This is a genomic window from Bifidobacterium apicola (assembly GCF_042846865.1).
GTDB classification, from domain to species: domain Bacteria; phylum Actinomycetota; class Actinomycetes; order Actinomycetales; family Bifidobacteriaceae; genus Bombiscardovia; species Bombiscardovia apicola.
The window spans coordinates 1,787,819-1,903,161 of sequence record NZ_BAAFQQ010000001.1 but is presented as its reverse complement, the minus strand read 5'-3'; the positions used below and the strand labels follow the sequence as shown (position 1 = coordinate 1,903,161).

The following is a 115,343-nucleotide window of genomic DNA, read 5'->3' as shown; positions in this document are numbered from 1 at the left end:
TCTGGAGCTGGCGGCAGGACAGACCCTGGCCATTATCGGGCGCAACGGATCTGGCAAGTCCACCTTGACCAGACTCATCTGTGCGCTGGCCGCTCCCGACAGCGGATCCATCCAGGTGGCCGGCCTTCCCCTGGCCGGACCCGACCGGCCCAAGGCCAAGCATCTGCGACGCCAGAATCTGAAGCTTCTGCGCCAAAAAGTCGGCTATGTCATGCAATATCCCGAACATCAGCTTTTCGCGGATACTGTTGCCCAAGATATCGCCTATGGTCCGCACAACCTGGGCTATGGGCCCGAACAGGTGCAGCAGCGCGTGGATGAGGCTATGAAGCTTCTGGGCATTGGAGATCTGGCCGACCGCTCCCCCTTCGACCTCTCGGGTGGTCAGCGGCGCCTGGTGGCCATTGCCGGAGTCGTAGCCTGCAGCCCGCAACTGCTGGTTTTGGACGAGGTCACCGCCAGTCTCGACCCCCAGGCCTGCGCACGCATCATGAGACTGCTTCAAGTGCTCCACCAGCGTGGAATCACTATCGTTATGAGCACCCACGCCGATCGGGAAGCCCTGGATCTGGCCGACCAGACCCTGCTTCTGGAGCATGGAGAAACACTGGCCTATGGACCTACTACTGAAGTAGTGGAGCGCTACCACCAACTGCTTGCAACAGATGCAGGGCAGAAGGAAGTCGCTGGCAAAGAAACTACTGGCAAGAAAGCGGATTGCACTCAAGCCGACCAGAAACCCCTCTCCTTGCTGGCAAGGCTGGACCCGCGAGCCAAGCTGGTGACTTTCCTTCTAGCCATGTTCACTGCTTTCGCCATCTCCACACCAGCGCAACTTGTTCTGGCGCTGGTGGTCACTGTCGGTCTCTTTGCCGCCGCCCGGGCCCCACTGCGTTCCATTTTGAACTCGGTCAAGGGTTTTCTGGTCCTCATGCTTCTGCTGGCCCTGTTCAATCTTTTGGTCACACAAACAGGCCGCAGACTGGCTGCCTGGGGCCCATTCGTACTGACTGCTGGCGGCATCTGGGTGGCTGTACTCTATGCCTGCCGCTTCATGCTGATCATCTTTCTGGGGGCCCTCCTAGTGGAGACCACCACCCCGACACAGATGACCGATGCCTGTGAATCCCTGCTGAGCCCACTGTCCAAGCTGGGCATCCACACCAATGAGATCGCCCTGGTTCTTTCGCTCGCTCTGCGTTTCATCCCCACCCTGGGACGTGAGGTTCAGGCCATCGTGGAAGCCCAGGCCGCCCGTGGCGGATCCATCGAGTCCGGCTCGCTCTCGCAACGCCTGCATGCGGCCATAGCCATTACGGTCCCCGTCTTCGCCGGAGCCCTGCGCCACGCTGATAACCTGAGCAAGGCCCTCGATGCCCGTTGCTATGAGGGCAGCCGTCAACAGCGCACCCACTACCGCCTGCTGCGACTGGAAAGAATAGACATCCTGTTCATCGCACTCATGGCCATCTATCTGCTAGCCCTGCTTCTGCATCCCCTGCTCTGAGATGCCCGGTTAGGTCAAGCAATTAGGCCAGTTATTCTTTCAACGTCCTCAAAGGCTCTTCCGTGCCGCGCCCAAGTGTTTCTCTACACAAATGCCTGATTCATCGGCTGTTTGACTAAACAAGTGTTATGAATGCTGGGTTGGGAACGCTAGAGCCAGTCACCGTCAATGTCAAAACTGCTATATGCCGGCATAAGAAAATGGGCGAGTTTCTCGACGGACCCGTAAGGCAAAAACAAATGTCAAGCTCATGATGCCAATGGACGTCACTAACTCTCAGTGATCTCTCAGGAACAACACCGCAGAGATCAGCACAAATTCTCGGTAGCACAAAGTAAGAGGGGCTGGAACACAGTCCATGTGCTCCAGCCCCTCTTCAGTCAACCGTGTCAGACATTGCCGACAGGATACCGTATCTCAGTCATTGTCAGTCGGACTCTGACCGGACTGTTCAGATCCTTGACCATCTTGGCTCCGGCTGTCGCTCTCGCCTGTTGATGGACGGTCAGCCTCGGAAGAACCCACCGAAGCGCCGACCAGTTCGGATTTCTGGTCCTGTTCATCGACAGAGCTGGCCGCATGTTTAGGCCCCTCAAAGGGCCTGCCCGTGAAAGTGAATTCGCCCAGGATACCTTCGCCTTCGGCATCGACCTGGACAGATTCATTATCCGTAAGGTCGCCCATGAGGATCTTCTCGGAGACGGCATCCTCAATATCCCGCTGAATGACGCGGCGCAGAGGACGGGCACCCAGGAGAGGATCGAAGCCCTTTTCAGCCAGCAGATCCTTGGCCTTGTCGGTCAGATCCAAGGACATATGGCGCTCGAAGAGACGATCGTTAAGCTGAGCGATGTCCAGATCGACGATCTGACGGACCTGAGGCTCGGTCAGCTGCTGGAAGACGATGATGTCATCCAGGCGGTTCAGGAACTCAGGCCTGAACTGCTGCTTGAGCTCGCTGGTCACCTGGTCTTTCATCCTCTGGTAGGAGGTCTCGGTATTGCCGCTCACGTTGAAGCCGGTATTGGCCGCCTTGGCGATGTCGCGGGTTCCCAGATTGGTGGTCAGGATGATGATGGTGTTCTTGAAGTCCACCAAGCGACCCTGCCCATCGGTCAGATGACCGTCGTCCAACACCTGCAGAAGGGTGTTGAAGATGTCCGGATGGGCCTTCTCAATCTCGTCGAAGAGCACCACGGAAAATGGCTTGCGCCTGACCTTCTCAGTCAGCTCGCCGCCCTCTTCGTATCCTACGTACCCTGGAGGGGCTCCGAAGAGGCGAGAGGTGGAGTACTTCTCGGAGAACTCGGACATATCCACACGGATCAGGGCATCCTCATCATCAAAGAGGAACTGGGCCAGAGCCTTGGCCAGCTCAGTCTTGCCCACGCCAGTGGGACCAGCAAAGATAAAGGAACCTGCGGGACGCTTGGGGTCCTTGAGGCCCACACGGGTACGGCGGATGGAACGGGACAGAGCGGATACGGCTTCATCCTGTCCGATGATCCGCTTGTGCAGCTCCTTCTCCATGCCCAGGAGCTTCTTGGACTCGGCCTGAGTCAGCTTGAAGACCGGGATGCCGGTTGTCGAAGAGACCACCTCAGCAATCACGTCCTCGTCGACAACCATCTTGACGTCGGACTCGCCCTCGTGCCAGGCTTTCTCCTTCTCCTTGCGCTCGGCCTCCAGCTTCTCCTGGCTGTCACGCAGTTGAGCGGCCTTCTCGAAGTCCTGGTCCTTGATGGCCTGGTCCTTCTGGGTGGAGATGCGATCCACCTTGGCGTCCAGCTCCTTGAGCTCCGGCGGAGCGGTCAGCCGCTTGATGCGCAGACGTGCGCCGGCCTCATCGATCAGGTCGATAGCCTTGTCAGGCAGGTTTCTGTCCTGAATGTAGCGCGCAGAAAGCTCAGCGGCCGACTGCAGGGCCTTGTCGGTGATAGTGACGTGGTGATGATGCTCATAGCGGCCGCGCAGCCCCTTGAGAATCTCGATGGTCTGGGCAATGGTGGGCTCAGAGACCTGGATGGGCTGGAAGCGCCGCTCCAGAGCCGCATCCTTCTCAATGTACTTGCGATACTCGTCGGTAGTGGTCGCTCCGATGGTCTGCAACTCGCCGCGGGCCAGCAGCGGCTTGAGCATGTCAGAGGCGCCCAAAGCACCGTCGGCCGAACCCGCCCCAACGATGGTGTGAATCTCATCGATGAAGAGAATGATGTCTCCCCGGGTCTTGATCTCCTTGAGCACCTTCTTCAGACGCTCCTCGAAATCGCCCCGATAGCGGGAACCGGCCACCATGGAGCCCAGATCCAGCGAGTAGACCTGCTTGCCCTTGAGCGTCTCAGGCACATCGCCTTCATGGATCTTCTGCGCCAGACCCTCGACTACGGCGGTCTTGCCTACGCCAGGCTCGCCGATCAGCACCGGGTTGTTCTTGGTCCTCCTGGACAGGACGACCATGACCCGCTCGATCTCGTTAGCGCGGCCGATGACGGGGTCCAGTTTGCCTTCAGCGGCTTCCTGGGTCAGGTTCCTGCCGAACTGGTCCAGGATGGCCGAACCGGTCTGTCCGCTCTTGTTGGAAACGCCGCCGGCATTGGCCAGATCGCCCTTGCCAGCGTCGCCGCCTTCATGGTTGCCGCGAATCATGTCAATAGTGGCAGTCCGCAGATCGCCCAGATCCACGCCCATCTTGATCAGCACCTGGGTTCCGACACCCTCACCCTCGCGGATGAGGCCGAGGAGGATGTGTTCGGTGCCAATATATGAGTGACCCAACTGGAGAGCCTCGCGCAGCGACAACTCCAGGACCTGACGGGCATGCGGCGTAAATGGGATATGTCCATTGGGAACCGCGTTGCCCTTACCGATCATCTCTTCAACCTGTTTGCGAGTGGCATCAAGCTCTACACCCTTGGAGGCCAGGGCCTTGGCGGCAACACCGTCACCCTCCCTGATCAGGCCCAGGAGGAGGTGCTCGGTGCCGATGTAATTGTGCTGCAGGGTGCGGGCCTCTTCCTGCGCCAGCACAATCACCCGCCGCGCACGGTCGGTAAACCGTTCGAACATACTTGTCCTTCCCTTTGATCCGTAATTCACTCTACAGATTTGCGGTGACGTTTATTCTCGGCCCGCCGGTGATTGCGCTATGAACGCAACAAGGCCTTGGAATCATTCCTCTGAGCCGTCTTCTGACTGCATCTGCTCCATGAGTTCCACCTCAGGGCGCTCATCGCGAGGTTGCTGTCTGACCACATCAATATGAAGATCGTCATAGGCCGGCTGGGACTGGACCCAGAGATGGGATTCCTCCTGAGGCTCGATCTCGGAATGCTCGCCGCAGCCGTGATCCAGGGAGACCACGCGCCCATCATCCGGGCTCCAACGATTGGCACACACGCCGAACATGGTCCCCAGATCGCCTGCCAAAGGAATCATGAAGCCGCAGGTTTCGCAGGCCTTGCCCTTGGCTGTCCGGGTCGACAGGGACTTGGGACCGTGCTGACCTTCGTACCAGCGCTTGGCGGTGGCAGTCCTGGCCTCGACGGTCATCAAGTGCCGACGGCTCAGGGCGAAACGGTCGACGGCCTCATCCAGGTCAGCGGTCGCAGTCTGCGTATCGGCAGAAGCATGGTCCTTCGATTCCTGTTCGTGAACCTCTCCCCCCTGACCTGACGGGTTTACCAAATGGAAGACCGCGCCATCGGTCTCCTGCTCAGTCCCGTCACCAACGACCGAACCTGATTCGTTCAGGCCTTGCTCATTGTCTTCGGGATGCCGAGGCCCAGCTTGCACAGGCTTGTATCCTGCTGTCAGCCTAGGGTCGTCGGGATCGGTTCCCATGGCATCGGTCACGCTCAGATCCGAGGGCAGCAGGCGATCCTTCCAAGGAACCCATGCCGGGGGCTGCAGGGCCGCATCGGTAGGCACCAGCGACGATTCATCCACAGTCCAGGTATCGGCATCCTCATCATGGTAGAGAGTGACCGACCACTGCCAGCCCTCATAGCCCTTGATGGCCGAGGCGAACCGGTAGTCCCAGACTCCACCCCCGATCATGGTGCTGCCGACCAATTCACCGACCTCATCGCTGTCGGCAGCCACGCTCAGAGCCACTTGCCTGGCCAGTTCCTCAGGATCCAGGTCCTCTTGAACCATCTATCACACCTTCATCATCAGTGGGACCGGATCAGACCGATCCACGTCGGATTCTTCTCGCCGTCCGCTCATTCCGGCACGTCGAAGTCATCAGCCACAGCCCTCAGCAGGGTGGCCAGCTTGGCAGACTCAGCCCGACCCGGATAGTGGTGCCGACGCAGTCCATTGCCGGCAGAATCCAGCAGCTTGATCAGATCCTCCACGATGGCGGCCATATCGTCCGGATCGGGTCGCTTGGCACGCAGAATGGAGGGGGTCGGTCCCACCAGCTTCAGATCCAGGGCCTGGGGGCCCTTGCGACCCTCGGCCACCGAGAATTCCACCCGGGATCCCTTGCGTATGGTGGATACACCGGCAGGCAGGGCTGATGAGGGCAGGAAGACATCCCCACCTTGTTCGTCCGTGATGAACCCGAACCCCCGCTTGGCGTCGTACCACCGTACTCTCCCGCTGGGCATGCTCTGCCACTTCCTTACGTTGCTTCTTGAACAGGTATATCCGAGATCAGTTTACCTGACCGGGACGGGCAGGACGACTCTTCTTGTCATAGGCGTACGGGACGATTTGCGGCAGGGTTAGTCTGAATCTCAACGCGCCCCTGATCCACGCTGATGCCCTGGGGTATGACGATGGTGAAGGTCAAACCGCCCCCCGGAGTCTGCGAGGCACAGATGAATCCTTGATGGGCCTTGACAATGGACTGGACAATGGCCAGACCTAGCCCGGTGCCGCCCTTCTCCCTAGCCCTGGACGGGTCGGCGGTATAGAAACGCTCGAAGAGCCTGGATCTGGATTCCTCCGGGACGCCGGGCCCGTGATCAATCACACGGATGATGGCGTAGTCAGTGCCGACATGGCTGTTCTGTGCTACCTGGATCGCCTCAGTCAGGCGTCCCAGGGAGGAGTCGGTGGCCTCCAACCGCATCAGATCCGCTGGAGCGATAGTTGCCTTGACGAGTCCCAATCCTACCTGGACCGGCGAATCAGACGGAGTGTAGCGATGGATATTGCCCACGATGTTGGTAATCACCTGACGCAAGCGGTTGGGATCGCCGGTCACCTGTACCGAGGGCAGGGGGCCCTGCTGAATATCCAGGCTGACCGCTGGACCCAGATGCCCGCCCACCGTGATTTTCTCCTTGCCGCGCCCCCTGAGGCCTGACAGTCCTTTGTTGGCCGTGACTGGCATCACCTGGGAGGCAGGCTGATCCTCGGTATGCAGACAAACCTTTCCTGTAGCCACCTGCCTGCCCAGGTCCAGCGCATGCAAGTCATCCACCCCGTCTCGCACCAGTCCGGTCAGGTCGACCGGCAGAGTCGGGTCGATCCCCCGGCCCTCATCCAGACGCGCAAGCGAAAGCAGATCCGTGACCAGGACCGTCATCCTGGTGGAAGAGTCCTCGATGTGCTGAATGGACTTGTCTGCCCGCTCCAGAGCCCCTGGATAGTCGCGCTGCATCCTGTAGAGCTCTGCATAGCCGTGGATGGCGGCCAGAGGAGTACGCAGCTCGTGGCTGGCATCCGAAACGAACTGTTTCATCTTCTCGGTGGTCTGGCGCTGCTCTTCGAAGGAATGCTCGATCCGCGCCAGCATGGCGTTCAGAGATGCTGCCAGGGAACCCACCTCGGTATTCTCCGGGAAGCTGGGAATACGTTGGGAAAGATCACCGGCCGCTATCTTTGCAGCCGTCTTCTCGATGCGTTTAAGCGGAACCAGGGTGGACTGGATCAGCAGAACCGAGATGATGCCGCCCAGAAGGACCACCACGGCAGAGATGACCATACAGAAAGCGGTCAGATCGTGCACAGCCTCATCCTGGTCGCTCATGGACAGGCCGATGAAGAGCACGCCGCTGATTTCGGAACCGTCAAGTTCATTGCGCAGCTTCCACTGCATGGCCACCACTCGCCAAGAGGCCTTGGCTCGCTTCAGATTGTCGCGGTCGGGAGAGGCTTGTTTAGAAATCCGCACATAGGCTGGCACCGTGGTCGGCTGTCCCAGAGGTATCGAACCCAGGCTGCCGTCGGCTGGCAGACGGGGGCGGGAGACGACCCCGTTGACCTGCATGGGGTTCAGATCGTCCGAGATGATGTGCAGGTCGCCGTCGCGGATCTGCAGGAAGTAGTCTGTGGGCCCCAGGCCGTTCTTGCTTAGATCCTCCTGACGCAAAAGGGTGGCATTGCGGATGCCCAGGTTTGCCTGGCGGATCAGCTGAGAGTCCGTGCGCTTCATCAGATAGTCGTCAGCCATCTGGCAGATTGCCACCGAAACGCCCACCGTGCCCACGATGAGCAGGATGAGCATGCTGGCCACAAGTTTGGTGCTCAGGGGAATGGCAGCCAGCGGCGACCTGGGCATGGGCCGGCCGCTCGGCTTACTGGAGCCGGCTGCCTTGCCGGAGTCCGGACCCATGAAAGATCCGGACCTGTCAGCCGACCTCAGGTCAGGAGCGGCAGACGGTTCTGCCATGGGAGTCGGCCCCTTGGGGCTAGTCGCCATCGCCGCCGTCCAATGCGTTCTGCCTGGGTGCACGGATCATGTAACCTATGCCCCGTTTGGTCTCGATCAGCGGGGTAACCTTGCGCTCCCCGCCCTGGCCGTCGCTGATGGTGATGCCATCCACCTTCTTGCGCAAGTAGGATATGTAGGATTCCACGATGGCCGCATCGCCGCCCCAGTCGTACTGCCAGACATGGTCCAGAATCTGGGCCTTGCTGAGCACGCGTCCCTCATTGTCCATCAGATAACGCAGCAGCTTGTATTCGGTCGGACTCAGGTCGATGGGTCTGCCGGCCCTGGTGACGTCGTGCGAATCCTCGTTGATCTCCAAATCGCCCACGCGGATGATCGGGTCGTCTTCCTGGTGCTCGCGTGTCCTGCGCAGTATGGCCTTGATCCTGGCCACAACCTCCTCCAGGCTGAAGGGTTTGGTCACGTAATCATCGCCGCCCACAGTGAGTCCCATGACCTTGTCCTGGGTGTCGTCCCTGGCAGTCAAGAAGAGCACCGGCGCATCGATTCCCTCCTGACGGATACGTGAGGTGACCGTAAACCCATCGATGTCGGGCAACATGACATCCAAGACGATCAGGTCCGGCTGGATGCGCTCGATGACCTGAATGGCCTCGGAGCCGGATGCTGCGGTCTCGACCGCAAAGCCCGCGAAGTGCAGGGAGGCCACCAGCAGATCCCTGATGGACGGTTCGTCGTCGACCACGACCAGTTGTGCTTGCGTCGGTTTGCTCATAGCTTCAGCTTGCCGTGTCTTTCTGGGTATTGTCTGATAGTTTGCTGACCGTCTCTGTCGGGCGTGGAACCTTCTTAGCAGAGCTGGACTTGCGATGGTGAGCCCCGCTTCGGCTGCTGCGACGCCACCAGATCGCCACGGCTACGCCCAGAATGACTATGGCCACAGCCGTCACCGAAAGAGCGATGATCATGACCCTGTGATGCCGATGGTTTTGATCCAGGGCCTTCACCTGGGTCATCATGGCCTTGGCCGAGCCTACCCAGTCGGGATTGCGGCCCTTGGTGACCGGCTCCAAAGCAGCCTGCGAGAGCTGATCCACGCTGGATTGGTCCTTGAGCCAATCCTGCGAGTTGCTGGAGACCGCCACGACCAATTTGCCGTCCTGAGAGGCCACGGCCAGCATGACCGTGTCGTTTGCAGGCTTCATCGATTCGAGTACCCGAGATGCCCAAGTCTCTGGTTTAACGCCTTCATAGAAATGCGGCAGGTAAAGCAGTCGGACCGATACACCAGTTTGTTCTGCGGTCTCCTTGATCGCATCCTTTACGGATCCCACGTCCGAACCCAGCAGATTCTGCGGATCGGCGATCGTGTCTGTCATGGTTCCGGCTCCGGTTTCAGGCTCATCGGCAAAAGCCATGACCGGCCCAAGAATGCAGACCGTCAAGACCATCAAGAGCAAGAAAGCCAGAACCCGCCTCATGGACGAAAGGAAGGCAGCACTCGTCTTGTGGTGGAGGGGAACTGGTTCGACCACATCTGCGCACGGACGAGGCAACTGCGAAAACACTGTCATAGTGTCCACAGTAGCGGTTGATGGCTTTGAACTCCCCCACCATCACCGCCATTCACGGAAAGGACAACCATGACACGGTTCCAAGTTGATTCGGATCAGATACAGATGGCCTCCGGCGCGGTCAGCGGCTCGATAGGTGCCATCAGAGATGCCGTGGCTGGAATGTACGCCAATCTGGACAACCTGCAAAGCGTCTGGCAGGGTTCGGCCGCCAGCCAATTCGCGACAGTGGCCCAGCAGTGGCGCGCATCTCAGGCCCAGATGGAACAAGCGCTTGAAGGCATCCAGGCGGCCCTGACCCAGGCATCGGCTCTCTATGCGGACACAGAAGCCCAGGCTACCCGCCTCTTCGCCGGAGCCTAAGCATCAGGCCGATGCATGCATTCAGATTCCGGCTGGTTCACCATTGGCAGACATATGCCAGATCCAGAAAACCCAGACAGGGAAAACCAATGACGCAATAGCAGAAAACAAAACAGGGGGCCTGCGCACCATTGTCCGGTGCACAGGCCCCCTGTCCTTGGTGATCCGCCAAGATCAGCCGGAAAGCCCGACCGATTCAGGGATCAGTAGCCCATGTCGCCCTGAGGCTGGCCGGCAGCAGGTGCCGGAGGCTCAGGCTTGTTGGCCACGACAGCCTCGGTGGTCAGGAAGAGCCCGGCGATGGAGGCCGCGTTCTGCAGCGCGGAGCGGGTCACCTTGACGGGGTCGGCCACACCGGCCTCCAGCAGGTCCTGGTACTCATTGTTGGCAGCGTTGAAGCCCTGGCCAGCAGGCAGCGAACGAACCTTGTTGATGACCACGTCACCGGAGACGCCGCTGTTCTCGGCAATCTGCTTGATGGGGGCCTCGATGGCGCGGAAGACGATGGATGCGCCGGTGGACTCATCGCCATCCAGCTTGACATCCTTCTCGGCCTTGGCAGCAGCCTGAACCAGAGCCACGCCGCCTCCGGGCAGCAGGCCCTCTTCGATGGCGGCCTTGGCGTTACGGACAGCATCCTCGATGCGGTGCTTACGCTCCTTGGCCTCGACCTCGGTGGCTGCGCCGACCTTGATGACGGCCACGCCGCCGGCCAGCTTGGCCAGCCGCTCCTGCAGCTTCTCACGGTCGTAGTCGGAATCGGTATTCTCGATCTCGGTGCGGATCTGGCCCACACGAGCGGATACCTCATCCTTGGAACCGCCGCCCGAGACGATGGTGGTCTCATCCTTGGAGACGATGACCTTCTTGGCGGTGCCCAGCACACTCATGTCGATGGAGTCCAGCTTGAGACCGAGCTCGTCGGAGACCACCTGTGCACCGGTCAGAATGGCCATATCCTGCAGCATGGCCTTGCGGCGATCACCGAAACCAGGAGCCTTGACGGCGCAGGAGTTGAAGGTGCCCCGGATCTTGTTGAGAATCAGGGTGGGCAGCGCCTCGCCGTCCACGTCCTCTGCCACGATCAGCAACGGCTTGCCGGTCTTCATGACCAGCTCTGCGATGTGGACCACGTCCTGCTGGCTGGAGACCTTGCCCGAGGTCAGCAGAATGTAAGGATCATCCAAAACGGCGGTCTGGTCGTCGTTGTTGGTGACGAAGTAAGGAGCGATGTAGCCCTTGTCGAAGCGCATGCCCTCCGTGAACTCCAGGTCCAGTCCGAAGCGGTTGTTGTCCTCGACGGTGACCACGCCGTCCTGACCGACCTTGTCCAGAGCCTCGGCGATCTCATTGCCGATCTCGGGGTCACCTGCAGAGATGGTGGCGGTGGCAGCAATCTGGTCCTTGGTCTCGACTTCCTTGGACTGGGCCACGAGCTCCTTGACGATGGCGTCAGCAGCCTTCTCGATCCCGCGGCGCAGAGCGATGGGGTTGGACCCGGCGGCCACGTTCTTCAGACCCTCATGGACCAGGGCCTGAGCCAACACAGTAGCGGTGGTGGTGCCGTCTCCTGCCACGTCGTCAGTCTTCTTGGCGACTTCCTTGACCAGCTCGGCGCCGATGCGCTCGTAAGGATCCTCCAGGTCGATCTCCTTGGCGATGGAGACGCCGTCGTTGGTGATGGTCGGTGCGCCGTAAGACTTGTCCAGCACCACATTGCGGCCCTTGGGGCCCAGAGTGACCTTGACCGTGTCGGCCAGCTTGTCCAGGCCGGCAAGCATGCCCTGACGAGCTTCCTCGTCATACTCGATGATTTTTGCCATTATTGCTTCCTCCGTCATGGCTTGAGGTTTCATGACCCACCGTCGGCGTGGAACGGAACTCGACCGTCAGCTGTCGTGTTATCACTCCCGCACCTCGAGTGCTAATTCAGCAGATTAGCACTCGACGGGGCCGAGTGCCAACCCCAAGGGAAAATACGCTGCAGGCTGTATGCCGTATCAGCAGCGATGGCAGGCAATCCACACTGTGCATATTCCTGGCGCAGCACCCGGAGATGGGCAAAGCGCGCAAAAAAGGACCCCGGAATGACCGGGGTCCCCATGACGAATACAGAAGACGACAATCAGAGCTTGGTGACCTTGGTTGCCTGCAGGCCCTTGGGGCCCTGCTCCACCTGATATTCGACCTTATCTCCCTCATCAAGGGTCTTGAATCCATCGGACTGAATGGCTGAGTAGTGCACGAACACGTCCTCGCCGCCATCGTCGGGATTGATGAACCCGTAACCCTTGCCAGCGCTGAAGAATTTCACAGTGCCTTGTGCCATAACTAACTTCCTTAACATAGGTGCCGCGTCACAACAGATACGAGACTGACCGCATCTGCCTGGTCGGCAAGGTCAGTTTAGGCCCATCGTTGGAGCAATTGCAAAACGCCGGGCCAAAATTCGGGATGTTCTACCGTCGTATTTTCTTCATAGTCCGGCTGCTCGAACCTCACCGCATGAGGATGGCTTCAACCGGAGTGGAGGCCACCGAGGACTGCTCCACTTGAGTGATGCCCAACAGGCTGGCCACCTCTTGGGCGGTGCCCTTGTCGGCCTCATCGCGGTAGCGCACTGTGCTTACGCCAGGCAGGGCACTTTGCGGGTTGGATGCTGTGACCGCAGTGTAACCGGCATTGATCAGAACCTGGCGCTTCGTGCCGGCATACCCGGTGATCCTGGTTCCATTGATGACTGCGACCTGAGTGCCATGGTTGACCACAGGAGCCGGACTGCTACTGGAGGCGCTTGCTGAAGGCGACTGGGAGGACGGCTGAGTCGTCTGCTCCTGGGAGGCCTGGTCAGTAGGGGCCGCGCTGCTTGAAGCAGAGGAGGACGGTGACCGCTTCGGCAGATGGCTGCTGATGACTCGGGAAGCCTCAGTGTGCGTCTGCTGCCAGGGAAGGGAGCCGCTGACCGCAGCCCATACGCCCAGACCGCACAGCACAGCCAAGACAACCACCAGCAGGTAGGGCAGAACTCTGACCGACAGGGAACGAGGCCCGCGATGCACACCGACCGGCCCCTTGGGAGGGTTGTCAAACGCATCATGAACCTGGGGGCGCGCCTGCGTCCCATTGTCGCGCGTGCTAGCCATGAACTCTCCTCCGCTCCACCGGATCCTGGACCATTATAAGTAATGCGCCGCCGGGTCAACATTCAACTGACCATTCGACATCCTCCGCCGACACTGGAATGGCCGAGGCGGCGCTGACCTGCCCATATGACCAAGCGATATAGTGACCTTATGAACAGCAGCCAGCCTATTGCCGCAACCTCCCCCGCGCCGGCGAACGGAACCGTTACCAACCCTCAGACCATAGCAGGAGGCCAGGGCCGGACCCACCGCAAACCTCTGAGCGCCCTGGTGGACCCGGGCTGGGCCCGTGCACTGGCACCCGTCGAACCCAACATTCACCGGATGGGAGACTTCCTTAGAGCAGAGCTGGCCCAGGGGCACCGCTATCTGCCTGCCAGCAAGAACATTCTGCGCGCCTTTACCATCCCCTTTGACTCCATCAAGGTCCTGATCGTGGGCCAGGATCCCTATCCGACGCCCGGCCATCCGGTAGGCCTGAGCTTCTGCGTGGACCCTGCAGTCAACCCCATTCCCGGCTCCCTGCGCAATATCTATACCGAGCTGAGCGCCGATCTGGGCCTGCCCACGCCTTCCAACGGCGATCTGACGCCTTGGACCAGGCGAGGGGTCATGCTGCTCAACCGCTGCCTGACTGTACGGGTGGGCAAGCCTGCCAGCCATCGGAACAAAGGCTGGGAGGAGATTACCGACGCTGCCATCCGAGCTCTGAACGACAGACGAGACCAGGAAGGCAAGATCCGGCCCCTTGTGGCTATTCTTTGGGGACGGCAGGCCCAGAGCCTGGAGCCTTTGCTGACCAACGCGGCCATCATCAAATCCCCGCATCCCAGCCCCCTATCGGCCCGGTACGGCTTCTTCGGATCCCGCCCATTCTCCAAGGCCAACCAAGCACTGGAGGCCATGGGCGCCCAGCCGGTGGACTGGTCTCTGACCTGAGTCCTGCTGGCTGAGTCGTCAGGAAATGCCGTTACCATGTCTGCTATGGCATTATTCCCACCTCGACCCAGTCAGTCCCCATCTATTCAGCCCGGTAAGGACCGGCAGGCTCCGCCGATCAGCCAGGATGACCTGCAACGTTGCCGTCAGTTGGCCGACCGGATCCGGACGCGCTTTTCAAGGACTCTGGTAGGTCAGGAGAACCTGCGCGAGGCCCTGATCCTGACGCTGGCGGCCTCTGGACACATCCTGATCGAATCCGTGCCCGGCCTGGCCAAGACCACTGCCGCCCAGACCCTGGCCACCTCGGTCTCTGGCAGCTTCAAGCGGATCCAATGCACACCCGACCTGATGCCCTCGGATCTGGTTGGCACCCAGGTCTACGACTTCTCAACGCAGCGCTTCTCTACACAGCTGGGCCCAATTCACGCCAACTTCGTCCTCCTGGACGAGATCAACCGCTCCAACGCAAAGACCCAGTCGGCCATGCTTGAGGCCATGGCCGAGGGCGCGACCACCATCGGCGGCCAACGCATAGCCCTGCCTCAGCCCTTCATGGTGATCGCCACCCAGAACCCCATCGAAGAAGAGGGCACATACAACTTGCCCGAGGCACAGATGGACAGGTTCATGCTCAAGGCAGTCATGACCTATCCCGATGCCGACCAAGAGACCCGAATGCTGCAGATGCTGACAACTCGTGGCACCGACATGCCCGGAAAGGACGATAGGGACGCCCTGACCATCGCCGATGTGGATTTCCTGAGGCAGAAGGCCCGGCAGGTCCACGTAGCACAGCCCATCATGCGATATGCAGTTGATCTGGCAGCCACCAGCAGGGGGGCTGGATCGCGGCCCATCCAAGGACTGGCCGAGCAGGTGAGGCTGGGAGCCAGTCCGCGCGCTTCCATCGCACTGGTGCGCATCGGCCAGGCCAGAGCCCTGCTGACAGGCAGGGATTACGTCATTCCCGAGGACCTGAAAGACTGGGCCCATTCGGTGCTTCGCCACCGGATCCTCTTGACTTTCGAAGCCCAGGCCGACGGCATCAGCAGCGACGATATCATCGACCAGATCGTCGACACGGTGCCAGTGCCATGAGTTTTCAACGCCCATATCGCGACCCGGTCCGCAGACGGATCGAGTCCTTGGACACCAGTCTGCGGCTTCCCACAGTACGCAGGGCCTTGGGTCTGTTGGAGGGCGAGCACTCCTCTGGCCGTCGCGGCGGCGGAGATGAGCGTGCCGACATACGCGCCTATGAGTTCGGAGACGAAACCCGCATGATCGACTGGCACGCCAGCGCACGGGTGGGCCGGCCCATGGTGGTGGAGCGCGAGCGCCTGGTCACCAGCAAGGTCTGGCTGCTCCTGGATGTCGGCCGCGAAATGTCAGGAACATGCTTGGATGGGGAACAGGCCATCCAGGTAGCCGCCAACGCCCTGTGCATGTTCGCATCCCTCTGCCTGCGCCGCAGCGATGAGGTGGACCTGGTCCTGGTCGATTCATCCGCTATTCGCCGCATACCCTGCCAGGGCGGCTTTGCCCGATTCGAGCAGACCCTTGATCGGGCCCTGGAGTCGCCGCTGGATCAGCCGCGCAACCTTGAAGCCCTGTTGGGCTATGCAACCGGTATCCAGGACCGTCAGGCGATGCTGGTCATCGCCACTGACCAGTCAGCATTGAACGTTGACCTGATGCCTACCATCCGCCGTTTGGCCACCACCCACCCCTTGAATCTCATCGGAGTGGAGACCATGAATCCTTTGCGCCAGCATCCTACTATTGGATCAGTAACGGATGCGCCCAGCGGACGAAAGATCCCAGCCTTCCTGCGCACCGCGAACGGGACGCGGTCTGTAGACCTGCACAGGCGCTATCAGATCGAGGCGTTTGAAAGGGAGCTGTCCAGAGCCGAAGCCTCGCTGATTCGGGCCGACTCCAGCACAGCCATGTTCAACAGATTCATCCGCCTGCTTTCAGCCGGCCGACCGGGCATTCCCAAACGACGGACGGTGATGGCGGCATGAGCGATGTCGTCATGATTCGTCTTGCGTCTGGCCATGGCCGAATCAAGGTCATGCCCACCATGACCCAGCCCGTCTGGCTGCTGGCTCTGACGGCGACAGCCATCGTACTGACCCTGGCCCTGGCTGCAACGGCCATTCTCCTGCCCAAGTTCCGTCATCAGCAGGGGGAGCATACGGTCCAAGCCAACTCCGACTCCCGCGATGCATGGCGCCAGCGGATCGATCAAGTGGCGGCCCAGTACGACAATGGCCATCTGGACCGCGACCAGGCCATGACGGCGCTCGCCGCCATCGCCCGTGGATTCGCCTCCCGCTCCTGGAACAGTGACATGAAGGCCAAGACTCTGGCTGAAATCAAGGACCAGCCCCGCACGCCTAGCACCCGTCAGGGTCTTGACCTGCTTCGGCAGACCATAGATGCCCTTTACCCGCCTGAATTCGCCCTCCCCCGGGTCAGCAGAGGGACCGACGCCACGGTGAATCAAGCAGCCGACTGGGTGCGGGATCTCATTGAACGGTGGCCGCGATGAGCATAGGCAATCTCTTCTGGCGATGGCCTTGGCTACCGGTTCTGGCTTTGGCCCTGGCCCTGGTGCTCAGCCTGCTGGTTCGTATGGCCCATCGTCGCAAGCCGAATCAGCAAACGGGAGCCCGCATCTGGACCTTGAAAAGCGACCTGGACACCGAGGAGGGCCATGAAGCCCTGCGACGCTGGCGAGGGTTGAACCGTCTGGCTGCAATCCTGCTCTGTCTAGCCCTCCTGATGGCTCTGAGCCTTGCTGCAAGGCCCGCCCGGGTCGATCGGACATTGGAGAGCGCCCATAACCGCGACATCGTCCTATGCCTGGATGTGTCCGGCTCCACTCTGCCCTACGACAGGCAGGTGATCGCCTCCTACCTTGATCTGGTCCGCAACTTCCGAGGCGAACGAATGGCACTGAGCATCTTCAACTCCACCTCGCGCACCGTCTTCCCCCTGACCGACGACTATGACATGATCACCGCCGAATTGAGCAAGGCGCGGCGGATCCTGGACGGAGTGCAGTCCCAGGACCGCATAGACGCCATGAGCGGACGACAGTACCAGGACATCAGCGATTGGCTGGAAGGCACGCAGAACCGCCGGGACACTACTTCCCTGATCGGTGACGGGCTGGTAGGCTGCGCTGCGCTCCTGCCGCAATTCGCTACCAAGAACCAGAACGGATCGGCAAAGATCAACCAACGATCAAGCTCACTGGTCCTGGCCACCGATAACGTGGTCTCCGGCAAACCCACATACACCCTTGAGGAGGCTCTCAGACTGACCTCGGCTGCTGGAATTGCGGTGGATGGGCTTTATTCGGGTCCTGACCAGGGCACCGAGGATGAGAGCACCAAACAGATGCAGCGGCTGATCGAGGCCCGCGGCGGCGTCTTCCTGCGACGCCAGGACGGGAACTCCATCAACGCACTGGTCCGCCAGATTGAGCATCGACACGGAGCCGACTCTCGCCAGCAGGAGCAGTCCAGCCTGGTGGATGCGCCCGGCTGGTGGACCTTGGCCCTGGCTCTGGCACTGTCGGGTTATCTGCTCCTGGCCTGGAGGCTGAAGCGATGAACATACTCAAGTCCCTGACCTTTGAGCCTGCCCTGGGCTGGGTGGTCGGCGGCCTTCTTACGGGTCTGCTTTTGCTCCTGGCCATCGCGCTGGTCATCCATGGACTGCGCAAGGGGCAGGATACGGATGCTGATCGTTGGGCTCTGGCCCGGCGCACCGCCATGGTCCTGATCCTGGCCCTTATGGTCCTGACCCCCAGCACAGTCAGCAAGACCACCAACAAAGCCGTAAACGCTACGGATGTCTTCATTGCGGTTGACGTGACCGGATCCATGGCGGTCAAGGATGCCGGATATGGCGATCAGGGAGGAATGAGCCGGCTGGAAGCGGCCCGGGCAGCCGTCCACGACCTGACACGCATCTACCCCGATGCCTCCTTCTCGGCCCTGAGCTTCGGCGCCTCGGCTAGTGTCGACCTGCCCCTGACCCCCGATGTGCGGGCTGTAGACAATTGGGCCAGAGGGCTCACCACAGAGCCAACATCCCGATCTTCCGGATCCAGCCTGGATGCTCCGCTGAATCGCCTGAGCCTGGTCTTGAAACAGACCAAGGACCGGCACCCCGACGATCGAATCCTTCTCTACCTGATCAGCGATGGCGAACAAACAGGACCTGATGAGCGACGATCCTTCAGCGTCCTCAGGGAGGGGCTGGATGAAGCCTTCGTTCTGGGAACCGGCTCGGCCAAGGGCGGGATGATTCCCCTGAGCGCTGATGCCGGCGTAAATGATGTGGACGGCTGGGTGACGGACCCTAAGACCGGCCAGCCGGGCATCTCAGCCATGGATCCGAAAACCCTCAAGGCCATCGCCGACGAGGTGAGCGGCCACTACCAAGCACTGGCCAAGGGAGCCACCGTGCGCGAAGGTGCTACGGCTGCGGCTTCCAAGCGCTACCGGGTGACCAAGGTCGACCAGGTCCGCCTTCATGTCACCCCGCTGGTCTGGCCGCTGGCACTGGTGGAGCTGGTCCTGATCCTGATTGAGGCAGGACTCTGGATCCGCACTTCGAGGAGACTGTTATGAGTAGAAAGCCCAAGCAAGGCGCAAGAAGCGGACACGGCCCGCGTAGGCGCCTGATTCTGGCTGGATTGGCTTTGATCGCAGCCCTAGCCGGAGCCTGGGGCTTGATCAATATCAAAGCCATCGCCACCTATAACGAGGCCACGCGCACGCTGAGCACCAACGTTCAGCAGGCCCAAAACCCACAGGCCGATCCGGCGTCCATCAAAGCCTTGCAGGAGCAGGCTGAAAGACTTTTCGCCCAGGTCGAACGGCCAGGAGCTCTGATTCTGCCACAGACCCGGCAAGCTGCGCAGGCCAACCGGGCAGCCAACGCTGCGCTGACCAGCCGCACAGAGCGTCTGCTCAAGAAGCACAAGTCCGGACAAGGCCAGAATGGACAGAACGGGTCCGACAAGGGTTCCTCCTCAGGGCTGACCAAGCAACAGGAGGCCGAGGTAGAGGATCTGCTTAAGCGCAACCAGCAACAGAGTGAACCATCTGCCGCCCCCACGCCGACAGGCAAGGAGAGCGACAACAAGGCTCAGGAGAAAAAGGTCAAACCTTGGTGACCGGTCGCACATTAGCCTTTCGCATGAGTTTTCACCGCTTCCTTTTCCCGCAGAGTCGTTCTAGGCAGACGAATGACTTCCGGCTATCGGACTGACAAGCATAGAATGACAGGCTTTTAATGGTGAATCCGTCCCCATCCAGACGAAGCGGGCCTCATTCGTCCACATAGTTCTATGGGAATCATCGCAAGATGACCGTCATGATGAAGTTGATACATGTACAGGTCATCCTCGTCACTACCCACCGTGGGCCCCTTCCTCGCTCAGCCCTCCTACCTGGCTGATCCAGAGGCAGCACAAGCCTGCCCTTGTCATGCGCGGGCGGCCCGATGTCGGGCCATGCTGTCCGACATGGCACAACAGTCGCGAACCACACTGGTCCACCTGAGCGAATTAGCCGACCAGGCTTTGAGGGTCGACTGGCAGGGGCGGGCCGCAGAGGCCTATAGATTGCAGGTGAGGGCCATGGATGCCCTTTGTCTGGATCAACGTGTCCAGGCAGAACGCACACTGAATCTGATCGATCACGAGTGCCAGTCATGAAGCGGACGATTACCGCCGCCCCCGATGCCAACGGCTATACCGGCGCCGAGCTGGAGCACCTGACCGGCATGGCGGATCGGCTCAACCAGGCAGGTATTGCCCTGACGACTATGCAGTCCCAATGGACTCTTACCAATCAAGCCATCCGCAGAACCATGCCGGGGCTGCCTGCCCTCCCCTGCGCTCAGGCTGCTGTGCCGCCGCCGGGTCACGCACATCTGCCCGTGGATCTGATGATGACCTTCTGCAGGGACCAGTCACAGGCCTGTGAGGACCTGCGCACCCGACTCCAGTCTGTGGCCGACCGGTTGACCAAGGCCTACGGGCTATACTCACAGGCTGAATCATTCATGGAAAGGCTGATGGACTCCCTGATGTCCAAAGTCTTTGCCGTCTTTCGGCCTAGCGCCCCGCTCATGCTGGGAGCCGCTGGTTTAGGCCTAGGAGCGGCCAAACTGACCGGCCACCTGGATGCCTCGCAATTCCAAGAATTTCTGGAGACTACGGCTGGCATCCATCAACCCTTGCTGACAGCTGTGGCTTCGGGCCTGTCATCGGATCATCATGATCCTATAGGCGGATTGGTCACCGGCCCCGGCATGCTGGTATCCTTGCTGCTTGCTCATTTTCAGGGTGACCATATCGCGATGGATTCTGTTCAGCCACGAGGCAAAGGCTTGGGCGAAGCTCATGACATCGCTGGCGCTCTAAGCAATCTGGAGGCCCTGGGTTCCTGCCGGGACGGCATCCCCTACGCAACCATCGCCGTACAGCGCTATCGGGAAGCAGACGGCAAAGATCGCTGGCTGGTATACATACCTGGCACCAGCTCCCACCTGGACTCCCCAATCGGCTGGGCCCAGAACATCCAGCTCATGAGCGACAAGGCTTCAGTGCGCGACAGGGCGGCCTCTCTGCGTCTAGTGGACCAGGCCATGCGGGATGCAGGAGTGCGGCCCGACGACCCGGTCAGCCTGGTGGGCCATTCCCAGGGCGGCATTGTGGCCGCCACCATGGCCTCCGATCTTCCGAACCGCTACCGTTTCGATCACATCGTGACTGTCGGTTCGCCCATCGCCCACCGCCAGATAGGTTCAGACACCTGGATCACCAGCGTAGAGATGCGCGAGGAGCTGGTCTCCAGCCTTGACGGAGCCGACAACCCCTCCCGACCTAATCAACTGACCATCAGAGGAAGAGCAGGCGGGCCTCCCCCTCCAAGAGGCAGCCAGACTGGACCGACAGTTACCACTACCGGCCCCGGCAAGGAGTCGACCCACGGCATGGCCTACCAGCGTGCAGCTTGGAACGATGCCCGAGATCAGAACTCACCAGCGGTACATCGTCAGGACGATCACTTCGCCCATGCTATCGAGGGCGATCTGCAGGAGACCCGCTACTACTGCGGCCGGCTGCGACGATGAGCTGGACACATGCGCCACCATGAGCGGCCATGCCGGTTCCTGATGGTTGGCCCAGTCGTCTAGGCTGGAGGCATGAACCTGAGCCGAATTACCCCAGTCATCCCCCTCAATCCCCTGGACGGACGTTATCGCAAACAGACCGCCGAGCTGGTGGACTATCTGAGCGAGCCCGCCTTGAACCGCGAGCGCATGCGGGTCGAGGTCGAATGGATGATCATGCTGGCCAACGGCTACCAAGGCAATGGACGGCATCCGGTTCTGCCGGGCGTAGATCCTCTGACTGAGGCAGAACAGGCCTATCTGCGAGCCATCCCCCAGGATTTCGATGCCGACGGCATCACCGAACTTGCAGATATCGAAGCCCAGACCCACCACGACGTCAAAGCTGTGGAATACTACGTCGACCGCCGTCTGGAGGCTGCGGCCACGGCTCTTGGCACCAAATCCCAACTCCCTAGGCTGGCACCCTTGGTCCACTTCGCCTGCACCAGCGAGGACATCAACAACCTGGCCTATGCCCGCTGCATCCGAGGCGGGGTCGAGCAGGTCTGGCTTCCCAGGGCCAACCGAATTGAGGACCATCTGGCAACTATGGCGGAACAATACCGGGATTTGCCCATGCTCGCCTTGACCCACGGCCAGCCGGCCACGCCCACTACCTTGGGTAAGGAGATGGCGGTCTATGTCCACCGGCTGCACCGACAATTGGACAGGATCCGCAACCAGGACTACATGGGCAAGATGAATGGTGCCACTGGAACGCTTGGCGCCCATATGGCCGCCCTGCCGCAGGTGGATTGGATCGATCTGACCCGGAACTTCGTCGTAGAGCGGATGGGCCTGATCTGGAACCCACTGACCACCCAGATCGAGTCCCACGACTGGCAGGCCGAGCTCTTCGGCAACATCGCCCACCTGGGCCGGATCCTGCACAACCTGGCTGTGGATGTCTGGATGTACATCTCCCGTGGCGTTTTTGCCCAGGAACCCGTCAAAGGCGCGACAGGGTCCAGCACCATGCCCCACAAGGTCAACCCCATACGCTTCGAGAACGCCGAAGCCAATCTGGAGATCTCAGGAGCTCTGCTGGACACACTGGCCACCACTCTGACCGAAACCCGCTGGCAGCGGGACCTGACCGACTCCACCACCCAACGCAACATCGGTTCGGCCCTGGGCTACAGCCTGCTGGCTCTGGACAACCTGGACGGCGGTCTGCAGACCATCCACCCAGACAAGGCTCTGATGGCCCGCGAGCTGGACGACAACTGGGAGGTCCTGGGCGAGCCCATACAGACGGCCATGCGAGCCGCTGGACTGGCCGGACGCTCAGGCATGGATCACCCCTATGAGCAGGTCAAGGAGCTGATGCGGGGCAAGAGGATCGGTCGGGAGGATGTCGAGCACTTCATCGATGGCCTGGATCTGGATCAGGACACGGCCAGTCGGCTCAAGGCCCTGACACCGGCGACCTATACCGGCACAGCCGCAACCTTGGTGGACTTCGATCGCGACTGACCATGACCCCGTCCCAGTCGACCATCACTCCCGAAGGCACCGATCCCGCCAACTCAACGCAGGCAGACCAGGTCCTTATTCGGGATATCCCACCCCAGCGGGTCCATGATGCCGAGGATCTGCTCCGAGCCTTGGCAGCTCTGATCCTGGGGATTCTAGTCACCCTGGCAGCGGTCTATCTGAAGGGCATAGCCGCCGGTGTCGAGTCGGACATGCGTCAGGCTGGCAATGCCATGGACTGGCTCATGGACGTACCCACCGCCTTCCTCCAGCAGGCAGTGACCGTGACCGTGGTCCTGGCCGTACTCGTCCACCTGCTGGTCAACAGGGAGTGGATCCAGGCCATCACTGCCCCCCTGGCCATGTTCCTAGGGTTCGGGCTGGTCATGCTGACCTCCAACCTGATCATGAAGGCGGGCAACCCGACCCTAATCGCATCATTCAGTTCCCAGAACGCCATAGGCTCGCCCGTCCTGCTTCCTGACTTCTATGCCGGTCTGGCAGCCTTCCTGAGCGCGGCAGGACCCCGTCGCCTGCGTAGTTCGGTCAAATGGGGATGGAACGCTCTATACGTAGTTGCCGTCATCATGGTCGCCATATCCTCCAATTCGGCCAGCGCGGTTCTGGTCTCACTGATCCTGGGACGGATCATGGGCATGATCGTCCGATACCTGGCGGGCACACAGAACAAGGGTGCCTGGGGACAGGGAGTGGTACAGGCCATAGCATCCATCGGCATCCATGCTGCCAGCCTGGAACGTCAGGATCCGAGTCTGGATGCCGATGGCCAGCCCTTGCCAGCCCTCGACGACGACCTCATCGAGGCCTCCCGTATCTACAGAGTCCGTGACGGGGAAGGACGAACCTACACGGTGTCGGTCATGGACGGCCAGTTGCACACCATGGGCTATCTGATGCAGCTCTGGCAGTGGATCAAGCTGTCCGGAGTCTCCATGCGCCGGGACCGGTCGGTCAGAAACTCCATGCAACACCACATGGCCATGCTCGCTGAATTGCGAGACTTGGGGCTGAGCGCCCTGCATCCCTATGGTCTGGCGGAGAGTGCAGAATCCTCGATTCTGGTACTGGAGGATGATGTCCATCTTCGGCCCCTGGAACCCGGGACCCTGGACACCGACAGGGCCAAGCAGCTGATGGACTACCTTCGCCGGGCCAACGAGCGCGGCTTTACGCACCGACGCATCCGTCCAGAGACTCTAGCCGTGGATCAGTCAGGCTCCGTGGTCATCGCCGGCTGGGAAAACGGCGATAGCGCCAGCTCCCAGGCCAACATCGCCTTGGACCGGATCCAGCTTCTGGCCCTGATTGCTGCGATGATCGGCGTGGATCAAGCCGTTGAAGCCGGCTGTGCTTCTTGGGGAGTCAAGACACTGGTGGGGCTGTCGCCCTTCTGCCAGATGGTGGCCATTCCCTCACAGACCCAGGCCCTTCCCGGCTGGGATCGACAGATACTGACTGACCTGCGCAAACATCTGCAGACCCTGGCTCCACCTGAGTCGGTGGCCGAGACCGGCCAGGTAACCCTCTCACGCTTCAGTCTGCGTAGCTTCGTGGCCCTGGCCCTGTTGGTAGTGGCTGTAGCAGTCATCGTTACCCAGTTCAACCTGCCTCAAGTCATCAGTGCCGTCCGCAATGCCAACCCATGGATGGCCGGACTATCCTTCCTGCTGGGATCACTGTCCTGGGTGGGTTGCGCCATCACCCTGGGGATCTTCATCGACCCCGCCAAGCGCGATTTCAAGGGCATCTTCCTGTCCCAGATCGCCTCCTCCTTCACCTCGGTCTCCATGCCCGCCGGAGTGGGGCCGGCCTTCGTCAACCTGCAGTACCTGCGGCGGGACGGTTATGACAACACCATGGCCACGGCCATCATGAGCGCAGTCGTGGCCGTCCAGTTCGCGACCACCTTCTGCCTGCTGATCGTCATCGGGCTGTTCACTGGGCGCAACACCCTATCCGGGATGATCCCCACCAACACCCTGGTCATCGTCATCGGGACAGTGGCCATCATCGCGGCCCTGATCATGGCGGTGCCTTACACGAGACGTTTGGTCATGGAGCGGCTGATGCCCATCGTGACCTCCTATGCGCGCCACCTTGTGGAGATTCTGACCCAGCCTAGGCAGCTAGTGGTAGCCGTGCTTGGGGCGGTACTGCAATCAGCCGCTCTGGGCATGAGTTTCTGGGCCGCTTTGATGGCCTTTGGCTGTCGGACCAACGTTTTCGAGACCACATTCGTCTTCCTCCTGGCCAACACGCTTGGCTCGGCTGTCCCCACCCCCGGCGGCCTTGGGGCCATAGAAGCGGTGCTCTTCTCTGCCTTCCGCCTGGCTGGCGTTCCATCGGGCGTGGCCATCTCAGCTACTCTGGTCTTCCGAGTAGCCACATACTGGCTGCGCATCCCTCTGGGAGCCCTGGCTATGCGCTGGCTGAGCAACCACAATCGCATTTGAGGGGCCCCTCGGGCAGTCTTAATCCCAAAGACCTCAAAATCGCTTGGTGAAATGTCGGAAACCCCCGGAAAATGCGGTGTTTGGGCCTAACCTGCGCTAATATCAGTCATTGACCGTTGGGCTTTCCCCAATCAAACAGTGGGAGGCCCCCGAAAGAAGGATATTCTATGGCATACAACAAGTCTGATCTCGTGTCGAAGATCGCGCAGAAGTCCAACCTGACCAAGGCGCAGGCGGAAGCTGCCGTCAACGCTTTCCAGGATGTCTTCGTCGAGGCCATGAAGTCCGGCGAGGGTCTGAAGCTGACCGGCCTGTTCTCGGCCGAGCGTGTCAAGCGCGCCGCCCGCACCGGCCGCAACCCCCGCACCGGTGAGACCATCAAGATTCCGGCCAGCTATGGCGTGCGCATCTCTGCAGGCTCGCTGCTGAAGAAGGCCGTCACCAACAAGAAGTGAAGCCAGCCTTTTCGCGAAGGCCTCGACATCCGTCAGAGATGCCGAGGCCTTTCATTTTGCAGCAAATCTGACGAATTCCCCCCCCCCCCTGCAAACCGACACTATTTTCGCGGCTCTGTGACGCTCTTCAGAAAGTCCATCAGGGAGTGGTACCGGGGTGGGCCCACATGGTCGAAGGGGTCAGGCAGGTCCACTTCGACCCGGCGGGAACCGCCCAGGACCAGGTGGCTCCAGTCGCATGACCATGTGCGTGTTCCCTGGTCTGCGGCACGGACAAAGTCGCCACGCAGACGAGCTCGTGTATCCTCTGGAGGTCGGTCCATGGCGAGCCGTACCCGGGAGTCGTCAACCGGCGATTGCATGAGCCCATGCCTGACCAATCCAGGGAAGGATCTTCCTGCGCTCAGATCGTGATAGTCCAGGTTCAGCGCCTCGGCCAGATCCCGTCCGGCGCCTCGTCGGCTCAGGCCCTGAAGCAGCCGCAGCTTGGCTGCCCAGTCCACCCAGTCAGCCAAATCCTGCCAACGCCCTGCATCCAGCGCATCCAAGGCGGCCCTCCAAAGTTGTAGAACACGCAGGGCCTGAGACCGATCGATGCCCGTATCCTCCTGCTGGCCCACCAAGGCCTTGCAGGCCGACCAATAGGCCTCCTGCAGACCCAGAGCGCTGATGCCGTCGGTCGTCGTGGAAGCCTGCAGTTCCAGAGTGACCCGGCCGGTCCGATCCCGACTGACGGCTCGTACGGCCGCACGGGGATCAGCCAGGGCCCAGTCCGCCAGGTCAGGTCGTCGACCCTGGCGGCAGGCTTGCTCAATCAGGTTCAGGACCAGGTGGGTGCTGGCCATCTTGAACCAGGTAGCCAGCGGCGACCGGTTGGTATCTCCTACGATCACGTGCAGACGCCGCCATCGCTCGGGATCAGCCAGAGGCTCATCACGGGTGTTGACCATAGGACGGGCACGGGTTGTGGCCGAGGAGACCGCTTCGTCCAGAAAGCCGGCCCTCTGGCTGAGCTGGAACCCATCAGGGCTCAGACGACCCGCCCCGGTGATCAGCTGTCGAGTGACCAGAAAGGGGACCAGGCAGGCCCCAATCATATCCAGGGGGACCCGCCGGTCCAGCAGGTAATTCTCATGGCAGCCGAAGGCATGGCCTTGGGCATCCACATTATTGCCAAAGACGTGAACCTTCACGGGTCTGCCCAAGTCCTCCGTCAGACGTTTCCCGGCGCGCTCTGCAAGGTCAATCATGATCCGTTCCCCGGCCAGTACCTGTTTCAGTGCTGTCAGCGGATCGCGGGCCTCCGCCGTGGCATACTCCGGGTGGGAGCCCACGTCCAAGTAGAGTCGGGCGCCATTGGGCAGATAGATGTTGGTTGACCCGTGCTGCTCAATCAGTGGGCGGAACATGGCCATAGCCACCCTGCCTGCGTCATAGGGGCCATTGCCGCCGGTCAGGCTCAGTCCATATTCGGTCTCGATGCCGAATATCCTGCGAAAGTCCGAGTCAGTCCCCTGCCCGTCCGCCATGAATCACTGGCCGCCCTTCTGGACGAAGCCCTGCACATACTCCTTGGCGTTGGTCTCCAGGGTGGTCTCGATGTCATCCAGGACATCATCCAGGTCGGACTCAGCCGCCCGGCTCTGTTTATGTGCCTCGGTCTGCGGCAGATTCTCTTCCTGCTCCTGCTGCTGGCCAGCTGCCATATGCCGTCCCTGCTGGGATACCTCGGCCATGGTCGCCCTCCTTTCCGGCGCGGATCAGCGCCCGCTCAGATATGTGTTCAAATCCTCGGCAATAAGCCCATTGGTGGCCACCACGTCATTGCTGCCCTCCCAGCGCACATGCCCGCCGTCCCAGCGCCAGAGGGTCCCTTTGGCCTCCCGGACCACGACAGCCGCCGCAGAAACAGCAGGGATGTCCCAGGAGTGCAAGGCCGGTTCGAAGTAGGCGTCGTAGCTGCCATCCGCCACCCGGCACAGGTCCAGCGAGACCGGACCGACGCGCTTGATGTCTGCAGGCTTGCCAGCCATGCGCGAGACGATCTGCAGGACCTTTTCAGACTCGTTGGGGAAGTAGGACATGCCAAAGCTGACCACTGATCCACGCAGGGAGGTCATAGTGGAGGGGATGATCTTCTCACGCTTGTCACCCACGATGGTTCGTCGAATCCTGATGGCGCCCTGCCCCTTGGCGGCCAGATAGGTCAGGCCCAGGACCGGCGCATGCACGATGCCCAGGACCGGCGAAGCATGGCCCTTCTCGTCCACGGCAAAGAGGGAGATGGTCAGCGTCCATTCGGCCATGTTGCGCACATAGTTGACCGGACCGTCAATGTGACCCAGGCACCAGTAGCGGCCGCCTGGACGGCGGTTGCCGGCCTCCTCCTCCCAGAAGCCGTCCATAGGGTCCAGGGCGGCGATCTTGGTCCGGCAGTAGCGAATCAGGCGTGTGTCGATGCCCGGCGTGAACTGGGTGCCCTGGCCGATGGTCGAGGTGGAACGCGGATCGTGAGGATTGATCTGGTCCTGGAGGGCATGACGGCCGGCCTCCACAGCGATAGTGGCGGCCTGCATGGCCAAATCGCGCAATTCCATACTTCTCTTCTCTTTCAAACGGGCGGTCAAGGCATTGAGAACCGTGGCCCATCGATGGTCGTTCGGTCGAATATCGGACTATTTTCTGCGCTATCAGCAGTATATGTCGCGGCCATCCCGGCAGGAAGACCGTGTATGACCCAGCGGATCGGACAGGTCCACAACCCTAGTCTTAGACTCCTTATCCGGTCCCGGCTCCTCAAGAATGACACGACTCCAGGAGACGGCCCTAATCGCTTCAGGGCAACGGTGAAGCAGCTGGGAACGGCACCAGGCCCGGGTCTGCTCCGGCCCTTGGTCCATGGCCCTGGTGATCTGGTCGGAATCGACCAGTCGCAGAACAGATCCTCTGAGTCGCCAGGGCAGGTCACGGCCGGGGTCCACCCGTGCCCAAGCCAGATCCAGGGCCGCCAGACGGGGATCCGACCAGTCCGGTATGGACCGGCGGCGACGCAGACGCTCCAGGAGCTGCCATTTGAGCAACCATTCCAATCTGCCTGCCTGGTCGTGCATGGCCAGACGGGCCTCGTTGTCGCCCGAACGCACTGCAGCCAGATCTTCGAGCACCTGGTCCCAGAGGTTCAGAACCCGGTCCTCGGCACAGCCTGGCCTGTCGGCATCGCGCCTGGCTTGGCGGGCCGCATCCAGCAATGCCCTTTGGATGGTCAGCGCATCGACGAACCCTCCGTTTGCCAGGGCCAGGGGTTTGGCCAGGGTGACATCACGAGAAACCATGTGCAAGGCCGACACCGGATCATCCAGCGTCCAACGATCCAGCAGTTCATCAATCTGGCTGGTCGAATCGCCCTCGGACTCCAAGAGCCCCAGCAGCAGATCGGTCGTTCCCAGCTTGAGGACCAGGGGCGCATCCAACCGGTTGGCATCACCCACGATCACGTGGAGGCGCCGGCTACCCGGCCCGGCATGTGACTCGTCCCGGGTATTGATGATCGGTCGTCCGAAGGTGGTCTGCAGCCCAATGCGGCTGGTCAGATAGTCGGCACGCTGGCTGAGCTGAAAGCCGACCTCCTCGCTCCTGGGTCCCAGACCCACTCTGCCCGAACCGGTGTAGATCTGCCGGGTGACAAAATGAATGGTCATCAGAGCCGCCACCCTGGCGAAGGGCACCGCCCTGTCCATCAGATAGTTCTCATGGGACCCCCAGGCGGCGCCCTTGCCATCCACGTTGTTCTTGTAGAGCGCCAGGCCTCCGGCCCTTTCTGCGGCCTGGGCCATCATTCGGTCACCCGCGCGGTCCTGGACCAGCGCATCGAAGGCATTCACTGTTTCGGCCGAGGCATACTCAGGATGGGCATGATCCACGTAAATGCGGGCACCATTAGGAGCTGCTACATCGATCAGCCGGACGCCGGGCGCATCAGTGAGCATGCTCGGAGCGGCGGCGGAACGCGGCAGCCTGCCTCCCCTGGCGTCATTGACTGGGTCCTCTTGCCCATAGTCCCAGCGGATGTGCGCCAGGTCCGGCTGGGCGGCAGCCCTTACCAGACGCAGGGCCAGAGCACGTGGATCAGCGTCTGGATTCTGGGGGTCGACAATGGCATACTCCGTCTCAGTGCCCATGACCCGGCCGGCATTCATGACCGCTCCTCCGGCCCGTCGACCGGGCGAACCTCCTGAACCTGCCCTGGGCGCAGTCCGGCCAAATCGGCCCAGCGGTCCAAGTCCTGGCCGCAGAGCTCCTCCAGAGTGTCCTCATATTGCCCACGGATCGCCATCGTGCAGAGACCACGGTCAAGCCCCACCTGTCGACCTTGTTCGATGGAGGCCTTGACCGCCATGGTCTTGACCCGATCAACCAGGTTATGCAGCATGGCTCCGGAGACCACAGACTCCAGGTAGAGAGGCTGCCAGCGGCCTGAGGCATCCATGATCCTGCCCAGCAGGTGGTCACCATCCCGGGTGAAGAGCCCGTCGACCAGCACCTGGATCAGATCCTCCGACCCGGCACCATCCTCCATGGGCATATCTGAGCCCAGATACTTGCCCAGGATGGCGGCAGACCTGGTCCTGTCTGGCCTGTCGATGCGGATCTTGACATCCAGCCGTCCTGGACGCAGAACCGCCGGGTCAATCATGTCAATACGGTTGGAGGCGCCGATGACCATGACCTGGTCCAGGGACTCGACACCGTCCAGTTCAGTCAGGAACTGGGGGACGATGGTGGTCTCCACATCCGACGAAATGCCCGATCCCCGAGTGCGGAGCAAGGCATCCATCTCGTCGATAAAGACCACCACCGGTCCACCCTGGACTGCCAGGCTGCGGGCCCGGGCGAAGAGACGGCGGACCAGACGTTCGGACTCGCCCACGAACTTGTTGAGCACTTCGGGGCCCTTGACCGACAGAAAGACCCCATGGCCATCGCTCTCCTGGGCCAAGGCGCGGGCCAAGGCCTTGGCGATCATGGTCTTGCCATTGCCGGGCGGACCGTAGAGCAGGACACCCTTGGGAGCCTGGAGTCCATAACGGCGCATCAGATCAGCATGCTGGAAGGGCAGCTGGACTGCATCCCGGATCCGCTCGATCTGCCTGTCAAGTCCGCCAATATCGGAGAAGTCCACGTCAGGAGCCTCCTCCAGCAGCATGTCGGACTGGTCCGACTCAGGCAGAACAGCCAGGGCCAGCGAGCAGCTTTCGTCCATGAGCAAGGCGCTGCCCGCCTCGATGGGCTGATCCTGCAGAGAGCCTGCACGTGCAGCGACGCGGGTCTGCCCGGAGGGGTCTTCCACCAGCAGGGCACCGGATTCCAAGGTCTCCCGCAACGTGCGGACCTGCCCAGTCACCGGCTGATCGCCCACACGCACCACCACCATATCGGCGTTGAGCAGAACCTCCTGGCCGGCCCGGATCCGCTCGGCGCGGATATTGGGCGCCAGGGGCACCACCATCCGACGCGAACCGTTCAGGATCAGCAACCGAGCCTGTTGCACCCCCTGGCTGTCGTAGGCAACAGAATCCACGCCCAAGGCCAGGGCGATCGTCAGGGGCGGCTGAGCCAACTGAGCCAACTGGCTCTTGGCCTTGGACAGCTCTTTCGCAGCCCTGGTCAGCGCCGCGGCCAAGGCCCGGTTGCGTCGATCCCCGGCCAGATCCTGGTCTTTTTCATCGTCGGCCTGGTCAACATCATCGGACTGCATGGCTTTCCTCCTTCGTCCGTCCCTGGAATCCCCGCTCGGCCTGGACACCCGGCTGGGTGGAGGGGCTCAGCTGCAGCGTGCCCCGTCTTCCAAGCGAGCGCCACGAGCCCAGTCCATGGCCTTCATGGCGCGCTTGCCGGCAGCCTTGACCATCTGCAGCTCCAGGGGCAGGGTCTTGGTGCCCACCCAGAGGTGATGACGGCCCATGGCCAACCGGCCCGGTCCCAGATGCGAGGGAAGACCGGGCTCATCCCCTCGGGCTGGTGCAGCATTGAGCACGGTCAATCCCGTCTGCGCGTCCTGCGGGTCATCACCCCGCTGATACAGACACCAGGCTCCCGGTTCCGGGCTGCAGGCGCGAACCTGCCGATCCAGAGCAAAGACGGGCACATCGAAACGCATGTGAGCATCCTGGTGCGTGATTTTGGCGGCCACCTGGTAGGCGCCCTGCGTCTGCTCCTTGGGTTGAATCCGACCCTCCGCAAGAGCCTCCAGGCTGGCAGCCAGCAGGTGGGATCCATCCTTGGCCAGCCGATCCAGCAGCTCGCCTGAGGTCTCGTGCGGCCCTATCTCCACCGTGGACTGGGCCAGGATGGGACCTTCATCCATGCCGGCCGTCAACCGGAATACCGTGGCGCCGGTGATAGTATCCCCAGCCCAGATGGCCCGCTGGACCGGAGCTGCCCCCCGCCACTGCGGCAGCAGGGAAAAGTGCAGATTGTACCATCCGCCTTCAAAGGCGTCCAGGACCGGCTGACGCAGGATCCTTCCGTAGGCCACGACAGCCGCGCAGTTGGCACCCGTATCCTGCAGCCGCGCTGGAAAATCCGGATCGGATGGGTTGCCTTCAAGAACGGGAATCCCCAGCTTGATGGCCTCGGCCTTGACCGGACTGGGCTGCAGATGCCTTCCACGCCCCTGGGGGGCATCGGGTCTGGTGAGCACGGCAGCAACCCGAAAGTGCTCTTGGTCAGCCGCCAGCAGTCTCAGAGACGGCAAGGCGGCCTGGGGTGTGCCTGCAAACAGCAATGTCATGACCATATCGGCAATCTCCTTTTCATCTGACGGCTTTGGATCTCTGCACTTTCACTGCACCTGAGGAATGTTCACTCCTGCCTCGATCAGTGCCGTGCGCAGCCCATAGGGGTCACTGAATCGCAGACTGCGGATGCCGGCCTTGTTGGCACCAACTACATTCATACCCTTGTCATCCACAAAGAGAGTCCTGTCAGCCTGGATTCCGAACTGATCCAGGGCATACCGGTAGATGGCCGGGTCGGGCTTGAGCATGTGGATGGGTCCAGAGACCACCACCCCGTCCAGCCTATGCAGGAAGGAGTCGCCATCCCAGGCGTGATGGAAGAGCTCGGCACTCCAGTTGGTCAACCCCCAGACACCGAGCCCTGCCGCCTTCAGGTCCTCCATCAGCATGCGAGCACCGGGTACAGGGCCGGTCAGTGAATCGACGAAGTGGTCACAATAGTAGGCGAACATGCCATCCCAGGGGGATCCGCAGTTGTCGGCCACCCAGTCACGGGCTTGGGCGCAGGTGGCTCCGCCGTCCATCATGTTATTGGCCCGGTAGAAGCCGGAACGGCTGTCGTCCAGCATGGCCTCAATGCTCCTGCGTCCGTATCGAGCCACCATGGCCATCTCGGGCTTCCAGCCGATCAGGACGTTGCCGAAATCGAAGATGACCTGCTCGATGGGCTGACCCTGAGCCTGTGCCGCCGCCTGCTCGGCCTGGATCACATCTGCCTCAACCCGGATCTCGCCCGGCCATCCCTTCATGACTCTCCGCCTTTCCTGAATTCGTTCATCTGCGCCTTTGCCTGCGCCCCCTCATGAAACCACGCCGCATAGACCCCATACATAGCCACTGGAACAGCAGTCAGGTCAGATCCTTGGGATCCATTCGGAAGTGCAGCTCTCCTCGCCCGCGACCGGCCACGTACCTGGCCTGGGCCTGCTTGAGGTCGTCAGCCAGCTTGTCCCGGCGGCTGGTTGACACCCGAACCAGGGCTCGGACTCTATCCTGGGTTCCCTCTAGATAGCCAGCCTTCAGCGTGGAGGGCGCGGGTATGGGCACAGGACCGAGCAAGGCAGGAACAGACTCAGGACCAGCATCTGTCGCAGCCTCCTGACCCGGCGTAATCCCGACGGCGGCCAGCATCCAGACGACGGCCTCCCTTTCGCCCCAGATCGCAGCCATGCCGACCGCAGGGGGCATGGCAGTCATCCGACGGTCCTCCAAATCGGCGGCAGCCAGCACCGGCCCCTGCCAGGTCATCAGCGCCTGAGCCAGCTGGGGATCACACTCCCCTAGCAGGAGCACCTGACCTCCCTGGGCTCTGGAGCGGCAGAAAGAGGCCACACGCATCCAAGCTCCCAGGGTGTCCATACGCGCATCGACGCCAGGGGCATACAGGCTGGTCCAAGCGTCCAGAATGGCCACCGCCCTGTATCCTCGCGATAGCCGGGGCAGATCCGAATCGTTGGTGGCCTTATTGTCGCCATCCACACTCGAGGCGACCACTCTGGGCTCGGCACCTGGGGTGGCGATGATAAGACTGGGACGATCCTGTACACGCTCGACCACCCCGCGGGGTTGACTGGGCGAAGAGATGACGATGGGCACATTTCTGAAGAGCATCCGCAGTTCCTGGGCCGTCCCAGCGGCACCTACCCTGACCGTCCGAAGCCGTGAACCCCCGCAATCCGGGCAGGACCAGTCCGTAGCCGCAGCCCCGCACCAGGCGCATCGGGGCGCGCCGGGCCGTCTCGCCCGCAGGGGTCCGGTGCAGCGCGGGCAACGAGCCTGGTGATGACAGCGAGCGCAACTCAGGCTTTCGAAGATGCCGTCCTGAGGGATGGACAGCAGAACCGGACCACGCTCCAAGGCCTTGTTTATAACGGCGACTGCGGTATGAGGAACCCTTGCGCCGATGGTCGGGTCGGCCAGATGGCTCAGTTCCTCTCGGTTCAACCAGCGGATCCAAGGCAGCAGGGTCGTCACCACGGACCGATCAAGCGTCAGAGCAGTGCCTGGACCGGTCACGCCAGAGTCCGCTTCGGTGGCCTCGGGCTGACTCTCCCAGTGGGAACGCACGCTTCTGGCACGGGCCATGGCCAGGAAGACGCCGCCGTGGGCGCGGGCCCTCAGTCTCAACACCCCGCGGGCATTGGCGTAGGGCATCATCCCATCGGCGTACTGGTAGCTGGCATCGTCCAGCAACGCGAAGAGAGCAGGACCCTCCACCGGGGCGTACATGGCAGCCCGCAACCCGATGGCGCAGCGGACCTGACCGGAGGCCAGCGCGAGGTAGGCCCTGTAACGCTCGGCAGGAGCCATGCCGCTGTCCAGAATGGCGAAATCACCGGACCATCCACGGGCCTCCTGTTGGCCAGGACCGGCGGCAACAGAGGGACCAAAGGGACGCAACCCCAGCTGCTGGAGGACAGCAGACAGATGAACCACCTGACGGGTGCCCGGCAGTACCATAACTGCCGACCGGCCAGCCAGCAGGGCCCCTATCAGCACCCTGGCAGCCAGCAGGGCGGCCTGGTCCATACCGGGCAGAATGTCAGCCAGATAGGCTGTGAAAGTATCCTCTTCCAGCGACTGATCCAGTTTCTCCAGCCCCTGATAGCCCGAATCAAGCCTCTGTTTCAGATCTTTCTGCCGCTGGGCCAGCCCGGCCACCCAGGCGGGGTCAGAGGCCAATCGAGGCTGACCGGGAACCAGCTGCTGCTCCTTGTCGATGCGGGCCACACGAGGGGGCAGGGCCAGCCGCAAAATGTTGGCCTCAGTGCCCCCATAGGCCCTGGCGATGGCAGTGATGTCCGCGCGTAGGGAAGGTGAGATCAGGCTGCGATCCAGCACCACCCGCTCCAGATAGCGCAAGGAGGCGCGGGGAACCTGGCTTTCTGCCACGCGTTCCCAGATGATGCCGTTGACCCTGCGCGCCCCGAACCGGACGCGGACAAGGCATCCTGGCTGGGCATGATCGCCCTGGTCGGCATCCACCAGGTAATCGAAGGTCCCTCCCAGGTGAGTGGCCTGCACGTCCAGCACCACCCGTGCCACAGGAAGTTCATCGGCCGGTCGGCGCGGAGGTCTCTTTCGACTGCTGCTCGAACGACGGCGCGAAGCAAGACCGTCCAGGGCGGGCTGACTGACGTCCTGCGAATCCATGGCTCCTCCCCTCGCTTTCACAATTAAGAGAGCCACGGCGGATTCCCCAGTCAATGACTTGGGAACCCGCCGTGGCTCTTGATGAACAGCTACTACCTGGTCATGCCGATGGCGGCCTTAAGCTCGCCCACCTTGTCCACCTGCTCCCAGGTGAAGTCGGGATCCTCACGGCCGAAGTGCCCATAGGCTGCAGTCTTGGCGTAAATGGGCCTCAACAGGTCCAGCTCATCGATGATGGCTGCGGGCCGCAGGTCGAAGACCTCGCGCACGGCCTCCTGGATCTGCTCCCGGGTGACTCCCTGCTCGGTGCCGTAGGTCTCCACGTTGACGCTGACTGGTTCAGCCACGCCAATGGCATAAGCCACCTGGACCTCGACCTTGTGCGCCAGTCCAGCGGCCACGATGTTCTTGGCCACCCAACGTGCAGCATAGGCAGCGGACCGGTCTACCTTGCTGGGGTCCTTGCCTGAGAAGGCACCGCCCCCATGATGGGCTGCACCGCCATAGGTGTCCACGATGATCTTGCGTCCGGTCAGTCCTGCGTCAGCCGCAGGACCGCCCAGAACAAAGGAACCAGTCGGGTTGACCAGCACCCGGTAGCCCTGGTGCTCGACGGCCTGGCCACAGACTCGATCCAGCACGGGCGTGATGACATGCTCCGTCAACTGCTCCTGCAGCCAGTCATGCCCGACCTCGGGATCGTGTTGCGTGGAGATAAGGACCGTATCCACTCGGCGGGGCCTGTCTTCCTGATCGTATTCGATCGTCACCTGGGTCTTGCCATCGGGCCTCAGATGGGGAATGATCCCCTCCTTGCGTACCTGGGCAAGACGGAAGGCCAGTTGATGGGCCAGATAGATGGGCAAGGGCATGAGCGTGTCGGTCTCATCGCAGGCGTACCCGAACATGACCCCCTGGTCACCGGCCCCTTGGGACTGGTAACGCTCCTCACGGGTGGCAGCGCTCTCCTGGCTGGCCGACAGGCGTTCCACGCCCTGGTTGATTTCCTTGCTTTGCTCGCTCAGTGCCACAGTAACGCCGCAGGAATCCGCATCCAGGCCGATATCCGATGAAGTGTAGCCGATCCTGCGCAATACCGACCGGACCTGGGACTGAATGTCCGTGTAGCCCTGGGATGAGACCTCTCCGAAGACGAAGAATAGGCCGGTGGCCGCTGATGTCTCTACGGCCACATGCGAGTGCGGATCCTGGGCGATCAGATCGTCCAAAATGGCATCGGAAATCTGGTCACAGACCTTGTCTGGATGGCCCTCGGTCACTGATTCAGCCGAAATCAGCCGTCGCTCTGTCATTTCATTCACCTTTGTCTTGAAACCATCACTGTCCGAGGATCCTGCGCCGGCCGCAAACAAAGCCGGCATCGGAAGTCGAAAGACTCAGTTGCCTTCGCTCAGATCATCCTCGCCCAAGGTCTCCTCCAGCAGGCCCTCATTAATCTCACGGAAAGCAATGGACAGGGGCTTTTCCTGGTTCTGGTATTCGACCAAAGGGCCCACGTTCTGCAGCAGACCTTCATTGAGCTGAGTGAAATAGGAATTGATCTGACGGGCCCGTTTGGCCGCGAAGATGGACAGCGCATACTTCGAATCGGCGTGCTTCATGAGATCGTCGATGGGAGGATTCGCAAATCCCTGCGGATGGGGCTCGGTACCGAATGTCATAAGATGTTTCTCCAATTCAACTGGATGAACCATTCATTCAATCTGTATGATTTTACCGCCCGGGCTCGATTTTAGCCTCAAATGCTTCTCTGCCGGGAAAAGCATTGCAGAAACGCCGAAAATTCCAACATGTGGTCATGTTCGGGCCGCCGCTGTCCCCGTTCACTTGAATAAAACTATGCAGATGCGATCAGCCAAGTTGATGAAGGAACGAGAGTTCGCGGGCGCCCGTGCTCTCTATCGTGCCGCTGGCGTCAAGGGCGAGGACTTCGGCAAGCCCATCGTGGCCATCGCCAACTCCTTCTCCGAATTCGTGCCCGGCCACGTCCACCTGAACAAGGTGGGGCGCCTGGTCTCCAAGGCCGTCAAGGAAGCGGGCGGCATCCCCCGCGAATTCAATACCATCGCCGTGGACGACGGCATCGCCATGGGCCATACAGGCATGCTTTATTCTCTGCCCAGCCGTGATCTGATCGCGGACGCTGTGGAGTACTCGGTCAACGCCCACTGCGCCGATGCCCTGATCTGCATTTCCAACTGCGACAAGATCACCCCCGGAATGCTCATGGCTGCTCTGCGTCTGAACATTCCCACGGTTTTCGTCTCCGGCGGCCCCATGGAGGCCGGGCGTACGGTCATGCCCGACGGAACAGTCCAGGAGAGCACCGACCTGATCGACGTCATGTACGCCTCGGCTGACGACAGCATCGACGATGCGGGTCTGCTGGCACTGGAGAAGACGGTCTGCCCCACCTGCGGGTCTTGCGCCGGCATGTTCACCGCCAACTCCATGAACTGCCTGACCGAAGCCATGGGTCTGGCCCTGCCTGGCAACGGCACCACTCTAGCCTCGCACACAGCACGGAAGATGCTTTTCGAGCGGGCCGGCAAGCTGGTGGTCGAGATTGCCAACCGGTATTACCAGGATGACGACGACTCGGTCCTGCCACGGTCCATCGCCACCAAGAAAGCCTTCGAGAACGCCATGACCATGGATGTGGCCATGGGCGGGTCAACCAACACCGTCCTGCATATTCTGGCCGCTGCACAGTCGGCGGATGTGGACTTCACCTTGGACGACATCGAGCGCATCTCTCACACGGTCCCTTGCATCTGCAAGGCCTCTCCCTCCGGGGACTGGGAGATATCCGACGTCCACAGAGCTGGCGGCATCTGCGGCATCCTGGGCGAGCTGGACCGTGGCGGAGTGCTGCACAAGGACACGCATTCCATCGACTATCCGGACCTTGAGTCCAAGCTGAACGACTGGGACATCATGCGCCCAACCTGCCTGGACCAGGCCAAGGAGCTCTACCACGCAGCTCCCGGACATATCACCTCCCCCGAGCCCTTCAACCAGTCCAAGGAGTGGGAGGACCTGGACACCGACCGCGTCAACGGCGCCATCCATGACCTGGATCATCCTGCCGTCTCCGAAGGTGGTCTGGCCATACTGCGTGGCAATCTGGCCCCCGATGGCTGCGTGGTCAAGACCGCAGGCGTGCCCAAGGAGATCTGGAACTTCCGCGGACCGGCTCTGGTGGTTGAATCACAGGAGCAGGCCGTGGAGGTCATACTCAACGGCACCTTGCACAAGGGTCAGGCCCTGGTCATCCGTTACGAGGGACCCAAGGGCGGCCCGGGCATGCAGGAGATGCTGTATCCCACCTCATTCGTCAAGGGCAAGGGAATCGGCAAGGACGTGGCCCTGCTGACCGACGGCCGCTATTCCGGCGGCTCATCAGGCCTGGCCATCGGCCATATCGCTCCTGAAGCAGCCAACAAGGGCCCCATCGCCCTGATCCGAAACGGTGACATGATCCGCATCGACATCCCCAACCGGCGTGTAGATGTCGAACTGAGTGATGAAGAACTCGCCCAGCGCCGCGCAGAACTAGAAGCCGGCGAAGGCTATGTGGCCCACAGGGATCGCAAGGTCTCCTTGGCGCTGAAGGCCTACGCCGCTTTCGCCCGCTCAGCAGACAAGGGCGCCACCCGCGACCCCGACCTGATCAACCGCTTGTCGGGTCTGGACTGACAGAGGCTGAGCCCAACAGCAAGACTGACCATAATGCCCGGCCATCGAATCACTAATCGATGGCCGGGCATTGATTATAAAAATGGGTGCATTTTAGACAAGTACGGGCGTCTTATCGGACACGCTTTCCGCGACTTCGGAGGAAGACGGCTCCGCCTCCGCATTTTCTTCTAAATTGTCGACGCGGAATTTAAGCACCATGGTCAGCAGGAAGGCTACGAGCAGGCCTGCCAGGCAGGCGCCCAGGTAGATGACGAACCCATGACCGAAGAATATGGGCAAGGCTGCCAGACTGGGGAAAGCGAAAGCCGTAGCCTGTACGCCGGAAAGCCCGGCAATGACACCGCCTATGCCCCCGCCGGCGCAGACAGCCAACAGCGGCCTCTTTCTAGGCAGATTGACTCCGAACATAGACGGTTCCGTGATACCGAACAGGGCCGAAACCGCAGCTGACAGACAGGTGGATTTGAATGCCTTGTCATGGCTCTTGATCATCACGGCCAGCGCAGCTCCTGCCTGTGCAAAGACCGCCGGGCCCATCATGGCCAAAACGGTATCATGACCGCTGACGGCAATGTTGTTCATGGCTATAAGAATCAGACTCCAGTGGAATCCGAAAATGACCATGGGCTGGACGGTAGCCCCCAGCAGGAGTCCAGCAATGACCGGTGAGAGCGCGTACACCCATTCATAGCCAGCTGCCAGTCCGTCGCCGATGACCTTGCCTATGGGACCAAAGGCGAAGAGGGTGAGGAACCCTATGACCAGGATGCAGACCAAAGGCGTCAGGAACCCTCTGATCACTTCGGGCAGCACCCTATCCAGCCATCGTTCCAAATAGACCAAGGCGCCAACGGCAAGGATGATAGGGATCACGCTGGAGGCATACTTGACACCCAGAAGGGGGATGCCGAGAAACCTGATGGTCTTGCCTGCCTCCTGCACCGCAACCAGATTGGGATAGAGCAGCATGCCGGCGATGACCACAGCGATAAACGGATCAGCGCCGAATTTCTTGGCTGACGTGTATGCCAGGAGGATGGGTAGGAAGGTAAATAGGCTGGAAGCCATGGCATCCAGCACCAGATAGGTCTGGTCACTAGTGCTCAGCACATGGGTCGTCGTCAGAATGACAAGCATGCCTTTCATGATGCCGGCGGCCGACAGCAGATTGACTATCGGTAGAAAGATTCCCGATATTCCATCAATGACGATGTCAAGAAGCTCTTTAGCGGACCGTCTTTTCATCAGACACCGCCGAAATCGTTGACCAGAGCGGGCTCTGTGCTCTCCATCACTTCTCCGCTGGCACTCATCCAGGGGTTCTTCCCAAAGTACTCAACTTCGTCGGCATCCTCCAGATAGCATTGGAGCGCACCTACCAGATTCGCATCGTTCTGGAATTTGCAGGCCGTCACCTCGGCACGGGAGACATGATAGGGACAGGCGGCATAGAGGCGATCCAGATTGCTTCGGATGGCCTCGATCAGAGCCGGTTGAGCCGAGATGCCACCGCCGATGGCAAAGCGTTGAGGATCACAGATGTTCTGGATATTGTATATCTGTACCGCCACATCATGCGCATAGGAATCGAGGCACTCCAAAGCCATCTGTTCTTGCTCCTCGACCGCCTTGAAGAAAGCTACACCATCCACGTCCGCAGGATCCAGGTTCTTGCGCTCGGCATAGGTCTTGCACAGACCAGTGGCGCTGCATTGGTTTCCCCACACGCCATCGTGGGTCGGCGACTCCCGGGAAGAGGTCATGATGTAGCTGACCTCCCCAGCGGAAAAATGATGTCCGCGGTAGAGCTGGTGATTGACGATGAAGGCGCCGCCGATCATGGTGCCGAGGATGATTACGAAACCATCCTGCACGTCCTGCAGACTGCCGACTCGGGATTCAGCCATGACTGCACATTTGGCATCGTTCTCAATGACGATGCGCACGGGGCAATTGCGAAAGAGGGCGTGCCTTATATAGAAGTCGTCGTTGTATCTCAAGGCACCGCCCATGGCACAGTATCCTTTTTTGCTGTCGATGATTCCAGGCATGGATATGGCAATCCCCTGCACACCCGGCTCTTGTTCGAACAACTGGGTCAGAGCCGCAATCAGCTCGTCACGCCCACGCTGAGGCGTAGGCATGGAGTTACGAGAAACGATCGAGGTGTCTTCCAGCATGTAGGCATATTTGATGGCGGTACCACCAATATCAACGGTCAGAATTTTCATGATGCATCCTTGCTCAACGAACTTCGCATATCAGACAGGTGCTTCGTATCATCCTCGCTACGGTTGCTCAACCATTCAGAAGGAGGATACGCAGACGGGGGCATGAGCATGTATACTGCCAATGCCATGCCCCCGGAGGAGAATGACCGCTTCACTCGGTCATTGCTAGCAGTCGGCCATGGTTCTTCCGGCACCGACTAGACCTTGGAAGTCAGCATTGAAGACTTCTACTGCTGCTGAGATCGCTTGGTTCTTCACCAGGCCATCGATTATGGACGAGCCAAGCGTAGCCGCTCCGATGCCATACTGGGCCAACTCCAGAACCTGCTGCGAATTCTTGAAGCTGGCGGCCAGGACCTCGCAGTCAAGATCATTGGCACGGAAGATGTCATGAATGGTCTTGGCGACCTGAACGCCGTTGTAGCCCATATTGTCAATCCTGTTGATATACGGTGCGGCATAGGATGCTCCGGCCTTGGCAGCCAGAAAACCTTGCAGGGGCGTGTAAATGGCCGTGGCAGTCACCTTCACTCCTTCGGCGACAAGGGTCTTCATAGCTTTGAATCCCTGAGGGACGCTGGGAACCTTGGGGAAAGTATGGGGTCCCAGTTCATCGACGATCCTGTGCGCATCAGCCACCATGCCGACACTGTCGGTCGCGACCACCTGTGCATGCAGTTCCAAATCCGAACCAATGATGGAGCGTATCTCTTTCAGCACGTCAAAGGGAGGCCTGCCCGCTTTGGCCAGAATGCTGGGATTGGTGGTAACTCCGTCAATAGGGTAGATGTCGATCAGCCTTCTGATGGCTTGCGTGTCGGCATCATCGATGATCAATTTCATGCTAGCGTCCTTCACTTATCTAGATGGACTTGTTTTATGTAGGGCCCGGCCGGGAATGACTTCCCGGCCGGCTAAATGGTGCTCAGAGCGTCTGCTCAGTCCGCTCGATGATGTCGTCCTGCGTAGCCTTGGACAGCACCGTGAAGAAAGCGCTGTATCCGGCTACCCTGACGATCAGGTCCCTGTGCTTGTCAGGGTGGACCTGGGCATCCAGCAGGGTGTCGCGGGAGACCACGTTGTACTGAACGTGGTAGCCATGCAACTGGTCGAAGAAGGCTCGAGTGACCTGTGAAAGCTTTACCCGGTTCTCCGGCTTGGCCAGCACCTGCGGTGTCATCTTCTGGTTGAGCAGGACCCCGCCGGTGATGTCCTCAGTCGGCAGCTTGGACACTGACTTGAAGACCGCTGTAGGACCATGCTTGTCTGCCAAGTGAGAAGGGCTGCAGCCTTCGGCCAAGGGTTCGCCGTTCTTGCGGCCATCAGGAGTGGCCAAGGTTCCTGCACCTTGGGGGACGTTGGCCGAGATGGAGCTTGTGCCGGCGTTATAGGTGCCCCCGATGGGACCACGGCCGTAGCGGGTGTTGTGGTACTTCTTCATCTCGTCGATGTACACGTCGTAGGCCTTGCGGATCAGGCTGTCGACGTAGTCGTCGTCGTTGCCATACTTGGGGGCCTCCTGCATAAATCGGCGAATACGCTCGTTCTCCTCGCCTTCCCAGTTCTCCTGCATTGCCTGCCAAAGCCTGGCTGGTGTGACCTTGTGCTCCTCGAAGACCACCTTCTTCATAGCCGCCAGGGAATCAGCCAAGTTGGCTATGCCTACTTGCAGGTCGGAGATGAAATCATAGTGGGCTCCGCCTTCCTTCATGTTCAGGCCACGCTCGATGCAGTCATCGGTCAGTGCAGAGCAGAGAATATCAGCGGTGTCATGTTCGAGAACCATGTCGCAGGTGGCATCGATGATGACGCACTGCCTGCACATCTCGCGGATGACCTTGTCCCAGCAGGCTTCGACCTGATCGAAACTGGTGAAGTTCTTGAAGTGACCGACACCTTCGACCAGCTTGGTGCCGCTGGCCGGATCCACGCCGTCGTTCATGGCGATCAACAGGGCCTTGGGGAAGTTGAGGAAGCTCATACCGGTGCACCGGTAGCCCCACTTGCCGGGGACAGCGGTTTCCACGCAACCGATGGCCGAATACTCGTAGGCGTCCTCGCGGGCCACCCCCTTGTCGATGAAGCTGGGAATGATGATCTCGTCATCGTTGAAAGCTGGCATGCCGAAGCCGCAACGAACCACCTCAATGCACTCTGACATGAAGTCATCAGGCAGGTTCTTGTGATAACGAACCGTGAGGTTGGGCTGGGTCAGATGGCTCTGAGCAACGGACTTGAGAATGAGCCAGCTCATGGGATTGGTGGCATCCTGGGGCTGACCGTTCACCAGCTTCTGGCCGCCCACTGTCACATTCTGATACAGAGGTGAGCCGGCAGAGAATTGCGTGTGGCTCCATGGACGAATCTTGTTGATGGTGTAGGTCTTCAGCCAAAGGTTGGTCATCAGTTCGACAGCCTGGGGCTCATCAATCAGCCCGGCCTTCAAATCCTTCTCATAGAAGGGATCCAAGTACTGATCCATGCGTCCATAGGAGAGCGAGTGACCGTTGGACTCAATCTGCAGGGCCAGATGCACCAGCCAGACCGACTGAACGGCTTCACGCAGATTCCTGGCGGGCTCATAGGGCACGTGCTCCAAGGCTTCCGCCATGCCGCGCAGCTCTTCAGCACGCTTGTCATTGCCCTCGTCGGCTGCCTGCTTGGCTTGCTTCAGCGCCAGCTCAGCGTAGCGGTGAGCAAAAGTCTTCATGGCGTCAATCACAATGATGATGGCCTTGTAGAAGTAACTCTTGTGAATGTTCCGATAATCGGTCAGATCGAGTGCATCCAGCTTCTCTTGGGCCCGACGGCTGAAGTCCTTGAGGCCACGGCTGAGAACAACAGCGTAGTTGACAGCGCAGTGTGCATCGCCAGAGGTGATGTTGCCCTCGGACTTGATGATTCCCAGATCGTAGAAGAGCTTGGAGTGAGGAGGGAAGGCTGCCAGTCCACGATCCTGAAGCGTGTTGTGCTCCCAGAACGGGGCGATGGAGCGCAGCTTCTCCTTGTTCTCTTCTGTGATGGTGAAGACGTCGCCATCACGCTTTTCAAATTGGTCCAGCTCATCAATGACCCAGCCCATGGCATATTCGGGATAAATAGGCGCAGCCCTGTTGGCCGAGGCCTGATTGCCGGCAATGAGGGTTTCCGGCTCGATGTAAATAGACATCGATTCCAAAACCCGCTTGAGCATGATGGCTCTCTTGATGGCCAGCGGCTGATCCTGACAATTCTTATATACCTCAGTGGTGATCATCGCCCGTTCGACATCGACCTGAGGGGTCACCGAGAGGAGCTGATCGCGGAAGGACTCCATCCGGGGTGTCAGCTTGCCGAAATGTTGCTCATTCATCTTTGCTTTCCTTTCAGATCACAGCGATTCGGGTCTTCCTATAAACCGCTAGATCCGCACCGCGGTGTGCTCTAAATCACATTTCACTACAAAAACTATCATACGTTAGCAGTAATTGCAATTTTGAAACGTATATTTCTTTCATTCGTAAGATATTAAAAATGCTTGTTCTCTGCACTTCCGTTTTGTGCATTCACAAGAAGATATCGACGAGTTTCATCCGGTCTCCGCTGCCTGACTCACAGTGAAGATCGTCAGTCAGCTACTCATCCAGTAAAAGAGGAGACGGTGAGCGGTCCAGTAGATGTGCGACGAGAGGCAATTGATCCATGGTTTATGCGATCGCAACAGACTCCTAATTCAGACCGTCTCCAGTTCAATGCCATGTTCCATAAGCTGTTTCGAAGCCTCGTCGGGGATGTTGTCATCGGTGATGACCATGGTGCTCTTTTGGGGAAGATTCAGCGAGACCGTGCTGCTATGACCGAACTTCTCGCTCTCAGTAAGGATTACAATGCGCATGGCATGCATAGCCATGTCTCGGACGGCCTGAGCCCGCATCTGATCGCGGTTGGCGAACCCGGTATCAGGGTCAAATCCATCGGCACCAATGAACATCACATCCACCTGTATGCCAGTAAGGCACAGGGGGACCATGGGACCCACCAGAACCTGGGCGCTGTGCTGATAGATACCGCCAATCAGAATGATCTGGCAGTTGCCAGCCTCACCGACATAGCGAGCCACGAAGGCGCTGTTGGTGATGATGGTCAGATCCTTTTTGGTGCGCGCCAGCTCAACCGCCAGCAGAGCGCAACAGCTTCCGTTCTCCACGATCACCGTGGCACCATCAGGCACGCAGGCGACGGCTCTGCGCGCGATTCTAAGCTTTTGCTCATAGTGGCGAGCCAGGCGACCTTCGACATTGTCCGTGCTTTTGATAGCAGCATAGCCATGCTCTCTGGTGATAAGACCACGGCTCTCCAGCTCGTTCAGATACTTGTGTACAGTCACCTGAGAGACGCCCATTTCCTTGGCGAGCTCGCTGACCTCCATCCGCTCTCTGTCGATGAGCATCTCAAGGATGCCGTTGGCACGATCGTCCACCTGAACCCGTCCTTCGTCGAAGGGGTCGCACGCCCCGTCATGAACATTCTAGAATGCAGGGAGCCGTTGCGGAAATCGGGTGGGCGTCAGAAGAAAGCATGCACACCTTCCTGCTCATAAACCTGTCGGTAGCCTTCCAGATCCTCCTGGTGCGTGTTGGGCACATTCCTGTACCTGTAGCCGTCACGCTGCAGAAGATCGTATTTCGACTCGCCGAAATTGTGGAAGGGCAGAAGCTGGACCCTGTCCGCACCAAGCCTCAGCAGGCGCCGCGCCATCTTCCTGGCATCATCGAGCTTATCGTTATAGTCAGGAATCACCGGGGTCCGGATCAGGACGTCCTTGCCGCTATGCAGAGCATAACTAGTGTTACGTTCGATCAGATTCAGACCAACCCCAGTCCCCTGCTTATGGGCCTGTTCGTCCCAATGTTTCATATCGATGAAGACGTGATCCAAGTGATCCAGGGCACTTCTGAAAATCGATTCCGGCACATGTCCGGTCGTTTCGACGTTGGTGTCGATGCCCCGATCCTGCAGAGCTGACAGAAGCGCAACACAGAAATGCCCCCACACCAGGGGTTCGCCGCCTGATAGCGTCACCCCTCCGCCGCTTTGACGATAGAACGGCAGATCCTTCATGCATTGATCGACGACCTCATCCAGATCACGCGTCCGCCCCACCAGGTTCAATCCCTTGCATTCGCGTGCTGCCTCCAAAGCTGCAGGATCGTCATAACGCAGAGCATGCACGTCCACAGCTCTGCTCCTGTCGGTCTTGACAAACCCAGGGGCCGCAGGCAAAGCACTGCATGCAGAACACCCCGAACACGACTTGGGATCCCATTCGAACTGAGGCGTACGGACCTGGCTCTCGGGGTTGGAACACCAGCCACACCTCATAGGGCAGCCCTTGAGGAAGACCACCGTACGGATGCCGGGCCCGTCATTCAGACTGAACTGCTGAATATTGAATACCGTGGCGGATATCATGGTCGCCTCCATTGCGCAAGACCTGAATCGGCTTTTCTTTCGTCTGAAGTAATAATACATTACATACGAAAGCAATACAAGCCTTATTAACGCGCAAGCAAGGCTTAATGCTTAAAGTCCATACTCTCTAGCGATTACCTTCCAGAGAGCCTGCGCAGCCTTATCCACGTTGTCGTTGACTATTACCTGGTCGAACTGACCCTCGGAGGCCATCTCCACCTTGGCTGTCTCCAGCCGTCGTGCCCGCTGCTGCTCATTTTCGGTTCCCCGCATGTTCAGCCGAGTAACAAGGTCCTGGAATGACGGCGGCGCCAGGAATACGTAGAACACTTCCAGATCCAGTTCCTTCGCCCTCTGCCGAACACGGTGCGCCCCCTGCAGGTCAATCTCCAGAATTGTAGGAACCCCTGCTTCCAGATGGTCCAGGACCGGCTGCAGCGGGGTGCCATAGTGGGACATGCCGTGCACAAGGGCGGTCTCCAGAAACTCGCCGGCAGCCTCTCTGCGGGCAAACTCCTGCTCATTCATGAACCAGTAAGTAATGCCGTCCTCTTCGCCCGGACGCGGCGCGCGGGTGGTGGCTGAAACGGAGACCCAGACCTCCGGGTGGGCATGACGCAGTGCTGCTTCCACAGTGCCCTTGCCGACAGCCGTGGGTCCCGTCAACACGATCAGCCGGCCGCCCGTCTTCCCCGGCCCCCCGGTCTGTTCTCCCGAAGAGCGCTGATTCGACATGTAGACACCGTTGATCGCTGACACGGCCACTTCCTTTCCCAAAAGTCATACCTCCGGCTTATACAGACCGGAACATGGGTCAATCATATAGCCAGCACCTACCGGGCCTTCTCCAGCTCCAACAGCCGGGCCGCGTGCTCCTGAATGCTCATGACCTGGTAGTCGTCCTTCTTGGCCACGTCAATGGCCATCAGGGCGGCCGAAAATTCGGTGACGGTGGTGAACTGCGGCAGGTCGGCGGCTATGGCGGCCACCCGGATAAGATAGCCGTCGGAGCGCGAACCTCTGGAACTCGGAGTATTGAGGATCATGTCGATAGCTCCATCCTCGATAAGCTGGACCGGATTGCGACCCATGTGCCTAACTCCTTCAGCATCAGTGAAAGCCTGCCCCTGATCCTCGCCACCGCTGATCTTATCGACAACGGACACGTCGAAGCCGTACCGACGCAGAACGGAGGCAGTACCACGGGTGGCGCAAACGCTGAAGCCCTGCTCCAGCAGACGGGCTGCCAGCATGGGCAGCTGGCGCTTGTCTGCGTCATTGACCGATAGGAAGACGACCCCGCTGGTGGGCAGACCGCCTTGATAGGCGGCCAGCTGGCTCTTGGCGAAAGCGTGGGGAAAGTCCCGATCGAAGCCCATGACCTCTCCAGTGGAACGCATCTCCGGACCCAGCAAAATATCCACAGTCCGACCCACCGGAGTTCGGAAGCGTTTGAATGGCAGGACGGACTCCTTGACCGCCACAGGCTGGCCGACACGGACCATGCCGCCGTCGCCGACAGGCAAGAGCAGCCCGTTGACTCGTTGCTGGGCGATAGACTCCCCCACCATGATACGGGCCGCAGCCTTGGCCAGCGCCGCACCCGTGGCTTTGGAGGCAAATGGGACGGTCCGGGATGCGCGGGGATTGGCCTCGATCACATAGAGAGTGTTGGCCATGAAGGCATACTGAACATTGATCAGCCCCTGGACCCCACAACCTTGGGCTATTGCCAGGGTAGCCTGCCGCAACCTGTTGATCTGGTCGTCGGAGAGCGTGGAGGGCGGCAGGGTGCAGGCGGCATCGCCGGAGTGGACTCCGGCCTCTTCAACATGCTCCATGATTCCGCCGATATAGAGCTCCTGCCCGTCATAGAGGGCGTCCACATCGATCTCAATGGCGTCCTGAAGGAACTTGTCAATCAACAGGGGCGAGGGCAGACGGCCGGAGACCACCGTATCGGCCTTAGCCTCCTCCAGGGCGCGATCCACGTAAGTGTTCAGCTGTTGGTCATCATAGACGATCTCCATGCCTCGCCCGCCCAGCACATAGGAGGGCCTGACCAGAACCGGGTAGCCGATGGCATGTGCTGCATCTCTGGCCTCATCCAGGGAAAGGGCGGTGCCGTAACGGGGGGCGTTCAGATGTTCCTTGCTGAGCACCTGACCGAAGAGCTCACGGTTCTCGGCAAGGTCGATGGATTCAGGACTGGTCCCCAGAATGGGTACCCCGGCTGCCTTGAGCCTGGCCGCCAGGGACAGGGGCGTCTGACCGCCCAGCTGGACGATGACCCCTTTGACAGGTCCCATGGCCTTCTCAGCCCGGTAGATCTCCAGAACATCCTCGAAGGTCAGCGGCTCGAAGTAGAGCCTGTCCGACATGTCATAGTCGGTTGAGACCGTCTCGGGATTGCAATTGACCATGATGGTGTCATAGTCCTTGCCCAGCTCCTGGACGGCGTGCACGCAGGTGTAGTCGAACTCGACTCCCTGGCCGATCCGGTTGGGTCCCGAACCCAGGATGATGACCGCTTCGCGCTGACGGGGTCGCAGCTCGGACTTGTCGGCGTAGCAGGAGTAGTAGTAGGGCGTGACCGCATCGAACTCGGCTGCGCAGGTGTCCACGGTCTTGTAGACAGGATGAAGGCCGAAGGCCCAGCGAAGCTCCCTGACGACCGCCTCGCCTTGGTCGCCCATACCGCGCAGGTGAGCGATCTGCAGGTCGCTCAGTCCCGATTGCTTGGCCCGGCGCAGCAGATCCTCATCCAGGACCTCGGACTGGCGCACTTGGAGGGCCAGGTCATTGATCATGCTGATCTGCTCCAGGAACCAGGGATCGATCCTAGTGGCCTGGTGGACCTGCTCAACAGTGGCTCCGCCCCAGAAGGCCCGCTGAATCTGCAGGTAGCGGTGCTCTGTGGGAGTGTGCATGGCCTCTAGCAACTGGTTGGTCTCGGCCTGGTCGGGCTTGGGGCCATCCCAGGAGAAGGTCATGTGCCGCTTGTCGATGGAGCGCATGGCCTTGCCCAGGGATTCGCGGAAGTTGCCGGCCAGAGCCATGGCCTCGCCCACGGACTTCATCGAGGTGGTCAGGGTCGTGTCCGCACCGGGGAACTTCTCGAAAGTGAAACGCGGAATCTTAGTGACCACATAGTCGATGGTCGGCTCGAAGGAGGCAGGCGTTGAACGGGTGATGTCGTTCTCGATCTCATCCAGGGTGTATCCCAGGGCCAGCTTGACTGCGATCTTGGCGATGGGAAAGCCGGTGGCCTTGGAAGCCAGAGCCGAAGACCGTGAAACACGAGGGTTCATTTCGATGACGATGATCCGGCCATTCTTGGGATTGACGGCGAACTGGATGTTGCAACCGCCAGTGTCCACCCCCACGCCGCGGATGATGGCGATGCCGATGTCACGCATGCGCTGATATTCCCGGTCGGTCAGGGTGAAGACCGGAGCCACGGTGATGGAGTCGCCGGTGTGCACGCCGACCGGATCTACATTCTCGATCGGGCAGACCACAACCACATTGTCCAGGCGGTCGCGCATGAGCTCCAGCTCATACTCCTTCCACCCTTCGATGCCCTCCTCCAGGAGGATCTCATCGGTGGGCGAATAATGGATGCCGGCGCCGGCGATCCGCCGCAGCTCCTCGCGATCGTGGGCGATGCCCGAGCCCAGGCCGCCCATGGTGAAGGAGGGACGAACCACCAGGGGGTAGCCCAGTTCAGCGGCAACTGCCTCGGCCTCATCCAGACTGTGGGCGATGCGGGACTTGGCTGACTCGGCGCCGGCCTGGTCCACCACCTGCTTGAAGAGCTCACGATCCTCTCCCCTGTCGATGGCCTCCAGCGAAGCACCGATCAGCTCAACCCCGTAGCGCTCCAGCACGCCAGCCTTGCCCAGCTCGACGGCAGCATTCAGCGCGGTCTGGCCGCCCAGGGTGGGCAGCAGCGCATCCGGCCGCTCCTTGGCGATGATCCGCTCCAAGAAGGGCAGGGCGATGGGCTCGATGTAGGTAGCATCGGCCATTTCGGGGTCCGTCATGATGGTGGCGGGATTGGAGTTGACCAGGATGACGCGAATCCCCTCTTCGCGCAGCACCCGGCAGGCCTGGGTCCCCGAATAGTCAAACTCGGCCGCCTGTCCGATGACGATGGGCCCCGAGCCGATGACCATGACCGAATGGATGTCCTGCCGCTTAGGCATGTGCCTTCCCTTCCTTGGCGTCCTGCATCAACGTGATGAACCTGTCAAACAGGTAGGAGGCATCGTGCGGGCCAGCCGCCGCCTCCGGATGATATTGAACGGAGAATGCCGGAATATCCAGACACTCCAGACCCTCGACCACGCCGTCGTTGAGATCGACATGAGAGACCCGAACACGACCATATCGGCCCTCACCATAGGGCGAGGGCACCGGGTCACCCTTGGGCGCCCTGACTGCGAACCCGTGATTGTGGGCGGTGATCTCCACCTTGCCGGTGCTCAGATCCATGACCGGCTGATTGATGCCGCGATGACCGAATTTCAGCTTGTAGGTCTCGAAGCCCAGGGCACGGCCCAGCAGCTGGTTGCCCAAGCAGATGCCGAAGAAGGGCAGCCTTGCATCAAGCACCTGGCGCAGGAGGGCCACCTCATGGTCGGCCGTAGAGGGATCGCCCGGACCGTTGGAGAAGAAGACGCCATCTGGATTGAGCGAGCGGATGGTCTCCATGCTGGTGCCCACGGGCAGCAGGTGGACCCGGCATCCGCGCTCGGCCAGCCGATGAGGGGTCATGGCCTTGATGCCCAGGTCGACAGCAGCCACCGTGCAGAGCGGCTCCTGATCCTGGTACTGACCACAAGGCTCCACCGTGTAAATGTGTTCTGTGCTGACTTCGCCGGTCAGGTGGGAACCGCCCATGGTCGGCGCCTGTCTGACCTGATCCAAGAGACTCTGGATGCTGGCATCGTCCAGGGCCGAGCCGGAAAAAATACCGGCCCGCATGACGCCCGCTGAACGCAGGTGCCGCACGAGCCGGCGAGTGTCTATGCCGCTGATGCCGACGATGCCTTGGTCGATCATCTCCCCTTGGAGACCGCCTGTAGCCCGCCAGTTGCTGAAGGTGGGACTGGGTTCCCGGACCACATATCCGGCCACCCATATCCGAGACGACTCACCGTCCTCCCCGTTGACACCGGTATTGCCGATGTGCGGAAACGTCTGGACTACAATCTGTCTGTCATAGCTGGGATCGGTCAGAGTTTCCTGGTACCCGGTCATCCCCGTGGCGAATACGACCTCACCGATAGTGCTGCCCAGTGCCCCGAAAGCCTTTCCCTCATACACCTGGCCGTCCTCCAGCAGAAGGATGGCGGAATCGGAGAAACGACGATCGGAGGCGATGGCGTTGGTGTCCTTCAGGTTCACCGAACCCCCTTGTTTGCCGTGGATATTCGCACCCATACTAATGACCCCCATGGATTACGCCGACTAGGTCGCCCAGAAGATGATTGGGCAAATCATGCAGCAAGGCCTGCTGGTCAACAAATCTCAATATGGAAAAAGACCGACCTGATGCCCTAACAGCCAGCGGACATCGGTCGGCCTTTATCCGAATCATTGCTCAGTCGCCTGAAGGAAGATCCGCATCCGGGATCAGTTCCTTCGGCAGCGTCAGTTTCAACTGATCCAGACTGGGAGCCGACTGGTCGGCATCCTCATCCTTGTGCGTACCCCCTGCCGATGCCGACTTGCTGTCAGCAGGGTCGTCCTCAGAGGAAACCGGCTCGGAGGCTGCACCCCCTGCTTTTGCGTTCTCGGATCCATCATCCGAAACGTCCGCATCGGCCTCGGCATCAGCCAGGGCGGCAATCTGATCGGCTTGCTCACGACGAGCCTGATGCTCATCCTTCTCCTGCTCCAGAGCGCTCAGAACGCCATGGATAAAGGAGGGGGCATCGGCATCCGAGAGGGTCTTGGCTAGGGACAGGGCCTCATCGATGGCCACCTTGTCGGGGACGTCAGGGTTGTAGAGCATCTCCCAGGCGGCGATACGCAGAATGTTGCGGTCGATGACGTGCATGCGGCTCAGTGGCCACCGGGTGGAATGGGTCTGCAGGGCTCCATCGATATCTTGATGATGCTCTGCCACACCCTCAACGAGGGTCACGGCATAGGCAGGCAGAGGTGTCTGCGCCCCTGGCCTGGCCTTGCGCTCCTCCAGCAGGGAGAGGAAATCCTGACTCTTCTCGTCGGCCTCATACAGGGTGTTCAAGGCCCGCTTGCGGGCTGTGGAACGTGCCATGGATGTGTGGTTTCCGACTTGCTCAGTTCTCGCGGCCCAGGTAGGAGCCGTCGCGGGTGTCCACCTTGACCTTCTCGCCCTCGCCTACGAAGAGGGGCACCTGGATCTCGGCCCCGGTCTCCACGGTGGCGGGCTTGGTGCCGGCGTTGGAGCGGTTGCCCTGGACGCCGGGCTCGGTTTCGGTCACCGTCAGCACCACGGATGCGGGCAGCTCCACAGACAGGGGGTTGCCGTCATGGAAGCTGATGATGCAGTCGGTGCCCTCAAGCAGGAAGCGCTCCTGATCGCCGACCAGGGCCTCGGGGATGTTGACCTGCTCGTAGGTGTTCATGTCCATGAAGACGAAGGAGTCGCCGTCCCGGTAGGAGTACTGCATGGTCCGGTTGTCGACGGTCTCGAAGTCCATCTTCATGCCTGCATTGAAGGTGCGGTCCACGATCTTGCCCGAGAGGACGTCCTTGATGGTCGTGCGCACGAAGGCCGGCCCCTTGCCCGGCTTCACGTGCTGGAACTTGATGACGGTCCACAGCTTGCCGTCCAGGTTGATGACCGATCCGTTCTTGATGTCGTTAGAAGTCTGTGCCACCTTGATACCACCTCATTCTGATGAACGTTCCTTCGGAGGGCTCCTGGCCATCTGCCGAAAGCACCGGGCCACACAGGATCCGGCCCGCTCGCGATAAATCCTCGCCTATTATGCCACGGCGCATGAACACCGCAATCGGCTCAGTGGCGAATCTGGCCGGATATGGGCGAGGCCCGGAATCACAGGAAGGATTCCGGGCCCCGTCATTGAATTGTGTCGATAAGCGACAGGCAATCCTACTCGATGACCTTGGTGACTCGACCTGAGCCGACCGTGTGGCCGCCTTCACGAACAGCGAAAGTCAGGCCCTCCTCCATGGCGACGGGCTGAATCAGCTCGACCGAGAAGGTGGCGTGATCGCCGGGCTGAACCATCTCCACGCCCTCGGGCAGGGTGATGACGCCGGTGACGTCGGTGGTCCGGAAGTAGAACTGCGGACGGTAGTTGGAGAAGAACGGCGAGTGGCGTCCACCCTCGTCCTTGGTCAGCACATAGACCTCGCCCTCGAACTTGTGGTGAGGGGTCACGGTGCCGGGAGCAGCCACGACCTGGCCGCGCTCAACGTCCTCACGGCCGATGCCGCGCAGCAGTAGACCGGTGTTGTCGCCAGCCTCGGCCTCGTCCATCTGCTTGTGGAAGGTCTCGATGGAGGTGACGGTGGTGGACTGGGTGTCACGCAGGCCGACGATCTCCACGTTGGTGTTCACGGGCAGCTTGCCGCGCTCGACACGACCGGTCACCACGGTGCCACGGCCGGAGATGGTGAAGACATCCTCGATGGGCATCAGGAAGGGCTTGTCCAGGTCGTGGACAGGAGTGGGGATGTAGTCGTCGACGGCATCCATGAGGTCCTTGATGGTCTGGACCCACTTGTCGTGGTCAGGTGCATCGTCATGCAGGGCGCCGTAGGCGGAGGTGCGGATGACGGGGCAGTCGCGGTCGAAGCCGTTCTCGTCCAGCAGATCGCGGACTTCCTCCTCGACCAGCTCGATCAGCTCTTCGTCGTCGACCATATCGCACTTGTTCAGAGCGACCAGGATCTTCGGCACGCCGACCTGGCGGGCCAGCAGCACGTGCTCGCGAGTCTGGGCCATGGGGCCGTCAGTGGCGGCGACCACCAGGATGGCGCCATCCATCTGAGCAGCGCCGGTGATCATGTTCTTAACGAAGTCGGCGTGTCCGGGGCAGTCCACGTGGGCGTAATGGCGCTTGGCGGTCTGGTACTCGATGTGCGCGATGTTGATGGTGATGCCGCGCTCCTTCTCCTCAGGAGCAGCGTCGATCTGAGCGAAATCGTACTCGGGGTTGACGTCCGGGTACTCCTCATGCAGCACCTTGGAGATGGCCGCGGTCAGGGTGGTCTTGCCGTGATCGACGTGGCCGATGGTGCCAATGTTAACGTGCGGCTTGTTCCGCTCGTACTTTTCCTTTGCCATTGTGTTTTGTCCTCCTGGACGTCTCGTAGGTTGCCTGCACGAACCACGCACAGAGCACTCGCTACATATTACTGGGTTATCGGGTTCTTTGCCACTTTTGCCCTCCGCCCAGTCAGCGCTACAAGAGTGTAACGCCGACTTGTGACAGAAGAGCCTTTTTGCGGCGGCCCGCCGTGGCGGCAGACCGGCACGGCATTACTCGCCCCGCTGGGCCTTGATGATCTCGTCGCTGACAGCCTTGGGGACCTGAGCGTAGGAGTCCATCTGCATGGTGAACATGGCGCGCCCCTGGGTCTTGGACCTGAGGTCGCCGATGTAGCCGAACATCTCCGACAGGGGCACCTTGGCGTCGATGACCTTGACGCCGGTGGCGTCGGTCATGGACTGGATGGAACCACGACGGGAGTTGATGTCGCCCATGACGTCGCCCATGTACTCCTCGGGAGTACGGACCTCGACAGCCATGATGGGCTCGAGGATGACGGGCTTGGCCTTGGGAGCGGCCTCCTTGAAGCACATGGAGCCAGCGATCTTGAAGGCCATCTCCGAGGAGTCGACCTCATGGATCTGGCCATCGGTCAGGGTCGCCTTGACGCCTACGACCGGGAAGCCTGCCAGCACGCCGGACTCCATGGCCTCCTGAACGCCCGCATCGACCGAGGGGATGAACTCCTTGGTGATGTGGCCGCCGGTGACCTTGTTCTCGAAGACGTAGGTCTCGCCCTCGGTGGTATCCAGGGGCTCGAAGTTCATGAGCACCTTGGCGAACTGTCCGGAGCCGCCGGTCTGCTTCTTGTGGGTGTACTCCTGGTTCATGACAGGCTTGCGGATGGTCTCGCGGTATGCCACCTGGGGCTTGCCCACGTTGCACTCCACGTGGAACTCACGGCGCATGCGGTCCACCAGGATGTCCAGCTGGAGCTCGCCCATGCCGGAGATCAGTGTCTGGCCGGACTCCTCGTCCGTCTTGACCTGGAAGGTGGGATCCTCCTCGGAGAGCTTCTGCAGGGCGATGCCCATCTTCTCCTGATCGGCCTTGGTCTTGGGCTCCACGGCCACCTCGATCACAGGATCGGGGAAGGTCATGGATTCCAGCACCAACGGTTCCTTTTCGTCGCACAGGGTATCACCGGTGGTGACGCTCTTGAGACCGACAAAGGCGTAAATGTTGCCAGCAATAGCCTCGTCGACCGGATTCTCCTTGTTGGAGTGCATCTGGAAGAGCTTGCCGACGCGCTCCTTCTTGCCCTTGGTGGAGTCCAGGACGGTATCGCCCTGAGCCACCTTGCCGGAGTAGACACGCACGTAGATCAGCTTGCCGTAGAAGGGGTGGGTGGCCACCTTGAAAGCCAAGGCCGAGAAGGGCTCGTCCACCGTGGGCTTGCGGTCGATCTCGACAGACTCGTCGCCGATCTTGTAGCCCTTGATGGCCGGCACGTCCTCGGGGCTGGGCAGGTAGTCCACGACCGCGTCCAGCATGGGCTGCACGCCCTTGTCCTTGAAAGCGGATCCGCAGAAGACCGGGAAGGCCGACTGCTCGATGGTCATCTTGCGCACAGCGGTGCGGATCTCCTGCTGGGAGATCTCCTCGCCACCCAGGTACTTCTCCAGCAGGTCCTCGTCCGACTCGGCCACGGCCTCAAGCAGTTCGGTGTGGTATTGCTCGGCCTTGTCCTTGAGATCATCGGGGATGTCGATGGTCTCGTACTTGGCGCCGAGGTCGGCCTCGTCCTTCCAGTAGTAGGCGACCATGCGCACCAGGTCGACCACGCCGTGGAAGTCGCTCTCAGCGCCGATAGGCAGCTGCATGACCAGCGGCTTGACGCCCAGCTTGTCCTTGATGGTGTCCACCGAGTAGTAGAAGTCGGCGCCCAGCTTGTCCATCTTGTTGATGAAGCAGATGCGGGGCACGCCGTACTTGTCGGCCTGACGCCAGACGGTCTCGGACTGGGGCTCCACGCCCTCCTTGCCATCGAACACCGCAACAGCGCCATCAAGCACGCGCAGGGAGCGCTCCACCTCGGCGGTGAAGTCAACGTGGCCGGGAGTGTCGATGATGTTGATCTGGTAGCGGTCCTCAGGATCGTGGGACTGGCGGTTCCAGAAGGCTGTGATGGCAGCGGAGGTGATCGTGATGCCACGTTCCTTCTCCTGGTCCATCCAGTCCATGGTGGAGGCGCCGTCGTGGGTCTCGCCGATCTTGTAGTTGACGCCGGTGTAGTAGAGGATACGCTCGGTCGTCGTTGTCTTGCCGGCATCGATGTGGGCCATGATGCCGATGTTGCGGACCTTGGTCAGGTCCGTGAGCACGTCTTGTGCCATAATTCCTTGTTCTCGCTCTCTTGGGATTACCAGCGATAGTGGGCGAACGCCTTGTTGGCCTCGGCCATCTTGTGGGTGTCCTCACGGCGCTTGACCGCGGCACCCAGGCCGTTGGAGGCATCAAGGATCTCGTTGGCCAGCCGCTCCGACATGGTCTTCTCGCGACGGGCACGGCTGTAATCAGTCAGCCACCGCAACGAGAGCGTATTGGCGCGGTTCGGCTTGACCTCGACGGGGACCTGGTAGGTTGCACCGCCGACACGACGGCTGCGGACCTCCAGGCTGGGACGAATATTGTCCAGGGCGCGCTTGAGCACGGCCACAGGCTCCTGGTCGGTCTTCTCCTTGACCTGCTCCAGAGCGGTGTAGACGATGTTCTCGGCGATGGACTTCTTGCCGTCCAGCAGGATCTTGTTGATCAGCTGGGCCACCACGGTGGAACCGTAGATGGGATCCGGCAGGAGCTGGTGCTTTTTAGCTGGTCCTTTGCGTGACATGTGTTACTTGGCCTTCTTTGCTCCGTACAGGGAACGGCCCTGCTTGCGATCCTTGACTCCCTGGGTATCCAGCGCACCGCGCACGATGTGGTAGCGCACGCCGGGCAGATCCTTGACACGTCCGCCCCGCACCAGCACGATGGAGTGCTCCTGCAGGTTATGGCCCTCGCCGGGGATATAGGCGGAAACCTCAATGCCGGAGCTCAGACGGACACGGGCAACCTTCCGCAGAGCCGAATTCGGCTTCTTGGGGGTGGTGGTGTAGACACGGGTGCATACGCCGCGACGCAGCGGGCTGCCCTTGAGTGCCAAAGTCTTCGACTTGCGAGGCTTGGCCTTGCGCCCTTTGCGGACGAGCTGTTCAATTGTTGGCAACTGACTCTCTCCGATTCCTTCGATGAACTTGTCTTCGTTTGCACTGCGAGACCGCCGCACCGCAGCCGCAGTCGCTCCCAGGAGGAGAGATCAGCCACTGTCCACCGGCCCGATGGCCCCTGATCCTCCTGCCGGGCATTGCTGCCTGCACTCTTCGGATTCGGGGATATCCCGACAAGCTCACCTGTGACATAAGGCGCGCTGTCGGCACACACGTTGAAAAGTATATCACCGGGTCAGACATCGTTCCGCGTAGCTCGAGGCTATACGCTCTAGGCTTTGCTTAGTGTGATGGCACACCGGAACCATCAATAGTAAAGCCCTCGCAGCAGACTTGTAACAGACCTTTTCGCATACCGCATCATCTATATAGATTTCAGTAATCGGATACCCGCCTATGACAAATTCCTAATGCAGGTGCGTTATAAGTGTCGAATATATATAGGAATATATATAAATGGCAGCGCCCGGGAATGTAATTGTCCGTGTCCGGAAATGCTCTGGATTTGTGGATGGCTAGCTGTCTACTTATCTTCCTTCTCAAGAGCCTGCCGGATGTAGTCGCGCAGAATCAGAGCATGGTTGACGGCTGGATTCTTGGCTGCATAGACCAGTGTCGTCCGATCATGTTCTCGTACAATGCTCAGCAGATCCTCCAGGGCAGGATTGTCATCCAGCTCAGTGCGGTAGCGGCGTGCGAAGTCCTCGAAGCGGTCCGGATCATGATGCCACCAGCGCCGCAGGTCCGGACTGGGAGCGACATCTTTGAGCCAGCCGGACAGGGCTGCCCGCTCCTTGCTGACGCCGCGAGGCCAGAGCCTGTCGACAAGGATGCGGACCCCGTCCTCGTCAGCCGCCTGCTCGTATACGCGCTTTATATCCACCTGACCCATCATTTGCCTCCTGAAACCAGAGACCCATGTGATTCACGTCTCCTTGGACCATGATATTGACCGAATTGGCATTACGGAAGAGGCAGTGACAGCCATACCAGGGCGTAGGCTGATGAGTATGCTTACAGACGCAGACAGAGGCAAGGCCGCCGGATCAAACGGCAGCAGACCAAGCCCTCAAGCCCGCAGATCAGCAAAATCGACAGGATCAGGACCAAAAGGACGACAGTGGCGGCGGCTATGGATACCCGACCAGATAGGCGGATGGGCCATGGCCTTGATGCCGGGACTGGCCGGTCTGCTGGTTGGAGGCCCGACCTGGAGGAGCCTGCTGCTCATGGTCGCCTGGGCTTTCTGCTACTGCTTTGAGTTCACTGGTTCACGGTGGATGGTCTCGCATCGAGCCGCCAGATTCGCGCCACCGGCTCTGGGATATGCCCTACTCACGGCCGTGACCGGGTTGATCCTGCTGATCGGTACCCCTGGGCTCCTGCGGTGGGCACCACTGTACCTGGTCCTAGGCGTGCTGAATTTTGCGGCCGCCTGGATGCGCACGGAACGCTCCTGGTGGAACGATACAGTAGCAGTAATCGCGGCCTGCACGCTCTGTCTGATCGCCATCTCCCTTGGATCACGGTTCCAGAAGCCGGAACCCAGTCTGGGCGTCGACAACATTGACTACTTTGGATGCCAGCCGAATCCTGCTGTGGACTGCTTCGGCAGCGGATTTTTCCCAAGCGACGCCCTGCCATCAATCGGAGTTGTCAGCGCGGCCGTTTTCGCTGTGACCCAGTTCGGCTCGGTCATCTTCGTTAAGACCATGATCCGCGAGCGCGGAAAGACCTGGTGCTACCTGCTTTCGCTGGCTTGGAACCTGGCCCTCTGCCTGATCGGGGTCGCCATGGTGCACACCGCAGGATGGTGGCCTCTGTTGACCGCCCTGGTTCTGCTGGTGCGTGCTGCCCTGTTGCCCGCAATCGCCCATCGGCGCCGCATTCCCATTCTGTATGTGGGCCTAGTTGAATGCGCAACCAGCCTGATGGTCTTCATCCTGGTAATCGCTCAAACTGACGTGATGACCGCGTCTTTGACAAGCCTGCTCGGTGCATGACTGCAGGTTCGGCCACACATGTCACCCACGGGTTCGGGCCTGTCTGGGATGACCGCTCCCGTGTGCTGATCCTAGGATCCATTCCCAGCCCGAGTTCTCGCGCAGCCAACTTCTACTACATGTTTCCGCGCAACCGTTTTTGGCCTGTGCTGGCCGCTCTCTTCGATCAGCCGGTTCCAGAGCCCGACCCGGCTGTTCGCGCCCAATTCGCGCTCAAACACCATATAGCGCTCTGGGATGTCATCCAGGAATGCGACATCTGCGGCGCCTCCGACGCTTCAATCACCGGGGTGGTGCCGACCGACATCGCCAGCCTGCTGGACCGTGCTCCCATCGGCACCATATTCACCACTGGACGCAAGGCCGGCCAGCTTTACCGTCGCTACTGTCTGCCGAAATTGAAGGAGAAGGGACATCGGCCTACGATGATCAACCTGCCGTCCACCAGCCCCGCCAACGCCGCCATGAGTCTTGCCGATCTGTTCAAGGCCTACCAGCCCATAAGAAAAGCGCTCGATAGCGAAGAGCTTAGTGGGCAAGACACACGCAACTACTATGGCAAATAGACAAGTACTAACTGTTCAAGCCCGAGATGTCGGAAATCTTCCCAGGGATGAATTCGCCTTCCCTGGCCCAGAACGCGATCGCCTGGTGGCAGCAATCCTAGATGGGCGCAAAACTACTACGACCAGCCTGATAGCAGAGTTCATCCACGATCATGAACCACTCCCCTCCTCCGGCCGACAAACGGTTCTGGTGAACTCAGATGACCAGCCAGTTGCCGTCCTTGGATATGCCTCGGTGAGCGTGACCCAACTGGGCTTGGTCACGTGGCAACACGTTCTGAATGAAGGAGAAAACTATAAAAGCCTTACTGAGTGGCGTATGGCTCATGAGTCCTTCTGGACCTCAGAAAACATGCGACAAGCACTGGATGATCCGGACTTCATCGTCGATGATCAAACCCTGGTGGTGCTGGAGACTTTTCATGTAGAAGCCGTGGTCGTGAACTGAAGGTCCAAAGACAAAACACAGCCTTTATCGGATCGGTCACACCTCACCGGCGTGCCATGTCATGCCATCGTGTATAGTTTCATCTGTTGCATTGATCCGCGATGCGGGTTGATTCGCTATGGTGGCTATAGCTCAGTTGGTAGAGCACCTGATTGTGGTTCAGGAGGTCGCGCGTTCGAGCCGCGTTAGCCACCCCATCTCAAACCCCTACTCCCGATGAGGAAGCGGGAATTTTATGCGAAGTACCGAAATGGAATATCGGCCAAGTCGGGCCAGCCTTTTCTTCTACAGAACCGTCCGCATGGCATTCAATAGAGACAGATAGAGCATTGGGCCAGTCGCGCCAATTCCATTGCTAGACCATTCATCATGAGACTCATGAAAAACAGAAAAGAAAGGCGCTGTTAAACCAGCCAAGCAGCAAAAGCATAAGCACGGGGACCAATTCATCAGCGTTGCTTTTTTCATCTGCTGCTTTCGTATTACAACCCGGCCATTTCTACTCAAGAATTCATCCAGTGCAATTTCAAGTTTTCGCTTTTGAGAGGCACGAAATCGTTTTCTGGCTTCTTTGCAGTCATTGATATTAGGAGTGCAGACAGTCAGAAGATGGGTCAAGGGCTGGCATGATGATCCGCACTTCATCTACATTCCTGCAGGGACCGCAATAATTGCCATTCCTCACTCCATGACGTATTACAATTTACTTGACTTAGCATGTATAAGCAGCGCTATCTTCCGAACTTTTGTTTATGTGAGCACTGTACTTTAAGACCTCAATTTTCACTTTAAAAACATGATGAGAAACGTCGACCTCACTAAGCAGTACATCAACAATGAATATCAGCATGGGACTTCAGCCACATGCAAGTAAATGCGTCGGAGTATTGTTTCATGGCTCTGGCTGTTCAGGGAGGGACAGCATATTTTATGATGCTGGAAAGTGTGCATAACTGCGGCGACGATCGAGCTGAAGCCCCTTGTGATATTTCGACCATCCGAAATACATTACTGCCAAAAGAAAAAACAATAGGCAGTGTTGAACACGGACCGCGAATGACGGCATTCCATCAGATGAATATTGTCGCATATGCCTACTCAGCGGATGCATTTACATAGTACGACTCCGTCAGATCATAAGACGTAAATCATGACCTATGTTCATATTATTTTACTTCATTCGCCCATAAAGAACGATGCCCAAGTCAGCGCATTAACTCGCTCACTCTTCCATGACCGTAACATCCGTCAAGTATGCTGACGACCTTTTTGAGAGAGCGATACCTGGCAGCAGTATCTATTCCTGAGGATTACAAGGTCAACGTTCCTTCAAGAAAACGCTGCTCAAGCTTCAATAGGATATTTATGAAAATAGAGATTCTATTTCTGTAATTTTCATTGTTTTCTGTAATATGATATAATATTATTGCTTACTACGTGACTAAGGCAGACAGTCAGATCGCTTCCATCGTGAATGATCATGAACGCCTAAGGCTATATTGAAGCGTTTACGCCCAGTCATGAAAATAAGCGGAGATCAGGGCATCGACGAAGATTGGACTCGATCATGAAGCAATCACACCGAGGTCGAATTGGGATGCTGAGCATACTGGCCACACTGATCGTCATCGGACTTACGCCCTTGACGGCAGCAGCAGCTCCCGCTCACTCAGCCTCCTCGATCAGCGACTCAGGATACACGGACAAAACCGCACTCAAAGAGGAGGGCAGGACCACAGGCAAACAAGGTTACATGTCAGTCAACGGTCAGCCGAGCAAAGCCCCCAAAGGGACGACCTATTATGTCGACTCCATGCTCGGGGATGACTCCAAAGACGGCAAAAGTCCTGCGACGGCATGGAAATCCCTGGGCAAGCCGAACACTGTGCGTCTGTCCCCAGGGGACCAGTTGCTTTTTAAAGCCGGAAGCGTATGGCGAGCCAACGGCACGACCACTGCCAAGGAGGCTTATGCATTTACCCAGTGGTCAGGTGACACTCCGAAAGACATGCTCGGCGAGGCAGGCGGTTCTTCATCTGCCCTCCTGGCACCCAAAGGGTCTGGCGACAATGAGCATCCGATCATCCTGTCCAGCTATGGCGAAGGCAAGGCCCCAAAATTCGAAGGCCGGGGAGTTGTCAACGATGTGTTGCAATTGACGAATCAGCAGTACTGGGACATTTCCAATCTGGATATCTCCAACGCCAAAGAGGGATTTGACCCGACGCACTTTACCGCGGCATCCGGCAACGGACAGGTACCGGGGACCGAAAACCCCGATACTGGTGATCTTAGAGGCATTCACGTCCAAGCCGAAAGCGCCGGCACGATTGAAGGTCTGGCAATCCACAATATGTTCATCCATGACGTTGCTGGAGTGACCTGGTCAGTCAGCAAGGCAGGCGTTGATCGTTCCAAACGCACTGGCGGCCTTGTCCTGGAGGGGCTCAAAGGTGATGCAAACCATGGATCGCGATTCCAGAATGTGCGCATTCAGCACAATCAGATCATCGACACAGCGTTTGCCAATATCGTCTTCAAGCAGTTCTCAGGCATGGGCACCGCAAGGTATCAGGACAAGAAACCCGGCTGGGGCGATCGAGCCAAGGCCAGCGTTGACACCAATGGAAATCTGCACGAAGATCCCGATTGGCTTCCTCACAGCAACATCAGCATTTCCGAAAACTATTTGTCCAATCGCAATACTCAGTACGGATGGGATGCTGTTTACCTGACCAGCGTACGAGCAGCAAGCGTTGACGGAAATGTCATAGACGGCGCCGGCGTCTCAGGCATTGAGCTCTACTGGGACGACAACATCATCGTCGAAAACAACGATGTCGGCGAATTGACGAACAGAACCGGAGCAGCTGATTCGAATGGCATTGATGCCGACAGGGGCACATCCAACATTCTTATTCAACACAACTATGTCCATGATTCAGGCGAAGGATTCCTCCTATGCGGCTTCTCCTTCAGCACAGCTGTGCTCCGATACAATTTTGTCGCCAATGTCGAGAGGAACTACATCAATCCTCATGGCGATTCAGGCGTCAATATCGTATACAACAACCTGTTTGACAACACACGCAATCCGGGGCCTGCCAACAGCGACAAAAAAGTGCATTTTTTCGCGTCCTCCGGAGATCCGAGCAGAATTTATTCCCAGAAGAATATCCATATCGTTTTCAACAATATTTTCCTCAACTTCCAAAAGGGCACCAGCGGTTCACTCTTCCAGGATGGATGGCCAGGCGTAACCTTTACGAACAATGCTTATTATGGTCCGGATCTTGTGCCGCCAGCAACAGACCCTAATGCAGTAAACTCAGACCCGAAACTACAAGGAGACCCACTCCAAAACATTGCCAATATTGCGGTAGCGACGGCTGCATCGCCATTAATCGCAACAGGCCATTCCTTTGATATTGCGGCATCGGCGCCCGGCATGCACGTATCCGGGATGGGAACCAAGGACCAAATCTCAAGTCCCTACGACATTTTTGGCCGGAAAATCACAGACAGACCAGATATAGGGCCTGCGATGTACGTTCCGCAACAAGATAAGGGGCTGATTGTCGGTACGGTCACCGATGCCGAAGGACAACCGGTGTCGCAAGCTCAAGTCAACCAAAATTCTACCACCGTCACGACGAATGGCCACGGCCAATATGCTTTGGAATTGACTGCCGGCACCTATGAGCTGCGTGCCACGAAAACAGGCTACCAAGCAGGATCATGGCAGAAAATCAGCCCGATTATCGGAGGAAGAACCACCGTAGATCTCAAGTTGGGACCTTTGTCAACAACCATGGGGAGCCTGACTGGAAAGGTCGCCTCCGGCGCCGATCCCATAGCGGGCGCCTCCATCAGTCTGGCAGCACCCGACGGCAAGATCGTTGCCCAGGGCAAAACCGGAAATGATGGCATTTATACCCTATCGAACGTACCGGCCGGGACAGGGTACCGAGTCACTGTCCATAAGTCAGGATTCGAAACCGCTTCCAAGGAGGGCATCAATATCCAGGCAGCACAAACCTCCAAGATTGATTTCAATCTCAAGCCCCATTACAGCTACCAAACTATTCTTGACGAGGATTTCAATCACGAGCAGGACGGAATCTTCCAATCAACCATGGATGGCGTACTGACATCGAATAATATCGGAGATTCGGGAACCATCAGCGTGGAAGAGGATCGGGAGCAAACTGGAAACAAATATCTGCGACTGAACAAGACATCATCCAGTCGTGGCTCTCTAGCGGTTTTCAACGCTAATCCATTGCATCTAAGTGGCGTTGTGACCATGGAAGCACGGGTTCGAAGGACAACATCAAATCCGGCACCCAATCAAGCAGCTCTGTATGCCTACAATGCTGCGGATTGGAACGGCAAGGACCCGACAGCCTCAACCAACCCAACGGCCACTTTCGGCTTTTCCAACTCAGACATCATCACGCACGCCACCAGAGGCTCTAGTAAAACCACAACTGTCAAACCATACCAAGCGAATCAATGGTATACCATCAGAAACGTTGCTGACTATGACAGCGGAACATTCAGCCTCTATGTCGATGATATGAACACTCCTGTTCTCAAGGACCGTCCATTAAGAACCATCCCTGCTGACAAGGCTATGGACTATTGCAGCCTGTTTATCAATGGAACGAACAAGGGCGATTGGATGATCGACTACCTGCGCATCGGCCTCGGAGAGCCAATGCATACGGATATCACCTCAATCGACGCCCTTCAGGTCACTGCGGAAGAGGAAACCCTCGAACCTGATATCAAAGACGAAACATACACGGCCACATTCCGCAATCCATTCCTTACAGAGGCAACCGTAAAAGTGACACCCACCGACCCGCTTGCGTCGGTCTCCATTGACAACCAGTCCGCGCCCCGAAGCCAAACCATCAAATTGACGGAGTCAGCTCCGGATCAGGAAGCAACGATAATAACAAAGACAATCATCACTGTCACCGCGCGTAACGGGAAGACGGCGCAATATCAACTTGTTCTGATTCGCCCGAATCCTTCTCAAACCACTTATCTGCAAAATCTCGAACTGAAAGGAATCAAATTCCTGCATCAGTTCAATTATGAAAATCAAGGGGCAGAGAACGCGCTCGAGCCAGATCGGATTCTGGATTACGGAGTCGACAAGGTAACTATCGAGTGGGAACGCGGTTGGAAGCAGCAAACTGTGGAAATCAACGGCGTAAAAATCGTAGGGAATAATGCGACCTTACCAATTACGCCAGGATTAAACACAATCGCCATCACCACGGACTCATTTACCGGAGAATCGGGAACATATGTGATTAAAATACAGCGCCAGAACGAGCAAAATTCCCAAATAAGCGGCGACAACAGCAACAGTCAAATTCAACAAACAAAGCCGCAGAATAACTCCCAGGCAGTCACCAAAACGGCGAAAGCCCGTCAACCTGGATCCAGGGACCAGTCAATGCCGAACACAGGGACCGAACTTTCAATTGTGTTCCTGGCAGCCGCTGCGGCATCGGCTTGCGGCTTGGCATTGATCCTTCTCAACAAACGAGGCGCACTAAGATCCAGTAACAAAATGAAGAAGTAATACCACTGGTCTCCAACGTCTTCAAAGACAGAGGATCACCGTTTCTTGGCTGAGTTATACCCTGCATTCCTGCTGTTTCAGGTAGGAATGCAGGGTATAACAGTCAACTGTATTGATAAAGATGAGACCGTTGCCAAGAGCCAATACACCCCTCTTCTTCTGCATTTATCTAGATCCTCTATCCGTCAGTCTCCATCTTCCGGGGTGAAAAATATAAAGCCATTATGCAGCTTAAGCTCTTCGGGATTTTATCGATTCTTCGGCAATGCCCTCCTGCAATCTAACGGAGCGTGGGAAACAGTACAATGCCTGCCGCATATGGCAGTCCATTCATCTTCTGCATATGCAGATACGCACCAGACCTTCGGCCCTTGCCAGTGGTGCTACAGTGTCTTTCGGAAGCATCCCTTCCCCGGACGAGAGGCGCCGTACCCGGATTGACGACGACGCTCATTAGATCACTCGTGGAAGGATGTGGCTGGTTTGTTCGTACTTGTTCAGCTTATTGGATTTTTGCTGCTGCTCATGGCCTTTGCTTCGATGCAGTTACTAGGCCTGCCCTGCGGCAGCCGGGTCAACCTTGTTTTAAACCTTGTCGGCTCAAGCTTGCTGGCCGTCGATGCCCTGTATGACAGGCAGTGGGCTTTTCTTGCCCTCGAGTGTGGATGGGCCCTGGTTTCGCTATATGCCATCATCCGTTCTCATTTAAAAGACAGGCCACGTACGTCCAAGAATTGCAGCTCAGCGACAAGGCAGGGGCAGGACATCCGCATCCAACCTATAAAGGCAGAACTGACTGTCTGCAAAGTTGCTGATTACACAGAAGTGGATCTTCATTCGCCTTATGTTTTTACCGGGCGAACCGACCAAGAGGCTTCATTGGTCTGTCCAGCCGACATGGTTCCCAACCAGACCCTGGAACGCAGCAATGGCTGGCGGGCCTTTCGCATCCAAGGGGTTCTCGATTTTTCGCTCATCGGCATCTTGGCGCCGATTGCCACCGTTCTTGCAGACAAGGGCATAGGCATTTTCGCCGTCTCGACCTACAACACAGACTACGTCCTGACCAAGGCTGAGGACTTTCCCATTGCCCTGGATGCCCTCAGCGAGTCTGGATATACCATCATCTGACCGACAACGGCAACCTAGCAGCGCTAGATACGTCTTCTGCCTAAAGAACAAGAAGCAGAAAAAACAAGAAGCAGAAAAAAGATGTGAGAGCGCAAAAGCGTCATGGGCCAACACTCGGAAATCCAGACGATGACCGCCGATACTGCTATGCATGTGTACCGTTCGAAGTTGTATGTATTGCAACGAGTCCAGCGCTTTACCGGCCCCTTCTTCTCGTCAAGACATCAATGCTCGACCCATAAAAAGGTCAATCTCGGAATGATGCCGACCTGATGCCGGTCAATGCCGCTTTTATGAGAAAAGGACACATAAACTGGCCTCAATAGAGGTTGCTTTCTCAAAATAAGCAGATCACTGCAAGATCTGCCACAAGTATCGGGGAAGAACAAGCCTGGAGGGTCAGATGAGCAACAATCGAAACGAACATGCGAATAAGAACCAGGGCAGGCATGAGGAATCACGGGTGCCCGATAACAGGCAGAAGAGGCACGAGGGCGGCTCCTCACGAGGCAACGACACCCGGGAGAGCTCCGAGCAAACAACAATGAACGATAAGAACCCTATGCCAAAGCCTGGGAGCAATGCGAGCGCCAGACAAGAACACCAAGCAAAAGATGACCCCGAGCAAAAGCCTGCACTAGAACACACAGGCGAGAGGGAGGGCAAGGACTCCCCAAGCAAGAATGCTGATCATGGCAAACCTGAAGCACAAAAGAATAAGCACGAACAGGCCATGGCTGCCGACCGCCCGCAGACCAGCCACACAGACAAAGAGCATGGTCCCTCCCATGACGATAAGCCGAGCGAACCGAGCAAGCCTGCTGCAGAGGAAGCGCCCGGCCCTGCCGCTAACCCAACTCAACTGGTCAACGAAAACAGACCTGCCAAACCGCACAAGGCTAAAAACCATGATTCCTTCTATCTGGGCCTAGCCTCGGCAGTCCTTGTCGCAGCTCTGGGCCTCAGCCTGAGCACTATGCCGATCTTCTTCTCCTTGCCTCTTGCAGCCGTCCTCTTCGGAATCGGCATCTGGCTCCTCTCTTATGCCAGCTTCAAGTCTCCCGGCAAACCAGAGGGAGAGGGAACGGAGGCGGACAGGCACACCAGGACGGTAGTTGTGGCTACGGTCCTTCTGGTCCTCCAGACCTTCATCATAGACGTCTTCATCTTCACCCGAATGGGCACAGTCAGTAAACATCAGAACGCCATTGTCATAGCCTGGATCATTGCCAGCATGATCGAGACCCTGGCCGCTTTCACACTTATCTACCATCACAATCCTCTGCAGTCCAAGCCAAAGGATCAAGTGGCTAATGATAAGCGCGAGGGAAAGAAGTGAATCACCTCAGTGAGCATGGATCTGAAACGGTGCGCAAAGCCAGCAAGGCCGATTGGCCGCGGATGTGAGAATTGCCGCTACCGACGAACAAACTGACCAGCCAAAGCGTTCTGTTCGCTCAGGTCTTGCGCATCAGAGTGCCGCTCATCATCTTTGAAGATGCCCGGCATCCTTTGCATGACCAACCACCAGCCGTAGCCAGCCATAGCCAATATCGCCTTGGTGATCGGCGCCAATGCCGTGATTAACCTAGCAACCCGCCGATAAAGGACCGCAGTATCCGGCATGCCCATACTGGACGTTGACAAGGCACAGCATGCTGTCGTCCTTAAGCGAGGCGAGAAGTACGCAGGCATCGTGTGAATGAGCTCTGCTTCAATCCAAACACGCAACTGCTCTTCAACGATGCCAAGCTCAGTCTGCTAGCGATCATCGCATCCGTCAAGGAGCTCATCGCCTGAGCATCAGCTGGACGACCCGTCGCATATGCTGTAGTAAGAGCCTTGGCTCCGGAACCGCTTGGCTGGCCCGGAGCCAATTATCGTCGAGCAGGAAGGACTCACATGCTGTCATTCGTCAACGACTATTCCGAGGGCGCCCACCCTGCAGTCCTTCAGCGACTGATCGACACCAACATGGAGCACCTTCCCGGCTATGGCAAGGACCGGTACTGCTCGTCCGCCGCTAAGAAAATCGCCCAAGCCTGCGGCTGCCCTCAGGCCCAGGTCTATTTCATGGCCGGTGGAACCCAGACCAACCAGGTCGTCACCTCGTGCCTGCTGAAGTCCTATCAGGGAGTGATCGCCGCGGACACGGGCCACGTCAACGTCCATGAGGCCGGCGCCATTGAAGCCATCGGCCACAAGGTCCTGACCATCCCTGGCGAACAGGGCAAGATTCGCGCAGAGGTCCTTAACGCCTTTTTAGAAAATTTCTATGCTGACGGAAACCATGAGCAGATGGTTTTCCCCGGCATGGTATATATCTCCCACCCCACCGAGTATGGAACCCTCTACACTCTCCAGGAGCTGGAGGACATCTCACAAATCTGTCGGGAACGCAAGATTCCGCTCTACCTGGACGGGGCCAGGCTGGGATATGGACTGGTAGCACCCGGAACTGACGTCGACCTGACAGATATAGCCCGTCTTTGCGATGTCTTCTACATCGGAGGAACCAAGGTCGGCGCACTCTGCGGCGAAGCGGTGGTCTTCCCCAGCGGGAATGCCCCCGAGCATTTCAGCACCATGATCAAAAGGAGAGGCGCCCTTCTGGCCAAGGGAAGACTCCTGGGAGTGCAGTTTGACGCCCTCTTTACCGACGACCTCTACTCACGAATCAGTCGCAACGCTATCCAGACAGCAGCGATGATCAAAAAAGCCCTGCGTGAAAAGGGGTACCAGATTGTCATGGACTCCCACACCAACCAGACCTTCGTCCGCCTGGACAATGAGCGCATGGAGGAGCTGTCCAAGCTGGTCGCCTTCGACTTCTGGGAACGCAGCGATGCCACTCACACAGTAATTCGACTAGCGACATCCTGGGCGACGACAACTGAGGATACCCAGGCTCTGATCAGTCTGCTTTAAGGCCGCTCACGATAATCCAGACAAGATCCTGATCATCCCGACGCCCCTCCCCTGCAAGTTCGCCTTAGGGGAGGGGTATTTTGCGTATATGACTTCGCATCCAGCATGCAAGCCTGGCAGTCCCATACTGTTGGACATATCACACCCTTTCAAGGTGAGTACATAGTTATCATTCGTTAATATTTTTATTGCACCGATGCCGATGCAGACATTCCCACCCCGCATACAGGGGCGGATACGCTTCGATGATGAAAGGAAACCCATGAAAGCCGTTGTTTTCGAACAGTTCAACACCTTCCCCACCCTAAAGCAAGTACCAGACCCGACCCCGGGGAGCGGCGAGGTCCTGCTCAAGGTAGCCGGGGCAGGTTGCTGCCATTCTGATGTCTCGGTCTTCCAGGACTACACCCCTGAAACTGGTAGCCACACCAAGCCGCCATTCATTCTGGGGCACGAGACCACCGGCTGGGTCGAAGAGGTAGGGCCCGATGTCACGGGCTTCAAGAAGGGCGATGCCTACATCGTCTACGGACCCACCGGATGCGGCCACTGCCCTCACTGCGTGGCGGGCCAGGAGAACTACTGCTCCAGCGCCGCAACCAATAAATCCCTGGCCCTGGGACTGGGCCGCGATGGCGGCATGGCTGAATACATGACCGTCCCCGCCCGCAACCTGGTGCCGCTGGGAGATGCAGATCCAATCGGCGCAGCACCCCTGGCTGACGCCGCCCTGACTCCTTACCACGCAATCCGGGCTGCCATGCCCCACCTGAACGGCGGCGGAAAGTACGCTCTGGTCATTGGCCTGGGCGGACTGGGACAGATCGCCATTCAGATTCTGCACGCCCTGACCGGCGCCACGGTGATCGCCACCGACACCAAACCAGAGGCTCTGGCCAAGGCTGAGGCCAAGGGCGCCATCCCTGTCGTCAGCGACGAACACCAGGTGGAGAACATCAGGAAGATCACTCACGGAGAAGGCGTGGACGCAGCCTTTGATTTCGTCGGCGTCGCCCCAACCATTGCTGCCGCACAGGCCGCGGGCGGCCCAGGATCCCGAGTGACCGTGGTCGGCATAGCCGGCGGCAAAGCGGAGTACGACTGGTACTCCAAGCCCTGGGAGCAGGAGCTGCTTGGCGTTTACTGGGGTTCCATCCCTGAGCTCTACGATGTGGCCAACATGTATCGCAACGGCCAGATCGAGACCGAGATCGAAACCTACTCGCTGGACAATGCCCTGGATGCCTATCACAAGCTGGTCGACAACAAGCTTTCAGCCAGGGCTGTTGTAGTCCCTCACACCAAGGCCTGATTTCCCCCTTGTGCCTAGGCAGGGAAACAGATTATCTGTCAGCCGGATTTAAGCACTGACAGCATTCTGCGCTTATCTATACTTGATGGCCTGTCACTTTCTTGTCATGAAGATCGTGACAGGCCATCAATGTGAATGATCGCTCGGGAATTAGGCTCGCCACTCACGCCATAGAACTTGATACGGCAGTGCTGGGCAATGGGACCGAAGACCGGCCACAGCATCCAACCAAGCGGCCTCAAATCTGCGCCATTTATAATTCGTTCGATTGCGGAGCATCACTCAGCAACAAGTGGACCAAGAAAATACCGTTGGCGGATTCCAGCCTCATGGAGCCGCCGAGCGAATCCACCAGGGAATCAACGATGCCAAGACCCAGACCTGTGCTTCTGATCTTCGTCCGTGATTGGTCATTAGTCTGGAACCGTTCCATGAGCCTGTCCACATCGACGGGTCCACCCTTGGTTTTGTTGCCGAAGTCCAGATGAATTCGCCCATCTCCGCCCTTGTTCAGTTCAACCCAGGCTGATTCGTCAGCATACTTGAGCCAGTTGCCGATCAGGTTCTGGATTACACGGCTCATCATGGTCTGGTCCGTCGTAATTTCCACACCCGTTTGAATTCTGGGCTCCACCATGACTGACCGCGCGGTCAAAGAATCGAAGGCGTTGAAGAGCTCCTGCTGAACCAGTGCCGATAGGTTCACCCTGGTCAGATCCAGGCTCACGCTCTTCTCCTGTATCAGATTGAAATCCATCAGGTAATGCAGATAATGATCCACCGACTGCAGGTTGTTGAGAATCTTGCCTAATTGCTCCTGATCAGCCGATCCCTCCTTGAGCAGCTGGGCGTATCCTCTGGCCACGGTCAGCGGGGTCTTGATGTCATGGGTTAGGTTGGTCAGCATCTGCCGGACTTGCTTGTTCTGCTCAGCCTGGGTGATTTGCAGCCGTCTGGTCTTGTTCAGAACGGCATTGATCCTATCCGCCAGAGTGCGGATGAGCCCGATATTGGACCCAGTGGTTACCAAGGCATTAGTGTCGGCATGGTTGATGAAGTCCAGATCATCGCTGATCCGTTTGAGTTCGGAAGTCAGCATCATCAGGCCAATCGCTAAGGCGAAGGCGACAAGACCCAGAACAAGTGCAACCACCTTCACGGATTCACCTTCGACAATCCCTTATTCACCGTTCTTCCTTCCGTGTGGATTCAAACCAGGCGAACGCCGATGCCCCAGACCGACACGATGTAGCGCTGACTGCCGGCGTATCTGTTCAAACTGGTCCGCAAGGTGCTCAGATGCACATTGAGAGTATTCTCGGCATTGATGTAGGGCTGGTTCCAAACCTGCCTGTAGAGGTCTTCCTTCTCGAAAACCCGATGCGGATGGTCCATCAGAAGTTCAAGAATGGCGAATTCCTTGCGTGCCAGTTCGACCCGGTGCCCATCAACGCTGACCGTGTGCTCCATCCGGTCCAGCTCGATCCCCTGGAAATAAATCTTGGCGTCGGATTCACCTGCTGCATCCGCATCCGCTTTCAGTGCCCCGGATTGGCGCAGCTGGACCTGGACACGAGCGCGAAGCTCGTCAATGTCAAAAGGCTTGGTCACATAATCATTGGCGCCCTGCTCCAAGAGGCTGACAGTCCTGGTCTTGTCCTGGATGGCCGTGAGGATAATGACCGGCACCGACGACATATGCCGAATAGCCTTGAGGACGCTGTCTCCGGTGACTACGGGGAGCATCAGATCCAGAAGGATCAGGTCGGGTTCCTCCTGCTGGAAGCGGGCCAAGGCCTGGGCGCCCGTCGTCGCTTGGATGATCCGATAGGTCGCGCCCAGCACATCCTTGAGAAGGGACTGGATGTCCTCCTGATCCTCCACGACCAGAATCGTCGGCATATTTTCTTCCTTTCGCAGGTCACTCTCATGTTACTGAAGCCGTCTAACGAGGCCGATCTCGCCCAATCGGATTTATGAAATTCTTAATGATTTCTTGGCCAAGCACTTAAGAAAGGCATTTTAGATTCTCTGATAGCGACACAGAGAAAGGAACTCCATGGACAATGCCATTCTGGATATTAGCCATGTCAGCAAACGGTTCGGCCGCTTCCAAGCACTGGACGATCTCAGCCTCTACATAAACAAGGGCCAGATCTATGGGCTGATCGGCGAGAACGGCGCTGGCAAAACCACCCTGATGCGTCTGATCACCGGACTGTCCCCCATACAAAAGGGGAGCATAAGGCTGATGGGGCACACGATTGGCAAGAACAGCCGGATACTAAGCAGGATAGGCTCAATCATTGAGGCCCCGGCTGCCTTCAAAAAACTCACCGTCAGCCAGAACATGAAACTGACAGCCATCCAGCACGGGCTGGCCGACGGCAAGGCCATCGATCAGACCATCGACTTCGTCGGCCTGAGCGAAAAGGCCAAGACTCGGGCCGGTCACCTCTCTCTGGGCCAGCGTCAACGCTTGGGTCTGGCCATGGCCATCCTCACCCGACCCGATTTCCTGATTCTGGACGAGCCCATCAACGGCCTGGACCCGGCAGGAATCATGGAATTCAGAACACTCCTGGACAAGCTCAACAAGGAGCGCCAGACGACCATTCTCATCTCCAGTCACATTCTGAGCGAACTTTACCTGGTCTCCTCCCGGTTCGGATTCATCAGCCACGGCCGCCTGATCAAGGAGGTAGACAAGGATGAACTGGATCGGATCAATCAGAATGGACTGTTGATCGACGTGGACCAGAGTTCCAAGGCCGCCATGATCCTGGATCGCGAGGGAATCGGCCCCTTCCAAGTCCTTGACGACCATCAGATTCTGATCAAGCAGGGGAATCTGGAACCGGGCCCCATCAACAGACTTCTGGTTCAGGAAGGCATCCTGGTCAATCAAATCAACCAGCAGAAGGGATCGCTGGAGGAATATTTCGCAGATCTGCTGAACAAGGACTCTCAAGAGTCGAGGAGACAACAATGATTAACCAGATCAGGGCCGACTTTTACAGGCAGCGACGCTCCATCGGCATGTTGATTCTGCTGATTGCCACTGTGGAACTTGGCATAGTGGCCACATGGTGCAAGACGACCATAGGAATTAGCACTGGGGGCGAAGAATACGATCATAAACTGATGGAAATCGAAGGCCAAAGCTGGACCATCAGGACTGGCCTGCAAGTGGGTGTCGCCTCCGCCTCGTCTCTAATTTACTTTTACATCGCAGTCTTTGTTATCGTCATTGGTGCGGAATACAGCCAGCACACCTTGAAGAACACGCTGACATCGGGAATCTCGCGGATACAGTTCATCCTGGGCAAGTACGTGACCATCCTGACTGACATCATCCTTCTGACCCTGTGCTACTTCATCACTATTCTGCTGACCGGACTAGCCCTGGGAAGGAAGACTGGGGCCGGCTGGGGCATTTTGTGCAAGGATGTCGCTGTCATGACCCTATCAGTCAGCTTCTGCATTTCCGTCATCATCAGCCTGGGCATCGTCCTGTTGATCATTACCAAATCCCTGGTCATTCCAGCGGTGGTGATTGTGATATGGCCCATTCTGATCGGCATCGTGGAGTTCACTGCGAAATGGAAATGGCTGAAATACTTCGACTTCGTCGGGTTCGGCGAACAGATTGTCTTGAACACTCTGACGGCCGATCAGGTCTGGATCTATGCCGGAGTATCCGTGGGCGTGGTCCTGGTGGCTATCTTCGGGTCGGCTCTGATCATATCCAAGCAGGAAATCTAAGCCAGGTTAGACTGCACCTGGTCCGGCTCTTGATCGCTGACGGCCTGCACAGCCATATGGGCAAAGGCCCTGACGGAGGTATCCAGAGAGTAGTGTTCCTTGGCATGTTCGGCATAGCGTCTAGACCAGACTGCTAGGACATCAGGATGGTCTATCCACCAATCGATTTGCTCAGCCAGGGATCGGGCCCTGCCGACCGGGAAGAGCGAGTGCTGCGTCAGGGCGAAGTGTCCTGCGGCGCTCAGATCAGACTGGGCGATGATCGGGACTGCGCCGCAGGCCATCCCCTCCAGGACGCTGACGGATTCCAGATCCGCGATAGACGGGTGAACCAGCAGGTCGGTCTGCCTGAGCAGATCAGGCATGGTCGCGTTCTGATGGAATCCAATCGAAACCTGCATGCCGGCCAGCTGCCGGGCGGCTTCCGTTCTCAGCCGGCGCTCCATAGGACCTGTACCTGCTATTGTCAAGCGAATCCTGTATTTGTTCCTGCACAAGGCCAAGGCACGGATCAGGGTCAGATGATCCTTTTCCCGAGCCAGCCTGCCAGAGGCCACGACCTGGATCAACCGACCGGATCGCTGCCGCTCGTATCGGTCACCAGGGTTGAACCTGGGCTGGTATCCGTTGGATATGACGTGCAGATGGGCCTTGTACCCATGCGAGCGCAGCAGGTCGGCCGTCAGCTGGGTGGGAACGTGGATGTGCCCGACATGGTCGTAGAGCCAGAACCGAAAGAGCCGGTAGATGGCCGCATCCACCCCGGGCAGCCAGCGCAATGGGCCTGCGGAGTAAGTGATGTTCTCAGGCTGAATGTGAAACCCTGCGGTCACCGGTTTGCCCATGGACCTGGCCTGTGCCAAGGCGGCCCGGCCGAAGGCGAAGGGCTCATAAATATGGACCAGGTCAACACCGGTAAAGGCCCTTCGGAAAAGTTCCGGATCGGCACGAGCGAAGCTCATCTGCTGTCTGGCCGCCACACGGGAGACCAGAGGAATTCGATGCACTCGCGCCGGATACTCGGTCGATCCCACCCCCACCAAGCGGACCCTGTGCCCCAGCGCTTCCAATCCCTGGGCGTATTGGATGGCAGAGTTAGAGGTCCCGTTGCCCCTGTTGCCGAAGGAGTCCAGAACCAGGGCCAGCGTCAGGCGATCACGATCCCTCATCAGCCTTCCCCCTGCTGTTCATCATTAGCAGCTTTGGGCCGAACCAAAAAAGGGCGACGACCCGATTGCACCCACTATTAGTAGGAGAAGGCCGGGACGGCCGCCCCACGGTAGTAGCGGTTGATGGCATCCGCCACATATCGGCTGTGATAGGCGGAAACCAGGGACTTGTAGGCGGGGTCGTTCTTGTCGGCCTGCCTGGCCACGATGATGTTGACATAGGGGTGATTGGCTGGCGATTTGAGATCGCCGGGCACCTGGTAGATGGCATCCTGGATCTTCATGCCAGCGTCCAGGATGAAATTGGTGTTGGTGATGCCGGCCGCATAGTCGGGTAGGACCTTGACGATTCCCGGTGGATCGACCTGGTCCAGGACCAGCCCGCGTGGGTTGTCGACGATGTCCTCTGGAACCGGCGTGGTGGCCTTGGGGTCTCGCAGACCGATCAGCCCGGCGCTGGCAAGCACCTTCAGGGATCGACCCAGATCGATGGGATCACTAGGTATGGCCAGACGCTCGCCATAGCCGATCTGGTCAACACTCCTGTATTTCTTTGAGTAGAGGTTGAGGGGTGAGATGTAGGTGTCGCCGATGGCTGCGAACCGGTACCCGTGCTGCTTGGACTCCTGCTCCAGAAAGGCGTAGTGCTGGAAGGCATTCAGGTCGATCTCCCCGTTGGCCAGCGCCTGATTGGCGTAGCGCCCGTATTGGAAGGAGCGGAGCTTGATTTTTATGCCGGCCCGGCGCTGGTCCAACTCGTGCTGAACGGCCTTCCAAATCTCTTCATCGGCATCGCCCACCAGGCCGATACTGATCTCCCGCTGGCCGCGTTCGGGCTGGTTGACCTTGACATAGGCCACGCCCATCAGGACGGCGACCACCAGGATGACGACCGAAACAGCCGCCAGCTCTCGTTTGGCTCTGGTTCTTCTGGTGCTCATATCCGTCCTCCTTCATTGCTGGAACCTACCGCATCAGGAAACCTTGAAGGCCGGCAGGCAGGCGCCCTTGTAGACCCGAACGATGGTGTCGGCCACCGGCTTGGAATGATAGGCGCGCACCACTGTGGCGTAGGTGGGGTTGTCCCGCTGATCCTTGGTGGTGACGATGATGTTGATGTAAGGCTTATTTGCCGGGTTTTGCAGATCGTAGGGAACCTCGTGGATGGCATCATGCACGCTGCGACCTGCATCGACCACGAAGTTGGCATTGGTGACCCCGCCCGCATAGTCGGGCAGCAGATTGAGGATGCCGGCCGGATCCACCTGCTCAATACTCAGATGCTTGGGATTGTCCACCACATCCTCGGGCAGCGGGTTGGTGGCCTTGGGGTCGCGCAGACCGATCAGTTTGGCATCGGCCAGGACCTTCAAGGCCCGGCCCATGTTGGTGGCGTTGTTGGGGATGGCCACCCGGTCGCCGTCCTGGAACTGCGATGGCTTGGCATAGCGCTGCGAGTAGAGGTTCATGGGCGAGATGTAAGTATTGCCAAGCACTGCCAGCTGGTAATGGTTGGTCTTTACATCGTCCTCCAGGTAGGCATAGTGCTGGGCTGCGTTGAAGTCCACCTCGCGGTTGGACGTGGCCTGGTTGACGTAGATGGCATCCTGGAAGGGCTTGAGCTCGATCCTGATGTGCTCACCCCGCCGATCCAGCTCTGCCTGGACGGCCTTCCAGATCTGGTCGTCCGAACTGCCGATGACGCCGACCTTGACCACCTTGACATCAGCACCCACCTGGTTCAGACGGACATCGGTGCCGACCACCAGCGCCAGCAGGAGGACGATGACCAGGCTGAGCGCCGCCAGCTGGACCTTGGCTCTGTTCTTTTTGCCGACGCGACTACGACCGACCACGATAATCTGACCTTTCCCGGGTTGCTCAGTGTTCGACGACCTCGGCCAGAAGCCGGCCGAACAGTTCGATCAGGGCGATGAAGATGACCAGCACAATGATGGTGGCGATGGTCACATCGTTCATGGACCGCTGGTAGCCCAGACGGATGGCGAAGTCACCCAGGCCGCCGCCGCCCACGATGCCTACGGTGGCGGTCTCGCCCACCAGGCTGACGATGGTGATGGTGGTCACCCGGATGATGGAGGGGATGCCCTCACGCAGGTAGATATGCCAGATGATCTGCCAGGTGGTCATGCCCATAGACTCCGCCGCCTCGACGTACCCAGGGTCCAGACCGGCCAGAGCGGACTCGATCTGTCGGGAGAAGAATGGGGTGATGCCCACGACCAGGGGGAAGATCGCCCCCTTGGGCCCGATGGCCGTGCCCATGAGCATCCTGGTCACCGGCACCAGAGCCGCCGCCAGGATGATGAATGGGATGGAGCGAAAGAGGTCGATCAGCTTGTCCAGGATAGTGAAAACCAGGCCGTTGCGACGGATGCCATCACGTCGGCTGATGATCAGTCCCACCCCGATGACCAGAGCGAACAGGAAAGAAATCACCCCAGAGACGCCGACCATGACCAGGGTCTGAACCATGCTGCTGAAAAACTCCGGCAGCCGGCTCATGACGTTGGGGAACCAGGTGGTGAGCAGGGACGTCATGACTTGAGAACCTCGATTCCGATGTTGCGCGAGCGCAGGTATTCCACCGCCTGAGTGATATTTTCCGGGTCGCCGCCCATCCTGACCACCAGTCCTCCCAGGGGCGCCCCCTCCACCACATCGATGTCGCCGAAGATGATGTTGACATCCAGGTTGTAGCGACGGCTGATGGTGGAGACCAGAGCCTCGGAGACCTCCTTGGAGACATAGGACATGCGCATGAGGATCTGCCCGGGCTCCAGAGCCACCAGAGGCGAATCGGCCGCCATCAGATCCTTGACCTTGTCCAGGTTGGAAGTGGTGGCCACGAAGGACTTGGTCAGCTGGGCCTTGGGGTCTGCAAATACATCGAAAACCCGGCCCTGCTCCACGATGACGCCCTGGTCGATGACTGCCACCCGGTTGCAGATCTGCCTGATGACTGACATCTCATGGGTGATCATGACCACGGTGATGTCCAGCTGGTCGTGCAGATCACGGAGCAGCTGAAGAATGGAGCGCGTGGTGGTCGGATCCAGTGCGCTGGTGGCCTCGTCGCTGAGCAGGATATCCGGCTCATTAGCCAGGGCTCTGGCGATGGCCACACGCTGCTGCTGGCCGCCCGAGAGCTCGGCGGGATAATGGTCGGCCAGCTCGGTCAGCCCTACCAGTTCCAGAAGCTCGGACACCCGGGCCCGTCGAGACGCACGGTCGCGACCATTCCCCCGCAGAGGAAGGCCCACATTGTCGGCCACCGTCCTGGAGGGCATCAGGTTGAAGTGCTGAAAGATCATGCCAGTACGACGTCTCAAGTCCCTCAGCTCGGCCGGAGCCAGATCCTTGACCTCGCGGCCACGGACTTTAACACTGCCCGAGTCATAATCCTCCAGCCCGTTGATGCAGCGGACAAGTGTGGACTTGCCAGCCCCGCTCAGTCCGATGATGCCAAAAATATCCCCAGTCTCGACGGTCAGATCGATGTCGGCCAGTGCCGTCTTGTCTTCGTCGTCGTCGCTGTGATAGGTCTTGGTCAGGTGCTCCATCCGCACCGCCGGTGTCCGTTCGCTCACGTTCCCGCCTTCCCTGGTCGACTGCCTGATATGGTAATCGTCCCGACGGCCAGCGGACAAGAAGGCCTCTATAGATGTCGTTTATAGGCATGTATTGATAACCCGCCTCCTTGGTCTACGGGTGGGTGTCAGAATATGGCCATGAGCGCATCCGGTCAGCAGCGGATTATCGACACTACCAATCCTGGGGAACGACCGTTCGGCTCTCCCCTGGGCCCAAGACCCACACGAGTCCTTCTTCTGGGAGCTGGTGAACTCGGCCGCGAGATTGCCATCAGCCTGATGCGACTGGGGGCTTGGGTAGGTGCGGCAGACTCATACCCTGGTGCACCGGCCACACAGGTGGCCCATGCCGGCTATCAGGTGAAGATGAGCGATCCGAAGGCTCTGGAGGACCTGATCGAACAGGTCCAGCCAGATCTGATCGTGCCTGAAGTGGAGGCCATTGCCACAGACCGTCTAATCGGTGCCGCGGCCCGGGGCATCCAGGTAGTGCCTGCAGCCCCCTTGGCAGCCATGTGCATGGATCGCAGAGCCCTTCGCGTCTTCGCCCATGAGCAGGTGGGCCTGCCCACTACCCCCTACCGATTTGCCGACTCCCCCGAAGAACTGGCCAGCGCGGCGGACCAAGTGGGCTACCCCTGCATGGTCAAACCCCTGATGAGCTCCTCCGGCCACGGACAGACCCTGGTGCGAAGCAGGGAAGGCTTGCCTCAAGCCTGGAACTCAGCACTGACCCAGGGCCGGGCAGCCACCAAGCACCAAGGCAAGGCCGAGGTCATTGTGGAAGCTCTGGCTCCCCTGGCCCATGAGCTGACAGTTCTGACCGTGGCATCCTCTGCCGGAGTGGCCGCTTGTACGCCCATCGGCCAGCGCCAGGAGGACGGGGACTACCGGCTCTCCTGGCAACCGGCGGATCTGAATCCCGACATCTTGCAGCAGGCCCGGAGCATGGCCATTCGGCTGGTTGAGGCCATGACTTCCCTGGCCCGCCAGAGTGGCGAGACAGGTTGGGGAATCTACGGAGCGGAGATCTTCGTCCTGCGCGACGGCTCGTTGCTCTTCAACGAGGTGGCTCCGCGCCCCCATGACACCGGCATGGTGACCATGATCTCCCAGCGGCTGAGCGAGTTCGACATTCACGCCCGGGCCATCCTGGGCATTCCGGTCCACCAGGAGGATCTGGCCCTGAATCTGCCGGAGGGCACCTGCGCGGTCAGCCGACCCATCCTGGTCAGGGGTCAGGGTCCGGTCAGTTTCGAAGGCCTGCCGCAGGCCTTGGACCACCCCGGCACTGATCTGCGAATCTTCTCCAAGCCCGTAGTGCACGGCTTGCGCCGGATGGGCGTGGCCCTGGCCCTAGGGTCCGACCTGCAGACCGCCACCGAGCGTGCGGAAGCCGTCGCCAACGATCTGAAACCCCGGGTGGGCACAGGGATGTAACCCGGGCTTGCTATGGTGGTCGTGTCCCAAGCAGTGCAGAAGTTTCCAATTCGCAACAAACTCGAGGAAGGCGAACAGTGGAAAAGTTGGGAATGCGCTATCAAGGCAAAGCCAAGAAACTGTACGAGACGGATGACCCGGACATACTCTGGGTTGAGTACACTGACCAGGCCACCGCGGGGAATGGGGCCAAGAAGGCCAATATCGAAGGCAAGGCCAGACTGAACAACAGGATCACCACAGTGATATTCTCCCTGCTGGCCCGCCGGGGCATCCCCAGCCACTTCGTACGCAGCATCTCGGATACTGAACAACTCAACCGCCGGCTGGACATGTTCCCCCTGGAGATCGTCATGCGCAACCGGGCCGCAGGCTCCTTCGCCCAGCGGTACGGGGTTGATGAAGGCACTGCCTTGAAGCAGCCGGTGCTGGAGTTCTTCTACAAGTCCGATCCCCTGGATGATCCGTTTATCAACCGGGACGACATTCTGGCCCTGGGACTGGCCACTGAGCAGGATCTGGACATCATAGCCGCTAAGACCCGGGAGATCAACGGGGCGCTGACCGGCATCTTCCGCGCCATCAATGTGGAGCTGGTGGACTTCAAGATCGAAATGGGCAAGACCGGATCGGGCATCATCCTCCTCGGCGACGAAATCACCCCCGACACCTGCAGGCTCTGGGCGATCGGCAATGATCAAAACGGCCAGGTCACTCACTTGGACAAAGACATTTTCCGCAGGGATCTCGGCAGCATCATTCCGGCTTATCAAACTATTCTGGATGGGCTTACCGAATTGGAGGAGCGCGAAAGCCAACCGAACAGCTGAATCGGTCGACCCGGAAGCGAGCATATCGCCTCCGGGTTTTTCATTGGTCCCCAACCAGTCCATCGCGAAAGGATCCATTGTGCTCTTCCGTGTCTATACCGAGAAAAAGCAGGGCTTTGACCAGGCCGCCGACAGACTTGCCGAACAGCTGCGCACCCTGCCGGGTGTGCAAGCGCTTACCGGCCTGCGCATGATCAACCGCTACGATCTGGAAGGACTTGACGAAGCTCTCTTCAAACGCTGCCTGCCCACGGTCTTCGCCCAGCCCCAGACCGACCTGGTGTCGACCCAATTGGAGCAGGCCCTGCGCATGAAGGGCGATGAGGATCTGCCGCCGCTGGACTCCCCTATGCTCTTCGCCGTGGCTCCCCTGCCCGGTCAGTTCGATCAGCGAGCCGACTCCGCCGCCCAGTGTGTCCAGCTGATTGGCCAGGGCGCTCGCCCATTGGTGGCCACCGCCACGGTCTATCTGCTCCAGGGTGACTTGGATGCCGAGCAGATCGAAGCCATCCGCAATTATCTGGTCAATCCGGTCGATTCACGGATAGTAGGGCTGGAACAGCCTAAGACACTGGCCATGCCTGATGAGGATCCGGATTCAGTGCCTGTATTGGATGGGTTCCGCAATCTGGATGATCCTGAACTTGAAACGCTGATTGACAAGCTGGACCTGGCTATGGATTTGCCTGACGTCCGCTTCTGCCGGGACCACTACCGCCAGGAAAAGCGCGATCCAACCCTGACCGAGCTCAAGGTGATCGACACCTACTGGTCCGACCACTGCCGACACACAACCTTCAACACCAGGCTGGAACAGATTGAGGCGAACAACCCCCGAGCCCGCGCCACGCTGGGGCGTTACCGGGAAATCCGCGCAGAGCTGGACCGCCAGGACCGCCCGGAATGCCTGATGGACATGGCCACCATTGGTGCCAAGTATCTGCAGAAGCGCGGCATCCTGAGCGACCTGGACCAGTCCGAAGAGGTCAATGCCTGCACTATCCGGACCAAGGTCGACGTTGACGGCCAGGATCAAGACTGGCTCTTCCTGTTCAAAAATGAAACCCATAATCATCCCACCGAGATCGAGCCCTTCGGAGGCGCCGCCACCTGCATCGGTGGAGCCATCCGCGATCCTCTTTCCGGAAGGGGCTACGTCTACCAGGCCATGAGGGTCAGCGGGGCAGCAGATCCCCGTCAACCTCTGGATCAGACCCTGCCGGGCAAGCTGCCCCAGAGCCGGATCGTCCGTCAGGCAGCCGATGGCTACTCCTCCTATGGCAACCAGATAGGGCTTGCCACCGGGCAGGTTCGGGAGATCTACCACCCCGGTTATGCAGCAAAGCGGATGGAGGTGGGCGCTGTGGTGGCCGCCACTCCGGCCGACCATGTGATCCGCCGTCGGCCCGCACCCGGCGATCTGATCATCCTGGTGGGCGGAAGGACCGGCCGCGATGGAATCGGTGGCGCCACCGGAGCTTCCAAGTCCCAGAACGAAGAGAGTCTGGAACGCTGCGGAGCCGAGGTGCAGAAGGGCGATGCCCCTGAGGAACGCAAGCTCCAGCGCCTCTTCCGCCGACCGGAGGCAGCCAGGCTGATTGAGCGCTGCAACGATTTCGGAGCCGGCGGCGTTGCCGTGGCCGTAGGCGAGCTGGCGGACGGCCTGAACGTGGACTTGGACCGGGTGCCACTCAAGTATCAGGGGCTGGACGGGACCGAGATCGCCATTTCCGAGAGCCAGGAACGCATGGCCGTGGCCCTGGCCGCCAAAGACGCACCCGCCTTTATCGAGTATGCCCGTCAGGAGGACCTTGAGGCCACTGTCATCGCCGAGGTCACCGAGGAACCCCGACTGCGGATGACCTGGCGATCAAGGACTATCGTGGACATCCCCCGATCTTTCCTAAGCTCGAACGGCGCTCCTCATAAGGCCGACGCACAGGTGGCGGTTCCTGCTCCCTACCATGCTCCCTTCGAGGTTCGAGGCAACCTGGACGCGCGCATGAGGGCCCTGCTTACAGACATCAACGTCTGCTCCCAGCAAGGTCTGGCCGAGCAGTTCGACTCCACCATTGGCGCAGGCACTGTCCTTATGCCTTTCGGCGGAGCACGGCAGCTGACTCCGGCGCAGGCCATGGTGGCCAAGCTGCCGGTGGATGGGCACACCACCACTGCCTCGGCCATGGCCTGGGGATTCAACCCTTGGATAAGCAGCCAGGACCCTTACACCGGCGCCTACCTGGCCGTGGTCGAAAGCCTGTCCAAGCTGGTGGCCAGCGGCTTCAGCCGTTCCCGTGCCCACCTGAGCCTGCAGGAGTACTACCCCAAGCCCGGCGACGACCCGCGGCGCTGGGGCCTGCCAGTGGCCGGTGTCCTAGGCGCCCTCCAGGCTCAGTTGGATCTGTCCGTGGGTGCCATAGGCGGTAAGGACTCCATGTCCGGAAGCTTCGAAGACCTGGATGTGCCGCCCACCCTGATCAGCTTCGCCGTAGCCTTGGGACGAGCCAAGGATACAGTCTCCCCCGAGTTCAAGGCCGCGAACCGCCGGATCTATCTCTTGGCGCCTGAATACCAGGAGGAAAGATTGCTGCCTGATTCGGAGAGTCTGCGGACAGTCATGGACCAGGTGGAGGCTCTGATCAGCCAGGGGTTGGTGGATGCTGCAGCCACTCCGGGCTACGGTTGCATAGCCCAGTCCCTGTTGGAGATGTGCCTGGGCAACAGGATCGGGCTGGATTTGGCGTCAGATACTGCTATACCTGCGCTCTTCCGTCCCGCCTATGGAAGCTTCATCCTGGAGACGTCAGGTCCAGAGCCCCTGTTCATTGAAGGTTCCGGTCTGCATATGCGCCTCCTGGGACACACCCGCGAAAATTATCGTCTGCGCTGTGGCAGCGAGGATCTGGACCTGGCAGAGCTTGAGGAAATCCGTGCCAGAGGCTTGGAAGGCGTCTTCCCATACCGAGGTCAAGGCGACCCGGTGCCGACCATCGGCCGCACCGACCGCGAGTCGGGCAGGCCTGCAACGCGCAGAACCAAGGAGGCTTTCCAGACCGCCCGACCGAGGGTGGTCATGCCCGTCTTCCCTGGCACGAACTGCGAGTTCGACTCTGCACGGGCCTTCCAGGACGCTGGAGCTCAGGTGGATACCGTGGTCATCCGCAACCTGAATGCCGAGGACGTGACCGAGAGTTCCCGCCGCCTGGCCCAGGGTATCCGCAACAGTCAAATACTCATGCTGCCCGGAGGCTTCTCCGGTGGCGATGAGCCCGACGGTTCGGCCAAACTAGTAGCATCCTTCCTACGCTCGAATCAAGTCGCCGATGCCCTCCAAGAGCTTTTGCAGGACCGGGACGGGCTGGTTCTGGGCGTCTGCAACGGCTTCCAGGCTCTGATCAAGCTGGGTCTAGTTCCTTATGGGAAGATCGTCACCGGCTCACCCGAAGACCCCACCCTTGCCGTCAACGCCATCGGCCGCCATCAGAGCCGCCTGGTCCACACCCGGATCAGCTCCACACGTTCACCCTGGCTGAGCGCCTGCCGGGTGGGCGATATTCATACCATGCCCATCAGCCACGGCGAAGGACGGTTCGTGGCCGAGCCTAGCCTCCTGCGCACCCTGATCGAGCGAGGACAGGTGGCAGCCCAGTATGTAGACGAACAGGGCCGCCCCTCCATGGATCCACTGGTCAACCCCAATGGATCAGACATGGCAGTCGAAGCCATTACCAGCCCGGATGGCCGGGTGCTGGGCAAGATGGGCCACACGGAACGCAGCGGCCCCGACCTGTATCTGAATGTGCCTGCAGTCCGCCCGCAGCCGCTCTTCCAGTCGGGAGTGGACTACTTTGCCGCCTAGGGGAAAGGACATAGACCATGTCGTTGGAGCTTGAGGGCATCCACGAGGAGTGCGGGATCTTCGGGGTCTGGGGCCACCCCGATGCCGCTCGGCTGACTTACTTCGGCCTTCACGCCTTGCAGCACCGCGGCCAGGAGGGCGCAGGCATCGTTTCCAATGACCAGGGGCACCTGATCGGACGGCGGGGCCTGGGCCTTCTGACTCAGGTCTTCCCTGACGATTCCAGCCTGATGCCGCTGACCGGAGACCGGGCCATCGGCCATGTGCGCTACGCCACGACCGGTTCAGCGTCCATCGAGAACATCCAGCCCTTCGTCTTCCGCTTCCATGATGGGGACATAGCCTTGGCGCACAATGGCAACCTGACCAACTGCAACAGCCTCAAAGCGCAGCTGGAGGATCAGGGGGCCATCTTCCACTCCAACTCCGACACCGAGGTGCTCATGCACCTGATTCGACGCAGTCCTGAAAAGGACTTCATGGCGGCGCTCAAGCAGGCCCTGCGCCAGGTCCATGGCGGCTTCGCCTACCTGCTCATGACCGAGGATGCCATGATCGGAGCCATGGACCCCAACGGCTTCCGTCCCCTCTCCCTGGGACAGCTGCCAGGAGGGGCCTACGTCCTGGCCTCCGAGACCTGCGCATTGGACCTGGTCGGCGCTACGTTGGTGCGGGACATCGGCCCCGGCGAGATTGTCCGTGTGGATGACTCGGGCTACAGCATCGAGCGCTATACCGATCAAACCTGCCTGTCCATCTGCTCCATGGAGTTCATCTACTTCGCCCGGCCTGACTCCAATATTTATGGGGTCAACGTCCACTCAGCCCGCAAGCGGATGGGGGCCAGGCTGGCCCGTGAGGCCCCAGTGGACGCAGACATGGTCATCGGGGTGCCCAACTCCTCCCTGTCAGCAGCCTCAGGCTATGCCGAGGCGGCCGGGCTGCCCAACGAGATGGGGCTGATCAAGAACCAGTATGTGGCACGCACCTTCATCCAGCCCAGCCAGGCCATGCGCGAACAGGGTGTCAGGATGAAACTGGCCGCTGTGCGCGGAGTCGTGGCCGGCAAACGGGTGGTGGTCATCGACGATTCCATCGTCCGAGGCACCACCTCGCGCAGAATCGTCCGTCTGCTCCGGGAGGCCGGGGCCAGCGAGGTGCATATGCGCATCGCCTCCCCGCCCCTGCGCTACCCCTGCTACTACGGCATCGACATCCAACGGACCTCCGAACTGATCGCCGCCAAGAAGTCCGTGGAGCAGATCAGAGAAGCCATTGGAGCCGATTCCCTGGCCTATCTGAGCCTGGACGGTCTGGTGGAATCCATCGGCCTGGGCCGTGATGCGCCCTATCAAGGGCTCTGCGTGGCCTACTTCAACGGAGATTACCCAACGCGGCTTGACGACTACGAGCAGGGCTTCCTGGCCTCGCTGACCCCAGAGGACCGGGCCCGGCTGGAAGCTTCCAAGGGATCCTACGGACTTGACATGCCTGCAGGCTCGAGGCAGGGAGCCGACCAATCCATTGAGCACTAGTCAAGAACAGAACAGACAGGGCATAGAAAGGGGCAGCCATGCCGAAGGCATATGAGCAGGCTGGGGTATCGGTAGAGGCCGGATACGAACTGATCGACAGGATCCGCTCCCATACGGCCAGAACGCGCAGGCCGGGCGCCGGCGATATCGGCGGCTTCGGCGGCGACTTCGACCTGTCTGCGTTCAATTACCGCCATCCGGTCCTAGTTTCGGGCACCGACGGCGTGGGCACCAAGCTGATGGTGGCCCGGGAAGCCGGCCGTCATGACACCATCGGCCAGGACTGCGTGGCCATGTGCGTCAATGACATCATCGCCCAGGGGGCTGAGCCACTGATTTTTCTGGACTACATCGCCTGCGGACATAACGATCCGGCTCTGCTGGAGCAGGTGGTCAAGGGCGTGGCCGACGGGTGCGTCCAGGCTGGGGCCGCCCTGGTAGGCGGGGAGACCGCTGAGATGCCTGACATGTACCAGCCCGACGAATACGATCTGGCCGGATTCACGGTGGGTGTGGTCGAACGGGAGTCCCTGGTGGACGGTTCGGCCATAAAAGAGGGTGACCAGCTGATCGGCCTGCCCTCCTCGGGCGTCCACTCCAATGGCTTCTCGCTGATCCGTCAGGTCCTGCTGGACCAGGGAGGCATGAAGCTGGAGGATCGTCCCTATCAGCTTGGCGGACGGACCCTGGGACAGGAACTGCTGACGCCCACCCGAATCTACGTCAAGGCCCTGCGTCCGCTTTTCGCCTCGGGTCTGCTCAAGGGCGCGGCGCACATCACCGGGGGCGGCTTCGTGGAGAAGGTGCCACGGATTCTGCCCGAGGGGCTGGCTGCCAGCTTCGACCTGAATGCCTGGAAGGTACCGCCCATCTTTACGATGATCGAGAAGATGGGCAGGGTCGACCATCTGGAGATGTACAACATCTTCAACATGGGCATTGGTATGGTTTTGGTCGTTTCCCCTGACCAGCTGGACCAGGCCCGCGCAGTCCTGGATGAGGAACAGGAGCCCTACGCCCTGATTGGACAGGTGACGGGTGCCCAAAACGGCCAGCAGGTCATCCTTAATGAAGACGGTCGTCTGTAACAGCGAGAGGAGCCCATCATGGCGGACAAGGTACTGGTCATCGGGTCGGGAGCCAGGGAGCACGTTATCGCCTCCACCCTGCTGTCCGGGCCAGGGGTGGATCGGGTCTGGTGCGCCCCGGGCAACCCGGGCATGGAGCCGGACGGCATCAGCCTGCTGCAAGAGGATTCATCACAGCCTGAAAGACTGATCGCTGCGATACGCCAACTGGGGATCGACTGGGTCTTCGTTGGACCTGAGGCTCCTTTGACGGCTGGATTGGTCGACGAACTGCAAGCTGCCGGCATCCCTGCCTTTGGACCCACCAGGGCTGCGGCCCGCATAGAGGGATCCAAGGGCTTTGCCAAGGACCTGATGCGCAGGCATGGGATTCCTACCGCCGATTATGCGGTCTTCCATGACCTGAAGACAGCCAAAGCCTATGTGCGATCGCATGGAGCACCGGTGGTCATCAAGGCTGACGGGCTGGCAGCCGGCAAGGGGGTGACGGTGGCCGATGACCTTGGCCAGGCCATGCAGGCCTTGGATGCCATCTTCATCGGTCATAAGTTCGGGCAGGCCGGAGCACAGGTGGTCATCGAGGATCGGCTGGTGGGCCAGGAGTGCTCGCTTATGTGCTTCGTCCGGGGTGAGCGGTTCTGGCCCATGCCCCTGTCGCAGGACCACAAGCCCGCCTATGACGGGGATCGGGGTCCCAACACTGGCGGAATGGGAGCCTACTCCCCTCTGCCGCAATTCGGTCCGGAACTGACCCAAAAGGCCCTGGACACCATCGTTGCACCCACAGTCCGTGCCTTGGCCCAGGAAGGCAGCCCCTTCACCGGGGTCCTCTACACTGGGCTGATGATCACCGACAAAGGCCCTCAGGTCATCGAATTCAATGCGCGATTGGGCGACCCGGAAGCCGAGGTGGTGCTGCCTGCCCTGACCAGTGATTTGGGCACAGCCATCCGCACGCTGATGGAGGGCGGAGATCCGCAATTCACCTGGGACGACTCACACAGCCGCCTGGGTGTGGTCCTAGCAGCTCAGGGCTATCCCGGCAATCCTCAGACCGGAGTACCCGTACCGCTGATCGCCTCGGAGCCGGAACTCAGAGCCTACTACGCCGGAGTGTCAGGTTCGGCTTCATCTGGTCTGATGTCTTCCTCAGGAAGGACCGCCCTGGTCGTTGCCCAAGGCGACGACCTGGCCCAGGCAGCCCGTCGAGTCTATGACCGGCTGGACGGATTGTCGATGCCAGGCCTCTTCTATCGGCACGATATCGGCCACCGCGGCCTGGAAGCCTAGTTGGCCGAGCTGACCGCGCTTTCCCTGTCCTTATCCTGGTTCTGCTCTTCCTGACGGGCTTGCTCCTTAGCTTGCTCTTTGGCCTGATGCTCCATCTCAGCCTTCTGACGGGCGGCATCCGAACGGCGGGTGGGAGTGGTAGTGAAGCCGGTCCCCTGCAGGTAGTGCTTGCCGGCCATGATGTCGTACTGGATCAGTTTGTAGTCGTCCAGGAGCTGCCGGGTGGCACGGTCGAAGTCACGGGCATTCATGGGCTGGCCTTGAGCATCCAGATAGTTGGTCTGCCCCGCCGGGATCCTGTTCCAGTCCTGGATCTGGTTGGCAACCGGAGGCTCAATGGCGCTGATCTTGTCGTGCAGCTGGGTCAGGAAGGCCGTAAAGGGCGAGACCTTGGCATCCATGTGCTCGGCCGCCTGGGCCTGGAAGAAGTTGGGCGAGGAATAGGCGCTGTTGCTTACCTGCGTTCCCGAGGCATCCGAGGCTTTGTTGGACCAGATGAAGTAATCGGTCAGATGCAGGGCCAGGGAGTTGCGCTCGTCCCAGCTTGCCGTTCCATAGATGCCAGGCAGGTGATCCCCATAGAAGACCACGGTGACCGGCTTGCTCTGCGCATCCAGACTGTTCAGAAAGTCGGCAGTGGCCTGATCAGTCAGACTGACCCCCTTGGCATAGGTGCGGATGGATTGCACTTCATCGTCGCCCAAGGGCATGTTGGGATCGGAGGAGTTGACCGTGAAGTTGTTATCGTCATACCAGTCGTTGTAGGGCATGTGGTTCTGCATGGTGATGACCTCGACGAACTGGTTGCCCTTGTCGTCGCCCATCTGCTCCAGGGCGGAGTCGTAGGCGGAGCGATCCCCCACATACTGGCTGCGATCGATGCGGTCCTGGTGGGCTATCTGGTCAGGGCCTGTCAGCGAATAGAAGTGTGAGAAGCCGAACTTCTTATAGTTCTCAGCTCTGGAATACATGGAAGACTCGTAAGGGTGGAAGGCCAGTGATCTGGATGGCGCCCCCCAGGCCTGATTGACCGTGGGGATCCAGTCCAGGTGGGGGATGACCTGCTGATAGGGGGAGGTCAGCGAAGGATCGAAGTTGGCCATGGACAGGCCGGTCATGGCTTGGAACTCCAAGTTGGCCGTGCCCCCACCATAGCCGGAGGAGAGCATGAGTCCGCTGGTGGTGCCCTGCTTGACGGATCTGATATGAGGCATGGGGTCCTGGTTGAGCGCAACGCCCGGTACCCGTGTGGGATCCGAGAATGACTCGGAAAGGATGTAGACCAGGGTTGACTCGTTCATGTAGGACTTGCGGTCATGGTTGATGCGGTCAGCCGAAAGCTGGTAGCGGTGGGCCAGAGACTTCATGGCAGCACGGCTGTAGCCTGCGGGCTGGTCCATGACCTTGGGCCGCAACTGCCTGGAGAAGGACACGAAGACTCCGTTGCGCTGAGCATCATAAACCGAGTCCCACATGGAGGGTATGTCGCCCATGAACTGCGAGAAGCGATAGGCAGGGCTGCCGTAGGTGCCCACAGTAGACATGAAGAGCGCCACCACCAGGACCGGGACCGTAACCCCTACCGTACGCAGTCCAGCGCCTAGGGGCTTGTTGCCAGTGGCTACCGGACGGCCACGACGGGCATCCATCCGTGTCACCACCCAGCAGAGCACGCCGAGAACGATCAGGGCTACGACCCCCAGTCCGATCATGAGCAGGGACCGGGCCGGCAGAAAGGAGACCAGGTTGGCGGCATCAGCATGGAGGAAATTCAGATCCGAGGGCAGGATGGCCTCATAGCGGGCACGCACCTTGAACCGTTCGATGACCGCAATGACCGCACAGACAGCCAGGATCAGGCCTGATGCCGACCAGAAACGATTGGTCAGGTAGGCCAGAGCCAGGTAGACAAGACCCACAGCAAGCATGTTCAGCACCAGGACGAACCGGCGCTGGGTCCACATGGCCGAGATGAAGCCCCAGAAGCCGATCAGCGGGTTGGACAGTTCTACGCGGGAGCTGTTGAGGGATACCCCCCACTGCAGGATGCCCACAGACAGGAAGTCAATCAGGATGAAGACGAGCAGGTAGACCCACCCCCGCACCCGAAGACATCCGATCATGGCCCGCATCCAGGATGTCCACCGGCCCGGTTGACGCTTTCGATCCTTCACCGCATACTCCTGACTTTGGCGACTGGGCCCCATGGGCCGTAACCGATACCTGTGCCATTGTTCCCATCAAGGACGACAAGCCCCATGAAAACATCCCTTAGCGAACATGAAGCGCGAACAGATCCATCAGACCCTGGCGCCCGGCACCCGATGGACCAAGGCGCTGATCCAATCCTCCAGGTTTCGGTACCTTTCCGGGCGCTGCTCACTGACCTCGAAGACCGGTACATGGGCCTTGCGTGCCTCAATGGCCAGCTCCTTGGAGGTTCGATTGACTTCCTGAACGTTGAGCACCAGCATGTCCAACTGCCCGGATGCCAGCAGTTGACGGAAGGCCACCAGGTCCTCAGGAGAGGGCTCGCTTTCATTGGCGGTCGCCTGTAGGTACCCCTCGGGGGTCAGATCCTCCATACCCAGGTCATGACAAAGATAGTAGGCAGCCGATTCCGTGGCCGCGTAGTGCCGTCCCTGGGTCTGCTTGCGGGCTTTGGCAATCAGATCGTCCAGACGGGCCTGTCGACCTTGCCAGTCCTGGTAAGCCCTGTCGAAGTCGGCCGTTCGGTCAGGGCGCAACTGCCTGTATGCCTCATGCACGGCCTTGGCGGCTGCTCTCCTGCCCTGGGAGGAGAACCAGAGATGGGGGTTGTCGCCTGCCTTGCGCCCCGATGCCTTGGATATGTCCACAAGCCGGGCCTGCCCGGTTTCAGCGGCCTTGGCCGCCCAGTCGTCAATGCCTGCGCCGTTGACTATGACCAGATCGGCACGGCTGATCCGGGCGATGTCGGCCGTTGTCGGCTCATAGTCGTGGGCATCAGTAGAGGTGTTGCTCAGAATGGTATCCACCCGGGCCTGATCTCCACCCAGGTCCACGGCCAGAGACTGCCACTGGTTGATGCTGGTCACCACCTGCAGAGGACCGGATCTGGCAGCGGACGGGGACGCATCGCTCTTTCCGCAGCCTGTCAGAGAAGTCAGCAGGGTCAGTCCGACCAAAAGGGCTGCGGCCAAGCTACGGATTCGGCGAAGGCATGGTCTGCGGGCATGCATGGGTTGGAGTTCCTTCCTGACGACGACGTGCGGCCGTTCGATAAGCCTCACGAGCATTACTGAGATTGATTATCAATAAATTTACCATAAGTCAATCATTGGCCAGAATGTATGGATGCAGCCCAGCAAGAAGGTAAGCCTGTACAAATGGCAGTCAACCGCCTAGATACTCCCTATACTGAACTGCGGATACGTTTTGGCTGGAAGGAATTGCATGGGTACATGGCTGGCAAAGGTCCATTTGACCCAGGGATGGCTTCCTGCGACACTGTTCACCCTGACGGCCCTAGCCCTGGCCTTGCTGGTGCTGACCGGGCTGACCCATGGACGCTGGCGGACCCTGCTGCGGCAAGTGGCCATAGCCGTGGGCATTGGCGCGTTGGGACTGCTGGCCGCCTGGCTGGTCTCCGATGTCTTCATGCTCTTTGGGGTATCTTTGGGCTGGATGGTCATCATCACTGTGGCCCTGTGCTTCCTAGCTACCGGGTTTGCCATCTGCGTCCTGATCACTGCACGTGGATGGCGCCGGTTCCTGGCAACCCTGAGTGTCCTGCTCTGCCTGTTGTCCACCGGGCTGCGAGTCGATATCATCTACGGGGAATTCACCACCCTAGGATCCCTGTTCAACGTCACCCTCTACCCTGACTACGGGAGCCGTCCTGTAGCAAGACCGGCCATGAGCGTGGCCCAATGGCGGTCTCGGGCCTCCCGAGGCGACCTGCCGTCCTATCCGCGCACCGGCCGCTCCTACAGCGTGCGCATCTCCAATGACCGCTCACAGTTTTTGGCTCGTCCGGCCGATATCTATCTGCCGCCCGCCGCACTGAGTGAAAAACCTCCAGCCCTGCCTGTCTTCGTCCTCCTGGCTGGTCAGCCCGGCAGCCCCGATCGGCTCTTTACTGCCGGATCCATCCCGGCCATGATGGATGCTTACGCCGCCCAACACGATGGCTTGGCTCCAGTGGTGGTCTCCCCCGACCAGAACGGATCCTCATTCCATAACAGCCTGTGCGTGGACTCCCCCGTCTATGGAAAAGCCGAAACCTATTTGAGTCGTGATGTGCCTGTCTGGATCCGCGCCAACCTTCCCGTCGCCAGTCAGCCTCGACTCTGGGCCATCGGCGGATTTTCCCAAGGGGGAACCTGCTCCACTCAGCTGGGCGCGCGGCATCCCGACGTATATGGGAACATGCTCCCAGCCGACGGGGAGCTAGAACCGACCCAAGGTGGACAGGACCAGATGATCCACGACTACTTCGACGGCGACCGAAAACGCTTCCTAGGCCAGATCCCAGCCAGAGCCATCCTTGAGCGGGCTCCATCAAATCAGCGTCTGTTCACTGCCGCCGGGGCCAACGACAAAGAGTCACAACACAATATGATGGTCATTGCCAAGGCCGCCGACCAGGCAGGCATGAGCGTAAAAGCCGTTGTCACCCAAGGATCGGGCCATGACTGGCACACGGTCAAGACCGCTTGGCAACCCGGACTGGAATGGCTAGGCGAAGCCATGGGATTGGGACCCATGTCCCGGCAGATCCAAGATTTTCCGAATATTGTTGAAGCACAGATCGGTTCAACTGCCGACAGGTCAGACTAGCCGAATTTACGAGCAGAAAGAGCCGCCTCAATCATGCAGACAACGAATAAAGGATCCGGACTGATGGAGCCTTCAGCCAAGACTGTCCTTCTGACAGACTTGGCCCATTGGGCCAAACGCCACGCCTTTGCACTGGCTTTCAGCCTCGTACTGGTCCTGCTCAATCTGATCAGCTGGCTGCTGATCTGGCTGCTGCGAATCCCCGGCAGGACACGACTGGGCCTGCCCCTGTCCGACCTGATCATCCACCAGGCGCCACATCCCGTTCATGGCCAGGGGCGTCCCTCGCTTCTGTTCCAGTTCGCACGGCTGATGGTATCCCTGGTCATCACCCCCGGTCCCCTGCAGCTGGCCATAGATGTGGCTCTGGTCCTGGTTATGCTGTGCATCGCCGAGACCCGACTGGGTCGCAGGCGTACCGTGCTCGCCGCAGTCATCAGCGCGGTAGGCGGCGCGGCTGTCGGGCTGGTCATCTGTACCCTCATCAATGCCATCCAGGACCATTGGGCCTGGTTCATCCGAGTGCCCATGACACTCAGCCCCATCATCCTGGTGGTCGGATCCCTGATGGCATCAATCCCTTTCAGCGACTTTCTCTGGCGGCGCAGGATTGCCACTATAGGCTACACGGCCCTGATCTTGATCGTTTTGTATACCGGCAACCCTGGCTATTATTGTGCCCTGGCGGCGGCGCTGATCGGCCATATGACCGGTCACCTTTGGCACGGACCGGTCCAGGACGCCAATCGGCACGGCCATAGCGGCTCATACGAGACCCGCCACCTACTGGGAGCCGTCTCCACGGTTCTGGCTCTTGGTCCTCTGGTCACCGTTTCCTCCAGAATCCGTGCAGGATTCTTCACTCCGTTAGGCATGTTCCTGGGTTCGGACCCAGGCGGCAGCGCCGCCCTGTCCCGTTGCTTGGCCAAGGACAACCAGGCCAGCTGCTATGCGCAGTATGGTCTGGTCGCCGGTCGAGCGCCCACCGACGTCTCGTCCTTGATCATGCCCACCTTGGTCTTGCTAGTGGTGGCCTGGGGCATCTACCATGGCCGCCGGATTGCCGCTGTCACCGGTCTGGTCCTGAACAGCCTGACCATCGTCCTGGCCGTGCTCTACTACCTGGTTTTTCCGCTGACCATCGGCGACGGCCTGCCCCGGGCCATCCGTCACGGCGCTATCCCCTCCCTGCTGATCATCACTCTGCCGCCGCTGATTCTCAACTATTTCTTGGCGCGTAACCTGCGCATCTTCCTGGTACGGACCAAGTCCTCACGCCTGCAGGTAGGCTGGGCAGCCATCGTTCTGGCCTTCCTGGCCACAGCCATGGGCTATCTGGTCTTCACCGCGGTCAGCCCTGGCTCCTTCCACCCCTGGCCCACAACCGGCAGAGCCCTATCCCAACTGCCCGAGCTTTACCTGCCCAATGGGGTGGCCTCGCGCTTCCGTCCGGCCCTGGCGCCACGCACCCCGACGGGGATAATCGTTAACCACGGAGTAGGGCTGATCTTCTGGTTGGTGGTACTGGTAGTCCTGCTCTCGTGGATGCGCAGCTCGGTCATCCAGAACGGCAGTGAGCGTCAAGAGGCCGACAGGCTGGTCGAGTATGGAGGCGAGAGTATGTCCTTCATGACCACCTGGGAGGGCAACAGCTACTGGTTCTCTCCTAGCGGTCGCTCGGCAATCGCCTACAGGCTTTTGCACAGCATAGCCCTGACCACCACCGGCCCATTCGGCGACCCTGACGAGTATGCGGACGATCTGGACGAATTCACGCGCTTCTGCAACGCCCATTCCTGGTCACCGGTCTTCTACAGCGTTCACAAGCCTCAGCGCAATCTGCTGGCCGCTCGTGGCTGGTCCACGCTTACAGTCGGCACGGAGATGGTGGTAACCCCCAGTCTTTGGCAGACCAAGGGCAAGAAGTGGCAGGACATTCGTACAGCCATCAACAAGGCCAAGCGCGACAACATCACCGACGTGCTGACCACATTCAACGATGCCTCCTGGGACGTCCAATCGCAGATCGTGGACATCTCCGAGCAGTGGGCCGAGCTCAAGGCGCTGCCTGAGATGAAGTTCACCCTAGGCGGTCTGGATGAGCTGAGGGACCCGCGCATGGCCATCCTCTACGCCGTGGATGACCGGGGGAAGGTGTTGGCCGTGACCAGTTGGATGCCCACCTACCGCCAGGGCCAGGTGATCGGCTGGACCTTGGACTTCATGCGGCACAGGACCGACAGCCCAAACGGAATCATGGAGTTCCTGATAGCGCGCATGGCCGAACGGCTGCGCGACCAGGGCACGGCGGAATTCATGAGCCTATCGGCCGCCCCGCTGGCCGGCATGGACAGCAATGAAGATAGCCAAGATGATCAGAGCGAAGATCGGACTGCCTTCTTGCAACATGCCCTGCATCTGGTGGCCGATCTGATGGAACCGGCCTATGGCTTCAGCTCGCTCTTCTTCTTCAAGAAGAAGTTCCAGCCCAGTGAGCACCCCGTCTATATCTGCTATCCCGACCCGGCTCAGCTGGCACAGATCGGACTGGCCGTAGTCCAGGCCTATCTTCCTAATCTGAAGGCTTCACAGGCCTGGGACGCCATCAAGACCATCATGCCCAAGGGCCGGGAGGATCGCTGACGCCCGCCTGATCGGATCGGTTACGACAGCTGCTGCACAGGCCATAGACCTCCAAGGTATGCGAGGAGACTGTAAAGCCATGTTCAGCCGCCACGGCCTTCAGCCAGCCATCGTCCGGCGGGCTGATCTCCACGGTCCTGCCGCAGCGCTCGCAGACCAGATGATGATGGTGTTTTCGCTGGGCCAGGCAGACCCGGTAGAGACGGATGCCTCCATGCTCAATGCAGTCCAGACTGCCGGACATATGCAGGGAGCCCAGCTGACGATAGACTGTGGCCAAACCGATTCGCTGGCCCTCATCGCAAAGAAGCCTGTGCAGCTCCTTGGCTGAGACGAAGTCGTTCTGGGCCTGAAGAACCCTCCAGATGGCGTTCTTCTGCCGCGTCCGGCGACCGACGGATGAGTCAGCGTTCATGATTAGACACACTCCTTGGGCTCCCCCAAGCCTACATCCGGATTGCCGATACAGATGTAAGGATTCGGTTCAGTCCAGGTCGGACCAGCAACCTGTGGCATCTAGTTCCCGGGCGGTTCTCTCAGGATTGTCGGTCAGCACCGTCAGATGCCCCATCTTGCGGTCGGTGCGCACCTCGGCCTTGCCGTAATCATGCAGGAACCACTCGGGGTGCTCGCCCAGCAGCCTTCTGACCGGGGCCACATGCTGGCCCAGAACGTTGACCATGACCGCGGGGCTGAGCAGGCGAGGATTGGACAGAGGCCATCCGGCGATGCCCCGAACATGGGCATCGAACTGGTCCATGGAGCAGGCCTCAATGGTGTAGTGACCTGAGTTATGGGGCCGCGGAGCCAATTCATTGACCACCAGACCACCATCGGGCATGACAAAGAGCTCAAGGGCCAAGGTTCCGGCCAGTTTGAAGCCGTCGGCGAGAGTCAGAGCCATGTCACGCGCCCGGTCGGCCATCGCAGGCTCGACTTTGGCGGGCGCCAGAGTCATGTGCAGGATGTTGTGACGGTGTTCATTGCGCACCATGGGGAAGGTGACATAATCCTTCCCGTTGCCCGAGACCAGTATCGAGGCCTCGAAGGCGAAGTCCACGAACCCCTCCAGAACAGAGGGCGGAAAATCCCGGCCTTTCATCCGTGTCTTCAGGGCTCGAAGATCCTCATTCGTGCGCAGGACCGCCTGGCCGTGGCCGTCATAGCCGCCGGTTCGCGTCTTGAGCACAGCGGGCATCCCCAGCTCTTGCAGGGCTGCGTCCAGCTGATCAAGACTGTCGACCTGCCTCCAAGGAGCTGTATCTATGCCATGGCGGTTGATGAAGGTCTTCTCATGGACCCGATCCTGGGTGACCCTGAGCAGGTCGGTCCCCTGAGGGATGGCCACGCGACCCCTCACCTGGTCCAGTGCGTCGGCATCCACATTCTCGAATTCGTAGGTGAGCACATCGCTGCGTTCAGCAAGCCGCTTGAGAGCATCGAGATCACCATAGTCGGCTGTCTCCTGAAAATCGGCCACCTGGGCCGCAGGAGCATCGGTAGTGGGATCCAGCACACCGATGCGGAATCCATGGTAGCGGGCGCTCAGCGCCATCATCCGTCCCAGCTGGCCGCCGCCCACGATCCCGATGACGGACCCCGGCTCCAGGTGATCGATTTTCCCCTTGGTCTCCTCAGACAAGCTTGGCATTGGAAGCCTCCACGGATCGGGCCAGCTCGGCACGGTAGTCATCCAGTGCCTGAGCCAGTCTTGGATCATTGATGGACAGAATCGAAGCCGCCAGCAGACCGGCGTTGGTGGCCCCTGATGCTCCTATAGCGGTAGTCGCCACCGGAATACCAGCAGGCATTTGGACGATGGACAGAAGTGAATCAACTCCACTCAAGGCATGGGATTGCACAGGCACCCCGATGACCGGCAGCGTGGTCTGGGCCGCCACCATACCAGGCAGATGGGCTGCTCCCCCGGCCCCGGCGATGATGACCCCTATGCCCCGGCTCCGGGCCTGATTTGCGAACTCCGCCATGCGCCCAGGTGTGCGATGGGCGGAGATGACCTCCTTGGTGTAGACGATGGCAAACCGGTCCAGCATCCGACAGGATTCCTTCATCGTCTCCCAGTCGCTTGATGATCCCATGATCACTGCGACGCGTGCCCCTTCATGTGTATTGTCAGCCATCGGCCCTCCAATGTTCATGCACATTCGATACTACGCAAGACCGGGGAGAAGCCGCCCAATCGTGACGGTCCTATGGATGTAAGGGCCGGGCCTGGTGAACATCAGGCTCTCAGCAGCTCCAAACCGCTGCTCCGGGCCTAGAATCATTGGATTGCATCACAGAAAACAGACAGGAGGGCTATGGGCAAGCTTCTGGACAGCATCGACTCCCCGCAGGATCTGAAGGTTCTCTCCTTGGAAGAGCTGAATCGTCTGGCCGACGAGATCCGTCAGCTGCTGATCCGCTTCTGTCGACGCCACGGCGGCCACCTGGGCTCCAACCTGGCCACCATCGAACCCATTATTGCCCTGCACCGCGTCTTCAATATGCCTCATGATCATCTGATCTTCGACGTCTCCCATCAGGCTTACACCCACAAGATCCTGACCGGTCGGCGCCGGGCCTACACGGACCCTGACCCTCGGGAGGATTTGTCCGGATTCACCTCGCCTAAGGAGAGCCCTTACGACGATTTCATGCTGGGGCATACCGGCACCTCCATCGGCCTGGCCTGCGGGATGGCTGCACAGCGGGATGCAACCGGCGGCAAGGCCAACATCATCGCTTTCATCGGCGACGGCTCCCTGAGCAGCGGACCGGCCTTCGAGGGGCTGGACTGGGCTGCCGAACAGGGAGGCAACCTGATCATCGTGGTCAACGACAACGAGATGTCCATCGCTGAAAACCATGGAGGACTGTACAAGAGTCTGGCGGCCCTGCGTGCCAGCGGGGGACGCAGCTCAGACAATCCCTTCCGCTCCCTTGGACTGGACTACCGCTACGTGGAGGAGGGCAACCAGATCAAGGACCTGATCGGGGCCTTCCGTCAGGTCAAGGACACCGACCATCCGGTAGTGGTCCATATCCACACCCGCAAGGGCCTGGGATTAGGGCAGGGCAGTCAGGGGCAGATCGGCCCGTCTTCCATATCTCAGAGCGATGGACAAACAGCGCATATGACTTCCCTGCCTGATTTGCCCGCTGAAGGCCCGGTGGAGGCCAACCACTGGCAGGACGGCTTGGACTCTCTGAATCGCCTGCCCAATTCACGAAAGACCTATGGAAGAATGGCCATGCAGGCCCTCGAGGCCAGATTCCCGCAGGAGCCAGGCCTGGTAGTAATCTCCCCCGCCACGCCGCTGTCAAACGGCATCGATCCCGACTTCCGACAGCGGGCCGGAAGCCACTACCGGGACGTGGGCATCGCTGAATCCCACGCAATAGCTTATGCCGCAGGCATCGCCAAGGCCGGAGGCACTCCCGTGGTGGCCACCTCGGCTACTTTCTTCCAGAGGGCCTACGACCAGATCGAACAGGAGATGGCCTTGAATGGCAGCGCAGTGACCCTGCTGGTTTTCTCTACAGGCGTTGCCAAAACCGATGCCACGCATTCAGGTACGGCCGACATGGTCATGATGCGAGGCATCCCCAGGCTGACCTGCCTGGCTCCGACCAGCGGGGCCGAGTTTCTGGACATGCTGGCCTGGGCCACTGGCCCGGCTCGGCAGCCGACGGTCATCAGGGTGCCCGGCGAGCGCACGCTGGCGACAGAACGGGCAGGCAAGCCTATAGCGCGATCTTCAGACCCTTCGAAGACCGATGCTGAATGCGGATCGGACGCTGCTCCCTGGAATCGCTATCGCATCCTGCAAGAGGGCAGGACAGTAGCCCTGCTGGCTCTCGGCGACGCCCTGCCACTTGGCCGTGACCTTGCTGTTTCCTTGGAGATGTCCATGGGGCTGAAGCCCACACTGGTGGATCCTCATCGCTATGACCGCTTGGACGAGCATACCTTGGATGCCCTGGCCAGCACCCACTCTCTGGTGGCCACTATCGAAGACGGTCAACTGGACGGCGGCTGGGGACAGGCCGTGGCAGCCTACTACGGGCCTTCTCAGGTCCGCACGCTGTCCTTCGGAGCGGCCAAGGAGTTCAACGACCGGGTTCCCCAAGCCACCCTGTTGGAAAAATATGGCATGACCGTTCCTGCAATGACTCGAGCGATATCTGATGCCCTAGTCGACCAGGCTTCATAGATCTGACCCGCCGGTGGACCCCTGGCGGGTACAATGAAAGGGTTTGGCCCCGTAGCTCAGCTGGATAGAGCAACTGACTTCTAATCTGTAGGTCGAGAGTTCGAATCTCTCCGGGGTCACCAACTGTGTTCTCCCTGCTTATCTTCTCGCAGCAGGGAGTTAAGTTGAGCTCAAATCCCCCAAAATAATGCACGAGTCGGAATAATGAGCAAGAGACTCTCAACAGTTGACGACTACCGACACTGGTTTGTTCATGGTCGGCAATTTGCAATATCAGACGCGTGAGCAGTCCGAACTTTGCGCAAAAGACCGAAAATATGCAGATCACACAAAAACTCACCGGCTGAGCTTATCAATCTCCCTTATTGAGAATGCAGCTATGGTAGGCCCATCAATAATCCGCCCGTCACGAATCATGTTGGTTATATCATCTGACCGCAGCCATTGCAGATCCTCCAGTTCCCAATCACTGTCGTGGCGGCCGTTATCGGCTTTGGAAATAGACGAAACGTCATCAAGCCTTATTTCCATCACCCGCACGTCGTCTTGGAGCACTCCGGCATCGGCATGAAGCCTATGCAGCTGACGGACGGCGTCAGGCTGAGCCCGCAATCCTGTCTCTTCACGCAGTTCGCGAATGGCTGTAGCCTGAGGATCTTCATCTTGCTCCCCCATGCCTCGCGGAAATTCCCACAGCCAGTCTTGAACGGCAACCCGCCAATGGCGAGCAATCAGGTAAAAGTCCTCTCCCCCTTGTTGCATGACCGTCACGCAGACGACGCCTGGTCGACTCTGTTTGACGGATGCCACATGCAAGGTCATGCCAGCACCCGTTTCTTTTACCTTGACATCGACCGCAGTCACGGTGAAATCGGCACCCCCAGCTTCCTCGAAGACCTTGCGACGCCTTATTTCCTGTAAAGGGCCCACGCGCCCCTGCTCATCTGCATCTTTCACAGCCACCTTCTTGATCGATGATTTCGGTATGCTCAAACATGCTTTACCGTTGAGCGAATACCATGGTTTGTGTTGCCGAATGCTGGTCATATATCCACTCCATCATTGTCAGCAACTCGGGAAAAACCTCAATGAACCAGGCCGCAATCAATATCAGGATTATGGACATCGAGCCTGAAAAAATAACCTTGTCACAGATAACAGATATTGAGGCAATGATCAGAGTTGCAATAAACTGCTTAATGATTTTTGAGTTGTCTCGCCCCCGATCCAACTGTGATGCCGACTTTTGCACACAATAAGCGATGTTGCGAATATACCGATGCTGCGCAGAGGCAGGAGCGTCCAGCCTACACTGGCGCCACTGCTGTATCGCGTTTCTTGACTGATAACAGAACTCCGCAAAGCAGACGGAAGGCATCTGTCCCAATAATTCCGTGACTTGGCCTGACAGCATCAATGAGCGCCCACCTGTTCGGCCTGCATAACGCTCATACGAATTCGGCTCGCTTTGCACGGCCATAAGGCAGCAGTCTAGGTAATCCGCCATGGCTAAGCGGTAGACGAATTGGTACCAATCCACCAGCGTTTGCTGATCGCATTCCATGGTTCTATTGCACCCAACCGTGCCTACAGGCAAGGCGGACTGCCTGATAAGCGCAAAAGCCTTGGACCTCCTCGGTTCATGGCTGATCTTGTCCAACACCTCCAGAAAGGTGGTTTTTTCTGTCTCGTTCGCCCGGGATGTTGAACACCAAGTTCGCAGACAATCGGCGTTTTCACTGACAACGGGTAGAAAGGCATCATCAAAATTACGAGAGTTTTCAGAATTCAGCTCGCTCAGAGAATCCTGTGCCTTATACCTGATGAGACCTTTCCGCTCCGCGTCAATCCATTCCTGCCAGCGCTGAGCAAGCATTCGACAGGAGCCGTCAGACGGATCATCATGGCAATACGCATAGTACAAGCAAGCGATATTCTCAGCTATCGACCAATGCTCCCTTGCATGCTTACCTAAGACGGCCCTGGCCTGTGGAGCGAATCGTTGACTTTCTTCAGGGGTGATCGTCTTCTGTAAAACCTGATATTCCAGCGGACACAGCGTACCTATATCCGGCAGGCTGCCCCTCTCTTCCCCAGTTGAAAGTCGATGCTGCGTATCGCAGGGCTCTGTGGTGAATCGCAGCAGGCATTGCTCCAAGGTCGGCTGTCTGCCAGATACGGTGAGAAAAGGCTTCTCATAACCGCTCTGCCCCAGAAGATCAAAAACGACATCAGGACCGAATGCCAGAAAATAGATGCCATCGAAGAGCTCTGCATCAGTCACAAGCACATGGGGACTATACAGAAATGCGGTTCTGAGAATGCCGGCAAATCGTTCAAGAAACTCCGGATGTTGCTGGATGGTTCTCTCGCAGTTGCTCAGCCCCCCAAGATCACCTGACCAGAACCGCCAATCCACCTTTTGAACGCACTTTTGATCGCACTTGCACCGATCCCTGACCCTATTCCAATCGTTCAGCTGTTCCTCCGAATCGAAATTGGTCAGCATTATGGCATCCGCACGCACGCTCTGGCTCATGTCTATATGCTAGACCTCCTTCTTACCGGTTCATTGAGCATGATCTCGTTCTAAATCGATAACTGCTGCCAAGCAGATGAATCATCCAATCGCGCATTTCAAGGGGACCGACCTGCATCTGCTCTGGCAATATTTCTCATGCTTTTGTTCTCTTCGAGGAAGACCTCATTTGGCACAAGCTCCGTCTTGATGCACCTATCAAAGTCGGCGGTTGGATGAATTTTGGTCTATACATTGCGTTAACCAAACCTGTCATTGTCTGTTTGCGTGCGCTCTCAGAATTATCTGACGTCACTTATGCCAGGCAAGGATCGATGGGCGACGAATTCTTTTACTCTGCCTCTGTCGCGACTTATCTGAACTGGTCTCAATGCCAAGCGTTCCCGGGGAACCAAGCCCTCCTGGCGATATAATGGTGTATTCCGGCAATGAGGTCCACAGGAAAGGCAGCCATGAACGATTGGAATCAACCAATAGACCATCAAACAGGGGACAACCAAGACCCGGCTCAGGCAAGCGGGAATTACTCCGGCTACAGCGGATACGGCCAACAATCGTCCAGCTACAGCTACGGGCCTGCTTCACAGCAGGGAAATCCCTCTGAAGCAGCCAATGGGTATCCTAACGCAGATCCGTCCTGGCGGACTTCGAACGCCCCAGGAGGATCACAGAATCCCTACGACCAAACCGCGTATATGCCACAATCCAACGGCAGCAGCGAACCGACCCAGGTTCAACCTTGGCAGCTCCAAACCCAGTATGTCAGCGGACCGGGCATGTCGAACAAGTCGAAGGTCACGGCAGCCATCCTGGCTTTCTTCCTAGGCGGCTTCGGCATACACAACTTTTATCTGGGCAAGACCGGGCGAGGGGTCGCCCAGCTGCTGATCACCATTTTCGTCCTCTTTATCGGCCCTCTCATCTCTTCGATCTGGGCCATCGTAGAAGGCGCACAGATTCTTGGCTCACATCCAGGCTCGCCCTACCATATGGATGGCAAGGGACTCCAGCTGCAGGATTGAAAGCGCACGGATCCAGCCCACAGCGGCCTTGCCTGTCTGAGGTTCCCTTGAATGCTTTTGCATCTCTAACCTTCTCCGGCCAAGGACGAAAGATAATCAAACGGGCACGTCGCAGAAGACCACGCAGGCACACCCTTCCACAAGGTCAGGGATTGGATCTTCCCCGAAACTCGGCGAACATCAGGACAGAACAACAAATGCCGATTGACCACCTCATGACACCCGCAGGATGCCATGGGCGCCTTTTTCGGCCAGGCTCATGATGTGGTTGACTATGGAATAGTCGCCCGGCTGATCGACCTTGAGCTCAACAAAGCCGCCTTGGGCCGGCAGCAAGGGCAGGACCTGCGCTCCGGCTGATGAGGCAGCACCAGGGTCCACTCCTGAGCCTCCGCCTATCAGATAACGTCCCTCAGTCCAGACCGTATCGAACTGGGTTCCCACGATGTGGAAGGACAGCGGCTGGTTGGGTCCTGCGTCCAGAACCCAGATGCGGACCCTTTGTCCCTTCTCCAGCTTGAGGGGATGGGCATCATATTGAAAGGCCCGTCCGTTGAAGGCCATGATATCCGGGCTCATGGCCGCCACCTTTTCAGCATCGGCGGTCCCTCCATTGGACCCCAGATAAATATCGGACTGGACAAGAACATATTCAGCAGCCACTGGCGGCAGATTGCCGTCATCCACAACCACAGCCCCATACATGCCATTGGCTATATGGTTTGACATGGGGTCGCTGCTGCAGTGGTACATCCAAATGCCAGCCCAATCAGCGGTGAAGGTGTATAAGAGCTCCTTGCCGGGTTCTATATTGCGCATCATGGTCTGCGGAACAGCCGGACCAGCATGAAAGTCAATGGAATGGCTCATGCTTCCCTTGTTTCTGATGGTTACTTCAAAGGTGTCTCCCACCCGGCCCCTGAGCACCGGGCCCTGAGCCAAGGGCCTCGACCCCTTATCCCGCGGATCGCCCGCGTCATCGAAGCTCCAGACCGTGCGCTCAAGCCCTGCCGCCACCTGCTCCTTACGTTCCTTGACATCCAGAGTGTACTTTCTGGTTCCAGCCATCTCCTGGTCATCCAGGGGCGGAAGAGTGGCCTTGGCGGGATCGCTCTTCTCAGCCTGCGACTTGAGCTTGGCTGCCGAAGGGGCCTGGTTCATGGTCATCTTCCCAACGGAGGACTGACCTTGCTCAGCAACGGCTCCACCCTTGGTTTTGACCTTGAGCTCCATGCCCATCTGACGGTGTCCTGCCAGCGAGCACCATCCTAATGTGTCGCCGCCCAGGACGCCCACGTCGACCGAGACGCTCTGACCTACAGGTACGGATCCCGTGCTCTTGCCATTGGCGAAGACCAAGTCGTGCCGCTGATCTCCGGTGTTCTGAAAATCTACAACCAACCGGTCGCCTGCATCGATGGTGATGGTATCCGGCACAAAGGCCATCCCCTTTACCTTGATTGAAGCTCTGCTGGTGTGCCCGGTCGACTGAACGCTCTTCGGCGATGCGTCCTGAACACCTGCAGCACTAGGCGCTGCCCCTACCGAGACCGCAAGAGTTGGCCGCACAGCCATCAAAACCACGGCAGCCACCAGAACCAGCACAGTAGCCGAAGTGGCAACCAGATCCGTCCTCAGGGCCAGGGTCCCCACATGTTCGGTTTGCGAGTCCTCAGGCTGACGACGACGGTAGCGCTTGAATGCCAGGACCTGCTTGCCACGAGCAGCCAAATAAACCACGGTCAGCATCATGGAGAGGATTCCCAGGACATTCAGCAGGTTCCCCGCCTTCCATAAGGGCGTGTAGAGCCGGATGGCTCCAAGAAGCCTGATCAGCAAGCCAACCTGCATAAGCGCCCAGGCACCCCAGAGGAGAGGGTGAAAAGGCAGGGGCCTGCGAATGACCGAGGGGACGATCATGCAGACATGGGCGATGACCATGGTCATGATGAATCCCACAGCCAAGGCATGCAGCGCCATATCGCCCCAGTAAGTGCTGGAATCCAAGGGTGCCGCCATCCATATGAGGGCAGCCAGAAGTCCCCAGGCGTAGGCCGACAGCATGCAGGTGCCCATGAATCCCGGCAGGCCGCCATGACGGAAGGTGCCCTTGGCGACGTCGTGACTGGCCATGACCAGGAGAAGCAGGCCCAAAGCCAACCCCAGAAGCGGATAGCCGACCGAAGGCGCCATGGCTTGAACAGGCAGCATCAGGACGGTCAGGAGGCTCAGACCCAGGATCCCCGATTCAAGACGGATATCCGAAAAGACTGCCCTGGCCAGTTCCACCCGCTCCCCGACGATGGTCAGAATCAGGAAAAAGAGCCAGGTTGGAGCCAAAACCGAGGCATCCAACCCTGCAACCCAGCCAGCGGCCCCGACCAGACCCACCAAGGATCCGAGGACCTGTATGAGCACCTCGGCAGAAGGCTGCCGATGCCAGATAGCCAAATACATGGCTGTCAGGACCAACATGGATAAAGTCCACGGAATGCCGCCAAAAAACTCAACCCTGACCCACGACGGGGCAGCAGCGCGGCTTGAAACTATCAGCGACAGCAGACAGAGCAGGGATCCCAGCAGACCCAAGGCAGGAGCAAGAAATCCCCAGGAGGGCTTCTCGGATCCGCCGCTGCGATAAGCCACTGCCCTCTCAAGACCAATGGCAGCGCCCAAAAACCCATAGACCATGAGCCCGCCGTGCAGATCAGCCAGAGGCACCCTGTCTGCAGGGTGGATCAGGTCCGCACGAATCAGCGCCGCTATAAGGCCAAGCAGTGCAGCCAGACCTGCGCCTATGAGAAGGGCCATCCTGGATCTGGGCAAGGCCGTTCTGCCACCGGACTTGCGCATCTTCTGGCCGTTCTGCATGGGTCTGTCCGCCTTGTCCTGGGTTGATAATTGATTTGATAGTTATACAATTTAATCGATGAGTCAGGAAATTCAAGCCCGCAAGCAATGGGTCCAAGCCCCATCCAGGCGCAGAAGCGGGGAAGAGATTCGCTCCGCAATCTTGGATTACCTGCATACAGCAGTCGAACGGACCGGCACAGGTCTTACCGCACAGCAAATCGGGTCAGCCTTCGGCATCCATTCGACGACCGCTCGTTTCCATCTCGAACGTCTGGTCGAACATGGCGAGGCAGTCCGCCAGAGAAGAGACAGTGCTGGTCAATCAACCGGTCGAGGCAGGCCGGCTGTCATCTACTCCCCCACATCGGTGAACCAGGCCAGGGAGGATCTGATATCCTCGCTCTGCACGGCTCTGGAGACTGCCTGCCCGGATACCAGAAGCAGGAATAGGGCCGCGCTGAGAGCAGGTATGGACTGGGGACGAACCCTGGCCGGACAGAGCGGGGGAAATGCAGAAAAGGACATGCCATCGAGCATCACCGAGACACTGCTGGATGCTCTGACCGCCCTGGGTTTTGCTCCGGTGAGAGCGCAACCGAATGCCTCAAGCCTGTATCTGACTTCCTGCCCCTTCCTGGACAGCGTCAGCAGCCATCCCATTATCTGCACAATCCATTTGGGCATGGTCCAGGGGCTCGTAGATGGCAGAAGCAAGAAGGCCAGCGACAAAAAGGCCAGCGTATCGTTGAAGCCCTTGTCCTCGCCAAAAGGATGCTTCCTGAAAGCAGCGAAAGCAGATAGCCGATCAAAAAGGAGAGTAAAGCAATGACCTATGTGATCGCCCAGCCCTGCGTGGATGTCAAGGACAAGGCCTGCGTGGACGAATGCCCGGTGGATTGCATCTACGAGGGCCCCAGAAATCTGTATATCAACCCCAACGAATGCATCGACTGCGGTGCCTGCGAGCCTGTCTGCCCCGTGGAGGCAATCTTCTACGAGGAGGATCTGCCGGAGGAATGGACCTGGTTCAAGGATGCCTCCGAAGACTTCTTTGCTCAGGTCGGCGATGCCGGCGGCGCCCAGGCCCAGGGGCCCTACGATCACGACCATCCGCAGGTCGCTGCCCTGCCCCACCAGGATAATTTCGTCTGCATTCAGCCGGAATCACGCGGCCAGCGCGCGGTCTGGGTCCGCAAGGACCAGACCGAATGAAGCCCGGTTCAAGCCAGGACGATCACCTGGTCTTCCCAGACTTTCTGGACCGGCCTGTAGATCAGGCCGCCCGAATGCTGCTGGGCTGCCTGATCATCCGGGACTACGAGTCGGATGGGGCGCAGGCCCTGGTTCGGATCGTGGAAACCGAAGCCTATGATCAGAATGATCCGGCCAGCCATGCCTACCATGGTCGGTCGGCCCGCAACGACGCCCTTTTCGGCCCCTGCGGACATATGTATGTTTACTTCATCTATGGAATGCACTACTGCTTGAACATCTCCTGCCAGGAGGACGGATTCGGGGCCGGTGTGTTGATTAGAGCCTGCCAGCCGGTGCAGGGTCTGGATCTTTTGCGCAGCCACAGACACGGCCGTCACCCTGACCGGGATCTGACCAATGGACCTGCCAAGCTCTGTCAGGCATTGGACATTGACAAGCGCCACTACGGCCATGACCTGAGAAACCCGCCAATCCGTCTGGCGACTGCGTGTCTGGCCCAGAACGAGATCATCACGGCAACCCCCCGAATAGGCATATCCCACGCCAAGGAAGCCCTACGGAGGTTCGTCATCGCCGGCAACCCCTACCTGTCGCAATAAGTGGACGAAAAATCCTTCACAGGGGCTTGTACAGCCTGAAGGGTGACTTATTGCTCGATGAAGCGGGATTCGACACAGCTCTGGAAACGGACAAGCGAAAGAATGACAGCAGCCAGCAGAGCGATGATCAGCATGCCCATGAAACTGCCGGTCACCGGATCCAGGCCAAACGCTGTTGAGAAAGCCTTGAAGACCCAGGTGGATGCCGTAAAACCAAGGCTGGTGGTGGCCGAAAAGATCCCCATGACCAGTGGATAGCGCCTGTGCGCAGTCAGGTTGGACAGGAGGAAGGGGCAGGTGGCCATATTGATCGCACTGCCCGATCCTATCAAGAATGCCGATAGACAGACCAGCGGGAAGAAGCGGGTGGTCAGGAAGAGCAAGGCGCCCAGGGCCATAAGCAGAAAAGCTGCCGGAATGGTCCATTGCCGGCAAATCCGCTTGATTCCGTTGATGCCGAGTCCAATAACGACCGAGGAACCCGTGTTGAACATCAAGGCCACCCCGGCTGCACTGGTGCCGCCCAGGCCATACTTGGCAATGTAGACCGAGAGCTTGTTGTACAGGACCGCGACCAGGAAAATGCTCAGGAATCCAATGACAATGCAGGAGATGATGGCCCACCAGCATTGTCGGCCTTTCTGAGAGGGCGATGCTTCAGATCCTGTGGCCTTGTCTGGCTCCTCTTCGACGGCGCCAATCCCGGGGACCATGAAAATGACTAGGACCAAGGCGGGCAAGGACAGGAAATAGAGCCAATAGTTATGCAGCCAACCTCCCTTGGCCAGGACACCGCCAAGCGCAAGAACCAGCATGGAAGAGCCATCCTGAACAGCCAAGACCAGTCCCATCAGCGCCGCCAACCGCTTCCCACGGAAGAACCGGGCCGACAGGCTGGGGAGAACTGTAGTGGCGATGCCCACTCCGAACCCGACGACCAAGGCGAACAGGAGAAGCTGGCTTACGCTTCCGTGCAGGACCAGAGGCATCAGGCCGCCCAAGGCGACGCACAGACAGCTGATGCAGGCAGCGGTTCTGAAACTCATTCTGGTCATGAGTTGGCCAAATAGAAGAGCGGAAACTATAGCTGCCGAAGAGCCTATGGAGACTACCGATTCAACGGTGGAAGGATCAGCATGGGGAAAAGATGCCTGGATGGCCGCTACGGAAGGAGAGATGATGGAGTCGAACCGCGACATGACGGCCAAGGCCATGATTCCGGCCAGAACTCCAAGATTCTGTCTGGCCAATATCCCTGTGTCCCTGTGCTCAGACACGTCTTGGTCCGGTTCCACCGTTGCTGCCTCCCTCTCCATGCTAGCGGCACCATTCCTGGTTGATGGAGGGCAGTCTACTCCAGCAGCAAGGCCATGCCAACTAAAACAACCAGGAAAAGCAGATTAAGTGATGTATAGATCTTCAGGTAATTGCCTTTTCTGTCAGGGTACTGCTTGACCACAGCCTTGTAGGAAATCAACGAGGCCATTGAAGCCACCAGAGTGCCGAGCCCACCTAGGTTTGTGCCAAGAATGATCGGACGCCAGGCTGTCGAGAAGCCTGAGACCAGAAGGGCAGTGGGCACATTGCTGATGACCTGGCTGCACAAGACCGAGGTGACCAGAGGATGGATATTGACCAGACTGCTGACCAGGCTGTAGAACTGGGGGATCCGCCTGGCATTGCCTATAAAAACGAAGAAAGCCACGAAGGTCAGAAGCAGTCCCCAGTCCACATGCAAGAAGACCCGCCTGTCAAAAATCAAGAAAGCCGCCGCCACCACCAGGACCATGGCCCACTGGGGAATCAGCTTGGCCACACCCAGCAGGCAGACAAGAAAGAGGAGGAGATAGATGGCGATGCGCCATCCGCTGGACTGCTGCATCTCCTTCACCTGAGGCTGTATTCCCTCATCCCTGGGGGCTAGTACACTACGGCGAATCTCTTGTGCATCCATGCCTTCGAACTTGTTCAGATGCTGATTCCTGAAGGCTAACCAGCAGCACAGGAAGAGCATCAGGGCCGCGACCAGGGCGTAAGGCGCCATAAGGAGGAGGAATTCCCCGGCAGGCATCTCGGAACGGGCCTTGAGATATAAGTTGTGGGCATTGCCAATGGGGGTCAGCATGCTGCCCACATTGGCGCCCAGAGTCATCAGGGTGACGATCAGCAGGGCATGGCTTTCCAGCCCAGCCATGATGAGAACGGCAATGGCAAAAGGCACAAAGGTAACCAGAGCGACATCATTCGTGATGAACATGCTGGAGAAGAAAGGCAGAGAAACCAGGACCAAGGCCAGGCCTCGCACTGAGCGGACATGGCTCAAAAGGCTGGCCCCAATGGCATGGAAAACCCCGATGCGCTGAAATCCGCAGACCACCATCATGAGGGAACCCAGCTGAGTGAGGGTATTGACGTGGATGTAGCCCAAGTACTGCCGGTCGGGAGGAATGAGGATACAAGATACCAGAGCGATGACTGCTGCGACAACCAAAACGGTCTCGTTTTTCAACAGTCCGATCACCCGATGTTGCATAGTCACCTCCGGGGAACGAATTCCTCACTTAGTTTACGCGCCCGCCTGCAGCGAAAAGGACCTCGCCAGACGCTATTTTCCGCTCCTGAGCTTTGGGTCGGGGCACTCGGGAGCTACTGAATGCTAGCCTGCCCAGCCCCGACTTTCGCCCCTTGTCGGATGCGCATAAAGGCGAATGCCCATAAGCCATGAAAAAGGGTCCTGCGAATCATTGCATTCACAGGACCCATATCGGACTGCAATATTATTTGTCGCCCATTCGCTCAGGATCTGGAATCAGATAGGACAAAGCCAAGGCAACCAGCACCAGCACACCGCCGCCGACCATAGCCGCGACATATCCTGTACGGGCTCCCCCGGTTACCGCCAGACCACTCATGAATGCATAGAGGACCGCATAGCTCAGCCCCGAGCCCAGATTAAAGGCTCCAGCATTGAGGCCGGGCAGGTATCCTGTATTGTCCGCAGGGGACAATACCACACCTAGACCGTTAAGCATAATGTTGGCCGTCCCCGCATAGGAGATGCCCAGGATCAGGGAAAGAGCCACCAGGCTCCAGATGCTGGGAACCATGCAGACGTAGATGCCAAAAACCAGTCCCAGCACGCTGAACAGCTGACCAACCCTCAGAACCTTGAGATAACCGAAACGCGAGGCCAACATCCCGGCCACCGGGCCAAAGACCAGACCGACCAAGGCATATGGGGTCAGTGTGACGAAGGAGACGATGCTGGCCTTCAAGCCGACGCCGACCTCGCCATCCTGGGCCAGGGCCGGAACGATCCCGTTCATGATGGCAAAGACACCGACCATAGTGGTAAGAGTCGTCAGCAGAAGGCCCCAGGTGCGCCGCTGCTTGAGATAGGCGGTGGTGACCATGGGTGCTGACGCGGTGCTTTCGATTTTCCAGAAGATTATGAAGAAGACCGCAGCAACCAGGATCTCGACAACCACCAGGATCCAGCGCGCCTGAGCCAGCTTCTCGACCTCATTGATAGCCAGGTAGGCCGCCAGGAAAGCGACGCACAGGAAGACCACACCGGCCCAGTCCATGCGGGGGCGATCGTCTGCATAGCTCTCACGAGCGAAGATCGCCACTAGAAGTACGGCGACCAGGGCGATGGCCACCATGAACCAGAAGACCGAGCGGAAACCGAAGGTGCCAGCCAGCCATCCGCCCAGGATGGCATCCACGCCGCCGATGCCGCCGTTGACTGCCGTCAAAACGGCCATGAGCTTGGCGTAGCGGGCCTCATCGGTCACCTCGGCATGCAGCATGATCAGGGTCATGGGTACGACCGGACCGGCCACCCCCTGAATGACGCGCCCAATCATCAGCACCGTCACATTGGGCGCCAGAGCGGAAACCACGCATCCCAGCGCCGTCAGGCTCAGCATACCCAGCAGTACCTTCTTGCGACCGGCCAAATCGCCCAGCCGAGGCAGGAAGAGGGAGAAAACGGCACAAGAGGTGAAGAACACCGTCTGGGTCAGGCCGATGCTGGAGCTGCTTGCATTGAGCTCGGCCCCCATGGTCGTCAGGGCCGGGGAGAGCATGGATGCGTTGAGCTGGAAAGCAAAGACGGCGGCCATAAGGGCAGTCATCAAGGCGACGATAGAAGCGCCTGAGCCGCCAGCGGTCGTGGTTGCGGTCTTTTCAGTGTTGGATTCGGCTGTGTTCGAAGTCT

93 protein-coding genes, 2 tRNA genes, 1 pseudogene and 1 riboswitch (2 of these 97 running past the window's edge) are annotated in these 115,343 nt (G+C 59.2%); of the genes and pseudogenes, 42 read left to right on the top strand and 54 right to left on the bottom strand.

The genetic code is table 11. From position 1 onward, the window contains the following. Positions 1-1,507: the 3' portion of an energy-coupling factor transporter ATPase gene (locus ACGG9J_RS07920; protein ID WP_390135144.1), read on the top strand. 926 nt of this gene lie to the left of the window's left edge; only the last 1,507 of its 2,433 coding nucleotides appear in the window; its start codon lies off the left edge, out of view; the stop codon is at positions 1,505-1,507. A gap of 417 nt (positions 1,508-1,924) precedes the next feature. Here ACGG9J_RS07920 and ACGG9J_RS07915 read toward each other — a convergent pair whose 3' ends face one another. From ACGG9J_RS07915 to ACGG9J_RS07890, 6 genes are all read right to left on the bottom strand, one after another. Next, positions 1,925-4,573: an ATP-dependent Clp protease ATP-binding subunit gene (locus ACGG9J_RS07915; protein ID WP_390135142.1), complete on the bottom strand. Its 2,649-nt coding sequence runs from the start codon at positions 4,571-4,573 to the stop codon at positions 1,925-1,927. Positions 4,574-4,675: 102 nt separating this feature from the next. Beyond that, positions 4,676-5,662, bottom strand: coding sequence for a DUF3027 domain-containing protein (locus ACGG9J_RS07910; protein ID WP_390135140.1), 987 nt, complete (start codon positions 5,660-5,662; stop codon positions 4,676-4,678). A 68-nt stretch (positions 5,663-5,730) separates the two neighbouring features. After that, the gene (locus ACGG9J_RS07905; RefSeq protein ID WP_390135138.1) at positions 5,731-6,120 is read right to left on the bottom strand and encodes a cold-shock protein; all 390 of its coding nucleotides are present in this window, start codon (positions 6,118-6,120) and stop codon (positions 5,731-5,733) included. An 86-nt stretch (positions 6,121-6,206) separates the two neighbouring features. Then, positions 6,207-8,132 (bottom strand): sensor histidine kinase, encoded by a 1,926-nt coding sequence (locus ACGG9J_RS07900; protein WP_390135136.1) that lies wholly within the window; start codon positions 8,130-8,132, stop codon positions 6,207-6,209. Positions 8,133-8,151: 19 nt separating this feature from the next. Beyond that, a complete protein-coding gene (locus ACGG9J_RS07895) occupies positions 8,152-8,910 on the bottom strand; it encodes a response regulator transcription factor (RefSeq protein WP_390135134.1) in 759 nt (252 codons plus the stop codon). 4 nt (positions 8,911-8,914) lie between these two features. Continuing rightward, positions 8,915-9,514 (bottom strand): TPM domain-containing protein, encoded by a 600-nt coding sequence (locus tag ACGG9J_RS07890; RefSeq protein ID WP_390135132.1) that lies wholly within the window; start codon positions 9,512-9,514, stop codon positions 8,915-8,917. 264 nt (positions 9,515-9,778) lie between these two features. On the opposite strand from ACGG9J_RS07890, the gene ACGG9J_RS07885 reads away from it, so the two are divergent. After that, positions 9,779-10,072: a WXG100 family type VII secretion target gene (locus ACGG9J_RS07885; protein WP_390135130.1), complete on the top strand. Its 294-nt coding sequence runs from the start codon at positions 9,779-9,781 to the stop codon at positions 10,070-10,072. 203 nt (positions 10,073-10,275) lie between these two features. Here ACGG9J_RS07885 and groL read toward each other — a convergent pair whose 3' ends face one another. From groL to ACGG9J_RS07870, 3 genes are all read right to left on the bottom strand, one after another. Further along, a complete protein-coding gene (groL, locus tag ACGG9J_RS07880) occupies positions 10,276-11,895 on the bottom strand; it encodes a chaperonin GroEL (RefSeq protein ID WP_110452364.1) in 1,620 nt (539 codons plus the stop codon). Positions 11,896-12,197: 302 nt separating this feature from the next. After that, on the bottom strand, positions 12,198-12,401 hold the full coding sequence (locus tag ACGG9J_RS07875; protein ID WP_015022108.1) for a cold-shock protein: 204 nt from the start codon (positions 12,399-12,401) through the stop codon (positions 12,198-12,200). Between the two features lie 169 nt (positions 12,402-12,570). Next, complete coding sequence (locus ACGG9J_RS07870; protein ID WP_390135127.1) at positions 12,571-13,215, bottom strand: LytR C-terminal domain-containing protein; 645 nt, start codon at positions 13,213-13,215, stop codon at positions 12,571-12,573. 150 nt (positions 13,216-13,365) lie between these two features. On the opposite strand from ACGG9J_RS07870, the gene ACGG9J_RS07865 reads away from it, so the two are divergent. From ACGG9J_RS07865 to ACGG9J_RS07810, 12 genes are all read left to right on the top strand, one after another. Further along, a complete protein-coding gene (locus ACGG9J_RS07865; protein WP_390135125.1) occupies positions 13,366-14,154 on the top strand; it encodes a uracil-DNA glycosylase in 789 nt (262 codons plus the stop codon). 45 nt (positions 14,155-14,199) lie between these two features. Then, positions 14,200-15,255 (top strand): AAA family ATPase, encoded by a 1,056-nt coding sequence (locus ACGG9J_RS07860; protein ID WP_390135353.1) that lies wholly within the window; start codon positions 14,200-14,202, stop codon positions 15,253-15,255. Beyond that, complete coding sequence (locus tag ACGG9J_RS07855) at positions 15,252-16,184, top strand: DUF58 domain-containing protein (RefSeq protein WP_390135123.1); 933 nt, start codon at positions 15,252-15,254, stop codon at positions 16,182-16,184. The genes ACGG9J_RS07860 and ACGG9J_RS07855 overlap by 4 nt, the downstream gene beginning before the upstream one ends. Further along, entirely contained in the window at positions 16,181-16,714 is a 534-nt protein-coding gene (locus tag ACGG9J_RS07850; protein WP_390135121.1) for a hypothetical protein, read from the top strand. Before ACGG9J_RS07855 ends, ACGG9J_RS07850 begins: the two co-directional genes overlap by 4 nt. Continuing rightward, a complete protein-coding gene (locus ACGG9J_RS07845; RefSeq protein ID WP_390135119.1) occupies positions 16,711-17,784 on the top strand; it encodes a vWA domain-containing protein in 1,074 nt (357 codons plus the stop codon). Before ACGG9J_RS07850 ends, ACGG9J_RS07845 begins: the two co-directional genes overlap by 4 nt. Further along, positions 17,781-18,809 carry a vWA domain-containing protein gene (locus tag ACGG9J_RS07840; protein WP_390135117.1) on the top strand — a complete coding sequence of 343 codons (1,029 nt, stop codon included), beginning with the start codon at positions 17,781-17,783 and terminating at the stop codon, positions 18,807-18,809. The genes ACGG9J_RS07845 and ACGG9J_RS07840 overlap by 4 nt, the downstream gene beginning before the upstream one ends. Next, on the top strand, positions 18,806-19,357 hold the full coding sequence (locus ACGG9J_RS07835; RefSeq protein WP_390135115.1) for a DUF6466 family protein: 552 nt from the start codon (positions 18,806-18,808) through the stop codon (positions 19,355-19,357). Before ACGG9J_RS07840 ends, ACGG9J_RS07835 begins: the two co-directional genes overlap by 4 nt. Positions 19,358-19,708: 351 nt before the next feature. Further along, on the top strand, positions 19,709-19,900 hold the full coding sequence (locus ACGG9J_RS07830; protein WP_390135113.1) for a hypothetical protein: 192 nt from the start codon (positions 19,709-19,711) through the stop codon (positions 19,898-19,900). Further along, positions 19,897-21,324 carry an esterase/lipase family protein gene (locus ACGG9J_RS07825; protein ID WP_390135111.1) on the top strand — a complete coding sequence of 476 codons (1,428 nt, stop codon included), beginning with the start codon at positions 19,897-19,899 and terminating at the stop codon, positions 21,322-21,324. The genes ACGG9J_RS07830 and ACGG9J_RS07825 overlap by 4 nt, the downstream gene beginning before the upstream one ends. Before the next feature lie 72 nt (positions 21,325-21,396). Beyond that, a complete protein-coding gene (purB, locus tag ACGG9J_RS07820; RefSeq protein WP_390135109.1) occupies positions 21,397-22,842 on the top strand; it encodes an adenylosuccinate lyase in 1,446 nt (481 codons plus the stop codon). Positions 22,843-22,844: 2 nt separating this feature from the next. Further along, entirely contained in the window at positions 22,845-25,316 is a 2,472-nt protein-coding gene (locus ACGG9J_RS07815; RefSeq protein WP_390135107.1) for a lysylphosphatidylglycerol synthase transmembrane domain-containing protein, read from the top strand. A gap of 167 nt (positions 25,317-25,483) precedes the next feature. Further along, positions 25,484-25,771, top strand: coding sequence for an HU family DNA-binding protein (locus ACGG9J_RS07810; RefSeq protein ID WP_015022121.1), 288 nt, complete (start codon positions 25,484-25,486; stop codon positions 25,769-25,771). A 101-nt stretch (positions 25,772-25,872) separates the two neighbouring features. On the opposite strand, the gene ACGG9J_RS07805 is transcribed toward ACGG9J_RS07810, so the two are convergent. From ACGG9J_RS07805 to rpoZ, 10 genes are all read right to left on the bottom strand, one after another. Then, positions 25,873-27,300, bottom strand: a complete 1,428-nt coding sequence (locus ACGG9J_RS07805; protein WP_390135105.1) for a proteasome accessory factor PafA2 family protein — start codon at positions 27,298-27,300, stop codon at positions 25,873-25,875. Between the two features lie 3 nt (positions 27,301-27,303). Continuing rightward, complete coding sequence (locus tag ACGG9J_RS07800) at positions 27,304-27,477, bottom strand: ubiquitin-like protein Pup (protein ID WP_458859791.1); 174 nt, start codon at positions 27,475-27,477, stop codon at positions 27,304-27,306. Positions 27,478-27,531: 54 nt separating this feature from the next. Then, on the bottom strand, positions 27,532-28,368 hold the full coding sequence (locus ACGG9J_RS07795) for an inositol monophosphatase family protein (RefSeq protein WP_390135101.1): 837 nt from the start codon (positions 28,366-28,368) through the stop codon (positions 27,532-27,534). A gap of 93 nt (positions 28,369-28,461) precedes the next feature. Further along, a complete protein-coding gene (gene dop, locus ACGG9J_RS07790) occupies positions 28,462-29,967 on the bottom strand; it encodes a depupylase/deamidase Dop (protein ID WP_390135099.1) in 1,506 nt (501 codons plus the stop codon). Further along, positions 29,964-31,526 carry a proteasome ATPase gene (arc, locus tag ACGG9J_RS07785; protein ID WP_390135097.1) on the bottom strand — a complete coding sequence of 521 codons (1,563 nt, stop codon included), beginning with the start codon at positions 31,524-31,526 and terminating at the stop codon, positions 29,964-29,966. The genes dop and arc overlap by 4 nt, the downstream gene beginning before the upstream one ends. Positions 31,527-31,592: 66 nt before the next feature. Continuing rightward, positions 31,593-32,567, bottom strand: coding sequence for a methionyl-tRNA formyltransferase (gene fmt, locus ACGG9J_RS07780; protein ID WP_390135095.1), 975 nt, complete (start codon positions 32,565-32,567; stop codon positions 31,593-31,595). Between the two features lie 45 nt (positions 32,568-32,612). Continuing rightward, positions 32,613-33,317, bottom strand: a complete 705-nt coding sequence (locus ACGG9J_RS07775; protein ID WP_390135094.1) for an HAD family hydrolase — start codon at positions 33,315-33,317, stop codon at positions 32,613-32,615. A gap of 100 nt (positions 33,318-33,417) precedes the next feature. Beyond that, positions 33,418-35,721 (bottom strand): primosomal protein N' family DNA-binding protein, encoded by a 2,304-nt coding sequence (locus ACGG9J_RS07770; RefSeq protein ID WP_390135092.1) that lies wholly within the window; start codon positions 35,719-35,721, stop codon positions 33,418-33,420. Between the two features lie 92 nt (positions 35,722-35,813). Then, positions 35,814-37,034, bottom strand: a complete 1,221-nt coding sequence (gene metK, locus ACGG9J_RS07765; RefSeq protein ID WP_390135090.1) for a methionine adenosyltransferase — start codon at positions 37,032-37,034, stop codon at positions 35,814-35,816. A gap of 84 nt (positions 37,035-37,118) precedes the next feature. After that, positions 37,119-37,403 (bottom strand): DNA-directed RNA polymerase subunit omega, encoded by a 285-nt coding sequence (gene rpoZ / locus ACGG9J_RS07760; protein WP_390135088.1) that lies wholly within the window; start codon positions 37,401-37,403, stop codon positions 37,119-37,121. Between the two features lie 178 nt (positions 37,404-37,581). Between rpoZ and ilvD the strand changes: the two genes are divergently transcribed. Continuing rightward, positions 37,582-39,441, top strand: a complete 1,860-nt coding sequence (gene ilvD / locus ACGG9J_RS07755; RefSeq protein ID WP_121914200.1) for a dihydroxy-acid dehydratase — start codon at positions 37,582-37,584, stop codon at positions 39,439-39,441. A 93-nt stretch (positions 39,442-39,534) separates the two neighbouring features. Here ilvD and ACGG9J_RS07750 read toward each other — a convergent pair whose 3' ends face one another. The 16 genes from ACGG9J_RS07750 to ACGG9J_RS07675 all read right to left on the bottom strand — a co-directional run bounded on the left by ACGG9J_RS07750 (position 39,535) and on the right by ACGG9J_RS07675 (position 59,524). Next, positions 39,535-40,689 (bottom strand): PTS transporter subunit EIIC, encoded by a 1,155-nt coding sequence (locus ACGG9J_RS07750; protein WP_390135086.1) that lies wholly within the window; start codon positions 40,687-40,689, stop codon positions 39,535-39,537. Further along, the gene (locus ACGG9J_RS07745) at positions 40,689-41,675 is read right to left on the bottom strand and encodes an ROK family protein (RefSeq protein WP_390135084.1); all 987 of its coding nucleotides are present in this window, start codon (positions 41,673-41,675) and stop codon (positions 40,689-40,691) included. The genes ACGG9J_RS07750 and ACGG9J_RS07745 overlap by 1 nt, the downstream gene beginning before the upstream one ends. Positions 41,676-41,840: 165 nt before the next feature. Then, positions 41,841-42,518 (bottom strand): transaldolase family protein, encoded by a 678-nt coding sequence (locus ACGG9J_RS07740; RefSeq protein ID WP_390135082.1) that lies wholly within the window; start codon positions 42,516-42,518, stop codon positions 41,841-41,843. 82 nt (positions 42,519-42,600) lie between these two features. Further along, entirely contained in the window at positions 42,601-45,027 is a 2,427-nt protein-coding gene (locus ACGG9J_RS07735; RefSeq protein ID WP_390135080.1) for a glycyl radical protein, read from the bottom strand. Positions 45,028-45,387: 360 nt separating this feature from the next. Then, on the bottom strand, positions 45,388-46,134 hold the full coding sequence (locus tag ACGG9J_RS07730; protein ID WP_390135078.1) for a DeoR family transcriptional regulator: 747 nt from the start codon (positions 46,132-46,134) through the stop codon (positions 45,388-45,390). 86 nt (positions 46,135-46,220) lie between these two features. Continuing rightward, on the bottom strand, positions 46,221-47,126 hold the full coding sequence (locus ACGG9J_RS07725) for a glycyl-radical enzyme activating protein (RefSeq protein WP_390135076.1): 906 nt from the start codon (positions 47,124-47,126) through the stop codon (positions 46,221-46,223). A 111-nt stretch (positions 47,127-47,237) separates the two neighbouring features. Continuing rightward, on the bottom strand, positions 47,238-47,861 hold the full coding sequence (gene gmk / locus ACGG9J_RS07720) for a guanylate kinase (RefSeq protein WP_390135352.1): 624 nt from the start codon (positions 47,859-47,861) through the stop codon (positions 47,238-47,240). A 98-nt stretch (positions 47,862-47,959) separates the two neighbouring features. Then, on the bottom strand, positions 47,960-51,334 hold the full coding sequence (carB, locus tag ACGG9J_RS07715; RefSeq protein WP_390135074.1) for a carbamoyl-phosphate synthase large subunit: 3,375 nt from the start codon (positions 51,332-51,334) through the stop codon (positions 47,960-47,962). Next, complete coding sequence (gene carA / locus ACGG9J_RS07710; RefSeq protein WP_390135351.1) at positions 51,327-52,538, bottom strand: glutamine-hydrolyzing carbamoyl-phosphate synthase small subunit; 1,212 nt, start codon at positions 52,536-52,538, stop codon at positions 51,327-51,329. Before carA ends, carB begins: the two co-directional genes overlap by 8 nt. Positions 52,539-52,734: 196 nt before the next feature. Beyond that, positions 52,735-53,415, bottom strand: coding sequence for a transcription antitermination factor NusB (gene nusB, locus ACGG9J_RS07705; RefSeq protein WP_390135072.1), 681 nt, complete (start codon positions 53,413-53,415; stop codon positions 52,735-52,737). A gap of 22 nt (positions 53,416-53,437) precedes the next feature. Beyond that, on the bottom strand, positions 53,438-54,001 hold the full coding sequence (gene efp, locus ACGG9J_RS07700; protein ID WP_101432622.1) for an elongation factor P: 564 nt from the start codon (positions 53,999-54,001) through the stop codon (positions 53,438-53,440). A gap of 236 nt (positions 54,002-54,237) precedes the next feature. Continuing rightward, positions 54,238-55,437 (bottom strand): elongation factor Tu, encoded by a 1,200-nt coding sequence (gene tuf, locus ACGG9J_RS07695; protein WP_101432623.1) that lies wholly within the window; start codon positions 55,435-55,437, stop codon positions 54,238-54,240. Positions 55,438-55,632: 195 nt separating this feature from the next. Further along, positions 55,633-57,759 (bottom strand): elongation factor G, encoded by a 2,127-nt coding sequence (fusA, locus tag ACGG9J_RS07690; RefSeq protein ID WP_390135069.1) that lies wholly within the window; start codon positions 57,757-57,759, stop codon positions 55,633-55,635. Positions 57,760-57,785: 26 nt separating this feature from the next. Further along, positions 57,786-58,256: a 30S ribosomal protein S7 gene (gene rpsG, locus ACGG9J_RS07685; RefSeq protein WP_015022140.1), complete on the bottom strand. Its 471-nt coding sequence runs from the start codon at positions 58,254-58,256 to the stop codon at positions 57,786-57,788. 3 nt (positions 58,257-58,259) lie between these two features. After that, positions 58,260-58,631 carry a 30S ribosomal protein S12 gene (gene rpsL / locus ACGG9J_RS07680; protein ID WP_015022141.1) on the bottom strand — a complete coding sequence of 124 codons (372 nt, stop codon included), beginning with the start codon at positions 58,629-58,631 and terminating at the stop codon, positions 58,260-58,262. Between the two features lie 524 nt (positions 58,632-59,155). Next, positions 59,156-59,524 (bottom strand): DUF488 domain-containing protein, encoded by a 369-nt coding sequence (locus ACGG9J_RS07675; protein ID WP_390135350.1) that lies wholly within the window; start codon positions 59,522-59,524, stop codon positions 59,156-59,158. 112 nt (positions 59,525-59,636) lie between these two features. Here ACGG9J_RS07675 and ACGG9J_RS07670 point away from each other — a divergent pair, with 112 nt between their 5' ends. From ACGG9J_RS07670 to ACGG9J_RS07635, 8 genes are all read left to right on the top strand, one after another. Then, entirely contained in the window at positions 59,637-60,635 is a 999-nt protein-coding gene (locus ACGG9J_RS07670; RefSeq protein ID WP_390135066.1) for a YwiC-like family protein, read from the top strand. Beyond that, positions 60,632-61,201 carry a DNA-deoxyinosine glycosylase gene (locus tag ACGG9J_RS07665; protein WP_390135064.1) on the top strand — a complete coding sequence of 190 codons (570 nt, stop codon included), beginning with the start codon at positions 60,632-60,634 and terminating at the stop codon, positions 61,199-61,201. The genes ACGG9J_RS07670 and ACGG9J_RS07665 overlap by 4 nt, the downstream gene beginning before the upstream one ends. Continuing rightward, on the top strand, positions 61,167-61,649 hold the full coding sequence (locus ACGG9J_RS07660; protein ID WP_390135062.1) for an ASCH domain-containing protein: 483 nt from the start codon (positions 61,167-61,169) through the stop codon (positions 61,647-61,649). Before ACGG9J_RS07665 ends, ACGG9J_RS07660 begins: the two co-directional genes overlap by 35 nt. 121 nt (positions 61,650-61,770) lie before the next feature. Then, positions 61,771-61,846: transfer RNA gene (locus ACGG9J_RS07655), tRNA-His, on the top strand. A 697-nt stretch (positions 61,847-62,543) separates the two neighbouring features. Then, positions 62,544-62,768 (top strand): hypothetical protein, encoded by a 225-nt coding sequence (locus ACGG9J_RS07650; protein ID WP_390135060.1) that lies wholly within the window; start codon positions 62,544-62,546, stop codon positions 62,766-62,768. Positions 62,769-63,216: 448 nt separating this feature from the next. Then, positions 63,217-67,251, top strand: coding sequence for a carboxypeptidase regulatory-like domain-containing protein (locus tag ACGG9J_RS07645; protein ID WP_390135058.1), 4,035 nt, complete (start codon positions 63,217-63,219; stop codon positions 67,249-67,251). Positions 67,252-67,643: 392 nt separating this feature from the next. Further along, positions 67,644-67,704, top strand: a riboswitch (guanidine-III (ykkC-III) riboswitch). A gap of 21 nt (positions 67,705-67,725) precedes the next feature. Next, entirely contained in the window at positions 67,726-68,382 is a 657-nt protein-coding gene (locus ACGG9J_RS07640; protein WP_390135056.1) for an ACT domain-containing protein, read from the top strand. A gap of 403 nt (positions 68,383-68,785) precedes the next feature. Next, positions 68,786-69,721 carry a hypothetical protein gene (locus ACGG9J_RS07635; RefSeq protein ID WP_390135054.1) on the top strand — a complete coding sequence of 312 codons (936 nt, stop codon included), beginning with the start codon at positions 68,786-68,788 and terminating at the stop codon, positions 69,719-69,721. Positions 69,722-69,798: 77 nt separating this feature from the next. Here the strand turns inward: ACGG9J_RS07635 and ACGG9J_RS07630 are convergent, their stop codons facing one another. After that, complete coding sequence (locus ACGG9J_RS07630; protein WP_390135052.1) at positions 69,799-69,957, bottom strand: hypothetical protein; 159 nt, start codon at positions 69,955-69,957, stop codon at positions 69,799-69,801. Here ACGG9J_RS07630 and ACGG9J_RS07625 point away from each other — a divergent pair. From ACGG9J_RS07625 to ACGG9J_RS07615, 3 genes and pseudogenes are all read left to right on the top strand, one after another. Next, positions 69,929-70,182 (top strand): annotated as a pseudogene (locus ACGG9J_RS07625) (NAD(P)(+) transhydrogenase (Re/Si-specific) subunit beta); the annotation flags it as partial. The gene ACGG9J_RS07630 and the pseudogene ACGG9J_RS07625 overlap by 29 nt on opposite strands. A gap of 102 nt (positions 70,183-70,284) precedes the next feature. Then, positions 70,285-71,310: a threonine aldolase family protein gene (locus ACGG9J_RS07620; protein ID WP_390135050.1), complete on the top strand. Its 1,026-nt coding sequence runs from the start codon at positions 70,285-70,287 to the stop codon at positions 71,308-71,310. Positions 71,311-71,572: 262 nt separating this feature from the next. Beyond that, complete coding sequence (locus ACGG9J_RS07615; RefSeq protein WP_390135048.1) at positions 71,573-72,622, top strand: NAD(P)-dependent alcohol dehydrogenase; 1,050 nt, start codon at positions 71,573-71,575, stop codon at positions 72,620-72,622. A 253-nt stretch (positions 72,623-72,875) separates the two neighbouring features. On the opposite strand, the gene ACGG9J_RS07610 is transcribed toward ACGG9J_RS07615, so the two are convergent. Next, positions 72,876-73,781, bottom strand: a complete 906-nt coding sequence (locus ACGG9J_RS07610) for a sensor histidine kinase (protein ID WP_390135046.1) — start codon at positions 73,779-73,781, stop codon at positions 72,876-72,878. A gap of 50 nt (positions 73,782-73,831) precedes the next feature. Further along, on the bottom strand, positions 73,832-74,524 hold the full coding sequence (locus ACGG9J_RS07605; protein WP_390135044.1) for a response regulator transcription factor: 693 nt from the start codon (positions 74,522-74,524) through the stop codon (positions 73,832-73,834). Positions 74,525-74,681: 157 nt separating this feature from the next. Between ACGG9J_RS07605 and ACGG9J_RS07600 the strand changes: the two genes are divergently transcribed. Both ACGG9J_RS07600 and ACGG9J_RS07595 read left to right on the top strand, forming a co-directional pair. Continuing rightward, positions 74,682-75,614: an ABC transporter ATP-binding protein gene (locus tag ACGG9J_RS07600; RefSeq protein ID WP_390135042.1), complete on the top strand. Its 933-nt coding sequence runs from the start codon at positions 74,682-74,684 to the stop codon at positions 75,612-75,614. Beyond that, positions 75,611-76,387, top strand: coding sequence for an ABC transporter permease (locus ACGG9J_RS07595; RefSeq protein ID WP_390135040.1), 777 nt, complete (start codon positions 75,611-75,613; stop codon positions 76,385-76,387). Before ACGG9J_RS07600 ends, ACGG9J_RS07595 begins: the two co-directional genes overlap by 4 nt. Here the strand turns inward: ACGG9J_RS07595 and ACGG9J_RS07590 are convergent. The 5 genes from ACGG9J_RS07590 to ACGG9J_RS07570 all read right to left on the bottom strand — a co-directional run bounded on the left by ACGG9J_RS07590 (position 76,384) and on the right by ACGG9J_RS07570 (position 81,167). Beyond that, positions 76,384-77,556 carry a glycosyltransferase gene (locus ACGG9J_RS07590; RefSeq protein WP_390135038.1) on the bottom strand — a complete coding sequence of 391 codons (1,173 nt, stop codon included), beginning with the start codon at positions 77,554-77,556 and terminating at the stop codon, positions 76,384-76,386. The two genes, ACGG9J_RS07595 and ACGG9J_RS07590, sit on opposite strands and share 4 nt — an antisense overlap. A 77-nt stretch (positions 77,557-77,633) precedes the next feature. After that, positions 77,634-78,497, bottom strand: a complete 864-nt coding sequence (locus tag ACGG9J_RS07585; RefSeq protein WP_390135036.1) for a MetQ/NlpA family ABC transporter substrate-binding protein — start codon at positions 78,495-78,497, stop codon at positions 77,634-77,636. A 33-nt stretch (positions 78,498-78,530) separates the two neighbouring features. After that, positions 78,531-79,412 (bottom strand): MetQ/NlpA family ABC transporter substrate-binding protein, encoded by an 882-nt coding sequence (locus tag ACGG9J_RS07580; RefSeq protein ID WP_390135034.1) that lies wholly within the window; start codon positions 79,410-79,412, stop codon positions 78,531-78,533. A 25-nt stretch (positions 79,413-79,437) separates the two neighbouring features. Beyond that, positions 79,438-80,118, bottom strand: coding sequence for a methionine ABC transporter permease (locus tag ACGG9J_RS07575; RefSeq protein ID WP_390135032.1), 681 nt, complete (start codon positions 80,116-80,118; stop codon positions 79,438-79,440). Next, positions 80,115-81,167: a methionine ABC transporter ATP-binding protein gene (locus tag ACGG9J_RS07570; protein ID WP_390135030.1), complete on the bottom strand. Its 1,053-nt coding sequence runs from the start codon at positions 81,165-81,167 to the stop codon at positions 80,115-80,117. Before ACGG9J_RS07570 ends, ACGG9J_RS07575 begins: the two co-directional genes overlap by 4 nt. Positions 81,168-81,302: 135 nt before the next feature. Between ACGG9J_RS07570 and purT the strand changes: the two genes are divergently transcribed. The 6 genes from purT (at position 81,303) to purD (ending at position 91,212) form a co-directional block, all read left to right on the top strand. Then, positions 81,303-82,610 (top strand): formate-dependent phosphoribosylglycinamide formyltransferase, encoded by a 1,308-nt coding sequence (gene purT, locus ACGG9J_RS07565; protein ID WP_390135028.1) that lies wholly within the window; start codon positions 81,303-81,305, stop codon positions 82,608-82,610. Positions 82,611-82,687: 77 nt separating this feature from the next. Further along, on the top strand, positions 82,688-83,440 hold the full coding sequence (purC, locus tag ACGG9J_RS07560; RefSeq protein WP_390135026.1) for a phosphoribosylaminoimidazolesuccinocarboxamide synthase: 753 nt from the start codon (positions 82,688-82,690) through the stop codon (positions 83,438-83,440). Positions 83,441-83,519: 79 nt separating this feature from the next. Beyond that, positions 83,520-87,299: a phosphoribosylformylglycinamidine synthase gene (locus ACGG9J_RS07555; RefSeq protein WP_390135024.1), complete on the top strand. Its 3,780-nt coding sequence runs from the start codon at positions 83,520-83,522 to the stop codon at positions 87,297-87,299. Positions 87,300-87,316: 17 nt separating this feature from the next. Then, entirely contained in the window at positions 87,317-88,834 is a 1,518-nt protein-coding gene (purF, locus tag ACGG9J_RS07550; RefSeq protein WP_390135022.1) for an amidophosphoribosyltransferase, read from the top strand. Positions 88,835-88,872: 38 nt separating this feature from the next. After that, positions 88,873-89,922, top strand: coding sequence for a phosphoribosylformylglycinamidine cyclo-ligase (purM, locus tag ACGG9J_RS07545; RefSeq protein WP_390135020.1), 1,050 nt, complete (start codon positions 88,873-88,875; stop codon positions 89,920-89,922). An 18-nt stretch (positions 89,923-89,940) separates the two neighbouring features. After that, a complete protein-coding gene (gene purD, locus ACGG9J_RS07540) occupies positions 89,941-91,212 on the top strand; it encodes a phosphoribosylamine--glycine ligase (RefSeq protein WP_390135018.1) in 1,272 nt (423 codons plus the stop codon). On the opposite strand, the gene ACGG9J_RS07535 is transcribed toward purD, so the two are convergent. Both ACGG9J_RS07535 and ACGG9J_RS07530 read right to left on the bottom strand, forming a co-directional pair. Further along, on the bottom strand, positions 91,209-93,344 hold the full coding sequence (locus tag ACGG9J_RS07535; protein WP_390135349.1) for an LTA synthase family protein: 2,136 nt from the start codon (positions 93,342-93,344) through the stop codon (positions 91,209-91,211). The genes purD and ACGG9J_RS07535 overlap by 4 nt on opposite strands. 168 nt (positions 93,345-93,512) lie before the next feature. Further along, a complete protein-coding gene (locus tag ACGG9J_RS07530) occupies positions 93,513-94,433 on the bottom strand; it encodes a metal ABC transporter solute-binding protein, Zn/Mn family (protein ID WP_390135016.1) in 921 nt (306 codons plus the stop codon). Positions 94,434-94,647: 214 nt separating this feature from the next. Between ACGG9J_RS07530 and ACGG9J_RS07525 the strand changes: the two genes are divergently transcribed. Further along, the gene (locus ACGG9J_RS07525; RefSeq protein WP_390135014.1) at positions 94,648-96,033 is read left to right on the top strand and encodes an alpha/beta hydrolase; all 1,386 of its coding nucleotides are present in this window, start codon (positions 94,648-94,650) and stop codon (positions 96,031-96,033) included. A gap of 33 nt (positions 96,034-96,066) precedes the next feature. Next, positions 96,067-98,676 (top strand): bifunctional lysylphosphatidylglycerol flippase/synthetase MprF, encoded by a 2,610-nt coding sequence (locus tag ACGG9J_RS07520; protein ID WP_390135012.1) that lies wholly within the window; start codon positions 96,067-96,069, stop codon positions 98,674-98,676. On the opposite strand, the gene ACGG9J_RS07515 is transcribed toward ACGG9J_RS07520, so the two are convergent. From ACGG9J_RS07515 to purE, 3 genes are all read right to left on the bottom strand, one after another. Continuing rightward, the gene (locus tag ACGG9J_RS07515; RefSeq protein WP_390135010.1) at positions 98,648-99,091 is read right to left on the bottom strand and encodes a Fur family transcriptional regulator; all 444 of its coding nucleotides are present in this window, start codon (positions 99,089-99,091) and stop codon (positions 98,648-98,650) included. The two genes, ACGG9J_RS07520 and ACGG9J_RS07515, sit on opposite strands and share 29 nt — an antisense overlap. 69 nt (positions 99,092-99,160) lie before the next feature. Beyond that, positions 99,161-100,327, bottom strand: coding sequence for a 5-(carboxyamino)imidazole ribonucleotide synthase (gene purK / locus ACGG9J_RS07510; protein WP_390135008.1), 1,167 nt, complete (start codon positions 100,325-100,327; stop codon positions 99,161-99,163). Beyond that, positions 100,311-100,817: a 5-(carboxyamino)imidazole ribonucleotide mutase gene (gene purE, locus ACGG9J_RS07505; protein ID WP_390135006.1), complete on the bottom strand. Its 507-nt coding sequence runs from the start codon at positions 100,815-100,817 to the stop codon at positions 100,311-100,313. Before purE ends, purK begins: the two co-directional genes overlap by 17 nt. A 180-nt stretch (positions 100,818-100,997) precedes the next feature. Between purE and ACGG9J_RS07500 the strand changes: the two genes are divergently transcribed. Continuing rightward, positions 100,998-102,893: a 1-deoxy-D-xylulose-5-phosphate synthase gene (locus tag ACGG9J_RS07500; RefSeq protein WP_390135004.1), complete on the top strand. Its 1,896-nt coding sequence runs from the start codon at positions 100,998-101,000 to the stop codon at positions 102,891-102,893. A gap of 45 nt (positions 102,894-102,938) precedes the next feature. Further along, positions 102,939-103,015 (top strand) — tRNA-Arg (locus ACGG9J_RS07495). A 214-nt stretch (positions 103,016-103,229) separates the two neighbouring features. Here the strand turns inward: ACGG9J_RS07495 and ACGG9J_RS07490 are convergent. Both ACGG9J_RS07490 and ACGG9J_RS07485 read right to left on the bottom strand, forming a co-directional pair. Next, positions 103,230-103,940: an NUDIX domain-containing protein gene (locus ACGG9J_RS07490; RefSeq protein ID WP_390135002.1), complete on the bottom strand. Its 711-nt coding sequence runs from the start codon at positions 103,938-103,940 to the stop codon at positions 103,230-103,232. After that, on the bottom strand, positions 103,894-105,432 hold the full coding sequence (locus ACGG9J_RS07485; protein WP_390135000.1) for a hypothetical protein: 1,539 nt from the start codon (positions 105,430-105,432) through the stop codon (positions 103,894-103,896). The genes ACGG9J_RS07490 and ACGG9J_RS07485 overlap by 47 nt, the downstream gene beginning before the upstream one ends. A gap of 428 nt (positions 105,433-105,860) precedes the next feature. On the opposite strand from ACGG9J_RS07485, the gene ACGG9J_RS07480 reads away from it, so the two are divergent. After that, positions 105,861-106,454 carry a TM2 domain-containing protein gene (locus ACGG9J_RS07480; RefSeq protein WP_390134998.1) on the top strand — a complete coding sequence of 198 codons (594 nt, stop codon included), beginning with the start codon at positions 105,861-105,863 and terminating at the stop codon, positions 106,452-106,454. A gap of 213 nt (positions 106,455-106,667) precedes the next feature. On the opposite strand, the gene ACGG9J_RS07475 is transcribed toward ACGG9J_RS07480, so the two are convergent. Then, positions 106,668-109,325, bottom strand: coding sequence for a multicopper oxidase domain-containing protein (locus tag ACGG9J_RS07475; RefSeq protein WP_390134996.1), 2,658 nt, complete (start codon positions 109,323-109,325; stop codon positions 106,668-106,670). A 58-nt stretch (positions 109,326-109,383) separates the two neighbouring features. Between ACGG9J_RS07475 and ACGG9J_RS07470 the strand changes: the two genes are divergently transcribed. The 3 genes from ACGG9J_RS07470 to ACGG9J_RS07460 are packed head-to-tail and all read left to right on the top strand — an operon-like array spanning position 109,384 to position 111,121. Next, the gene (locus tag ACGG9J_RS07470) at positions 109,384-110,136 is read left to right on the top strand and encodes a helix-turn-helix transcriptional regulator (RefSeq protein ID WP_390134994.1); all 753 of its coding nucleotides are present in this window, start codon (positions 109,384-109,386) and stop codon (positions 110,134-110,136) included. Next, positions 110,133-110,519: a ferredoxin gene (gene fdxA, locus ACGG9J_RS07465; RefSeq protein WP_029678651.1), complete on the top strand. Its 387-nt coding sequence runs from the start codon at positions 110,133-110,135 to the stop codon at positions 110,517-110,519. Before ACGG9J_RS07470 ends, fdxA begins: the two co-directional genes overlap by 4 nt. Next, entirely contained in the window at positions 110,516-111,121 is a 606-nt protein-coding gene (locus tag ACGG9J_RS07460) for a DNA-3-methyladenine glycosylase (RefSeq protein WP_390134992.1), read from the top strand. The genes fdxA and ACGG9J_RS07460 overlap by 4 nt, the downstream gene beginning before the upstream one ends. A 47-nt stretch (positions 111,122-111,168) precedes the next feature. On the opposite strand, the gene ACGG9J_RS07455 is transcribed toward ACGG9J_RS07460, so the two are convergent. From ACGG9J_RS07455 to uriT, 3 genes are all read right to left on the bottom strand, one after another. Further along, complete coding sequence (locus tag ACGG9J_RS07455; RefSeq protein WP_390134990.1) at positions 111,169-112,437, bottom strand: MFS transporter; 1,269 nt, start codon at positions 112,435-112,437, stop codon at positions 111,169-111,171. Between the two features lie 35 nt (positions 112,438-112,472). Beyond that, positions 112,473-113,654: an SLC13 family permease gene (locus tag ACGG9J_RS07450; RefSeq protein WP_390134988.1), complete on the bottom strand. Its 1,182-nt coding sequence runs from the start codon at positions 113,652-113,654 to the stop codon at positions 112,473-112,475. A 244-nt stretch (positions 113,655-113,898) separates the two neighbouring features. After that, positions 113,899-115,343, bottom strand: the 3' portion of a protein-coding gene (gene uriT, locus ACGG9J_RS07445) for a uridine transporter UriT (protein WP_458859751.1). The gene runs 4 nt beyond the window's last position; the window shows 1,445 of its 1,449 coding nt (coding positions 5-1,449); its start codon lies off the right edge, out of view; it ends in the stop codon at positions 113,899-113,901.

Coding starts and splice junctions, on each gene's coding strand:
- ACGG9J_RS07915 (WP_390135142.1), bottom strand. CDS start 4,573: ATGTTCGAACGGTTTACCGACCGTGCGCGGCGGGTGATTGTGCTGGCG.
- ACGG9J_RS07910 (WP_390135140.1), bottom strand. CDS start 5,662: ATGGTTCAAGAGGACCTGGATCCTGAGGAACTGGCCAGGCAAGTGGCT.
- ACGG9J_RS07905 (WP_390135138.1), bottom strand. CDS start 6,120: ATGCCCAGCGGGAGAGTACGGTGGTACGACGCCAAGCGGGGGTTCGGG.
- ACGG9J_RS07900 (WP_390135136.1), bottom strand. CDS start 8,132: ATGGCAGAACCGTCTGCCGCTCCTGACCTGAGGTCGGCTGACAGGTCC.
- ACGG9J_RS07895 (WP_390135134.1), bottom strand. CDS start 8,910: ATGAGCAAACCGACGCAAGCACAACTGGTCGTGGTCGACGACGAACCG.
- ACGG9J_RS07890 (WP_390135132.1), bottom strand. CDS start 9,514: ATGACAGACACGATCGCCGATCCGCAGAATCTGCTGGGTTCGGACGTG.
- ACGG9J_RS07885 (WP_390135130.1), top strand. CDS start 9,779: ATGACACGGTTCCAAGTTGATTCGGATCAGATACAGATGGCCTCCGGC.
- groL (WP_110452364.1), bottom strand. CDS start 11,895: ATGGCAAAAATCATCGAGTATGACGAGGAAGCTCGTCAGGGCATGCTT.
- ACGG9J_RS07875 (WP_015022108.1), bottom strand. CDS start 12,401: ATGGCACAAGGCACTGTGAAATTCTTCAGCGCTGGCAAGGGTTACGGG.
- ACGG9J_RS07870 (WP_390135127.1), bottom strand. CDS start 13,215: ATGGCTAGCACGCGCGACAATGGGACGCAGGCGCGCCCCCAGGTTCAT.
- ACGG9J_RS07865 (WP_390135125.1), top strand. CDS start 13,366: ATGAACAGCAGCCAGCCTATTGCCGCAACCTCCCCCGCGCCGGCGAAC.
- ACGG9J_RS07860 (WP_390135353.1), top strand. CDS start 14,200: ATGGCATTATTCCCACCTCGACCCAGTCAGTCCCCATCTATTCAGCCC.
- ACGG9J_RS07855 (WP_390135123.1), top strand. CDS start 15,252: ATGAGTTTTCAACGCCCATATCGCGACCCGGTCCGCAGACGGATCGAG.
- ACGG9J_RS07850 (WP_390135121.1), top strand. CDS start 16,181: ATGAGCGATGTCGTCATGATTCGTCTTGCGTCTGGCCATGGCCGAATC.
- ACGG9J_RS07845 (WP_390135119.1), top strand. CDS start 16,711: ATGAGCATAGGCAATCTCTTCTGGCGATGGCCTTGGCTACCGGTTCTG.
- ACGG9J_RS07840 (WP_390135117.1), top strand. CDS start 17,781: ATGAACATACTCAAGTCCCTGACCTTTGAGCCTGCCCTGGGCTGGGTG.
- ACGG9J_RS07835 (WP_390135115.1), top strand. CDS start 18,806: ATGAGTAGAAAGCCCAAGCAAGGCGCAAGAAGCGGACACGGCCCGCGT.
- ACGG9J_RS07830 (WP_390135113.1), top strand. CDS start 19,709: ATGGCACAACAGTCGCGAACCACACTGGTCCACCTGAGCGAATTAGCC.
- ACGG9J_RS07825 (WP_390135111.1), top strand. CDS start 19,897: ATGAAGCGGACGATTACCGCCGCCCCCGATGCCAACGGCTATACCGGC.
- purB (WP_390135109.1), top strand. CDS start 21,397: ATGAACCTGAGCCGAATTACCCCAGTCATCCCCCTCAATCCCCTGGAC.
- ACGG9J_RS07815 (WP_390135107.1), top strand. CDS start 22,845: ATGACCCCGTCCCAGTCGACCATCACTCCCGAAGGCACCGATCCCGCC.
- ACGG9J_RS07810 (WP_015022121.1), top strand. CDS start 25,484: ATGGCATACAACAAGTCTGATCTCGTGTCGAAGATCGCGCAGAAGTCC.
- ACGG9J_RS07805 (WP_390135105.1), bottom strand. CDS start 27,300: ATGGCGGACGGGCAGGGGACTGACTCGGACTTTCGCAGGATATTCGGC.
- ACGG9J_RS07800 (WP_458859791.1), bottom strand. CDS start 27,477: ATGGCAGCTGGCCAGCAGCAGGAGCAGGAAGAGAATCTGCCGCAGACC.
- ACGG9J_RS07795 (WP_390135101.1), bottom strand. CDS start 28,368: ATGGAATTGCGCGATTTGGCCATGCAGGCCGCCACTATCGCTGTGGAG.
- dop (WP_390135099.1), bottom strand. CDS start 29,967: ATGAATGCCGGCCGGGTCATGGGCACTGAGACGGAGTATGCCATTGTC.
- arc (WP_390135097.1), bottom strand. CDS start 31,526: ATGCAGTCCGATGATGTTGACCAGGCCGACGATGAAAAAGACCAGGAT.
- fmt (WP_390135095.1), bottom strand. CDS start 32,567: ATGGTCATGACATTGCTGTTTGCAGGCACACCCCAGGCCGCCTTGCCG.
- ACGG9J_RS07775 (WP_390135094.1), bottom strand. CDS start 33,317: ATGAAGGGATGGCCGGGCGAGATCCGGGTTGAGGCAGATGTGATCCAG.
- ACGG9J_RS07770 (WP_390135092.1), bottom strand. CDS start 35,721: ATGGATTCGCAGGACGTCAGTCAGCCCGCCCTGGACGGTCTTGCTTCG.
- metK (WP_390135090.1), bottom strand. CDS start 37,034: ATGACAGAGCGACGGCTGATTTCGGCTGAATCAGTGACCGAGGGCCAT.
- rpoZ (WP_390135088.1), bottom strand. CDS start 37,403: ATGACATTCGGTACCGAGCCCCATCCGCAGGGATTTGCGAATCCTCCC.
- ilvD (WP_121914200.1), top strand. CDS start 37,582: ATGCAGATGCGATCAGCCAAGTTGATGAAGGAACGAGAGTTCGCGGGC.
- ACGG9J_RS07750 (WP_390135086.1), bottom strand. CDS start 40,689: ATGAAAAGACGGTCCGCTAAAGAGCTTCTTGACATCGTCATTGATGGA.
- ACGG9J_RS07745 (WP_390135084.1), bottom strand. CDS start 41,675: ATGAAAATTCTGACCGTTGATATTGGTGGTACCGCCATCAAATATGCC.
- ACGG9J_RS07740 (WP_390135082.1), bottom strand. CDS start 42,518: ATGAAATTGATCATCGATGATGCCGACACGCAAGCCATCAGAAGGCTG.
- ACGG9J_RS07735 (WP_390135080.1), bottom strand. CDS start 45,027: ATGAATGAGCAACATTTCGGCAAGCTGACACCCCGGATGGAGTCCTTC.
- ACGG9J_RS07725 (WP_390135076.1), bottom strand. CDS start 47,126: ATGATATCCGCCACGGTATTCAATATTCAGCAGTTCAGTCTGAATGAC.
- gmk (WP_390135352.1), bottom strand. CDS start 47,861: ATGTCGAATCAGCGCTCTTCGGGAGAACAGACCGGGGGGCCGGGGAAG.
- carB (WP_390135074.1), bottom strand. CDS start 51,334: ATGCCTAAGCGGCAGGACATCCATTCGGTCATGGTCATCGGCTCGGGG.
- nusB (WP_390135072.1), bottom strand. CDS start 53,415: ATGGCACGTTCCACAGCCCGCAAGCGGGCCTTGAACACCCTGTATGAG.
- tuf (WP_101432623.1), bottom strand. CDS start 55,437: ATGGCAAAGGAAAAGTACGAGCGGAACAAGCCGCACGTTAACATTGGC.
- fusA (WP_390135069.1), bottom strand. CDS start 57,759: ATGGCACAAGACGTGCTCACGGACCTGACCAAGGTCCGCAACATCGGC.
- rpsG (WP_015022140.1), bottom strand. CDS start 58,256: ATGTCACGCAAAGGACCAGCTAAAAAGCACCAGCTCCTGCCGGATCCC.
- ACGG9J_RS07675 (WP_390135350.1), bottom strand. CDS start 59,524: ATGGGTCAGGTGGATATAAAGCGCGTATACGAGCAGGCGGCTGACGAG.
- ACGG9J_RS07670 (WP_390135066.1), top strand. CDS start 59,637: ATGAGTATGCTTACAGACGCAGACAGAGGCAAGGCCGCCGGATCAAAC.
- ACGG9J_RS07665 (WP_390135064.1), top strand. CDS start 60,632: ATGACTGCAGGTTCGGCCACACATGTCACCCACGGGTTCGGGCCTGTC.
- ACGG9J_RS07650 (WP_390135060.1), top strand. CDS start 62,544: ATGGCTCTGGCTGTTCAGGGAGGGACAGCATATTTTATGATGCTGGAA.
- ACGG9J_RS07645 (WP_390135058.1), top strand. CDS start 63,217: ATGAAGCAATCACACCGAGGTCGAATTGGGATGCTGAGCATACTGGCC.
- ACGG9J_RS07635 (WP_390135054.1), top strand. CDS start 68,786: ATGAGCAACAATCGAAACGAACATGCGAATAAGAACCAGGGCAGGCAT.
- ACGG9J_RS07620 (WP_390135050.1), top strand. CDS start 70,285: ATGCTGTCATTCGTCAACGACTATTCCGAGGGCGCCCACCCTGCAGTC.
- ACGG9J_RS07615 (WP_390135048.1), top strand. CDS start 71,573: ATGAAAGCCGTTGTTTTCGAACAGTTCAACACCTTCCCCACCCTAAAG.
- ACGG9J_RS07605 (WP_390135044.1), bottom strand. CDS start 74,524: ATGCCGACGATTCTGGTCGTGGAGGATCAGGAGGACATCCAGTCCCTT.
- ACGG9J_RS07600 (WP_390135042.1), top strand. CDS start 74,682: ATGGACAATGCCATTCTGGATATTAGCCATGTCAGCAAACGGTTCGGC.
- ACGG9J_RS07595 (WP_390135040.1), top strand. CDS start 75,611: ATGATTAACCAGATCAGGGCCGACTTTTACAGGCAGCGACGCTCCATC.
- ACGG9J_RS07590 (WP_390135038.1), bottom strand. CDS start 77,556: ATGAGGGATCGTGATCGCCTGACGCTGGCCCTGGTTCTGGACTCCTTC.
- ACGG9J_RS07585 (WP_390135036.1), bottom strand. CDS start 78,497: ATGAGCACCAGAAGAACCAGAGCCAAACGAGAGCTGGCGGCTGTTTCG.
- ACGG9J_RS07575 (WP_390135032.1), bottom strand. CDS start 80,118: ATGACGTCCCTGCTCACCACCTGGTTCCCCAACGTCATGAGCCGGCTG.
- purT (WP_390135028.1), top strand. CDS start 81,303: ATGGCCATGAGCGCATCCGGTCAGCAGCGGATTATCGACACTACCAAT.
- purF (WP_390135022.1), top strand. CDS start 87,317: ATGTCGTTGGAGCTTGAGGGCATCCACGAGGAGTGCGGGATCTTCGGG.
- purM (WP_390135020.1), top strand. CDS start 88,873: ATGCCGAAGGCATATGAGCAGGCTGGGGTATCGGTAGAGGCCGGATAC.
- purD (WP_390135018.1), top strand. CDS start 89,941: ATGGCGGACAAGGTACTGGTCATCGGGTCGGGAGCCAGGGAGCACGTT.
- ACGG9J_RS07535 (WP_390135349.1), bottom strand. CDS start 93,344: ATGCGGGCCATGATCGGATGTCTTCGGGTGCGGGGGTGGGTCTACCTG.
- ACGG9J_RS07530 (WP_390135016.1), bottom strand. CDS start 94,433: ATGCATGCCCGCAGACCATGCCTTCGCCGAATCCGTAGCTTGGCCGCA.
- ACGG9J_RS07525 (WP_390135014.1), top strand. CDS start 94,648: ATGGGTACATGGCTGGCAAAGGTCCATTTGACCCAGGGATGGCTTCCT.
- ACGG9J_RS07520 (WP_390135012.1), top strand. CDS start 96,067: ATGCAGACAACGAATAAAGGATCCGGACTGATGGAGCCTTCAGCCAAG.
- ACGG9J_RS07515 (WP_390135010.1), bottom strand. CDS start 99,091: ATGAACGCTGACTCATCCGTCGGTCGCCGGACGCGGCAGAAGAACGCC.
- purK (WP_390135008.1), bottom strand. CDS start 100,327: ATGCCAAGCTTGTCTGAGGAGACCAAGGGGAAAATCGATCACCTGGAG.
- purE (WP_390135006.1), bottom strand. CDS start 100,817: ATGGCTGACAATACACATGAAGGGGCACGCGTCGCAGTGATCATGGGA.
- ACGG9J_RS07500 (WP_390135004.1), top strand. CDS start 100,998: ATGGGCAAGCTTCTGGACAGCATCGACTCCCCGCAGGATCTGAAGGTT.
- ACGG9J_RS07490 (WP_390135002.1), bottom strand. CDS start 103,940: ATGACCAGCATTCGGCAACACAAACCATGGTATTCGCTCAACGGTAAA.
- ACGG9J_RS07485 (WP_390135000.1), bottom strand. CDS start 105,432: ATGAGCCAGAGCGTGCGTGCGGATGCCATAATGCTGACCAATTTCGAT.
- ACGG9J_RS07480 (WP_390134998.1), top strand. CDS start 105,861: ATGAGGTCCACAGGAAAGGCAGCCATGAACGATTGGAATCAACCAATA.
- ACGG9J_RS07475 (WP_390134996.1), bottom strand. CDS start 109,325: ATGCAGAACGGCCAGAAGATGCGCAAGTCCGGTGGCAGAACGGCCTTG.
- ACGG9J_RS07470 (WP_390134994.1), top strand. CDS start 109,384: ATGAGTCAGGAAATTCAAGCCCGCAAGCAATGGGTCCAAGCCCCATCC.
- fdxA (WP_029678651.1), top strand. CDS start 110,133: ATGACCTATGTGATCGCCCAGCCCTGCGTGGATGTCAAGGACAAGGCC.
- ACGG9J_RS07460 (WP_390134992.1), top strand. CDS start 110,516: ATGAAGCCCGGTTCAAGCCAGGACGATCACCTGGTCTTCCCAGACTTT.
- ACGG9J_RS07455 (WP_390134990.1), bottom strand. CDS start 112,437: ATGGAGAGGGAGGCAGCAACGGTGGAACCGGACCAAGACGTGTCTGAG.
- ACGG9J_RS07450 (WP_390134988.1), bottom strand. CDS start 113,654: ATGCAACATCGGGTGATCGGACTGTTGAAAAACGAGACCGTTTTGGTT.